Annotated in this window: 107 protein-coding genes and 1 tRNA gene (2 of these 108 cut by a window edge); 64 read left to right on the forward strand and 44 right to left on the reverse strand. The window is 48.7% G+C overall.

The genetic code is table 11. The features are described 5' to 3' along the window. From eno to ACI0FR_RS07015, 11 genes are all read left to right on the forward strand, one after another. Positions 1-165, forward strand: partial view of a phosphopyruvate hydratase gene (gene eno, locus ACI0FR_RS06965; RefSeq protein WP_404905950.1) — the end only. Its footprint begins 1,113 nt before the window's first position; 165 of the gene's 1,278 nt are visible here — the last part of the coding sequence; its start codon lies beyond the left edge, outside the window; the stop codon is at positions 163-165. A 425-nt stretch (positions 166-590) separates the two neighbouring features. Further along, positions 591-920, forward strand: a complete 330-nt coding sequence (locus ACI0FR_RS06970) for an FtsB family cell division protein (RefSeq protein ID WP_374830854.1) — start codon at positions 591-593, stop codon at positions 918-920. Between the two features lie 135 nt (positions 921-1,055). Beyond that, on the forward strand, positions 1,056-2,096 hold the full coding sequence (gene pdhA, locus ACI0FR_RS06975; protein ID WP_374830856.1) for a pyruvate dehydrogenase (acetyl-transferring) E1 component subunit alpha: 1,041 nt from the start codon (positions 1,056-1,058) through the stop codon (positions 2,094-2,096). Between the two features lie 18 nt (positions 2,097-2,114). After that, positions 2,115-3,491: a pyruvate dehydrogenase complex E1 component subunit beta gene (locus ACI0FR_RS06980; RefSeq protein WP_404905949.1), complete on the forward strand. Its 1,377-nt coding sequence runs from the start codon at positions 2,115-2,117 to the stop codon at positions 3,489-3,491. 15 nt (positions 3,492-3,506) lie between these two features. Further along, positions 3,507-4,841: a pyruvate dehydrogenase complex dihydrolipoamide acetyltransferase gene (locus ACI0FR_RS06985; protein ID WP_404905948.1), complete on the forward strand. Its 1,335-nt coding sequence runs from the start codon at positions 3,507-3,509 to the stop codon at positions 4,839-4,841. Positions 4,842-4,902: 61 nt separating this feature from the next. Continuing rightward, positions 4,903-5,490: a GNAT family N-acetyltransferase gene (locus tag ACI0FR_RS06990; protein WP_374830862.1), complete on the forward strand. Its 588-nt coding sequence runs from the start codon at positions 4,903-4,905 to the stop codon at positions 5,488-5,490. 17 nt (positions 5,491-5,507) lie between these two features. After that, positions 5,508-6,971 (forward strand): dihydrolipoyl dehydrogenase, encoded by a 1,464-nt coding sequence (gene lpdA / locus ACI0FR_RS06995; protein ID WP_404905947.1) that lies wholly within the window; start codon positions 5,508-5,510, stop codon positions 6,969-6,971. 54 nt (positions 6,972-7,025) lie between these two features. Then, positions 7,026-7,253 (forward strand): hypothetical protein, encoded by a 228-nt coding sequence (locus ACI0FR_RS07000; RefSeq protein WP_374831155.1) that lies wholly within the window; start codon positions 7,026-7,028, stop codon positions 7,251-7,253. Positions 7,254-7,263: 10 nt separating this feature from the next. Then, positions 7,264-7,542 (forward strand): GlsB/YeaQ/YmgE family stress response membrane protein, encoded by a 279-nt coding sequence (locus tag ACI0FR_RS07005; RefSeq protein ID WP_374830866.1) that lies wholly within the window; start codon positions 7,264-7,266, stop codon positions 7,540-7,542. Between the two features lie 21 nt (positions 7,543-7,563). Next, complete coding sequence (gene lipA, locus ACI0FR_RS07010; protein ID WP_404905946.1) at positions 7,564-8,529, forward strand: lipoyl synthase; 966 nt, start codon at positions 7,564-7,566, stop codon at positions 8,527-8,529. Positions 8,530-8,536: 7 nt separating this feature from the next. Then, positions 8,537-8,989 carry a type II toxin-antitoxin system RatA family toxin gene (locus ACI0FR_RS07015; protein ID WP_404905945.1) on the forward strand — a complete coding sequence of 151 codons (453 nt, stop codon included), beginning with the start codon at positions 8,537-8,539 and terminating at the stop codon, positions 8,987-8,989. Here ACI0FR_RS07015 and ACI0FR_RS07020 read toward each other — a convergent pair whose 3' ends face one another. Continuing rightward, positions 8,990-9,496: a CinA family protein gene (locus tag ACI0FR_RS07020; protein WP_404905944.1), complete on the reverse strand. Its 507-nt coding sequence runs from the start codon at positions 9,494-9,496 to the stop codon at positions 8,990-8,992. Then, the gene (locus tag ACI0FR_RS07025) at positions 9,493-10,719 is read right to left on the reverse strand and encodes a bifunctional 2-C-methyl-D-erythritol 4-phosphate cytidylyltransferase/2-C-methyl-D-erythritol 2,4-cyclodiphosphate synthase (protein WP_404906013.1); all 1,227 of its coding nucleotides are present in this window, start codon (positions 10,717-10,719) and stop codon (positions 9,493-9,495) included. Before ACI0FR_RS07025 ends, ACI0FR_RS07020 begins: the two co-directional genes overlap by 4 nt. 168 nt (positions 10,720-10,887) lie before the next feature. On the opposite strand from ACI0FR_RS07025, the gene dusB reads away from it, so the two are divergent. From dusB to ntrC, 3 genes are read left to right on the forward strand one after another with little or no spacing between them, the layout of a single operon-like run. Then, positions 10,888-11,880 carry a tRNA dihydrouridine synthase DusB gene (gene dusB / locus ACI0FR_RS07030; protein WP_404905943.1) on the forward strand — a complete coding sequence of 331 codons (993 nt, stop codon included), beginning with the start codon at positions 10,888-10,890 and terminating at the stop codon, positions 11,878-11,880. Between the two features lies 1 nt (position 11,881). Continuing rightward, positions 11,882-13,006, forward strand: coding sequence for a two-component system sensor histidine kinase NtrB (locus tag ACI0FR_RS07035; protein ID WP_404905942.1), 1,125 nt, complete (start codon positions 11,882-11,884; stop codon positions 13,004-13,006). Next, positions 13,003-14,463 carry a nitrogen regulation protein NR(I) gene (gene ntrC / locus ACI0FR_RS07040; RefSeq protein ID WP_404905941.1) on the forward strand — a complete coding sequence of 487 codons (1,461 nt, stop codon included), beginning with the start codon at positions 13,003-13,005 and terminating at the stop codon, positions 14,461-14,463. Before ACI0FR_RS07035 ends, ntrC begins: the two co-directional genes overlap by 4 nt. Positions 14,464-15,069: 606 nt before the next feature. Here ntrC and ACI0FR_RS07045 read toward each other — a convergent pair. Then, on the reverse strand, positions 15,070-16,278 hold the full coding sequence (locus tag ACI0FR_RS07045) for an FAD-dependent monooxygenase (protein WP_404905940.1): 1,209 nt from the start codon (positions 16,276-16,278) through the stop codon (positions 15,070-15,072). Positions 16,279-16,296: 18 nt separating this feature from the next. Continuing rightward, entirely contained in the window at positions 16,297-16,551 is a 255-nt protein-coding gene (locus tag ACI0FR_RS07050) for a zinc-finger domain-containing protein (protein WP_374830882.1), read from the reverse strand. A gap of 251 nt (positions 16,552-16,802) precedes the next feature. On the opposite strand from ACI0FR_RS07050, the gene ACI0FR_RS07055 reads away from it, so the two are divergent. Together ACI0FR_RS07055 and ppx are read left to right on the forward strand one after the other, a co-directional pair. Further along, positions 16,803-19,004 (forward strand): RNA degradosome polyphosphate kinase, encoded by a 2,202-nt coding sequence (locus ACI0FR_RS07055; protein ID WP_374831143.1) that lies wholly within the window; start codon positions 16,803-16,805, stop codon positions 19,002-19,004. Continuing rightward, the gene (ppx, locus tag ACI0FR_RS07060; RefSeq protein ID WP_374830884.1) at positions 19,004-20,539 is read left to right on the forward strand and encodes an exopolyphosphatase; all 1,536 of its coding nucleotides are present in this window, start codon (positions 19,004-19,006) and stop codon (positions 20,537-20,539) included. Before ACI0FR_RS07055 ends, ppx begins: the two co-directional genes overlap by 1 nt. Before the next feature lie 158 nt (positions 20,540-20,697). On the opposite strand, the gene rnd is transcribed toward ppx, so the two are convergent. Continuing rightward, on the reverse strand, positions 20,698-21,849 hold the full coding sequence (rnd, locus tag ACI0FR_RS07065) for a ribonuclease D (protein ID WP_374830886.1): 1,152 nt from the start codon (positions 21,847-21,849) through the stop codon (positions 20,698-20,700). A gap of 208 nt (positions 21,850-22,057) precedes the next feature. On the opposite strand from rnd, the gene aspS reads away from it, so the two are divergent. Next, positions 22,058-23,845, forward strand: coding sequence for an aspartate--tRNA ligase (aspS, locus tag ACI0FR_RS07070; RefSeq protein WP_374830888.1), 1,788 nt, complete (start codon positions 22,058-22,060; stop codon positions 23,843-23,845). A gap of 222 nt (positions 23,846-24,067) precedes the next feature. Here the strand turns inward: aspS and ACI0FR_RS07075 are convergent, their stop codons facing one another. Next, a complete protein-coding gene (locus ACI0FR_RS07075; protein ID WP_404905939.1) occupies positions 24,068-25,201 on the reverse strand; it encodes a hypothetical protein in 1,134 nt (377 codons plus the stop codon). A gap of 268 nt (positions 25,202-25,469) precedes the next feature. On the opposite strand from ACI0FR_RS07075, the gene ACI0FR_RS07080 reads away from it, so the two are divergent. After that, positions 25,470-27,782 carry a DNA topoisomerase IV subunit A gene (locus ACI0FR_RS07080; protein ID WP_404905938.1) on the forward strand — a complete coding sequence of 771 codons (2,313 nt, stop codon included), beginning with the start codon at positions 25,470-25,472 and terminating at the stop codon, positions 27,780-27,782. 63 nt (positions 27,783-27,845) lie between these two features. Here the strand turns inward: ACI0FR_RS07080 and ACI0FR_RS07085 are convergent, their stop codons facing one another. The 4 genes from ACI0FR_RS07085 to hemB all read right to left on the reverse strand — a co-directional run bounded on the left by ACI0FR_RS07085 (position 27,846) and on the right by hemB (position 31,423). Then, a complete protein-coding gene (locus tag ACI0FR_RS07085; protein ID WP_374830894.1) occupies positions 27,846-28,742 on the reverse strand; it encodes a DMT family transporter in 897 nt (298 codons plus the stop codon). A gap of 70 nt (positions 28,743-28,812) precedes the next feature. Then, positions 28,813-29,559, reverse strand: coding sequence for an arginyltransferase (locus ACI0FR_RS07090; RefSeq protein ID WP_404905937.1), 747 nt, complete (start codon positions 29,557-29,559; stop codon positions 28,813-28,815). A 211-nt stretch (positions 29,560-29,770) separates the two neighbouring features. Next, positions 29,771-30,253 carry an RDD family protein gene (locus ACI0FR_RS07095; RefSeq protein WP_404905936.1) on the reverse strand — a complete coding sequence of 161 codons (483 nt, stop codon included), beginning with the start codon at positions 30,251-30,253 and terminating at the stop codon, positions 29,771-29,773. A 114-nt stretch (positions 30,254-30,367) separates the two neighbouring features. Further along, positions 30,368-31,423 carry a porphobilinogen synthase gene (gene hemB, locus ACI0FR_RS07100; RefSeq protein WP_374830900.1) on the reverse strand — a complete coding sequence of 352 codons (1,056 nt, stop codon included), beginning with the start codon at positions 31,421-31,423 and terminating at the stop codon, positions 30,368-30,370. Between the two features lie 242 nt (positions 31,424-31,665). Here hemB and ACI0FR_RS07105 point away from each other — a divergent pair, with 242 nt between their 5' ends. From ACI0FR_RS07105 to ACI0FR_RS07145, 9 genes are all read left to right on the forward strand, one after another. Beyond that, a complete protein-coding gene (locus tag ACI0FR_RS07105; protein ID WP_404905935.1) occupies positions 31,666-32,712 on the forward strand; it encodes an enoyl-CoA hydratase/isomerase family protein in 1,047 nt (348 codons plus the stop codon). Beyond that, positions 32,712-33,146 (forward strand): DUF6163 family protein, encoded by a 435-nt coding sequence (locus ACI0FR_RS07110; RefSeq protein WP_404905934.1) that lies wholly within the window; start codon positions 32,712-32,714, stop codon positions 33,144-33,146. The genes ACI0FR_RS07105 and ACI0FR_RS07110 overlap by 1 nt, the downstream gene beginning before the upstream one ends. Before the next feature lie 265 nt (positions 33,147-33,411). Then, a complete protein-coding gene (locus ACI0FR_RS07115) occupies positions 33,412-34,713 on the forward strand; it encodes a L,D-transpeptidase family protein (protein WP_374830906.1) in 1,302 nt (433 codons plus the stop codon). A gap of 179 nt (positions 34,714-34,892) precedes the next feature. Beyond that, positions 34,893-36,191: a serine hydroxymethyltransferase gene (gene glyA / locus ACI0FR_RS07120; protein ID WP_374830908.1), complete on the forward strand. Its 1,299-nt coding sequence runs from the start codon at positions 34,893-34,895 to the stop codon at positions 36,189-36,191. Between the two features lie 171 nt (positions 36,192-36,362). Next, positions 36,363-36,851 (forward strand): transcriptional regulator NrdR, encoded by a 489-nt coding sequence (nrdR, locus tag ACI0FR_RS07125; RefSeq protein WP_404905933.1) that lies wholly within the window; start codon positions 36,363-36,365, stop codon positions 36,849-36,851. Further along, entirely contained in the window at positions 36,852-37,985 is a 1,134-nt protein-coding gene (gene ribD, locus ACI0FR_RS07130; protein ID WP_404905932.1) for a bifunctional diaminohydroxyphosphoribosylaminopyrimidine deaminase/5-amino-6-(5-phosphoribosylamino)uracil reductase RibD, read from the forward strand. A gap of 1 nt (position 37,986) precedes the next feature. Continuing rightward, the gene (locus ACI0FR_RS07135; RefSeq protein ID WP_404905931.1) at positions 37,987-38,601 is read left to right on the forward strand and encodes a riboflavin synthase; all 615 of its coding nucleotides are present in this window, start codon (positions 37,987-37,989) and stop codon (positions 38,599-38,601) included. A gap of 210 nt (positions 38,602-38,811) precedes the next feature. Continuing rightward, a complete protein-coding gene (nusB, locus tag ACI0FR_RS07140) occupies positions 38,812-39,327 on the forward strand; it encodes a transcription antitermination factor NusB (RefSeq protein WP_374830916.1) in 516 nt (171 codons plus the stop codon). Between the two features lie 276 nt (positions 39,328-39,603). After that, a complete protein-coding gene (locus ACI0FR_RS07145) occupies positions 39,604-41,760 on the forward strand; it encodes a sodium-translocating pyrophosphatase (protein WP_374830918.1) in 2,157 nt (718 codons plus the stop codon). Between the two features lie 68 nt (positions 41,761-41,828). On the opposite strand, the gene ACI0FR_RS07150 is transcribed toward ACI0FR_RS07145, so the two are convergent. Continuing rightward, complete coding sequence (locus ACI0FR_RS07150) at positions 41,829-42,326, reverse strand: outer membrane protein assembly factor BamE (RefSeq protein WP_374830920.1); 498 nt, start codon at positions 42,324-42,326, stop codon at positions 41,829-41,831. A 99-nt stretch (positions 42,327-42,425) separates the two neighbouring features. Between ACI0FR_RS07150 and ACI0FR_RS07155 the strand changes: the two genes are divergently transcribed. The 7 genes from ACI0FR_RS07155 to ACI0FR_RS07185 all read left to right on the forward strand — a co-directional run bounded on the left by ACI0FR_RS07155 (position 42,426) and on the right by ACI0FR_RS07185 (position 47,525). Then, on the forward strand, positions 42,426-43,004 hold the full coding sequence (locus ACI0FR_RS07155; protein ID WP_374830922.1) for a ubiquinol-cytochrome C chaperone family protein: 579 nt from the start codon (positions 42,426-42,428) through the stop codon (positions 43,002-43,004). Beyond that, positions 43,004-43,561, forward strand: coding sequence for a YceD family protein (locus ACI0FR_RS07160; RefSeq protein ID WP_404905930.1), 558 nt, complete (start codon positions 43,004-43,006; stop codon positions 43,559-43,561). The genes ACI0FR_RS07155 and ACI0FR_RS07160 overlap by 1 nt, the downstream gene beginning before the upstream one ends. Before the next feature lie 131 nt (positions 43,562-43,692). After that, positions 43,693-44,763, forward strand: coding sequence for a phosphate acyltransferase PlsX (gene plsX / locus ACI0FR_RS07165; RefSeq protein WP_404905929.1), 1,071 nt, complete (start codon positions 43,693-43,695; stop codon positions 44,761-44,763). 164 nt (positions 44,764-44,927) lie between these two features. Beyond that, a complete protein-coding gene (locus tag ACI0FR_RS07170) occupies positions 44,928-45,899 on the forward strand; it encodes a beta-ketoacyl-ACP synthase III (RefSeq protein WP_404905928.1) in 972 nt (323 codons plus the stop codon). A gap of 118 nt (positions 45,900-46,017) precedes the next feature. Continuing rightward, entirely contained in the window at positions 46,018-46,347 is a 330-nt protein-coding gene (locus ACI0FR_RS07175; RefSeq protein WP_374830928.1) for an integration host factor subunit alpha, read from the forward strand. Positions 46,348-46,573: 226 nt separating this feature from the next. Continuing rightward, on the forward strand, positions 46,574-47,110 hold the full coding sequence (locus ACI0FR_RS07180) for a MerR family transcriptional regulator (protein ID WP_374830930.1): 537 nt from the start codon (positions 46,574-46,576) through the stop codon (positions 47,108-47,110). A gap of 190 nt (positions 47,111-47,300) precedes the next feature. After that, entirely contained in the window at positions 47,301-47,525 is a 225-nt protein-coding gene (locus tag ACI0FR_RS07185; protein WP_374830932.1) for an alkylphosphonate utilization protein, read from the forward strand. Positions 47,526-47,616: 91 nt separating this feature from the next. Here the strand turns inward: ACI0FR_RS07185 and lipB are convergent, their stop codons facing one another. The 7 genes from lipB to purC all read right to left on the reverse strand — a co-directional run bounded on the left by lipB (position 47,617) and on the right by purC (position 53,877). Next, a complete protein-coding gene (lipB, locus tag ACI0FR_RS07190; RefSeq protein WP_404905927.1) occupies positions 47,617-48,333 on the reverse strand; it encodes a lipoyl(octanoyl) transferase LipB in 717 nt (238 codons plus the stop codon). A gap of 166 nt (positions 48,334-48,499) precedes the next feature. After that, positions 48,500-50,734 (reverse strand): phosphoribosylformylglycinamidine synthase subunit PurL, encoded by a 2,235-nt coding sequence (purL, locus tag ACI0FR_RS07195; protein ID WP_404905926.1) that lies wholly within the window; start codon positions 50,732-50,734, stop codon positions 48,500-48,502. 110 nt (positions 50,735-50,844) lie between these two features. Beyond that, positions 50,845-51,255 (reverse strand): hypothetical protein, encoded by a 411-nt coding sequence (locus ACI0FR_RS07200; protein ID WP_374830938.1) that lies wholly within the window; start codon positions 51,253-51,255, stop codon positions 50,845-50,847. Positions 51,256-51,281: 26 nt separating this feature from the next. Continuing rightward, positions 51,282-51,929 carry a glutathione S-transferase family protein gene (locus tag ACI0FR_RS07205; RefSeq protein ID WP_404905925.1) on the reverse strand — a complete coding sequence of 216 codons (648 nt, stop codon included), beginning with the start codon at positions 51,927-51,929 and terminating at the stop codon, positions 51,282-51,284. Between the two features lie 105 nt (positions 51,930-52,034). After that, entirely contained in the window at positions 52,035-52,706 is a 672-nt protein-coding gene (purQ, locus tag ACI0FR_RS07210) for a phosphoribosylformylglycinamidine synthase subunit PurQ (RefSeq protein WP_404905924.1), read from the reverse strand. Positions 52,707-52,783: 77 nt separating this feature from the next. Beyond that, a complete protein-coding gene (gene purS, locus ACI0FR_RS07215) occupies positions 52,784-53,026 on the reverse strand; it encodes a phosphoribosylformylglycinamidine synthase subunit PurS (RefSeq protein ID WP_374830944.1) in 243 nt (80 codons plus the stop codon). Positions 53,027-53,112: 86 nt separating this feature from the next. Next, the gene (gene purC / locus ACI0FR_RS07220) at positions 53,113-53,877 is read right to left on the reverse strand and encodes a phosphoribosylaminoimidazolesuccinocarboxamide synthase (RefSeq protein WP_374830946.1); all 765 of its coding nucleotides are present in this window, start codon (positions 53,875-53,877) and stop codon (positions 53,113-53,115) included. 232 nt (positions 53,878-54,109) lie between these two features. Here purC and ACI0FR_RS07225 point away from each other — a divergent pair, with 232 nt between their 5' ends. The 4 genes from ACI0FR_RS07225 to ACI0FR_RS07240 all read left to right on the forward strand — a co-directional run bounded on the left by ACI0FR_RS07225 (position 54,110) and on the right by ACI0FR_RS07240 (position 60,604). Next, complete coding sequence (locus ACI0FR_RS07225) at positions 54,110-54,904, forward strand: YdcF family protein (RefSeq protein WP_374830948.1); 795 nt, start codon at positions 54,110-54,112, stop codon at positions 54,902-54,904. A 514-nt stretch (positions 54,905-55,418) separates the two neighbouring features. Next, positions 55,419-56,282, forward strand: a complete 864-nt coding sequence (locus ACI0FR_RS07230; RefSeq protein ID WP_374830950.1) for a PopZ family protein — start codon at positions 55,419-55,421, stop codon at positions 56,280-56,282. Between the two features lie 188 nt (positions 56,283-56,470). Beyond that, entirely contained in the window at positions 56,471-59,203 is a 2,733-nt protein-coding gene (locus tag ACI0FR_RS07235) for a valine--tRNA ligase (protein WP_404905923.1), read from the forward strand. Positions 59,204-59,422: 219 nt separating this feature from the next. Continuing rightward, positions 59,423-60,604 carry an OmpP1/FadL family transporter gene (locus tag ACI0FR_RS07240; protein ID WP_404905922.1) on the forward strand — a complete coding sequence of 394 codons (1,182 nt, stop codon included), beginning with the start codon at positions 59,423-59,425 and terminating at the stop codon, positions 60,602-60,604. Between the two features lie 72 nt (positions 60,605-60,676). On the opposite strand, the gene ACI0FR_RS07245 is transcribed toward ACI0FR_RS07240, so the two are convergent. Together ACI0FR_RS07245 and rpiA are read right to left on the reverse strand one after the other, a co-directional pair. Continuing rightward, the gene (locus ACI0FR_RS07245; protein WP_374830956.1) at positions 60,677-61,219 is read right to left on the reverse strand and encodes a DUF2059 domain-containing protein; all 543 of its coding nucleotides are present in this window, start codon (positions 61,217-61,219) and stop codon (positions 60,677-60,679) included. Between the two features lie 19 nt (positions 61,220-61,238). Further along, the gene (rpiA, locus tag ACI0FR_RS07250; RefSeq protein ID WP_404905921.1) at positions 61,239-61,943 is read right to left on the reverse strand and encodes a ribose-5-phosphate isomerase RpiA; all 705 of its coding nucleotides are present in this window, start codon (positions 61,941-61,943) and stop codon (positions 61,239-61,241) included. Between the two features lie 314 nt (positions 61,944-62,257). On the opposite strand from rpiA, the gene ACI0FR_RS07255 reads away from it, so the two are divergent. Further along, positions 62,258-62,947: an HAD-IA family hydrolase gene (locus ACI0FR_RS07255; RefSeq protein WP_374830960.1), complete on the forward strand. Its 690-nt coding sequence runs from the start codon at positions 62,258-62,260 to the stop codon at positions 62,945-62,947. 91 nt (positions 62,948-63,038) lie between these two features. On the opposite strand, the gene ACI0FR_RS07260 is transcribed toward ACI0FR_RS07255, so the two are convergent. After that, a complete protein-coding gene (locus ACI0FR_RS07260) occupies positions 63,039-63,653 on the reverse strand; it encodes an invasion associated locus B family protein (RefSeq protein WP_374830962.1) in 615 nt (204 codons plus the stop codon). 383 nt (positions 63,654-64,036) lie between these two features. Here ACI0FR_RS07260 and ACI0FR_RS07265 point away from each other — a divergent pair, with 383 nt between their 5' ends. Next, the gene (locus ACI0FR_RS07265; RefSeq protein ID WP_404906012.1) at positions 64,037-65,824 is read left to right on the forward strand and encodes an extracellular solute-binding protein; all 1,788 of its coding nucleotides are present in this window, start codon (positions 64,037-64,039) and stop codon (positions 65,822-65,824) included. Between the two features lie 54 nt (positions 65,825-65,878). Here the strand turns inward: ACI0FR_RS07265 and ACI0FR_RS07270 are convergent, their stop codons facing one another. Further along, positions 65,879-66,508: a MarC family protein gene (locus ACI0FR_RS07270; protein WP_374830964.1), complete on the reverse strand. Its 630-nt coding sequence runs from the start codon at positions 66,506-66,508 to the stop codon at positions 65,879-65,881. A gap of 298 nt (positions 66,509-66,806) precedes the next feature. Here ACI0FR_RS07270 and gyrA point away from each other — a divergent pair, with 298 nt between their 5' ends. From gyrA to ACI0FR_RS07315, 9 genes are all read left to right on the forward strand, one after another. Continuing rightward, positions 66,807-69,632 (forward strand): DNA gyrase subunit A, encoded by a 2,826-nt coding sequence (gene gyrA, locus ACI0FR_RS07275; protein ID WP_374830966.1) that lies wholly within the window; start codon positions 66,807-66,809, stop codon positions 69,630-69,632. Between the two features lie 599 nt (positions 69,633-70,231). Further along, on the forward strand, positions 70,232-70,729 hold the full coding sequence (gene coaD, locus ACI0FR_RS07280; RefSeq protein ID WP_404905920.1) for a pantetheine-phosphate adenylyltransferase: 498 nt from the start codon (positions 70,232-70,234) through the stop codon (positions 70,727-70,729). 20 nt (positions 70,730-70,749) lie between these two features. Further along, positions 70,750-71,340, forward strand: a complete 591-nt coding sequence (locus tag ACI0FR_RS07285) for a peptidylprolyl isomerase (protein WP_374830970.1) — start codon at positions 70,750-70,752, stop codon at positions 71,338-71,340. 104 nt (positions 71,341-71,444) lie between these two features. Then, positions 71,445-71,954: a peptidylprolyl isomerase gene (locus ACI0FR_RS07290; RefSeq protein ID WP_404905919.1), complete on the forward strand. Its 510-nt coding sequence runs from the start codon at positions 71,445-71,447 to the stop codon at positions 71,952-71,954. A gap of 113 nt (positions 71,955-72,067) precedes the next feature. Next, positions 72,068-73,150: a tRNA preQ1(34) S-adenosylmethionine ribosyltransferase-isomerase QueA gene (queA, locus tag ACI0FR_RS07295; protein WP_404905918.1), complete on the forward strand. Its 1,083-nt coding sequence runs from the start codon at positions 72,068-72,070 to the stop codon at positions 73,148-73,150. Positions 73,151-73,207: 57 nt separating this feature from the next. Next, positions 73,208-74,341: a tRNA guanosine(34) transglycosylase Tgt gene (tgt, locus tag ACI0FR_RS07300; protein ID WP_404905917.1), complete on the forward strand. Its 1,134-nt coding sequence runs from the start codon at positions 73,208-73,210 to the stop codon at positions 74,339-74,341. A 405-nt stretch (positions 74,342-74,746) separates the two neighbouring features. After that, complete coding sequence (locus tag ACI0FR_RS07305; protein WP_374830978.1) at positions 74,747-75,868, forward strand: efflux RND transporter periplasmic adaptor subunit; 1,122 nt, start codon at positions 74,747-74,749, stop codon at positions 75,866-75,868. Between the two features lie 9 nt (positions 75,869-75,877). Continuing rightward, a complete protein-coding gene (locus ACI0FR_RS07310; RefSeq protein WP_404905916.1) occupies positions 75,878-78,967 on the forward strand; it encodes an efflux RND transporter permease subunit in 3,090 nt (1,029 codons plus the stop codon). Positions 78,968-79,090: 123 nt separating this feature from the next. After that, positions 79,091-80,089, forward strand: coding sequence for an LLM class flavin-dependent oxidoreductase (locus ACI0FR_RS07315; protein ID WP_404905915.1), 999 nt, complete (start codon positions 79,091-79,093; stop codon positions 80,087-80,089). Here ACI0FR_RS07315 and gcvA read toward each other — a convergent pair. After that, positions 80,065-80,991: a transcriptional regulator GcvA gene (gcvA, locus tag ACI0FR_RS07320; protein ID WP_404905914.1), complete on the reverse strand. Its 927-nt coding sequence runs from the start codon at positions 80,989-80,991 to the stop codon at positions 80,065-80,067. The two genes, ACI0FR_RS07315 and gcvA, sit on opposite strands and share 25 nt — an antisense overlap. A gap of 103 nt (positions 80,992-81,094) precedes the next feature. Here gcvA and ACI0FR_RS07325 point away from each other — a divergent pair, with 103 nt between their 5' ends. Both ACI0FR_RS07325 and ACI0FR_RS07330 read left to right on the forward strand, forming a co-directional pair. Beyond that, positions 81,095-82,279: an acyl-CoA dehydrogenase gene (locus tag ACI0FR_RS07325; RefSeq protein WP_404905913.1), complete on the forward strand. Its 1,185-nt coding sequence runs from the start codon at positions 81,095-81,097 to the stop codon at positions 82,277-82,279. A gap of 87 nt (positions 82,280-82,366) precedes the next feature. Then, positions 82,367-83,515 carry a CaiB/BaiF CoA transferase family protein gene (locus tag ACI0FR_RS07330; RefSeq protein WP_404905912.1) on the forward strand — a complete coding sequence of 383 codons (1,149 nt, stop codon included), beginning with the start codon at positions 82,367-82,369 and terminating at the stop codon, positions 83,513-83,515. A gap of 130 nt (positions 83,516-83,645) precedes the next feature. On the opposite strand, the gene ACI0FR_RS07335 is transcribed toward ACI0FR_RS07330, so the two are convergent. The 10 genes from ACI0FR_RS07335 to ACI0FR_RS07380 form a co-directional block, all read right to left on the reverse strand. After that, complete coding sequence (locus tag ACI0FR_RS07335; RefSeq protein WP_404905911.1) at positions 83,646-83,924, reverse strand: hypothetical protein; 279 nt, start codon at positions 83,922-83,924, stop codon at positions 83,646-83,648. A gap of 218 nt (positions 83,925-84,142) precedes the next feature. After that, a complete protein-coding gene (locus ACI0FR_RS07340) occupies positions 84,143-85,036 on the reverse strand; it encodes a 5'-methylthioadenosine/S-adenosylhomocysteine nucleosidase (protein WP_374830990.1) in 894 nt (297 codons plus the stop codon). Between the two features lie 224 nt (positions 85,037-85,260). Beyond that, positions 85,261-86,568, reverse strand: coding sequence for an adenylosuccinate lyase (gene purB, locus ACI0FR_RS07345; RefSeq protein WP_404905910.1), 1,308 nt, complete (start codon positions 86,566-86,568; stop codon positions 85,261-85,263). 151 nt (positions 86,569-86,719) lie between these two features. Continuing rightward, positions 86,720-87,397 carry a ribulose-phosphate 3-epimerase gene (gene rpe / locus ACI0FR_RS07350; protein WP_374830994.1) on the reverse strand — a complete coding sequence of 226 codons (678 nt, stop codon included), beginning with the start codon at positions 87,395-87,397 and terminating at the stop codon, positions 86,720-86,722. A 112-nt stretch (positions 87,398-87,509) separates the two neighbouring features. Continuing rightward, positions 87,510-88,433, reverse strand: coding sequence for a lipid A biosynthesis lauroyl acyltransferase (locus ACI0FR_RS07355; RefSeq protein WP_404905909.1), 924 nt, complete (start codon positions 88,431-88,433; stop codon positions 87,510-87,512). A 1-nt stretch (position 88,434) separates the two neighbouring features. Continuing rightward, a complete protein-coding gene (locus ACI0FR_RS07360) occupies positions 88,435-89,463 on the reverse strand; it encodes a zinc-binding dehydrogenase (protein ID WP_404905908.1) in 1,029 nt (342 codons plus the stop codon). 146 nt (positions 89,464-89,609) lie between these two features. Next, positions 89,610-90,887 (reverse strand): beta-ketoacyl-ACP synthase, encoded by a 1,278-nt coding sequence (locus ACI0FR_RS07365; RefSeq protein WP_374831000.1) that lies wholly within the window; start codon positions 90,885-90,887, stop codon positions 89,610-89,612. Positions 90,888-90,898: 11 nt separating this feature from the next. Beyond that, on the reverse strand, positions 90,899-92,047 hold the full coding sequence (locus tag ACI0FR_RS07370) for a beta-ketoacyl-ACP synthase (RefSeq protein WP_404905907.1): 1,149 nt from the start codon (positions 92,045-92,047) through the stop codon (positions 90,899-90,901). A gap of 62 nt (positions 92,048-92,109) precedes the next feature. Beyond that, complete coding sequence (locus ACI0FR_RS07375) at positions 92,110-92,391, reverse strand: acyl carrier protein (protein ID WP_374831004.1); 282 nt, start codon at positions 92,389-92,391, stop codon at positions 92,110-92,112. 303 nt (positions 92,392-92,694) lie between these two features. Next, positions 92,695-93,612, reverse strand: a complete 918-nt coding sequence (locus ACI0FR_RS07380; RefSeq protein ID WP_404905906.1) for a sugar kinase — start codon at positions 93,610-93,612, stop codon at positions 92,695-92,697. A 136-nt stretch (positions 93,613-93,748) separates the two neighbouring features. On the opposite strand from ACI0FR_RS07380, the gene ACI0FR_RS07385 reads away from it, so the two are divergent. From ACI0FR_RS07385 to dusA, 3 genes are all read left to right on the forward strand, one after another. Further along, entirely contained in the window at positions 93,749-94,468 is a 720-nt protein-coding gene (locus tag ACI0FR_RS07385; protein WP_374831008.1) for a DUF1045 domain-containing protein, read from the forward strand. Between the two features lie 41 nt (positions 94,469-94,509). After that, positions 94,510-95,646, forward strand: coding sequence for an alpha-D-ribose 1-methylphosphonate 5-triphosphate diphosphatase (locus ACI0FR_RS07390; RefSeq protein ID WP_404905905.1), 1,137 nt, complete (start codon positions 94,510-94,512; stop codon positions 95,644-95,646). A 142-nt stretch (positions 95,647-95,788) separates the two neighbouring features. Beyond that, complete coding sequence (dusA, locus tag ACI0FR_RS07395; RefSeq protein WP_404906011.1) at positions 95,789-96,835, forward strand: tRNA dihydrouridine(20/20a) synthase DusA; 1,047 nt, start codon at positions 95,789-95,791, stop codon at positions 96,833-96,835. Here dusA and ACI0FR_RS07400 read toward each other — a convergent pair. The 3 genes from ACI0FR_RS07400 to ACI0FR_RS07410 are packed head-to-tail and all read right to left on the reverse strand — an operon-like array spanning position 96,819 to position 98,542. Next, on the reverse strand, positions 96,819-97,523 hold the full coding sequence (locus tag ACI0FR_RS07400) for a TIGR02281 family clan AA aspartic protease (protein WP_404905904.1): 705 nt from the start codon (positions 97,521-97,523) through the stop codon (positions 96,819-96,821). The genes dusA and ACI0FR_RS07400 overlap by 17 nt on opposite strands. Further along, the gene (locus tag ACI0FR_RS07405) at positions 97,523-97,741 is read right to left on the reverse strand and encodes a DUF1289 domain-containing protein (RefSeq protein ID WP_374831014.1); all 219 of its coding nucleotides are present in this window, start codon (positions 97,739-97,741) and stop codon (positions 97,523-97,525) included. The genes ACI0FR_RS07400 and ACI0FR_RS07405 overlap by 1 nt, the downstream gene beginning before the upstream one ends. A gap of 18 nt (positions 97,742-97,759) precedes the next feature. After that, positions 97,760-98,542: an adenosylcobinamide-GDP ribazoletransferase gene (locus ACI0FR_RS07410; protein WP_404905903.1), complete on the reverse strand. Its 783-nt coding sequence runs from the start codon at positions 98,540-98,542 to the stop codon at positions 97,760-97,762. Between the two features lie 144 nt (positions 98,543-98,686). On the opposite strand from ACI0FR_RS07410, the gene cobT reads away from it, so the two are divergent. Next, the gene (gene cobT / locus ACI0FR_RS07415; RefSeq protein ID WP_404905902.1) at positions 98,687-99,706 is read left to right on the forward strand and encodes a nicotinate-nucleotide--dimethylbenzimidazole phosphoribosyltransferase; all 1,020 of its coding nucleotides are present in this window, start codon (positions 98,687-98,689) and stop codon (positions 99,704-99,706) included. Between the two features lie 66 nt (positions 99,707-99,772). Here the strand turns inward: cobT and ACI0FR_RS07420 are convergent, their stop codons facing one another. The 5 genes from ACI0FR_RS07420 to ACI0FR_RS07440 all read right to left on the reverse strand — a co-directional run bounded on the left by ACI0FR_RS07420 (position 99,773) and on the right by ACI0FR_RS07440 (position 104,645). Continuing rightward, positions 99,773-100,252: an Lrp/AsnC family transcriptional regulator gene (locus tag ACI0FR_RS07420; RefSeq protein ID WP_343804562.1), complete on the reverse strand. Its 480-nt coding sequence runs from the start codon at positions 100,250-100,252 to the stop codon at positions 99,773-99,775. 131 nt (positions 100,253-100,383) lie between these two features. Beyond that, on the reverse strand, positions 100,384-101,043 hold the full coding sequence (locus ACI0FR_RS07425) for a uracil-DNA glycosylase family protein (RefSeq protein WP_404906010.1): 660 nt from the start codon (positions 101,041-101,043) through the stop codon (positions 100,384-100,386). Beyond that, positions 101,027-101,590, reverse strand: a complete 564-nt coding sequence (locus tag ACI0FR_RS07430) for a thermonuclease family protein (protein WP_404909680.1) — start codon at positions 101,588-101,590, stop codon at positions 101,027-101,029. Before ACI0FR_RS07430 ends, ACI0FR_RS07425 begins: the two co-directional genes overlap by 17 nt. Positions 101,591-101,835: 245 nt before the next feature. Further along, positions 101,836-102,459 carry a 5,6-dimethylbenzimidazole synthase gene (gene bluB, locus ACI0FR_RS07435; protein WP_404905900.1) on the reverse strand — a complete coding sequence of 208 codons (624 nt, stop codon included), beginning with the start codon at positions 102,457-102,459 and terminating at the stop codon, positions 101,836-101,838. 173 nt (positions 102,460-102,632) lie between these two features. Then, positions 102,633-104,645, reverse strand: a complete 2,013-nt coding sequence (locus ACI0FR_RS07440; protein ID WP_404905899.1) for a TonB-dependent receptor domain-containing protein — start codon at positions 104,643-104,645, stop codon at positions 102,633-102,635. Positions 104,646-104,958: 313 nt separating this feature from the next. On the opposite strand from ACI0FR_RS07440, the gene hemP reads away from it, so the two are divergent. The 5 genes from hemP (at position 104,959) to ACI0FR_RS07465 (ending at position 109,222) form a co-directional block, all read left to right on the forward strand. Then, positions 104,959-105,111 (forward strand): hemin uptake protein HemP, encoded by a 153-nt coding sequence (gene hemP, locus ACI0FR_RS07445; protein ID WP_404906009.1) that lies wholly within the window; start codon positions 104,959-104,961, stop codon positions 105,109-105,111. Positions 105,112-105,124: 13 nt separating this feature from the next. Continuing rightward, the gene (locus ACI0FR_RS07450; RefSeq protein ID WP_374831029.1) at positions 105,125-106,198 is read left to right on the forward strand and encodes a hemin-degrading factor; all 1,074 of its coding nucleotides are present in this window, start codon (positions 105,125-105,127) and stop codon (positions 106,196-106,198) included. Continuing rightward, a complete protein-coding gene (locus ACI0FR_RS07455; RefSeq protein WP_404905898.1) occupies positions 106,119-107,165 on the forward strand; it encodes a heme/hemin ABC transporter substrate-binding protein in 1,047 nt (348 codons plus the stop codon). The genes ACI0FR_RS07450 and ACI0FR_RS07455 overlap by 80 nt, the downstream gene beginning before the upstream one ends. A 131-nt stretch (positions 107,166-107,296) precedes the next feature. Beyond that, positions 107,297-108,406, forward strand: coding sequence for a FecCD family ABC transporter permease (locus ACI0FR_RS07460; protein WP_374831033.1), 1,110 nt, complete (start codon positions 107,297-107,299; stop codon positions 108,404-108,406). A 9-nt stretch (positions 108,407-108,415) separates the two neighbouring features. Further along, on the forward strand, positions 108,416-109,222 hold the full coding sequence (locus ACI0FR_RS07465) for a heme ABC transporter ATP-binding protein (RefSeq protein ID WP_374831035.1): 807 nt from the start codon (positions 108,416-108,418) through the stop codon (positions 109,220-109,222). 47 nt (positions 109,223-109,269) lie between these two features. Here the strand turns inward: ACI0FR_RS07465 and rirA are convergent, their stop codons facing one another. From rirA to ACI0FR_RS07480, 3 genes are all read right to left on the reverse strand, one after another. Continuing rightward, entirely contained in the window at positions 109,270-109,755 is a 486-nt protein-coding gene (gene rirA / locus ACI0FR_RS07470; RefSeq protein WP_374831037.1) for an iron-responsive transcriptional regulator RirA, read from the reverse strand. A 270-nt stretch (positions 109,756-110,025) separates the two neighbouring features. Then, the gene (locus ACI0FR_RS07475; protein WP_374831039.1) at positions 110,026-110,484 is read right to left on the reverse strand and encodes a YbaK/EbsC family protein; all 459 of its coding nucleotides are present in this window, start codon (positions 110,482-110,484) and stop codon (positions 110,026-110,028) included. Between the two features lie 121 nt (positions 110,485-110,605). Continuing rightward, positions 110,606-110,690, reverse strand: a tRNA-Leu gene (locus tag ACI0FR_RS07480). Between the two features lie 726 nt (positions 110,691-111,416). Here ACI0FR_RS07480 and tig point away from each other — a divergent pair. The 4 genes from tig to ACI0FR_RS07500 form a co-directional block, all read left to right on the forward strand. Beyond that, positions 111,417-112,844 carry a trigger factor gene (gene tig, locus ACI0FR_RS07485; RefSeq protein ID WP_374831041.1) on the forward strand — a complete coding sequence of 476 codons (1,428 nt, stop codon included), beginning with the start codon at positions 111,417-111,419 and terminating at the stop codon, positions 112,842-112,844. A gap of 204 nt (positions 112,845-113,048) precedes the next feature. Continuing rightward, entirely contained in the window at positions 113,049-113,597 is a 549-nt protein-coding gene (locus tag ACI0FR_RS07490) for a TetR/AcrR family transcriptional regulator (protein ID WP_374831043.1), read from the forward strand. Positions 113,598-113,720: 123 nt separating this feature from the next. Then, a complete protein-coding gene (locus ACI0FR_RS07495) occupies positions 113,721-114,905 on the forward strand; it encodes an efflux RND transporter periplasmic adaptor subunit (protein WP_374831045.1) in 1,185 nt (394 codons plus the stop codon). A gap of 9 nt (positions 114,906-114,914) precedes the next feature. Continuing rightward, positions 114,915-115,343: the beginning of a multidrug efflux RND transporter permease subunit gene (locus ACI0FR_RS07500; protein WP_404905897.1), read on the forward strand. The gene runs 2,703 nt beyond the window's last position; only the first 429 of its 3,132 coding nucleotides appear in the window; it begins with the start codon at positions 114,915-114,917; the stop codon falls past the right edge of the window.

Here is a 115,343-nt window from a genome sequence, read left to right on the forward strand (position 1 = left end):
TCTACCATTGCGGATCTCGCTGTTGCCACCAATTGTGGCCAGATCAAAACCGGCTCACTGGCGCGTTCAGACCGTACCGCAAAATACAACCAGCTTATCCGTATTGAAGAAGAACTGGGCTTGCAGGCACGCTATGCCGGCCGTTCGGCACTGAAGTTCCTTTAATACAGTTGTAGCGCGGTGAGGTCACAACTTCATCGCTTATGAAACATGAGGGCGGGGCAGCAATGCTCCGCTTTTTTATATTTAGAGCATAATTTCTTAAATTTGGAGCAGCTTAACGTGAAAACATGATCTGGTTTCAATGGGTTATTGTGATCTTTGAGTATCAAGTCTGGTGCACGGCGCTCTAATAAAGTTTTGGTTGCGCTGCCTTTGAGTAAGGCTCTGTTAAGCAAAATAATGTTTATTGTTAAAATCAGAATGCGGATGGATTTCGTGCAGCCTTGTATTGGGTGCGCCACCGTTTTTCTGATGCCGCCGCACAATTTTATCAGCGGTGTTGGACGATGTTGCGCGTAAAATGAGTGATAGGGCCTTTTTGAGACGTTTCGACGGAAACTTAAAAAGGCTCAAAGGATGTGTTGAGTATGTGGACCAAGCAAAAGCGTAAGTCTATTCGGGGACGATTTGTGTTGCCGTTGCTGGCCACTGCTTTCTTGTCTTATTTTGGTTTTCACGCCTATCACGGCGAATATGGCATCGATTCAAGTGCGCGGTTGCAGCAGCAAGTGAGCCTTCTTACGGTCGAGCTAGATGAGCTGACCCATGAGCGTCGTGCAATGGAAAGACGCGTCTCGCTTTTGCGTGATGGCTCCATTGAAAAGGATATGCTTGACGAACAGGCGCGACGCGCGCTTAATCTCTCTCATGAAAATGAACTGACGATAATTATTTCTCGTGAAGATGCGTCTGATTAACTGAAAAATGGTTAATAGTCTTTTTAATGAGTGAAATTAAAGACTTAATAACATAGCTGCTATGCCCCCCATGCATATTGTAACTTGTTTGACACCCGTTTAAGGTTATTTCAGAAAGACAATAGGGAGCAAATTATGGCATCGAGGGCTAACAAGGCGCCTGTGACCAAATCACAGTCGGCTTCAAACACTGCACCTAAGACCCCCAAGCCTGCTGATTTCACTAAAGAACAAGAAATGAGCAGCTATCGCGAAATGTTGTTGATTCGACGCTTCGAAGAAAAAGCCGGTCAGCTTTACGGTATGGGTCTGATCGGTGGTTTCTGCCATCTCTATATCGGACAGGAAGCTGTCGTTGTTGGTATGCAGATGGCGCAGAAGGAAGGTGATCAGGTTATCACCGCCTATCGCGATCACGGACATATGCTGGCAACAGGCATGAGCGCCCGCGGCGTGATGGCTGAACTGACCGGACGTCGTGGCGGCTTGTCGAAAGGCAAGGGCGGCTCGATGCACATGTTCTCGAAAGAGAAGCATTTCTATGGCGGCCACGGTATCGTTGGTGCGCAGGTGCCATTGGGCGCAGGTCTGGCTTTTGCCAACCGTTATCGCGGCAATGACAATGTATCCCTGACTTATTTCGGCGACGGCGCTTCCAATCAGGGCCAGGTCTACGAAACATTCAATATGGCAAAGCTTTGGAATTTGCCGGTTGTCTTCATCATTGAAAATAACCGCTATGCAATGGGTACATCGGTGACCCGTTCTTCTGCGGAAACAGATTTCTCCAAGCGCGGCTCGTCTTTCAACATTCCTGGTATTCAGGTTGATGGTATGGATGTGCGCGCGGTGAATGCGGCTGCTGAAATGGCGCTCGAATGGGCACGTTCGGGCAAAGGTCCGATCATTCTTGATATGCAGACCTACCGCTATCGCGGCCACTCCATGTCCGATCCGGCAAAATACCGCTCGAAGGAAGAAGTTCAGAAGATACGTGCCGAGCACGATCCGATTGAACAGGTCAGGCAGCGTTTGCTTGAAAAAGGCTGGGCAACCGAAGAAGAGCTGAAAAATATCGATAAGGAAGTGCGTGAAATCGTTGCCGATTCGGCTGATTTTGCGACGCACGATCCGGAGCCGGATGTATCCGAGCTCTACACAGATATTTTGCTTTGATTCGAGGAAGGTGTAGAAATGCCTGTAGAAATTCTCATGCCCGCCCTTTCTCCGACAATGGAAGAAGGCAAGCTCTCCAAATGGTTGGTGAAAGAAGGCGATAAAGTTACCTCCGGTGACATTCTGGCCGAAATCGAAACCGACAAGGCAACAATGGAAGTTGAAGCTGTTGACGAAGGCACCATTGGCAAGCTCGTGGTTGCTGAAGGCACCGAGGGTGTCAAAGTGAACTCCGTGATCGCAGTTCTGCTTGGCGACGGCGAAAGCGCCGAAGATGCAAGCGCATCTGCTGCTCCGGCTGCGGCTGCGGCTGAGGCACCTGCCGCGACTGTGTCTGCAACTGCTGCTGCAACACCACAGGCGCCTGTTCTGGATGTTGCCAATGATCCGGATATTCCGGCTGGTACCAAGATGGTTTCGACCACTGTTCGTGAAGCATTGCGCGATGCAATGGCGGAAGAAATGCGCCGCGACCCTAACGTATTCGTGATGGGTGAAGAAGTTGCTGAATATCAGGGTGCTTATAAAGTAACCCAAGGCCTTCTCGACGAATTCGGCGATAAGCGCGTGGTTGATACACCAATTACCGAACATGGCTTTGCCGGTATCGGTGTCGGTGCAGCATTTGCCGGTCTGCGTCCGATCGTTGAATTCATGACCTTCAACTTTGCGATGCAGGCAATTGACCAGATCGTAAACTCGGCTGCCAAGACACTTTATATGTCCGGTGGTCAGATGGGTGCGCCTATGGTGTTCCGCGGTCCAAGTGGTGCAGCTGCCCGCGTTGGTGCCCAGCACTCCCAGTGCTATGCAGCATGGTACAGCCATATTCCGGGCCTTAAAGTTGTGATGCCTTATTCGGCAGCTGATGCTAAAGGCTTGCTGAAAGCGGCGATCCGCGATCCAAATCCGGTTGTGTTCCTGGAAAACGAAATTCTCTACGGTCAGCATTTCGATGTGCCGGATATGGAAGATTTCGTACTGCCAATCGGTAAGGCACGTATCCACAAGGTTGGTAGCGATGCAACGATCGTATCCTTTGGTATCGGTATGACCTATGCGATCAAAGCTGCCGAGCAGCTGGCCGCGGAAGGTATTGATGTGGAGATCATTGATCTGCGCACCATTCGTCCGATGGATATTCCAACCGTGATTGAATCGGTCAAGAAGACCGGTCGTCTGGTAACCGTTGAAGAAGGCTTCCCGCAGTCATCCGTTGGTACGGAAATTGCCGCCCGTGTGATGCAGCAGGCATTTGATTATCTCGATGCGCCAATCATGACCATCGCAGGTAAAGATGTGCCGATGCCATATGCAGCGAATTTGGAAAAACTGGCTCTGCCAAGTGTGGCGGAAGTTGTCGAGGCGGTGAAAGCCGTCACATACACCGCCTGAGGAGGCTCTTAGGACATGCCGATTAAAATCACCATGCCTGCGCTTTCCCCAACCATGGAAGAGGGCAACCTCTCCAAATGGTTGGTCAAGGAAGGCGACAAGGTATCGTCCGGCGATGTGATCGCCGAGATCGAAACCGATAAAGCAACGATGGAAGTCGAAGCTGTTGATGAAGGTGTTGTGGCCAAGCTGATGGTTCCGGCCGGCACCGAAGGTGTGAAGGTCAATGCGGTTATCGCCATCCTTGCCGAAGAAGGTGAAGATGTAGCGGAAGCTGCAAAGGGCGGCGATGCTGCGCCAGCTCCAGCAGCAACTCCAGAACCGGCAGCAACTCCAGAACCGGCCGCTGCATCGAAAGCAGAAGCACCAAAGGCCGAAGCTGCACCACAACAGCCTGCACCAGTTGCATCAACAGGTGAGCGCGTTTTTGCTTCACCGCTTGCACGCCGTATTGCTAAAGAAGCCGGTCTTGATATTGCTGACGTGACAGGTAGTGGTCCGCGTGGCCGTATCATCCAGAAGGATGTGGAAAAAGCATTAAGCTCCGGTGCAACAAAAGCACCAAGTGCTGCTCAGGCACCTGCTGCTGCTCCGCAGGGTATGTCGGATGAAACCGTTCTCAAATTGTTTGAGGAAGGTTCATATGATGTGGTTCCACATGACGGTATGCGTAAAGTTATTGCGCGCCGCCTGATGGAATCGAAGCTGACAGTGCCGCATTTCTACCTGACCATTGATTGTAATCTGGATGCATTGCTAGCATTGCGCAGTGAAATCAACGCGTCGGCACCGCTGGTTAAAACCGAAAAGGGCGAAGTGCCTGCTTACAAGCTTTCCGTCAATGACATGGTTATCAAGGCAACTGCACTTGCGCTGCGAGATGTGCCGGATGCCAACGTATCATGGACAGATAGCGGCATGATCGTGCACAAGCATGCGGATGTTGGTGTTGCTGTTTCCATTCCGGGCGGTCTGATCACGCCGATCGTTCGCAATGCAGAAATCAAAACCCTGTCGGTCATTTCCAATGAAATGAAAGACTTGGCCAAGCGCGCCCGTGACCGCAAGCTGAAGCCTGAAGAATATCAGGGCGGCAGCACTTCGGTGTCAAACCTTGGTATGTTCGGCGTGAAAGACTTTGCGGCCATCATCAATCCGCCACATGCAACTATCTTTGCAGTGGGCGCTGGTGAACAGCGTGCAATCGTTGAAAACGGCGAAGTGAAAGTGGCAACTGTCATGTCCGTGACATTGTCGACCGATCACCGCGCTGTTGACGGTGCATTGGCTGCCGAACTTGCTCAGGCCTTCAAGCGCCGCATCGAAAATCCGATGGGCATGCTGGTATAAGCATTAAAATCAGTGCTGCGCTTTGGAAAATACTCATAAGCGCAGCACCGGAGACGCTTTGATGACACAACAAATTTCCATCCGTCCGGCGCATAAACGTGATGCGGCAGAGATCGCCATTCTGGTTGATCTGTCGTCGCATGGTTTTGCCAGTTGGATTTGGAACAAGGCTGTGTTGGAAGGCGAAGCCGATACGCCATTGGAATATGGTGCATGGGCACTGGCGCAAGCTGGATCAGAGGGTTGGGAGAACACCGCTATAGCGGAAGTTGACTATGAAACAGCCGGTCTTTCAGTGGGTTATACGATTGAGGCCGGTATTCTCGATCAGGAAGCCGATCATCCGGTTTTTGCGCCTTTGCTGCAATTGCAACAGCAAATGATCGGCCATCGTTTTATTGACAGTGTGGGCGTTTATAAGCGCTTTCGCGGCAAGGGACTTGGCCGGTTGCTGGTGGCACATGAGATTGAGCAGGCTGAAAAGCAAGGCAATATTGCTGCCAGCCTGATTACGGAAAGCGACAATCATGCGGCACTTTCCCTCTACAAATCAATGAATTTCAAGGAAGTCAGCAGGCTCGCTCAGGTGCCGCACTTCGAAGATTGTAACAAACACGACTGGGTGTTTTTGACCCGCAGCGTGATGTGAACAAAGGCAGGAACGATATGGCCGACATTTATGATGTGATTGTTATCGGATCTGGCCCTGGCGGCTATGTAACTGCGATCCGCGCAGCTCAGTTGGGTTTGAAAACCGCAATCGTTGAGCGCGAACATTTGGGCGGTATCTGCCTCAACTGGGGGTGTATCCCGACCAAAGCTTTGTTGCGTTCTGCTGAAGTGCTGCACTTAGGCGAAAATGCCAAAGATTACGGCCTTGTGCTCGATGGCAAGATTTCAGCCGATGTTAAGGCTGTTGTTGACCGTTCACGCGGGGTTTCTGCGCGTTTGAACGGCGGCATTTCTTATTTGATGAAGAAAAACAAGATCGATGTGATCTGGGGCGAAGCCAAGCTTGAAAAAGCAGCTTCCGGCAACAACCCTGTTGAAATTTCTGTTGGTAAAAGCACCAAAGTGCCGATGCAGCCACAGCATCCAGCACCAAAGGGTGTGCTTGGTGAAGGCAAATATCAGGCCAAGCATGTGATCGTTGCAACCGGTGCTCGTCCGCGTGCATTGCCGGGTATCGAGCCGGACGGCAAGCTGATCTGGACCTATTTTGAGGCTATGGTGCCGCAAGAATTCCCTAAAACCATGCTCGTTATGGGTTCCGGTGCGATCGGTATCGAATTTGCTTCTTTCTACCATGATATGGGCGTTGATGTGACAGTGGTTGAGCTGATGTCACAGATCATGCCGGTGGAAGATGTGGAAATCTCTACATTTGCGCGCAAGCGTTTGGAAAAGCGCGGGCTTAAAATCATTACTGATGCCAAGGTTTCAAAAGTCGAGAAGGGCACCAATAATGTGACTGCTCATATCGAAACCAAAGACGGCAAAGTGCAGACCTTGACCGTTGACCGGATGATTTCGGCGGTTGGTGTGCAGGGCAATATCGAGAATCTCGGCCTTGAAAAGCTTGGCGTTAAAACAGACCGCGGTTGCGTGGTGATTGACGGTTTCGGTAAAACCAATGTGGCTGGTATTTATGCGATTGGTGACGTAGCAGGCCCACCAATGCTGGCACACAAGGCCGAGCATGAAGGTGTTATCTGCGTTGAGAAAATTGCCGGTGTGCCAAATGTACACCCACTTGATAAAAGCATGATCCCAGGCTGCACCTATTGCAACCCGCAAGTAGCATCCGTTGGTTTGACCGAAGCCAAAGCCAAAGAGCAGGGCTATGATATCCGCGTTGGCCGCTATCAGTTTGCCGCCAATGGTAAAGCTATTGCATTGGGCGAAGATCAGGGCATGGTTAAAACCATCTTTGATAAGAAAACCGGTCAGTTGCTTGGTGCCCATATGGTTGGTGCGGAAGTCACCGAGCTTATTCAGGGCTTTGTGATTGCCATGAATTTGGAAACCACCGAAGAAGAACTGATGCACTCAGTCTTCCCGCATCCGACCTTGTCAGAAATGATGAAGGAAAGCGTGCTGGATGCCTATGGCAAAGTGTTGAACGCTTAATAACGCAGGAGAAGCGCTATTCCGCTTATTAAAAACGGCCATCCGTGGCGTGCTATGGCATGGCCGATATTGAAATGGGCAACAGTCATCGGTCTGGCACTGGGATTTGGTGCGGGGACCTTGAGTATGCTGTCCGGCAATATTATATCGATGAACGGAACGGCGCTTTCCGGTTGGTACGGCGTTTGGTCGCTGACACTGGCACTTGGAATTGGTGGATTTTTCTTTGGTCTGATTGGCGCATTATTGGTGCGCGCAATCGGTATTGCTGCCGAAAAGTGAGGAAAAGCCGATGGAAAATCAATTAGTTGTTTTTGATGGCTATGGGTTTTTCGGCACGCTGCTGATCGGCTTTCTGGCAGGCTATATCGCCAATAAAGCAATGAAGCGAAACTATGGATTCCTGATCAGTATTCTGTTAGGGATCGCCGGAGCATTTGTGGGTACGGCATTGGCGCAAGCTTTGTCGTTTCAGGTTTGGGGTTTTGCCGGCAATTTGATTGCCGCAACCGCAGGTGCCATTATTATTCTTTGGTTTTTTGATCTGTTGAACGGTCAACGGTCAAAATAGAGGACAGGCAGGATTTAACTTATGGTCACAGTTCTTGATACGGTTGCCAGAGACATGCGTCCGCGCCATCCTGAGAAGGCGCATCGTCCGGATAATGTCATTCTGAAAAAACCGGATTGGATCCGCGTTAAAGCGCCTGTTACCAAAGGCTATAATGAAACACGCGAGATTGTCCGCTCGCACAAGCTGGTGACGGTTTGTGAAGAAGCTGGTTGCCCGAATATCGGCGAATGCTGGGACAAGAAACACGCAACTTTCATGATTATGGGTGAAATCTGCACCCGTGCCTGTGCTTTCTGTAATGTTGCAACCGGTATTCCTAAAGCGCTTGACCGCAGTGAGCCAGCCAGTGTTGCCAAGGCCGTGAAAGAGATGGGCTTGAAGCATGTGGTGATCACGTCTGTTGACCGTGATGATCTGGCGGATGGCGGCGCACAGCATTTTGCCGAAGTGATCCATGCCATTCGTGAAGCCGCACCTGGCACGACCATTGAAATTCTGACACCGGATTTCCTGCGCAAAGAAGGCGCATTGGAAATTGTGGTTAAGGCGCGTCCTGATGTATTCAACCATAATCTGGAAACAGTGCCGTCGAAATATCTGAAAGTGCGCCCGGGTGCGCGTTATTTCCACTCCATTCGCTTACTTCAGCGCGTCAAGGAACTGGATCCGACCATTTTCACCAAATCCGGCATCATGGTTGGTTTGGGTGAAGAGCGTAATGAAATTTTGCAATTGATGGATGATTTGCGTTCTGCTGACGTGGATTTCATGACCATCGGTCAGTATTTACAGCCAACCCGCAAGCACCATCCGGTCATCCGTTTTGTGAAGCCTGATGAATTTAAGTCGTTTGAAACCATTGGCCGTACCAAAGGCTTCTTGCTGGTTGCATCAAGCCCGTTGACCCGTTCCTCGCACCATGCGGGTGATGATTTTGCGAAACTGAAAGCTGCGCGTGAAGCGCAGGTGATGGCGCGAGTATAAGAACCGCATGCCGAGTTTTACCAATACACGGCGCGTCGCGCATCGCGCCGAAAACATGTTCAAGCTGGTTGCGGATGTGGAGAGCTATCCGCAATTTCTGCCGATGTGTGAAGCGCTGACCATCCGTTCGCGCAAAGAACGTGATGGCAAAGCCTTGCTGATCGCCGATATGACGGTGGGCTATAAACTTATTCGCGAAACATTCACCAGTCAGGTTTTACTCAAACCGGACGAGAATGTGATTGAGGTCAAATATATTGACGGGCCATTCCGCTATCTGGATAACCGCTGGACATTTATTCCGGTGGGCGATGGCGAAGCATGTGATGTCGAGTTCTTCATCGATTATGAGTTTAAAAGCCGCACACTCGGGCTTTTGATGGGCTCAATGTTTGATCTGGCATTCCGCAAATTTTCGGAAGCCTTTGAAAAGCGTGCCGATCAGATTTTTAAAGCTTGATCAGTCTTTCTCGCTGATATTTTCCAAGACTAAATCAAGTGCTGCCAGCACGGTCAAATGCCGGATTTCTGCGCGCGTTTTGTCGGTACCAAAGCGGCATTCACGGTGTAAAATAGTGTCTTTGCCATGAATGGCACTGGCAATATGAACAAGGCCGACCGGCTTTTCATCTGAACCGCCAGCAGGGCCAGCAACGCCCGTTACGGCAACGCTCACACTCGCATCGGAATTTTTCAATGCGCCTTTTGCCATGCTAAGTGCTACTTCTTTGGAAACCGCACCTTTATCGTCAATAAGTGCTGCGGGTACGCCAATCATCGCGGTTTTGGCCGCATTGGAATAGGTGATAAAGCCGCGATCAACGACATCTGATGAACCGGCAATATCGGTAAGGCTGGCACTAATCATGCCGCCAGTGCAGGATTCAGCCGTTGCCAGCATGAGGCCTGCTTTGCGGCAGGCTTCCAAAACTTTAATAGCTTTGCTTTCTGCGATCAATTCACTCATGAGATTTTCTCGCTGGCGGGCACTTCACCGGGATAGACGACAGTTGCGGTAACAAGTGCTGCGATACCTTCACCGCGGCCTAAAAAACCGAGCTTTTCATTGGTGGTGGCTTTAACCGAAATACGATCTGCACTGATCTTGAGAATTTTGGCGAGTCTCTCTGTCATGGCAGGGCGGTGCGGGCCGATCTTTGGCTCTTCGCAGATCAGTGTCACATCCGTGTTGGTGATACGACCGCCTGCTTCACGCACCAATTTCACCGCAAATTCGAGGAAAATATGCGATGCAGCACCTTTCCATTGCGGGTCGGATGGCGGAAAATGCGTGCCGATATCGCCAGCACCACGGGTTGCAAGCAGCGCATCGGTGAGGGCATGAAAACCAACATCGGCATCGGAGTGACCGGAGAGCTTTTTATCAAACGGAATTTCAACACCGCATAAAGTGACAAAATCCCCTTCTTCAAAGGCATGCACATCATAGCCATTGCCGGTGCGCACATCAGGAAAAAAACCTTGCGCATTGTTCAAGCGTTGGTTGGCCATTTCAATATCCTTTGCCCATGTCAGTTTGGTGTTGTCGGCGGAGCCTTCAATGATAGTTACATCCAGCCCGTGCCATTCGGCAATGGCGGCATCATCGGTAAAATTGGTCAAACCTGCTTTGAGCGCTTTACTATGGGCTTCAAAAATTGGTGCATAAGGAAAGGCTTGCGGGGTTTGGGCGGCATAGAGGCCAGCGCGCGGCACGGTTTTTTGTACCATGCCATTTGTATCCGCTTGTTTCAGCGTGTCGGAAACAGCAAGGGCTGGTAATACGCCGCTTGAAGGCGACAGATTGGCCATGATGCGGGCGAGCAAATCTTGGGTCACGAATGGGCGCACGCCATCATGGATCATCACATAATCAGGCTTATCAACTTCCAGTGCCAAAAGGCCAAGTTGCGTTGATTCCTGACGGGTCGGGCCACCGGTCACAGTGATGATGCGCGGATCTGCCAACGGACAGGCTGCCTGATAAAGCGCTTTGTCATCGGCATGGATAACAACAACAATACGCGCAATCGCATCACATTGCAGAAATGTGGCCAGCGTGCGCATTAAAACTGCCTGATTTCCGATGTGACGGTATTGTTTCGGACCTTCAATGCTCTGTCCGGCGCGTTCTCCGCGTCCGGCAGCGACGACCACTGCTGCTGTTTTCAAAGTTGCATTGCCTTCAATTAAATTAAGCCTTTCCAGTGATTTAAAGCGGGAGGATAAAAAATGCCAGCCAATGAATGCATTAACTGCATTTCTGTGGGTGTTTTCTTGCGCATTAATAGTATATTGCTTAAATAATAGGCATTATAAAAATGCCTAAATAATAGGCAATTTCTTAAAGGGCTTTAAATGGCACTGCTGAATCACCCGATCTCTATTGCAGGTGTAGAACTGCCGAACCGTGTGTTTTTGGCTCCGATGTCGGGTGTGTCTGACTTGCCGTTCCGTCGTCGTGCGGCAGCAGCGGGCGCCGGTGTGGTGGTCTCGGAAATGGTGGCCAGTGCCGAACTTTGTGCACGTCATTCAGAAAGCATGTTGCGGCTGAATGGCGATGGCCTTGGCACCCATGTGGTGCAATTGGCCGGACGTGAAGCGCATTGGATGGGGGAGGCTGCCAAAATTGCTGAAGGCGAAGGTGCTGATATTATTGATATCAATATGGGCTGCCCTGCCAAGAAGGTGACGGGCGGTTATTCCGGCTCGGCTTTGATGCGTGATCTTGATCATGCAATGACACTGGTGGAGGCAACGGTTGCAGCCGTGAAAGTGCCTGTTACTTTAAAAATGCGCCTTGGATGGGATGAAAACAGCATCAATGCGCCTGAACTGGCACGGCGTGCTGAAGCCGCCGGTATTGCGATGATTACTGTGCATGGGCGCACCCGCAACCAGTTTTATGAAGGCCATGCCGATTGGGATGCGATTGCTGCTGTGCGGGCGGAAATCAAAGTGCCGCTGGTTGCCAATGGTGATGTGACCAGCACTGCGGATGCAGACGAGATTTTACGCCGCTCTGGCGCAGATGCGGTGATGGTCGGGCGTGCAAGCTATGGCCAGCCGTGGCTGGCGGGTGCCATTGCTACAAATGCGCGTAAGCAGTTTGCTGATAAAAATGAAATTTTATCTTATATTATAATGCATTACGAAGATATGTTGAAGCATTATGGTGACCGAACAGGCATTCGCCATTCGCGCAAGCACTTAGGCTGGTATCTTGATCGCCATATCGGTGATGCGCTTGTTCCGGCAGATCGCGCCAGCATTATGACGATGACTGATCCGGCACAAGTGATTGCTCAGCTCACCGATATTTTCAATAAATCCAATAAGATGGCGGCGTGACATGGACACTGTTCCTTTAAGCCTGCTTGTTCTTGATAATCTTAATCAGGCGATCTTGGTGCTCGATGGGCAAGATCATATTATTTATGCCAATCAGGAGGCAGAGGGTTTTTTCAAAAGCAGTGTGACGATGCTGCGCCGTCAGGAATTGGCACAGCTTTTACCTGTTGGCTCTCCATTGATGTCGATGGTGGCGCAATCGCGTGCGCGTGATGTGCCATTACAGGAAAACCGGCTTGATTTATCCTGCCCACGTTTGGGTGATGATAAAATTAGCGATATTTACATGCGTCCGCTGGCCGAAATGCCGATGCATATGCTGCTTGTTTTTAAAGAGAAAACACTGGCTGAAAAGATCGAGCGGCAATTGTCTTATCGGGGTGCTGCCCAATCGGTCACTGGTTTGGCTTCGATGTTGGCGCATGAAATTAAAAACCCGCTGTCAGGTATCCGTGGTGCCGCGCAATTGCTCGAAACAGTGGTAGAGTCGGATGATCAGGCGCTGGCCGTTCTCATCCGCGACGAAGCTGACCGGATTGTCAAACTTGTTGACCGGATGGAGGTTTTCTCCGACGAACGGCCGGTGGAAAAAGCGCCGGTCAATATTCATAATATTCTCAGCCATGTGCGCTCATTGGCGGTGCACGGCTTTGCCAAGCATATTCATTTTAATGAGGATTATGATCCTTCGCTGCCACCGGTTTTTGCCAATCACGATCAGTTAGTACAAGTGATTCTCAATCTCGTTAAAAATGCAGCTGAAGCCATTGGTAAACGTGGTGACGGCGAGATTATTTTAAGAAGCACTTATAAGCCAGGGTTGCATTTTGTGGAGATGCAAAAGCACCAGAAAATTGCTCCCAGAGTTGCATTGCCATTGGAATTCAGCGTCACTGATAATGGTGGCGGTGTGCCTGCTGATATGATGCCGCATTTGTTTGATCCGTTTATTACCGGCAAAACCAACGGGTCTGGCTTGGGGCTGGCGCTGGTTGCAAAAATCGTGGGAGACCATGGTGGCGTGATTGAATGCGACAGCCAGAGCGGACGCACTATTTTTCGTATTTTAATGCCGATGTGGACAGGTGAAAACATCAAAAATCAGCGCAGTGAGGGGCAAAAATGAGTGATAAAGATCATCTGAATACAATCATTGTTGCAGATGATGACGGTGCGATCCGGACAGTTTTAAACCATGCTCTGACCCGTGCCGGTTACCGCGTTTTACTGGCAGAGAACGCCGATGCACTGTGGCAATTAATGCTGGCCGGTGAGGGAGATTTGGTGATCACCGATGTGGTGATGCCGGATGAAAACGTGTTTGATGTTATCCCGCGCATTAAAACTTTGCGGCCTGATTTGCCGATTGTGGTGATGAGTGCACAAAATACCTTCATGACGGCGGTGCAGGCGAATGAAGCCGGTGCTTATGAATATTTGCCAAAGCCTTTTGATTTGAACGAATTATTGCAGGTGGTCGAGCGCGCATTGGCAATGAAGGCGCAAAAACTGAGCGCTGATGCAAATGATGAAGCCGCTGAACAAATGCCGCTGGTGGGGCGCTCCCAAGCCATGCAGGAGGTTTACCGTGTTGTGGCGCGGATGATGCCGTCCGATTTGACGGTTTTAATTACCGGTGAGTCAGGCACGGGCAAGGAACTGATTGCACGTGCACTGCATGATTTTGGCCGGCGTTCCAAAGCGCCTTTTGTGGCGGTTAATATGGCGGCCATTCCGCGCGATTTGATTGAATCCGAGTTGTTTGGCCATGAAAAAGGGGCATTTACCGGAGCTTTTCAGCGTGCCAGCGGCCGTTTTGAACAAGCGGAAGGCGGTACATTGTTTTTGGATGAAATCGGCGATATGCCGATGGAGGCGCAAACGCGTTTGTTACGCGTGTTGCAGCAGGGTGAATATACGTCTGTCGGCGGGCACAAGCCGATTAAAACCAATGTACGCATTGTGGCAGCGACCAATCAGAATTTGCTGCATTTGATGAGCTGTAATCTTTTTCGAGAAGATCTTTATTACCGGCTGAATGTGGTGCCGCTAAAAGTACCGAGCCTGCGCGAGCGGCGAGACGATATTCCTGATTTGATCCGGCATTTTTTCCGGCTCGGACGCACGCAAAATCTCGAAGAAAAGCAGATATCTTCTCAAGCTATGACCTTGCTGCAAAAGCACAATTGGCCCGGCAATGTACGCGAATTGGAAAACCTGGTGCGCCGTCTAAGCGTGCTTTATCCGCAAAATGAAATCGGCGAAGATGTGATTAAGGCGGAACTGAGCGCAGGTGTTGCGGGGCAGGGTATTGCTGCATTTGACGGGGACACCGGAGCGGTCAATTTTTCCGAACTTTTAGAGCGGCATATGCAGGCTTTCTTTGATGATGGCTTACCGGAAAGCGGACTTTATCAACGTGTTTTGGAAGAGCTGGAGCGTCCGTTGATTGCTGCCTGTTTGACTGCGACCCGCGGTAATCAAATCAAAGCGGCAGAGGTGCTCGGGCTTAACCGCAATACATTGCGGAAAAAAATTCGTGATCTGGATATCGATATTTATCGTGAAAACGGAGCTGAATAATTCAAAAAGCGTTTTTTCTACAAAGCGGCTCTTCTGAAGAGAATCATTCTTTTAAAATGAGTCGAACGTCATCCTTATGATTCCATCACTATTTAGAGCGCTGCTGTTTGCAACTCTGCTAAGCTTTGTATAGGTACGCGCAATAAAATTACAAAAAACAAACTTATCAACGCAAAGCTCCATTTTGGGGTTGCGTTTTGTTTTTGATAATCCTATAAAAACAGTGTCATTAAGAGGTTTATGTGTAACTCCTTGTTAAATAAGGAGATTGTACATTTACCTCATTTTGCAATGCACGTATTGCATGAGTTTAAAATATCGCTTCGGCGGAATTTGAATAAAAAAAAGCAAGGCTTTCGCCTTGCTATTAAATTCGCGCCCGATCTGTATCCGTTTCCGGCGGCTGCGATGACCGCGCCTAGATCAATCCTCCCAAGACTTTGACCGCGTAGTAAGAGTAGTTTGTTCTACTCCCTCAGTTGTATTTAGAAATTAGCCCACATTTTCATGTTTGTCACGGAAAATCTTTAGTAGTGTCACATTTTAGACATGATTAAACTATGATGCGGCTTATGCACAAGATATTAGCATTCGCTTAAATTGTGTTTATTCAAATAGTTGATCAGCTTTATAAGCATAGAGCCAATCAAGATCGCTAAGCAGGCTTTCCGGGGAGCGCAATTTGAAAACCAGATTGCGCGCAAGGGCTATAGGCCCGCTGGCATTATAAACAAATTTATTGAATGCGCCGCGTTTGGCGACAGCTTCTATGCGTTTCAATCGCGTGGCATTATAAGTTTTAAGCGCTAGCGGCCACTGTTTTTGATCTGGTGATAAATGAGCCGCAAGACTGAAGGCATCTTCAATCGCCATTGCAGCGCCTTGGGCGGCAAATGGGGTGACGGCATGGGACGCGTCACCCAGCAGTACAAAACGGTTGCTGATGACAAAATGCGGTTCTGCCATTTGGAAAAGCGGCCAGTAAGTCCATTGTATATTTTGTGCAATAATATCGCGAATGGCCGGATGCCAGTTTTGATATTCTGTGATGAGTTTTTGATGGTCGCCAACTTTGTCCCAGCTTTTATCGCTGACCTGACCGCGCGTAATGGCGACAAAATTATAGGCACTACCTGCTTTAACCGGATAGGCGATGAAATGACGATCTGCGCCAAGCCATGCAGAGACCGCAGTTTGTTGATTGATGGCTTTTGAAAAACTTTGCGGCAGCGCTGCTTTATCAACCGATAAACGCCAGGCAATATGGCCGCTGAATTCCGGTGCTTTTAATGGATGGCGCAGTTTAGACCAGACACCATCACAGCCAAGCAGCAGGGCACCTTCAATTTTGGCCTCTTTGTTACCATCACGGATGCTAACGCTGATACTATTTTCATGTTCTTGAAATTGAACTGCTTCACAGCCAAGCCTGATGGTAATATCGGGATTTTCCTGACAGGCGCTTAACAAGGCTGATTGCAAATCGGCACGGTGGCACACCACATAAGGCGCACCCCATCGATGCGTGGCCGCATCCAAAGACATCGACGTTAATGTTTTAGCGCTTTTACCGTCTAAGAGCAGCAGGGCTTTTGGTGTGACCGCAGAAAGCGCCAATTTTTCCATCACGCCAAGGCGCTGAAGCAGCCTTGTCGCATTGGGTGCCAGTTGCAGGCCGGCACCGACTTCGGAAAATTCCACCGCTTTATCAAAAAGACAAACGGAAAAACCTTTATGCGCAAAAGCCAGTGCTGCTGTTAGGCCGGCAACGCCGCCACCGGCAATAAGAACAGTTGGTTTTGCACTGTCTGTCATTTGTATTGATATTGCTGTTTAAGCAACCTTTGCCGCATCGCTTACATAAGCGCAGCCAGCCGGAATGGTGGTGGTCGCATCAAGCTTGTTGTTATAGCGATAATGGGTCGAGCAATAAGGGCAAACAGCTTCGGCATCTGCGCCCATATCGATAAAGACATGCGGATGATCAAATGGCGGATTGGCACCAACGCACATAAATTCCTTAACACCGATTTCAATAGCACGATGGCCGTCGCTGTTTTGAAAGTGAGGGATGATATGATCTGACATTGCTGGCTCCGTTGTTTTAACCACGGTCATGATAAAGTCTGTTGCTTGCCTGTAACCTGCTTGTAACCCGCCTGCAACCAGGTTGACTTGTTTTGGTAAGCGATTTTATCTCTTCTAACTATTATTTGTTATTTTTGCTATAAAACTGTCATATGAAATGTCCATAGGTTGCAAACATAACCCAAATCAGGTTGCAACGGGATGGTTAAATCATGAATGATACGACAGTGATGCAAAATTCGGAGCTGGACATGGTGAATTCTGCTGAAAGCGTCGTTGCGCAGGAACCGGTCTTACTGGCACATAGCCCGGCGAGATTTGTAAACCGGGAGTTTTCCTGGTTGCAGTTCAATCATCGGGTGCTGGAAGAGGCCTCCAACAAATGCCAGCCATTACTGGAGCGGGTGCGTTTTCTCTCAATTTCGGCTGCTAATCTGGACGAGTTTTTCATGGTGCGCATTGCAGGCCTTGCGGCACAAGTGCGCGAAGGTGTGGTGACACGTACGCCCGATGGCCGTACGCCGGAAGAACAGCTTGATTTTATATTATGCGAAGTGGGTAAATTACAGCATGCCCAGCAAGTTTGTCTGGCAAGCTTGCGTCAGGAATTGCTTGCGGAAAAGATCGAGATTGTCCGCCCCAATACGATGACCAAAAAAGAGCAGAAATGGCTTGAAATCCATTTTCAGGAAACGATCTTTCCGGTTCTCACTCCATTGTCGATTGATCCGGCGCATCCGTTTCCGTTTATCCCGAATTTGGGCTTTTCCATTGCGCTGCAATTGGTGCGCAAAAAAGACAAACACAATATGACGGCGCTTTTGCGTTTGCCGGTGGCACTAAAGCGCTTCATTCAATTGCCAACTGAGAAAAGCTACCGCTTCGTGACATTGGAAGACACTGTCAGCCTGTTCATCGGTAAGTTGTTCCCGGGTTATGAGGTGAACGAGGCAGGGACGTTCCGCATCATTCGTGACAGCGATATCGAATTGCAGGAAGAGGCGGAAGATCTGGTACGTTTGTTTGAAAGCGCGCTGAAACGTCGTCGTCATGGCGAAGTGATCCGCATTGAGTTTGATTCCGACATTTCGGAAAATTTACGCGATTTGGTTGGTCATGAACTTGGTGTTTCGCAAAAGCGCGTCAGTGTTTTGGAAGGTTTGCTGGCACTCAACACCATCTCGGAACTGATTAATGTTCCGCGCAATGACTTAAAATTTGTGACTTATAATCCACGCTTTCCGGAGCGCATTCGAGAACACGGCGGCAATTGCATGGCCGCTATTCGTGAAAAAGATATTATCGTCCACCATCCATATGAGTCGTTTGATGTGGTGGTGCAGTTCTTGCGCCAAGCAGCACAAGACCCTGATGTTTTGGCGATCAAGCAAACGCTTTACCGTACCTCCAATGACAGCCCGATCGTCCGCGCTTTAATCGATGCGGCAGAGGCCGGAAAATCTGTTACAGCTCTTGTTGAGTTGAAAGCCCGATTTGATGAAGAGGCCAATATTCGCTGGGCGCGTGATATGGAACGTGCGGGTGTGCAGGTGGTTTTTGGTTTTATCGATTGGAAAACACACTCCAAAATGTCGCTGGTGGTGCGTCGAGAAAATCAGAAATTGCGCACCTATGTGCATTTGGGCACCGGCAATTATCACCCTGTGACGGCTAAAGTGTATACCGATTTGTCGTTCTTTACCTCTGATCCGGTGATTGCAGGTGATGTCGCCAATATTTTCAATTTTATCACCGGTTATACGCAGCCATCCGACGAGATGCAGATTGCGATTTCGCCGTTGACTTTGCGCGGTCGTATCCTCAAACATATTGAGGATGAGATTGCTCACGCCAAAGCTGGGCGTAAAGGTTCAATCTGGATGAAGATGAATGCGCTGGTTGATCCGCAAATCATCGATGCGCTTTATCGGGCAAGTTCGGCAGATGTGCAAATCGAGCTGGTTGTGCGCGGTATTTGTTGTTTGCGTCCGGGCGTGCCCGGTTTGTCTGAGAATATCCGCGCCAAATCTATTGTCGGTCGTTTTTTAGAACACAGCCGGATATTCTGCTTTGGTAATGGTCATGAACTGCCCTCCGATCACGCTATCGTCTATATCGGCTCGGCCGATATGATGCCGCGTAATCTGGATCGCCGCGTTGAAACTTTGGTGCCGATTACCAATGCAACGGTGCATCAGCAGATTTTATCGCAGATCATGCTGGCCAATATTGTCGATAATCAGCAAAGTTATCAACTTCTGGCCGATGGGACCTCACGCCGGATAGAAACGGCAGAAGGCGAGGTGGCTTTCAACGCACAGGAATATTTCATGACGAATCCGAGCCTGTCGGGTCGTGGCAAGTCGCTCAAATCGTCTGCACCGCGCTTGATTGCGCTGCGAAAAAGGGTTCAAGCTGCCCAAGCTGCCCAAGCTGAAAGAACGCAAAGCTAATGTCCAACCCTCCGTCTGCTCAAGGGCGCCTTAAAGGTTTACGTCCGGTTGCTGTGATTGATATCGGATCCAACTCCATCCGCGTTGTGGTTTATGAAGGGGTGGTGCGTTCTCCGACCGTGCTGTTCAACGAAAAAATCCTGTGCGGACTGGGCAAGGGATTGGCCAAAACCGGACGGTTGAACGACAAGTCTGTGCAGGATGCTTTGAGGGCGCTCAAGCGTTTTCGGGCTCTGGCCGAGCAGGCGGGCGCTATTTCATTGCATGCGATTGCAACGGCTGCGGCGCGAGAAGCAGAAAACGGGCCGGATTTTATCGCACAGGCCGAAGCGATCCTCGGCCGCCATATTGAAGTGCTAACCGGCAAGGAAGAAGCAACCTATTCAGCTGATGGTGTGATTTCCGGCTTTTACAACCCGCATGGCATTACCGGCGACTTTGGTGGCGGTTCACTGGAACTGGTACAAGTGAGCGGCCATGATATTGGTGACGGTATTACCTTGCCGCTTGGTGGCCTGCGTTTGCAGGATATGTCGAACGATAATTTGGAAGAGGCCGCCAAAATTGCCCGTTCACATTTGGGCAAAGCTGATTTGCTCAAAAAAGCGCAAGGCCAGATTTTCTATGCGGTTGGGGGGACATGGCGTAACCTTGCCAAGCTTTATATGACATCGAAAAAATATCCGCTCAATGTCATGCATGGTTATGAAATTCCGCTGAAAGAAGCGCAGACTTTTTTAACGCGTGTGGCTAAAGGCGATGTCGACAAAATGCGCGGCATTGAAGCCGTCTCCAAAAATCGACGTCAATTGCTGGCTTTTGGTGCGACGGTGCTTTTGGAAGTGCTGCGCCGTATGAAACCTTCAAAGATTGTCTTTTCGGCGCTGGGTGTGCGTGAAGGCTATCTTTATTCACTCTTGCCTAAAAATGAGCAGCGGCTTGACCCGCTCTTGGCTTCTGCGGAAGAGCTCGCCATTTTGCGTTCCCGTTCGCCGCGTCATGCCCGCGAGCTTGCTGCTTGGACAACCCTTTCGCTGAACTCGCTAGGCTATGATGAAACCGAAGACGAGGGGCGTTATCGACAGGCTGCCTGTTTGTTGGCTGATATCAGTTGGCGCGCCCATCCCGATTATCGCGGCTCGCAGGCTTTAAACATTATCGCGCATAGTTCCTTTGGCGGCATTGATCATGCAGGGCGCTCATTCATGGCGCTTGCCAATTATTACCGCCATGAAGGCTTGGTGGATGATGATCTGGCGCCGGAAATTTTGACACTTGCAACACCGCGTCTGCGTGAAAGAGCCAGATTGCTTGGCGCTTTGCTGCGTGTTGTTTATCTATTGTCTGCATCCATGCCGGGCGTTATTCCACGTCTTTATTGGGTTGGGAGCGGCGATGAATATGCGCTGATGGTGCCGGCTGATCTGGCAGATCTTGTCTCGGATCGCCCGCTTGGCAGATTGCAACAATTGGCGAAAGTAACCGGCAAAAAGCTGTCATTTGAAATAGAAGTCGAGCTTGAAAAAGCTGAATAGAGCATAATTCCTTAAACTGATCCAAGTTTAAGGTAAAATTATACTCTAATTTTAAAGTGTTAGAGCGACCTTTGTGTGTCAAGTCTGGCACACGGCGCTCTAATGAAAAAGCCGCATCAAGATGCGGCTTTTTTCATGACCCGATTGCTTATTTTAAATCAAGCTTCAACCGTGGTGATGGTGCGGTTTTCAAATTTGATACTGAGTTTACCATTAATCAGATCAATTGCTTTTTGACCAAAAACTTCCCGACGCCAACCGCTCAATGCGGCCACATTGGCTTTTTCGCCTTCACTGGCAATCTTGTCGATGTCATCCGAATTGGCAACGATCTTGGCGGCTACACCGTGTTTTTCAGTCGTCAGTTTCAAAAGGACTTTGAGAAGATCGGCGGCAGCGGCTGAACCTTCCTGCGAATGGGTTTGCTTCGGCAATTTAGGCAGTTCCTCTTTAGGGATTGCCAGCGCTGCCTGAATTGCAATCAGCAGGCTTGCGCCTTGTGCCGAGCGTTCCCAGCCTTTTGGAATGGTGCGCAACCGACCCAAAGCTTCCAGGTCACGTGGCTGTTGCTGGGCAATTTCGCCGATGGCATCATCTTTGATAATACGGCCACGCGGTACATTGCGTTCGCGGGCTTCGCGTTCACGCCATGCTGCAACGGATTTCAAAATTGCCAGTTCTATCGGCTTGCGAACGCGATATTTAACGCGCTTCCAAGCATCGTCCGGATGGAGGTCATAGGTTCCAACAGCGGTCAAAATCGCCATTTCTTCCTTGACCCAGTCGCTGCGGCCGTCTTTTTCGAGCTGTTCTTTGAGATACAGATAAACATCACGCAAATGGGTGACATCGGCCAGCGCATAATCTAGCTGTTTGTCGGTCAGCGGGCGGCGGCGCCAATCGGTAAAGCGTGATGTTTTGTCAATATGGGCACCGGTAATTTTTGACACCAATGCGTCATAAGAAATGGCATCACCAAAGCCGCAAACCATCGCCGCAACCTGTGAATCAAACACCGGTTCGGGGATGAGGTTGCCTAAATGATAAATGATTTCGATGTCCTGGCGCGCGGCATGAAAGACTTTGACGATGTCTTTATTGCCCATCAGCTTGAAGAACGAGCTAAGATCAAGGCCGGGTGCCAGCGCATCCACCAGAGCGGTCGCATCAGGCGAAGCCATCTGGATCAGGCACAATTCCGGCCAGAAGGTTGTTTCACGGATAAATTCCGTATCAACTGTGACGAAATCAGATTTCGACAGCGTTTCAATTGCCTCTTGGAGGTCTTGTGTAGTGGTGATCAGTGTCATGACATTTTCTATAAAGAAAGCGGAGTGCTTTGTCGCGCCCGTTTGAATAAAAATGGTGTATTATGCACTTTATAAGGTAAAACTGCTAAACTTCACAAGGTAAGATAAGCACTGCGCACTTGACAAAAGTGAGCCAAAATGCGCTTGTCCGACTGAATTTGCAGCCTCTTGCCTGCACAGAGTTTTTTATATTTAAAAGGCAGACATCATGCACCCTTATCGCAGCCATACCTGCGCAGCCCTTCGTAAAGAGGATGTTGGTTCCAACGTCCGTTTGTCCGGCTGGGTTCATCGCGTCCGAGACCATGGCGGGATTCTTTTTATCGATCTTCGTGATCATTATGGTCTGACCCAGATTGTAGCCGATCCTGAATCACCTGCATTTAAAGTCGCTGAAACAGTTCGCGGCGAGTGGGTTATCCGTGTGGACGGTGAAGTTGTTGCTCGTGCAGACGATGCAGTGAATGAAAATCTGCCAACCGGTGCCATTGAAATTGTCGCCACTAATATCGAAGTTCTGGCCGCTGCCAAAGAGCTGCCATTGCCGGTCTTCGGTGAGCCAGATTATCCGGAAGACATTCGTCTGAAATATCGTTTCCTCGATTTGCGCCGCGAGACGCTGCACAAAAACATGATGAAGCGCAGCAAGATCATTGCTTCCATGCGCCGCCATATGAACGAACTCGGCTTCAACGAATTTTCGACGCCGATTCTGACCGCTTCATCACCGGAAGGTGCGCGTGACTTCCTCGTGCCAAGTCGTCTGCATGAAGGTGAGTTTTACGCACTGCCACAGGCACCGCAACAGTATAAGCAGCTGTTGATGGTCGCAGGCTTTGACCGTTATTTCCAGATTGCACCATGCTTCCGCGATGAAGATCCGCGTGCTGACCGCTTCTACGGCGAATTCTACCAGCTCGATCTGGAAATGAGCTTTGTAACTCAGGAAGAAGTCTGGGATACAATGGAACCTGTGATGCGCGGCATTTTCGAAGAATTTGCTGAAGGCAAGCCGGTTACACAGCAATTCCGTCGTATTGCTTATGATGACGCAATCCGCACCTATGGTTCGGACAAGCCAGACTTGCGTAACCCGATCGAAATTCAGCAGGTGACGACACACTTTGCCGGTTCCGGCTTTAAAGTTTTCGCCAATATGATTGCGAACGATCCGAAAGTGGAAGTTTGGGCAATTCCTGCGAAAACCGGTGGTTCACGTGCATTCTGTGACCGCATGAATTCATGGGCGCAGAGCGAAGGTCAGCCGGGTCTTGGCTATATCTTCTGGCGCAAAGAAGGCGACAAGCTGGAAGGCGCGGGCCCGATTGCCAAGAATATCGGCGAGGAACGCACTGAAGCGATCCGCGTTCAGATGGGGCTTGGTGACGGTGATGCCTGCTTCTTCGTGGCTGGTGATCCTGCCAAGTTCTACTCCTTTGCAGGTGCAGCACGCACACGCGCTGGTGAAGAACTGAACCTCGTTGACCGTGATCGTTTTGAACTGGCTTGGATCATCGATTTCCCGTTCTACGAATGGGACGAGGACAATAAGAAGCTCGACTTCGCGCATAACCCGTTCTCCATGCCGCAGGGCGGTTTGGATGCGCTGGAAAACCAAGATCCGCTCAGCATTAAAGCATACCAGTATGATCTGGTCTGTAACGGTTATGAGCTGGCTTCCGGTTCGATCCGTAACCAGCTGCCGGAAGTGATGGTTAAAGCCTTTGAAAAAGTGGGCTTGAGCCAGCAGGATGTGGAAGAGCGCTTTGGCGGTCTTTACCGTGCGTTCCAGTATGGCGCACCTCCGCATGGTGGTATGGCTGCTGGTATCGATCGTGTTGTGATGCTGCTTTGCGGCGTGCAGAACTTGCGCGAAATCGCACTGTTCCCGATGAACCAGCAGGCTGTAGATTTGCTGATGGGTGCACCTGCACCAGCAACGCCGGCACAGCTGCGTGATCTGCATATCCGTCTCAATCCGGCTCAGAAGAATTGATTGTAAATAACTGATTTTACAAAATAAAATGGCCGCGAAAGCGGCCATTTTTTTAAATAATTTTGCTTATAAAAAACCTCCGCCTTGTGAGCGGAGGTTTTTTTAGAGAGAGCATGTTTCCCAAAATTGGGTACCTGTTTTGGGGTAAAGACATGCGTAAAAATAAAAGGTTAGAGCGAGCGCAGTGCATGCGATTAAGTGCGACACGCTCTAACGGATCGATTAGTCGTTAGCCGAGATCGAAACTTTGAGAAGCTGGATGATCTTGGTCGGATCAATCGTTGCTGTTGCAACAATGGATGCGATCGAAACAGCTTTGTCCGGCGAAGCCTTCAGGGTGAAGGATTTTGGATCGTCAAAGTATTTTTCAGCTGCAACTTTTACGCTTTCGGCAAATTCAGGATTATTAAGCTGCATTGCCATCAAAGGCACCAGCATCTTGGCCTGTTCGCGAAGCATCTGCGGTTCTGTGCCTTGCTGTTCTGCGTAGAAGTCAAACAGTTTGTTGGTCAGTGACTTGTCATCAAAGCGGATGGTGATGTCTTTGATGGTCAGCTGTTCGGCAAGGCCGAGAAGTGCAAGGCCGCTGGCAGCATCATCTGTGCCGGCTTCCAGCATTTCTTCCTGTGTTTTCTGTACAGCTTCAACAAAGGCCAGATCATAGCCACCAATTTCGGTGGTCATTGACAGCTTGCCGAGATCTTTGATGTCTGCATCAAATTTGTCGAGGGTGGCAACGCCGGTTTCAGGCAACCATGTACCATTGGAGGTAATGGTTGCGTCAATGGCGTCCATGCCGAAATCAGGCATGCTGCCGTCTTTTTCGATATTTTCCAAGTTCATGTGAATGCGGCCGACATTCCAGCTATAGTCGATTTTTTTACCGTCTTTGTTGCTGAAAGTGGCATCGATACCTTCCATCAACAGGCTGACATCTTCATCTCCGATGATTTCCAGCTTTTTGATGGTTGCTGTGTCATAAAATGACATCTTGTCGAGAGCGGATTTTGCATTTTCAGAAGGAATGGTGAAGCCGGTCGAGCTGACACCTTCAATGACCAGTTTGCCGGTTTTTTTGCCTTCATCCTGAAGATCGGCTGTCATGTCCGGAATGAGCAGCTCACCGATGCGGTAGCCGCCATCTTTGGTTTCTTCAACATTCTTCAAAGTGACATCGCCGACTTCGAAAGTTTCGTCAGGCAATGCGGTCAATGAAACTTTAACACCACGCAACTGAATAGCTGAAGCATCGCCTTCAACGGAGCTGTAGCTGATTTCGCCGCCCTGTTTTGAATATAAAGATTTGATGCGTTCAGCGACTGCATTGGCGTCCAGCGCAAATGCTGAAGTGCTCATCAGCAGGGATGCTGCTGTGGCTGAAATAAAATATTTCATTTTCATTTTTATGACCTGTTATTATTGGAAGGATGTCAAAGTCGAATTGTTTGATAGTAACATATTTACTTTTTTCCTACTCATAAATTGGGATGAGTTGTTAACTGTCGTGATCTTTTATCAGTTTCTCCCATAGAATACGAAGTTAGAAACAGATTTATGACTTTAAACTGTTCGTGGACGGGGTTCTTGACTTGCCGTCGAATCGCCGAATTGGTATTCATTTCGTATGGGAAAAAGTTTGATTCCGCCTGGTGGCGGCGATAATCACATTGAGCCGATTAATTTAAAATCAGCTCTGGAAGAGCGGTATCTCGCTTATGCACTGTCCACGATCATGCATCGTGCACTGCCGGATGTACGCGACGGTTTGAAGCCCGTTCATCGGCGCATCATCCATGCCATGCGCCTGCTGCGTCTTAATCCGGATCAGGCCTATGCGAAATGCGCCCGTATTGTCGGTGATGTGATGGGTAAATTCCATCCGCACGGCGATGCGTCGATTTATGATGCATTGGTGCGTTTGGCGCAGGATTTTGCCGTGCGCTATCCATTGGTGGACGGGCAGGGCAATTTCGGTAATATCGATGGCGATAATGCGGCGGCGATGCGTTATACCGAAGCGCGTATGACGGAAGTGGCAACACTCCTGATGGAAGGCATTCAGGAAAATGCCATTGATTTCCGCCCGACCTATAATGAAGAAGATGAAGAGCCGATTGTTTTGCCCGGTGCTTTTCCAAATCTTCTGGCCAACGGGTCTTCGGGTATTGCTGTGGGCATGGCGACATCCATTCCGCCGCACAATGTGGCAGAGCTTTGCTCGTCAGCGCTTTATCTGATCAATCATCCGGATGCGACAGTTGAAGACTTGATGACCACTGAAGAACAGTGGGAAGAGATCAAGCGTGAAGCGTTGACCGACCCTGATGCTTTGCTGAAAACCAAAGTGCGCGGACCGGATTTCCCGACTGGCGGTGTGCTGGTTGAAACGCCGGATAATATACTGGAAGCCTATCGCACTGGACGCGGTGCTTTCCGTACCCGTGCGAAATGGGAAAAGGAAGAGGGCAATCGCGGCACTTGGGTGATTGTGGTCACCGAAATTCCGTATCAGGTGCAAAAATCGCGCCTGATCGAGAAGATCGCCGAACTGCTGATTGCTAAAAAACTGCCGCTGCTTGACGATGTGCGCGATGAATCCGCGGAAGATATCCGTCTTGTGCTGGAACCTAAGAACCGTACCGTTGATCCGGAATTGTTGATGGAATCACTTTTCAAGCTCACCGAGCTTGAAAGCCGGTTCTCGCTCAATCTCAACGTGCTGTCGCATGGTAAAGTGCCCAATGTACTTTCGCTTGATGGTGTGCTGCGCGAATGGCTTGCGCATCGCAAGGAAGTTCTGATCCGGCGTTCGGAACACCGCAAGGCCGAAATTGAACGGCGTCTCGAAATCTTGAGCGGCTATCTGGTGGCTTATCTTAATCTGGATGAAGTGATCCGGATTATCCGTGAGGAAGACGAGCCGAAACAGGAGCTGATGCGGGTTTTTGAGCTGAGCGATTTGCAGGCAGAATCGATCCTCAACATGCGCTTACGCTCTTTACGCAAACTCGAAGAGTTTGAAATCCGTAAAGAGCACGACGGCTTGTCGAAAGAGAAAAAAGAGATCGAAGAACTGTTGGCTTCCGGCACCAAGCAGTGGAAGAAAATCAGCAGCGAGATCAAAGCGGTGCGCGAAAAATATGGACCTAAGACACCATTAGGCGCGCGCCGTACGCATTTTGCCGAAGCGCCGAACCATGACTTACAAGAAATCCAGCAAGCGATGATCGAAAAAGAACCGGTCACGATTGTTGTGTCTGAAAAAGGCTGGTTGCGTGCGATGAAAGGGCATTTACCCGATTTCAGTACATTGACCTTCAAGGAAGGCGACAAGCTGAAGCTGGCTTTCCATGCGGAAACCACAGACAAAATTTTGTTCTTCACGACGGGCGGCAAATTTTACACGTTGGGTGCCAACACGCTGCCGGGTGGACGTGGTCATGGTGATCCGATCCGTATTCTGGTGGATATGGAGAATGATCAGGATATTCTGACTGCTTTTGTGCATGATCCATCGGCCAAATTGCTGCTGTCGTCGCATCTGGGCTATGGTTTCATCATTCCGGAAAGCGATACAGTTGCCAATACCCGTAAGGGCAAGCAGATCATGAATGTCAAAGCGCCGGATGAAGCAAAAATCTGTATGCGCGTTGCAGGCGATCATGTGGCTGTTATCGGTGAAAACCGCAAGATGGTGGTGTTCCCGATGAGCGAAATTCCGGAACTGACCCGTGGTAAAGGTGTTCGATTGCAGCGTTATAAGGATGGCGGCGTGTCCGATATCCGTGGCTTTGCGATAGAAAACGGCCTGTCATGGCAGGATTCGGCCGGACGAACATTTACCCGCAGCAAAGACGAGTTGCTGGAATGGATGGGCGCACGTGCAACTGCCGGCCGTGTGGTGCCGAAAGGCTTTCCGCGTTCTGGCAAGTTCTGATCACTATTTATGAGCATAAAAAAGCGGGGCATGATGACATGTCCCGTTTTTTTATATGCTTTTTCAGGCAAATGCTTTGCGGCGCGCCCGATAGGTGCGCAACTGCCATGTAGAGTGGCTAAGCAGTGCCGTAATCATGATGGCGCCGCCGGTGAGTGTGGCAGGGCTTGGCACTTCCTGAAAGATCATCCAGACCCAGATCGGCGCTAATATCGTTTCAAGTAAATAGAACATCGCAACTTCGGGGCCTGAGAGATAGCGTGGACCTGTTGCAAGACAGATGAAGGCGACAGGCAAAATCAATGCACCGTCAAGAGCTAACCATTTGATGTCGTTGATCTGATAGCCGGTTTTTGTCACCACGAAGTAAATTGCCACGGCACAGGGCAGGCAAGTGGCAACAATGGCCGCAAGTCCCATTTCTTTGTTGGTGGTGCGGCTGATGGTAATGGCTGTCGCAAGACAGGTGGTGGCAAGCAGTGCCACCATATCACCAAACCAGCCACCGGAGGTGACACCGTCGCTTACAATAATCAACACGCCTATAACCATGAAGAACATGGTGATGAAGGTTGCGCGTTGCGGACGTTCTTTTAAAAATACCCAGCCCAAAATGGCTGAGACCATCGGGTTGAGAGCAAGAATGAAAACCAGATTGGCGGTGGATGTATTAAAAACGGCGGTAACGAAACAAGTGGCGGAGATGCCATAGAGCAGGGCAACAATCAGGCCGGTTTTACCCGGTATCAATGTTTGTTTTTTGCCTGTCAGTAATGACCATACCGTCCATATGATGATGCTTGCGATAAAGGTTAATCCTGCGCGCACCATAATGACAGACCATGCATTGCCGTCTGCCAGTTTGATCAGCGGAATATCTACGGTTAAAAACAAGCCGCCTATCGCGGTGATGAGCAAACCCTTGGCATGATTGCCACTTTTCTGAACCGAGCCAGACAAATCTCCCCCTCATTATTTTTTGGATATTGCGCCTTTTCCTCAGATCGATGCGTTTGATCGATTTTTGTAATTAATCCACGCGCTGCCAGCCGCGGGGCCCCAATTGCTCCTGCGGACGAAAACGAATTTTATACTCCATTTTGCGCGAACCATTGACCCAATAGCCGAGATAGACATGCGGCAAGCCATATTGGCGCGCACGGTGCAAATGGTCGAGGATCATGTATGTGCCAAGCGAGCGCGAATGCAATTCCGGTTTGTAGAAAGAGTAAACCATCGAAAGACCGTCGGACAGAACATCAGTAAGGGCAACCGCAATCAGCTCGCCTTCACCCTTTCCGGTGATGAAGCTATCGGGGCCACGGCGACGATATTCAATCACCTTGGTCGTGACGTGGGTATCCTCCACCATCATGGTGTAATCTTGAACCGACATGCCCGACATGCCGCCATCGCGGTGGCGCGCTTCGAGATATTCGTGAAACAGAGCATATTGATCGTTATTGGTGTCGGGATTATTGACCGTGCCGATCAGATCTTTATTATTTTGCCAGATACGCTTCATCGAACGGTTCATTTTGAACTCGTCGGCGATAATACGCACAGAGACGCAAGCCTGACAATTTTCACAGACGGGACGGTAGGCAATATTTTGTGAGCGCCGGAAACCGCCTTGGGTGAGCAGATCATTGATCTCGGATGCTTTGGAGCCGGTGAGATGTGTAAAGACCTTGCGCTCAACCTTATCTTCCAAATAAGGGCAAGGAGCGGGAGCCGTCAGAAAAAACTGCGGCGTGTTTTGAATGTGCTGGGTCATGTATTATCCGCGATAATTGCCAACACTGCCATCATAATAGTTGCCCGTTCTTAGATAAGTTCACCCTAATTTATTATTATATTATAATAAGATAAGCGGGATGAACGGCACTTTCCTCCCGTTTAAACTTATCTGCCTAGAATGATACGACTATTTAAAAGGTCAAGTAGGAATTGTTTTTTTAAACGCCATATGAGTTGGTTTCTTATCTTTAGCGTCTGTCCAACCGGTCAGAACGTACAACGACTGTTCCAAGCAACAGGTCATGAAGTGTACGTTTACGATCCAGAAACAGGGAGGCAAAGAGAATCAAAGGGGTCAAAACTGTATTGAGTGCCCAGAATAAAATGCTGTGAACAATCGCAAGCATGCTGTCCACGCGCAGACCATCAAGACGCATCAAACGGATATTCATTGCACGCATGCCCAAAGTTGCCTGTTGCTCACCGCCCATGGTGAAAGCAATATAACTAAGCGCAATCAACGGGAAAATGATGGCATAAAGCATCCAGCCAAGGCCGAGGGTTAAAACACCTAAAATGGCGATGATAATGGCTGCCGGAATGGTCAGCATGAAAATGATGGCATAGTCGATCAGAAAGGCAAAAATTCTGCGCGTACGTACGCCGTCAAATAACCGGTAATCGGTCAGTTGAGCGCCCTGCATGTCATTTGTGTATGTCTGATAAGACATGATCCATCTTTCATAAAAGCAGCCGCACCAATCGTACGGCTGTTTAAAGATGGTTCACTTATGCACCAATTTCAAGAGAATGTGTATGAACAGGCCAGCAATTCCGGCATTGGTTCAATTGCCGATATGCCAGCCCTGATGGATTTTCTCAGCTGCTTCAAAGGCATAATAGGTCAAAATACCATCACAGCCTGCACGTTTAAAGGCCATCAGACTTTCCATCATCGCCGCTTCTTCATTGATCCAGCCATTGCGGCCGGCGGCTTTGATCATCGAATATTCACCGGAGACCTGATAGGCGAAGGTCGGCACATGGAAAGTGCTTTTCAAGCGATGGATAATATCAAGATAAGGCAGGCCAGGCTTGACCATCAGCATATCCGCACCCTCCATCAGATCTTGTTCGGCCTCGCGTACCGCTTCGTCTGTGTTGGCTGGTGAGATATAATAGGTTTTCTTGTCGCCCTTCAAAAGGCCAAGTGTGCCGATGGCATCACGGTAGGGGCCATAGAAAGCGGAGGCAAACTTTGTGGCATAAGACAGGATCGGAATATCCTGAAAACCATTGGCGTCGAGTGCATCGCGGATAAGGCCGATACGGCCATCCATCATATCGGAAGGAGCGATAATGTCGGTGCCGGCTTCAGCCTGTGCCAAGGCGCCTTTGACGATCATTTCTGCCGATTCATCATTGATGATGATACCTTCACGCAAAATGCCGTCGTGGCCATGGGTGGTGAACGGATCAAGGGCGGCATCGGTGATGATGCCCAGTTCCGGAACTTCTTTTTTAATCGCACGGATGGCGCGGTTAATCAGATTGTCGGGATGAGCGATATGGTTGCCGTCTTCGGTTTTTACATCGGCGCTTTCACGCGGGAAAGGGGCAATGGCGGGAATACCAAGTTTTGCAGCTTTTTCAGCCATGCGCACAGCCATATCAACCGAATAACGCGAAACGCCCGGCATGGCTTCAATCGGTTCTTCAACTTTTTCGCCACCGGTGAGGAAGAAAGGCAAAATCAGATCATCAACCGACAAGTGGTTTTCCTGCACCATACGACGTGACCAGCCGGTTTTACGCATACGGCGCAATCTGCGGCCCTGCGTTGCTTCGTCAATGGCCTTGGTGGTTGCGGATGGTGTTTTCATGGAAGCGGGCTTAGTCATTATCGGTCCCCCGGTAGATGATGGGATACAATGTCAAACTGCTGCAAAAAAATTGCGAGCTCATTTTGGCGTGAAAAAACAATAAAAAGAACCAGTCAATTCTTTTGTGATATGCGAGTCCGGTTCAATTGCCCCTTGCTTATCATGGGAAAACTGCATTATCCAAGGATTAATATTTTTAGCGGCATTGGCACAGTAAAGTTTGCTTTTTACTCCCGCAGTTTAAATCATGAGAGGAAAAAATGCAGATTAACTTTGGCGCAGACAATCAGATCCTCTTTGAACAGCATGGTACAATCGGCTTGATCCGGTTACAGCGGCCAAAATCTTTGAACGCACTTACCCATGAAATGATCAAGGCGATCAGGCGCGCTTTACAAGCATGGAAAGACGATCATTCCATCGCGGCTGTTTTGATTGAGGGCGAGGGGCGCGCTTTTTGTGCCGGTGGCGATGTGGTCGAGGTTTATCATCTTGGCCGTGAGGGCAAATATAAATTCCAGATGTTTGCCGACGAATATGCAATGAATGCAGAAATTGCATCTTTTCCAAAGCCTTATATTTCACTGCTTGATGGCATTACGATGGGCGGTGGCGCTGGTGTTTCGGTGCATGGAACACATCGTATTGTCACCGAAAACACCATGTTTGCCATGCCTGAATCTGCTATCGGATTTTTCACCGATGTGGGGGCGAGCGTTTTCTTGCCACCCTTGGAGGGCAATTTCGGTATTTATCTGGCATTGACCGGCAATATTATCCGCTGGGGTGATTGCTTGCAAAGCGGGATAGCCACCCATGCGATGAAAAGTGAACATTTAGCCGAGTTTCGTCGTGTTCTTTTTGCCACCGGTGATCTTGATCAGGCGCTGGTGCATCTGGATTATCCGGATTTTGAGACATCCGTCGATCATCGTGCATTGATTGCCGATTGTTTTGGGTTTGATACGCTGGCTGAATGTCTTTCAGCTTTAGAAGCTGTTGCCAAAGAAAACGTTTTTGCGGCTGATGCCCTGACTGTTCTGGCTAAACGTTCGCCGACAAGTCTGGCCGTTATTTTTGAGCAAATGAAACGCGCGAAGGTACTTGGATTTGATGAACGCATGCAGATGGAATATCGCATTGCTTGCCATATGATCAAGAAACCTGATTTTTATGAAGGTGTGCGGGCAGCATTGGTTGAAAAAGGCACGCAACCGGTTTGGAGACCGGAGAAACTGGAAGACGTGAGTGATGAAGATGTTGGCCAGTGTTTTTCTCCTTTAAGCCATGGGGAACTTGAGCTTTGATGCATGAAGAAAGATTGCGCCAAAGTTTGCGCCCCACATTGACTGAAACCGGCATGCTCTGGTTTGTCCGTTTGCTTGCGATTTATTCGATTGCGTGCGGTCTTTATTATTGGGTGCGGCTGATCGGTGTTTATCCGGGGCTGCTGTGGCGCTTTGATTTGATGCCTTGGCAGTGGCAAACCGCCTTTGTCGGGCTGGCGATTTTGTTTCCTGTTGCGGCAACAGGCTTATGGTTGCGTGCTGCATGGGGGCCGGTGATCTGGTTTTTCGCTGCCGCAATTGAAATCGGTATTTATAGTTATTGGTCTCGTCTGTTTGAATACAGGCCTGAAATTGTTGCTATCAATCTTGGTTGTATTTTGGTTTACATTATTTTGCGTGGTCTTTTGTTTTGGCAAAGAAGACAGCAAAATAATTTTCGTTTTACAGATTAGGTTCCGTCCGAACATTTAACGGGCAATTATGTGTCAGTTTTGCAACAAGTTGCAGGTACATTATAGAATTACACTTATGCAGAAGCGCGTTATGATGCTTGCCGCTTGAAACCTGCATGGCAGACATTATTAAGCCATAAAATAGGGTATGGATTTTTTCATATTTCGACATGCAGCGCGGGGGAGCGCGGGTCTGACAAGCTTTTTCAAAGCTGTTGTTGAACTTCAGGAATTTGCAATAATTAAGTCCGGGGTTAAATCAGGCATGAAATCAGGAAAGACTACCGCTATGTCACAATTGGACAGACGCATGTTTTTGCGCGGTGCCGCCAGTCTTGGTGCAGCAGGGCTCGGGCTATCAATCGCCGGAACATCGGCTTTTGCGCAAAATGCGCTCAATGATATTATTTCTGCTCCGCGGCGTGGTAATTGGGATGATCAGTTTGATGCGCGTGCCAGCACCAGCAGCCATCAGCAAGTTGCAACCAACCAGCCTGTGATGAGCCCGCAGACAGTTTCCTATGTGCAGAATGCTATTTCACAATATAGCAATATTGCCATGCAGGGGGGCTGGCCGCAGGTGCCGGGCAATGCCAAGCTGAAACTGGGTACAAGCGATCCGGCAGTTTCTGTGTTGCGCAAGCGTCTGATGATTACCGGTGATTTGCCACAAAGTGCGGGATTATCTGCTTCATATGACTCATATGTTGATGCAGGTGTGAAGCGTTTTCAATCGCGTCATGGTTTGCCTGCTGACGGTGTAATGGGGCAATTTACCTATTCCGCCATGAATATTCCGGTGGATGTGCGCCTTGGTCAGTTGCAGACCAATCTTGGGCGTTTGAACGAAATTGCCAATGTCAACGAGCAGCGCTTTGTGATGGTCAATATTCCGGCTGCACTCATTGAAGCCAATGAAAATGGCCGCGTTTCACAGCGCCATACTGCGGTTGTCGGCAAGATTGACCGTCAGACACCGTTGCTTGTTTCCAAAATTCACGAAGTTATTCTCAATCCGTTCTGGACGGCACCGAAGTCGATTATCCTCAAAGATATTATCCCTGTGATGCGCAAAGACCCGACTTATCTGACGCGTAATAAAATCCGTCTCTACGATGCGCAGGGGCAGGAAGTGCCGCCGGAAAGCGTTGACTGGAACACGGATGAGGCTGTTCGCCTGATGTTCCGTCAGGATCCGGGCAAGATCAATGCGATGTCCTCGACCAAGATCAACTTCCATAACAATCATGCAGTCTACATGCATGATACGCCGCAACAGAGCTATTTCAACAAGATGATGCGTTTTGACTCGTCCGGTTGTGTGCGCGTGCAGAATGTGCGTGATCTGGATGTCTGGCTGTTGAAAAACACGCCGGGCTGGGATCGTCAGACCATCGAAAACACGATCAAGTCGGGCGAAAACCATCCGATTCTGCTTGCTGATCCGGTTCCGTTACATTTTGTCTATGTTTCGGCCTGGTCAACCGGCGATGGTGTCGTGCAGTTCCGCGATGATATTTATAAGATGGATGGTGCGGCAGAATTGGCAATCGGTACTGATGTCTGATTGGTTCTGAGCAAAATTGATCAAATCAAAGCCTGTGTGAGAATAAGTCGCACAGGCTTTTTTGTTTCTTTTGTCGGAAACCCGTTTTTCACGAAGCTTTGGATTGGCGCTTGTCGGGCAAATATGATAATCCGCGCTCTTACCAAGCAGCTTTGATCGGCAACCGGAGGGATTAAACCATGTCGCAGGCAAATCTAGATGCTTTTTTCAACAAGCCACTTGAAGAAGTTGATCCGGATATTTTTGGTGCAATTCGCAATGAACTTGGCCGTCAGCGCCATGAAATCGAGCTGATTGCTTCGGAAAATATCGTTTCACGCGCAGTTCTTGAAGCGCAGGGTTCAATTCTCACCAACAAATATGCTGAAGGCTATCCGGGCAAGCGCTATTATGGCGGCTGCCAATATGTCGACGTGGTTGAAGAACTGGCGATTGAACGTGCGAAGAAGCTGTTCAATGTTGAATATGTCAACGTACAGCCAAACTCCGGCAGTCAGATGAATCAGGCCGTTTTCCTCGCGCTGTTGCAGCCGGGTGATACATTCATGGGGCTGGATCTGAACTCCGGTGGTCACCTGACCCATGGTTCACCGGTCAACATGTCCGGTAAATGGTTTAATGTTATTTCTTATGGTGTAAGCGAAGAAGATCACCTGATCGATATGGATGAAGTTGAGCGTATTGCGCGCGAAACCAAGCCTAAGTTGATCCTTGCAGGTGGTACTGCTTATTCCCGCGTTTGGGACTGGGAACGTTTCCGCAAAATTGCTGATGAAGTCGGCGCTTATTTGATGGTTGATATGGCGCATATTGCTGGTCTTGTGGCCGGTGGCCAGCATCCGTCACCAGTGCCGCATGCGCATGTTTGCACCACCACGACGCATAAATCCCTGCGTGGCCCGCGTGGCGGCATGATCATGACCAATGATGCCGATCTGGCCAAGAAGTTCAATATGGCTGTATTTCCTGGTCTTCAGGGTGGCCCGCTGATGCATGTGATTGCCGGTAAGGCGATTGCATTGGGCGAAGCTTTGCAGCCTGAATTTAAAACCTATGCCAAAAATGTGGTCGATAATGCCCGCACATTGGCAAAGGCTTTGCAGGGCAGCGGCCTTGATATCGTTTCTGGCGGCACGGACAACCATTTGATGTTGGTTGACCTGCGCCCTAAAAACGCAACCGGCAAGCGTGCTGAGGCTGCTCTTGGCCGTGCTAACATTACCTGTAACAAAAACGGTATTCCTTTCGATCCTGAAAAACCTTTTGTCACTTCCGGTATCCGTCTGGGTACGCCGGCTGGTACAACCCGCGGCTTTGGCGCAGCAGAATTTACTGAGATTGGTAATCTGATCGGCGAAGTGCTGGATGGTTTGAAAGCTTCCAACTCCGACGAAGGAAATGCTGCTGTTGAGGAAGCTGTTAAGAACAAGGTCGTAAGTTTGACCGAACGCTTCCCGATGTATGGTTATCAGGGCTGATTTTTAAGTGACTGATTGATTGCAAATCCCCGCGTGATCTGATTGGTTGCGCGGGGATTTTCTTCTCCACATTATTTTGCCGCGAAGATTATGTGCTGGGTCGTTGATCGGTTATCTTGGGATACTAGAATCACAAGTAGTATTTATGCTGAGCGGTTATGAAAGATTGCCATGCGCTGTCCTTTTTGCCAGTCTGATGACACACAGGTTAAAGATTCCCGCCCAGCAGAGGATGGTGCCGTTATTCGTCGCCGTCGTGTCTGTCCGGTCTGTGCGGGGCGTTTTACCACTTTCGAGCGCGTCCAGTTGCGCGATTTGATGGTGCTGAAAAAGAGCGGTCGAAAAGTGTCTTTTGATCGTGAAAAACTTACGCGTTCCATTCAGGTGGCTCTGCGCAAGCGTGATGCCGATCCGGAGCGCGTGGAGCGCGCGATATCAGGCATAGTGCGCCAGCTCGAGAGTTCAGGTGAGGCGGAAATCCATTCCGATGAAATCGGTCGCTTGGCTATGCATGCATTGAAGGGCATTGATGATATTGCCTATATCCGTTTTGCATCTGTCTATCGCAATTTCAGCGAAGCACATGATTTTCATAATGTGATTGACGAGCTGAATGATGATGCGTCTGCAGCTCCGGCTGTGAAACTTTCGGACGATTAAATGTCGGATAGTGAAGGGCTTTTTCAAGATAAAATTACCGCGCAAGATTTGCGTTTTATGGCGGCTGCGATTCGTTATTCGCGGCGCAATCTCGGATTGACCTCCACAAATCCGTCGGTCGGCACATTAATTGTCAAAGATAATGGTTTTGGCCCTGTCATTATCGGACGCGGTGTAACCGCCCTTGGCGGGCGTCCACATGCAGAACGTGAAGCTTTGCGTGAAGCGGGCGAAAATGCGCGCGGCGCTACCGCTTATGTGACATTAGAGCCATGCGCCCATCATGGCAAAACGCCGCCTTGTGCCGAAGCACTCATCAGTGCCGGCATTGCGCGTGTGGTGGCGGCTGCCAATGACCCCGATGAACGGGTGAGTGGCAAAGGCTATGCAATGCTGCGTGCAGCGGGCATCGAAGTGCAGGAAAATGTGCTTGGAAAAATGGCGGCCAATCAGCTTGCAGGATACCTCGTTCGTTCTTTTAAGAAACGTCCGGAAGTTATTGTAAAATTAGCACTTTCTTCTGATGGTTTTATCGGTGTTGACGGGCAGGGGCAGGTGCCAATCACCGGTTCTGTTGCCCGTTCACAAAGTCATTTGATGCGTGCGGAGACGGATGCCATTTTAATCGGTATCGCAACGGCGCTGGAAGATGATCCGGAGCTTACTTGTCGTTTGGATGGTATGGCGCATCGCTCGCCAATCCGCATCGTGCTGGATAGCGCTTTGCGTTTGCCGCTATCCTCAAAGCTGGTGCAGTCGGCCGCGCGCGTGCCGTTATGGATTGCTTGCGGCGTTGATGTGCCACTTGAAAAGCGCATTCAATATCAAAATGCCGGGTGTCATATCATTGCAACCGATACCAGCGAAGGTGTGATTGCCTTGCCGGAATTGCTCAATGATTTAGGCGAGCTTGGCGTTGCCACTTTACTGGTGGAGGGAGGCGCTTCGATTGCGGCCTCATTCCTGCGTGAAGGTTTGGCTGATCGTTTGGCGCTGTTTCAGGCACCTGTCAAAATTGGTGCGGGTGGTATTCCTGTTCAGGGTTTACAACACTATATAGAGACTGAATTTACATTGTTACGCAGTGCCGATTTTGGTGCTGATCATTATGCAGAATATGTGAGGAAGTGCTGATATGTTTACGGGTATCGTCACAGATGTGGGTAAAGTGGGGCGCATTAAACCTTTGAATGAAGGTGTCTTGCTGCGCATTGAAACAGCCTACGATCCGACGACAATTGAACTGGGTGCTTCCATTGCTTGTTCAGGTGTTTGCCTGACTGTGGTTTCCTTGCCTGAAAAGGGTAGCAATGCCCGTTGGTTTGAAGTGGAAGCATGGGAAGAGGCATTGCGTCTGACGACTATTTCTGAGTGGAAGACTGGTACGCCGATCAATCTTGAACGCTCATTGAAGCTTGGCGATGAGATGGGCGGCCATCTGGTTTCCGGCCATGTCGATGGCAAGGCAGAGATTATTGCATGCGAAGAAGAGGGCGATGCTGTTCGCTTCACCTTGCGGGCGCCGGAAGCCTTGGCTCTATTTATTGCCCAAAAAGGTTCAGTGGCGCTGGATGGCACGTCTTTGACTGTCAATGGTGTTGATGGTCATGAGTTTGACGTGCTTTTGATCCGTCATTCGCTCTCTGTCACCACTTGGGGTGAGCGAAAAGTGGGTGATTTGGTCAATATTGAGATAGATCAGCTGGCCCGCTACGCGGCACGTCTTGCACAATTTTCAAAATCGGCTTAGAGCCTGTTTAAAATTGGCGCAGCCTGTTACCGGCATGCCGTATTAATGAATTAACGCATCCCGAAAACTGTAAAACGGTTTTTGGGTAAAATGCGTTTTTGTATCAATAGAGCATTTAAGAGAAAGTCTAAATACTCTAGCAAATAAGGTATGCTGTTTTTCAGCATGGGTTATAATGAGATTTTACAAGAAGTTTTGGAGCGCGTAATAATGACATCCTCTCATGATGGGCAACCTGTAGCCTCCGCTCCACGTACAGCAAATAAGCGTGGCGTTGCACGTTTGGCCGCCGTGCAGGCACTTTATCAAATGGATGTGGCCGGAACGGGTATTTCGGAAGTTGTAGCCGAATATGAAGCTTTCCGTTTGGGCAAAGAAGTGGATGGCACACAATATCTGGATGCCGATCCGCAATGGTTCCGCGCAATTCTGGCCGGTGTTGTGGCCGAACAGCGCGTGATTGACCCGATGATTCACGAAGCGTTGAACGAAGATTGGCCATTATCACGCCTTGATTCTACTCTGCGAGCCATTTTGCGTGCCGGTATTTGGGAATTGAAAAACCGCAAAGATGTTCCGACTGCGGTGATTGTTTCGGAATATGTTGATATTGCCAAGGCTTTTTATGGCGAAGAAGAGCCAAAACTAACCAACGCTGTATTGGATCGTCTGGCCTTTACATTGCGTGGCGAAAGCCGCGGTGCGGTCAACCGCAACAAAAGATAATATCTGCTGCCAGCATTAATAGCTGGCGAAGCTGCCTTTGGCGCTTCGCTTAAGTTCAGCTTGACCTTTGGTTCCAAGTTCCGCATCTTTCATCTGTAACGGCATGTGAAAGATGCGGAAATGATGGATTGGAACAAGTTTTTGTCTTTTCTCATGAAATTTCAAATCCATTAATCAAATGATGGCCTGATCAGGGTTCATTATCAAGGCACTCTCATGCCGATAAACCGATCCGCTTAAAGGCAAACGGATCGCAAGGAAATGGGAGTTGGCTTAATGGAAGTTGGCATAGGGGTTCTTCTTCTTGTTATCGCATGCGGCTTATTTTCAGTGGTTTATGCCGTATTTGCGACCCGTTCAGTTCTTGCAGCAGATCAGGGCAATGCCCGGATGCAGGAAATTGCCGGTGCCATACGTGAAGGCGCGCAGGCTTATCTGACACGACAATATACAACAATAGCAATTGTGGGCGCGGTGGTCTTTCTGGCCGTATGGTATCTTCTTTCCATCACAGCCGCCATCGGCTTTCTGATCGGTGCGGTGCTTTCAGGTGTCACCGGTTTTATCGGTATGCATGTCTCGGTGCGTGCCAATGTGCGCACCGCGCAGGCGGCATCATTTAGTCTGGCCAGCGGCTTGGAGCTTGCTTTCAAGTCCGGTGCAATTACCGGCATGTTGGTGGCGGGATTGGCGTTGCTTGGCGTGTCGCTTTATTATTTCGTGCTGACTTATTATCTGGGCTATGCACCCTCTGACCGTGTAGTGATTGATGCGCTGGTATCACTCGGTTTTGGTGCTTCGCTGATTTCCATTTTTGCGCGATTGGGCGGCGGTATTTTCACCAAAGGTGCGGATGTCGGCGGTGATCTGGTCGGCAAGGTGGAAGCTGGTATTCCTGAAGATGATCCCCGCAATCCCGCAACCATTGCCGATAATGTCGGCGATAATGTCGGTGACTGTGCCGGTATGGCAGCGGATTTATTTGAAACCTATGCGGTGACAGTCGTTGCAACCATGGTGTTGGCAGCGATTTTCTTTGGTGGTGGCGATCAGCTTGCCATCATTATGCTTTACCCATTGGCGATTTGTGGTGTCTGCGTTTTAACATCAATTGCCGGCACATTTTTTGTCAAACTCGGTGTATCCGGCTCAATTATGGGTGCGCTTTATAAAGGGCTGATCGCAACAGGCATTCTGTCGGTTCTCGGTATTGCTGTTGCCAATATGCTGACCATTGGTTGGGGCGAGGTGGGTGTTGTGGATGGGCAGATCATCACCGGTACCAATCTGTTTATCTGCGGTATTATCGGATTGATTGTCACCGGTTTGATTGTGGTGATTACCGAATATTATACCGGTACCAACAAGAGACCGGTCAATTCCATCGCGCAGGCTTCCGTGAGTGGTCACGGCACCAATGTCATTCAAGGTTTGGCGGTGTCATTAGAGGCAACCGCATTGCCGGCATTGGTAATTGTTGGCGGTATTATTGCCACCTATCAGTTGGCAGGTCTTTTCGGTACAGCAATTGCTGTTACTGCGATGCTGGGCATTGCCGGAATGATTGTGGCGCTTGATGCATTCGGGCCGGTGACAGACAATGCCGGTGGCATTGCCGAAATGTCCGGTCTTGATGGTGAGGTTCGCAAGGCAACTGATGCGCTGGATGCGGTGGGCAATACGACCAAAGCGGTCACCAAAGGCTATGCGATTGGTTCGGCCGGGCTTGGGGCATTGGTGCTCTTTGCAGCTTATTCCAATGATCTGGCTTATTTTGCCGCGCATGGGGATCAATATCCGTATTTTGCCAATATGGGTGAGGTGTCGTTTGATCTCTCCAATCCTTATGTGGTGGCGGGGTTGATTTTTGGCGGGCTTATTCCCTATCTCTTTGGCGGCATGGCCATGACCGCTGTGGGGCGGGCGGCCAGTTCTGTGGTGCATGAAGTGCGCCGTCAATTCCGCGAGCATCCGGGCATCATGACCGGTGAGGAACGGCCTGATTATGCGCGTGCAGTCGATATTCTAACCAAAGCAGCTATCCGAGAAATGATACTGCCATCTTTGTTGCCGGTGCTTGCTCCATTGGTAGTTTATTTCGGTGTATTGATGATTTCCGGCTCCAAATCGGCGGCTTTTGCAGCGCTCGGCGCTTCTTTACTCGGTGTGATCGTCAATGGCTTGTTTGTGGCCATTTCCATGACATCAGGTGGCGGCGCGTGGGATAATGCCAAGAAAAGCTTTGAGGACGGCTTTACCGATAAAGACGGTGTGCTGCATTTAAAGGGATCAGAAGCACATAAAGCATCGGTCACCGGCGACACTGTAGGCGATCCTTATAAGGATACGGCAGGGCCTGCGGTTAATCCGGCGATCAAGATCACCAATATTGTGGCGCTGTTGCTTTTGGCGGTGCTGGCGCATTCGGTGTGAGGGACTGAAATAATAAAAAACCCCGCTTTTTAAAGCGGGGTTTGACAGTTTTGTCGATTATTGACGTATCAACCGCCTGGAAGCGAAGTCGGTGCCTTGCTTACACCTTGAATAACCTGTGTGAGGAAGGTTTGATCTTTACCGCCTGTTGGTGTCGTGCGGGAGATGAAATCAAATAATTTGCCGTCTTGCAGGCCATAATTGGCAATCTTGCTGACTTTTTCATCTTTATCAAAATAGATTGCGAGAATCTGTCGATCGGTAATTTTAGGCGGCATAAATTGAGCCGCACGGTAACGTTTTTGTGAAATATAATAGAATACTTCATTATCAAACGTGGCAGTCGAGGATGGAGTACCCATCGCCATCATAACCTGTTCACGGCTTGAACCGACCGGAATGGAATCCAGTGCTTCTTTATCGAGTACATAGCCTTCGGTCATTATTTCAGACGGGTTCAGGGTTGATGCGGTATTACATCCTGCTAAACCTGCTGATAAGAGAACCACAGTGCTAGCAAGCATCGCGCCTCTTGTTCGGGGGCTTGTTAAAAATCGCTGCAACAATGATATCTCCATGATCTAAATCAGGGCGGCACTTTCGCCGTTAAAAGAACTTCGGTAAACCACCTTGCAACTGGATGCAATAAGAACGGTCGCTAGATTATGATTCTTCAACTTTTTCGACGTAAATCGAAGGCTAATGAAGCCATTAAACTGCATATTTATGAAAATATCGTGTTGGCAACACGTCAAAAATATTTTTATGCACAGTTTCAGGTGCCAGATACGCCGCTTGGTCGCTATGAAATGTTGTCGTTACATATGTTTTTGACCCTTCATCGCTTCAAATCAGATAATATCGAAAATAAAGCGCTTACCGCGCTGGGGCAGGACTTGGCTGATGAATTCTTTAAAGATATTGATCATTCATTGCGTGAATTCGGTATTGGTGACCAATCTGTGCCAAAACGCATGAAAAAATTGGCGAGGATGTTTTACGGTCGTGTCGGCTCTTATGGAGCCGCACTTGATTCTAATGATCGTGAAGCTTTAAGCATTGCCTTGGCACGCAATATACAGCCTGATCTTGAAAACTGGCCGCAAGCGGACGACCTTTGTAGGTATGTGTTTGCGAGTCGTGATCATTTGTCAAAATTGCAGGATCAGGATATTGCAGCAGGCAATCTAACATTTTTGAATGCGGAAGATTTAAAATCGACCGTGCAAATTGAGACAGCATAATGCGAGAAGCAGTTTTGAGTTTTCCGGTTTCGGTGCAGCATGTGCCCCAGAAAGGCATTGAAGTGACACTGAAAAGCGACGACAATGAGCGTGCGGCTTTGGCTGAAGCCCACGGTCTGGATAAGGTTTTGGCCTTTTCTGCCGGTTTTACCATTACGCCCTGGAAAAAGAGCGGCATTAAAATTCGTGGTAAAATTCAGGCGCATATCGTGCAGGCTTGTGTCGCTACATTGGAGCCGATTGAGAATCAGATCGACGAAGATGTCGAAATTGTGCTGGTGCCGGAGCATTCACGCCTTGCCCGAGTTCCGCTGGATGAAAGCGGTGAAATGCTGATTTCAGCCGATGGTCCCGATATTCCAGAAACTTTTTCGGGAGATAAAATTGATATAGGCGCAATTGCTGAAGAGTTTTTTGATCTGGCAATTGATCCTTATCCGCGCAAAAGCGATTTGGCTGATTCTGTTATTGTCAGTGTTGGCGAGGTCGAAGACGAGAGCGACAGTGACACTGTCTCACCATTTGCAAGTCTTGGGAATTGGCAGAAGAAGAACTGAATTAAGCTATTTGCCAAATTTAAGTTGTATGGCGGTGTAAAAAAGCTATTTTCGCGTAAATCTTAAAGCGTGATCGCTGATTTTTTGTAAAAAGCTATACGAGCAACAGGGACCGCACAGGACATTCCAGAGTGATAAGAATTTCGATTGACGCCATGGGTGGCGATTTTGGCCCTGAAGTAGTCATACCCGGAGCGGCAACTGCGCATGAGCGTCATCCGGATATCCGTTTTGTAATTTATGGGCTGGCAGAGCAGGTAGAACCGGTTCTGGCCAAATATCCTAAACTTCAGGCCGCATCCGAGTTTCGCGTCAGTGAAATGGCAGTGCGTATGGATGAAAAACCGGGGCAGGCTTTGCGCAATGGTCGGGGAAAATCGTCGATGTGGCAGGCACTTGAGGCCGTTAAAGACGGTGAAGCGGATGCTTGCGTCTCAGCCGGCAATACCGGTGCGCTGATGGCGATGTCCAAGTTTTGTCTGCGGATGATGCCGCAGATAGAGCGTCCGGCAATTGCAGCAATCTGGCCGAATTTGCGCGGCGAGGGCATTGTGCTGGATGTGGGGGCAACTATTGGTGCCGATGCGCCGCAATTGGTCAATTATGCAGTGATGGGTGCCGGAATGGCGCGCGCACTTTTTGAAGTGAAGCGTCCGACGGTTGGCCTTCTCAATGTGGGCGTTGAGGATGTGAAAGGTCTTGATGAAATCAAGGAAGCCGGACAGATCCTGCGGGATACACCATTGGACGGCCTGGAATATTATGGCTTTGTTGAAGGCAATGATATCGGTAGCGGCACGGTTGATGTGGTGGTGACCGAAGGATTTACCGGCAATATCGCACTTAAAACAGCTGAAGGAACTGCTCGTCAGATTGCAACACTGCTGCGTCAATCAATGAGCCGGACATGGCTTGCCAAAATCGGTTATTTGTTTGCCAAAGGTGCTTTTGATCGCCTGCGCGAGAAAATGGATCCGAACAAGGTCAATGGCGGCGTGTTCTTGGGGCTCAATGGCGTCGTGATCAAAAGTCACGGTGGTGCGAATGCCGATGGTATCGCTGCTGCCATCGAAGTGGGCTATGATATGGTGCGTAATAAACTTTTAGAGAAAATTACCGCAGATCTGTCGCATTTCCAGCATAGCGCTCCCGTCAATACAAAAGCGGAAGAGGCTGGCATGTCTGATGAAAATCAGGCGTGACCGCCCGGATTTAATGTAAGAAACTTGGCGTTTTTCATAAATAATGCTAGCTGAGATCAGCTGAGTTAATTTCGTGAAAAAAGCATACAGGCTATAGAGCCTATGACTTAATGATAAGCGCTCCCCCATCAGGGATGTCGATGTCTTGGAAAATGGAAAAAGCGATGATCAGATCTGTCGTTAAGGGTATCGGAACCGCACTGCCGGAGCGTATCGTTAAGAATTCTGACTTGGAAAATATGGTTGAAACGTCAGATGAGTGGATTGTGCAGCGCACAGGTATCCGTCAGCGTCATATTGCCAATGAAAATGAAACAACGGTTTCGCTTGGTGCGGCTGCAGCACGTGCTGCATTGGAAAATGCCGGCCTGACACCGGATGATATTGATCTGATTGTTGTTGCGACTTCCACACCTAATAATACATTTCCGGCCAGCGCTGTTGAAATTCAAAAAGAACTCGGTATGACACATGGCTTTGCATTTGACATGCAGGCTGTTTGCTCCGGTTTCATTTATGCGATCAGCACCGCTGATCTTTATATCCGCGGCGGTATGGCTAACCGCGTTCTGGTGATTGGTGCTGAAACCTTCTCACGTATTCTCGATTGGAATGACCGCGGCACTTGCGTTCTTTTCGGCGATGGTGCCGGTGCGGTTGTGCTTGAAGCCGGCGAAGGTAAGGGTTTGACCTCGGATCGCGGTATTCTGTCGTCCAATTTGCGCTCCGATGGTTCGCACAAGCACAAGCTTTTTGTGGATGGTGGCCCTTCAACCACACAGACCGTTGGTCATTTGCGCATGGAAGGCCGTGAAGTTTTCAAACATGCAGTTGGTATGATCACCGATGTGATTGAAGCTTCATTTGAAGAAACCGGTCTGACTGCTAATGATATCGACTGGTTTGTGCCGCATCAGGCTAATAAACGCATTATTGATGCTTCGGCCAAAAAGCTGAACATAGCTGATGAGAAAGTTGTGATTACCGTTGATCAACACGGCAATACTTCTGCGGCGTCAGTGCCATTGGCATTGGCAACTGCGGTAAAAGATGGCCGTATCAAACAAGGTGATCTGATCCTTTTGGAAGCCATGGGCGGTGGTTTTACTTGGGGCGCGGTGTTGTTGCGTTGGTAAAGTTACGGTTTAATTTCTGTCGCGTGAAAATGGCTGCTTGACCAAAACCATTTTATTTGTGTAACCTGCTGGCAGTTAAGGATAATATTAGTCCAACGCTAACCAGGTAGGTTCCGTCATGGGGGGTAAGACAGTCACACGCGCAGATCTGGCAGAGGCTGTTTACCGTAAGGTAGGTCTTTCGCGCACAGAGTCAGCAGCACTTGTCGAAATGATTCTCGATGAAGTGTGTGATGCAATTGTGAATGGAGAAACCGTCAAACTTTCATCTTTTGCCACTTTTCAGGTGCGCGAGAAGAATGAACGTATTGGCCGCAATCCGAAAACCGGCGAAGAAGTTCCCATTTTGCCGCGCAGGGTTATGACATTCAAGGCTTCCAACGTCTTGAAGCAGCGTATTCTTGAAGAGCACCAAAAGCGAAACAAGCAGGCTGCAAGCGCGAAATAATTAGCTGCAATCCATATTGCCCATTAACAGCGTGCTTAAATGCTTGCCTGTAAATAGTTGATATTGCATGTTCATTATATAAATGATTCGTATGGTTTTTAGCGGTTGATGTGACATTTCGTTTCATCATTGGCTGGCCATCATGTATAATGAAAATTCTGAAGCTTTGTGATTTGTTGCAAATATAAGGCTGATGAAGAGACTGTAATATCAGAAGGGGCAGTATATGGATAAAGGTCCAGATGCTTTCAGGACAATCAGTGAAGTTGCTGATGATCTTGATTTGCCGCAGCATGTTTTGCGCTTTTGGGAAACGCGGTTTACACAGATCAAGCCTTTAAAACGCGGTGGCGGTCGTCGTTATTACCGCCCGCTCGACGTTGAATTGCTCAAAGGCATCCGTCATCTGCTTTATGATCAGGGCTATACGATTAAAGGCGTTCAGAAGCTTTTACGTGAAAATAATGTGCAGTTTATCATTGCACTCGGCAATGGTGATGTCGCTGCTATTGACGCGATTACCAAGCAAAAGCAATTAGATGCGAGCCGTCATGCCGAAGTGGACGGATTTGACGAATCATCGCTTCCATCCGGCATTAAAGCGCCGGCTGCACCGCGTAAATTATTTGGGTTGCTGAAGGGGGAGGAATCGGGGCCGGTGGGCGCTGATGATCGTCGTGCATCCAAAGATAATCGCAGCCTGTTACAGGAAGCCTTGTTTGATTTGCTGGAATGCAAACGTTTGCTTGATCAGGTGCGTTAAACAGATCACCTGATAAATCGGTGCCGGTGCTAGGTTAGCTATTGCGCCACAAAAAATGGCAGAGCACGCTGCTTGGTTAAGGTTAAGCATGGCTATCTTAAACTGGTAAGACGTGTATTTAAAGTTCTGAAACGGCCTTAAGCTTTGTTTGAAAGAACAGCTTGAGGCTATTTTTTTAAAGGTGATGAGCATGAGTGATGACGTTATTGTAAGAGATAGCAATGGTACGCAGATTTTGGAAGGTGATTCTGTTACCTTGATTAAAGATTTGAAAGTTAAAGGTACGTCTGAAACCATCAAGCGCGGTACATTGGTTAAAAATGTACGCCTGAACGGTAATCCGGGTGAAGTCGAATGCAATACCAAGCAGGTTAAAGGTTTGGTGCTGAAAACCGAGTTTTTGAAGAAAGCTTAAGCTTTTAAAAAAACTATTTAAATAAAAAGAGCATTTGCGGTTTTCGCAAATGCTCTTTTTGTTATTTTACTGTCGAGTGGTTTTGAATTTTTCAGCTTTCACCAAAAATGGTGCGAAATGTTTTGGCCAAGGCTAAATCAAGATCATCCATCGTCACAGGAAGGCCAAGATCAACCAAACTGGTGACACCGTGCTCAGTAACGCCGCACGGGACAATGCCGTTGAAATTTTCCAATTCCGGCTCCACATTCAAAGCAATGCCGTGAAAACTGACCCAACGGCGCAGGCGTATGCCGATGGCGGCAATTTTATCTTCCGACATGGCGCCATTGGCAAGGCGCGGCTTTTCAGGACGTGTGACCCAAACGCCGACGCGATCTTCGCGGCGCTCACCTTTGATATTGAACTCGGCTAATGTCTGAATGATCCATTCTTCGAGTGCCGCTACAAAGGCGCGCACATCTTCACGACGGCGTTTTAAATCCAGCATCACATAGACCACCCTCTGGCCGGGGCCATGATAGGTATATTCACCGCCGCGTCCGGTTTCATATACCGGAAAACGATCTGGGGTCAAAAGATCGGCTGGATTGGCACTGGTGCCGCTTGTGTAAAGTGGCGGGTGTTCTATCAACCAGACTAATTCAGGTGCGCTATTATCACGGATGTTTTTCACCCGTTCTTCCATGAATTTAAGCGCATATTCGTAATCTGTCAGTCCCTCTGTGACAAGCCATTCAACCGGACGGATATCGTCATTGGTGGCATGGAAATATGTATTAATATAGTCGCGGGAAAAATCAGACATAAAAAGCTCGGTTATAAATGCGGGGTATTGAACTTTATATATGGGCGTTTAAGCCGATTGATGCCAGACGGCAATTTGCCTCTGTTGGTGCAAATTGTGGCTGGCTCTCAAAAGATAAAGGCTGCGTTTTGAAGCGCAGCCTCTTGTTTTCCTAATCAAATATTCTTTATTCGGCAGCTTCAACGCCGTTCATGTAGTTCGGGAACCAACCTTCATAGGCTGATTTCAGAGCATCGACAGAGGTTTTGCAAGCGTCCCCGAAGTTGAGCTCATCGCCACCGACAGTGCCGAGGATACGGAACGGAATGCCGGAACCTTCTGCATTGAGTGCCAAAAGATTGGCAGTTTCAGCAGACGTTGAAACAACATAACGCGCCTGATCTTCACCAAACATCAGTGCATGGCGTGCGCCTTCACCGATATCAAGCGTAGCACCTTTACCGGATTTGATTGCCATTTCAGCAACTGCCAGCGCCAGACCACCATCGGACAGATCGTGACAAGCGGTAACCTGACCGTTGCGGATGGCGGAGCGGACGAAATCACCGTTACGCTTTTCAATGCTCAAATCAACGGATGGAGGCGGGCCATCGGCACGGTCAAACAGATCGCGCAGGTAAATCGACTGGCCAAGATGGGTACCATCGCCACCGAGCAGGATCAGCACATCGCCATCCTGCATGCCGCCGATTTTAGCCATCTGCTTCCAATCAGGAATGAGACCGACACCGGCAATGGTTGGCGTTGGTAAAATCGCCTGACCATTGGTTTCGTTATAAAGCGATACGTTACCCGAAACGATCGGGAAGGCGAGGCTACGGCATGCTTCGCCAATGCCTTCAATGGCTTTAACCAGCTGACCCATCACTTCAGGCTTTTCAGGATTGCCGAAATTGAGGTTGTCGGTGGAGGCCAAAGGCTCTGCGCCAACAGCGGTCAGGTTGCGCCAGCATTCTGCAACAGCCTGTTTACCGCCTTCAAACGGATCAGCTTCGCAATAGCGCGGCGTTACGTCTGACGAGAAAGCAAGCGCCTTGGTTTCATGGCCGTCAATGCGGATAACACCGGCATCACCACCAGGGATTTGCAAAGAATTACCCTGAATGATGGTGTCGAATTGTTCGTAAACCCAGCGACGAGAAGACTGATCGGCAGAGCCTACCAGTTTTAAAAGAGCGTCGGCATAATCTTCAACTTCCGGCACAGCGCTGGCTGCAAGCGGAGCATGGCGGCCTGGCTCTTTCCAAGGGCGATCATATTCAGGTGCTTCATCGCCGAGTTCTTTAATCGGCAGATTGGCAACTTCAACGCCCTGATGGATCACGCGGAAGCGCAGATCATCAGTGGTTTTACCAACAATAGCGAAATCCAGACCCCACTTGACGAAAATTGCTTCTGCTTCTTCTGCCTTTTCAGGTTTTAGAACCATCAGCATGCGTTCCTGACTTTCAGAAAGCATCATTTCGTAAGCGGTCATGTTTTCTTCGCGCACTGGCACATGATCAAGGATCAGTTCAATGCCGAGGTCGCCTTTGGCACCCATTTCAACAGCCGAACAGGTAAGGCCTGCTGCACCCATATCCTGAATAGCGATAACCGCACCGGATGCCATCAGCTCAAGGCAAGCTTCGAGCAGGCATTTTTCAGTAAACGGATCACCAACCTGAACGGTTGGGCGCTTTTCTTCGATGGTTTCATCGAATTCAGCTGATGCCATTGTCGCGCCGCCAACACCGTCACGACCGGTTTTTGCACCCAAATAAACAACCGGCAGGCCAACGCCTTCAGCCTTTGAGTAGAAGATTGCGTCGGTTTTAGCTAAGCCCGCAGCAAAAGCATTGACGAGGATATTGTCGTTGTAACGCTTGTCGAAATTAACCTCACCGCCAACAGTCGGCACGCCGAATGCGTTGCCGTAACCACCAATACCGGAAACAACGCCAGAGACGAGATGGCGGGTTTTTGGATGGGTTGGCTCACCAAAGCGCAGCGCATTCATGGCAGCAACGGGACGTGCACCCATGGTGAAGACGTCACGCAGAATACCGCCAACACCGGTCGCCGCACCCTGATAAGGCTCGATATAGGAAGGGTGGTTGTGGCTTTCCATCTTGAAGACGATGCAGTCGCCATCGCCGATATCAACAACACCGGCGTTTTCGCCAGGGCCTTGAATAACGCGCGGGCCAGTTGTCGGCAGCGTGCGCAGCCATTTCTTAGATGATTTATAAGAGCAGTGCTCATTCCACATGGCAGAGAAAATACCAAGCTCTGTATAGCTTGGCTCGCGACCAATAAGACCGAGGATGCGCTGATATTCATCCGGCTTCAGGCCGTGCGCTTCGATCAGTTCTGGCGTGATTGCCTGATTGTTTGTGATATTGGATGAGGAATTGGTCATGGAAACAGAAAACCCACCGAAAATCTAGTGTTTCAAGCGGCTTCTTTACCGCAAGATGAGGAGGAGTGCGAGTATAAAAAGCCTGAAGTTCAGGCTTTATCGCGGTTTATTCAGGAACATTGTTTTTGCCCTTCAGCCCAAAGCTTTACATCATGGGCAATTTTTGAACCGACAGGTTGCCCCATCATTGGCCCGAAAACTTCAATTTTGGCCGGATTGCCTTCCGCTTGCACAACGAGCAATGGGCGGGCAGTCGGATTTTTAACCGGCACTAATAAAAAACGTGGTCTTCCGGAGAAAGAATTAAGCTCTGCGGCCATCTTATAGGCGCGGAAATCTTTATCTTTTGACTTGAACCAGCAAGCTGTTGCGGACTGACTCATCATCTCCATTGTCGGCAAAGCTGGCTTGGACGAGTTAAGCATCAAAGGACCCGGTCCAGCCTGACGGGCTGACTGACATGATGATAAGAACAATAAAGCTGACAGACCCAAGGTTGTCGCGAGATTAAACTTTAACAAGTGCGCGCTCCGCCAGCTTATAAATTCTAGGCCAGTTGTGGTTTGAAGGCGACCAGACCATCCTGCATTTCGTTCCAGACGGTTGCGAGTGCATCATCTTGACGGGCATTGGCAGCATAGGCTTCAAACTTTGGATAATCATTAAAAAGCGTTGGGTAATTGCTGAGCTTTTTGATTGGTTCCAAGAAGAAACGGATCGGCAACAACCAGCAATCCGCAAGGGTTGCATGATCGCCCAAAGCATAGGCTTCACCGGTTAAACGCTCTTCAATAATGGCAAGGCCACGTTTGATGATCGCGATTTGCTCATCGATTTTTTGCTGATGATCGGCAGCATCGGCAGGCAATTTGAAAATGGTAAGTGCAGGTACAAACACTTCCAGCTCGGCCATGCGCGCCAATAAGCGGACCAGTGCACGATCTTTGGGATCTTGTGGCAGCAGTGGTATTTCAGGGAATTTTTCTTCCAGATATTCGGCAATAATAATGGCTTCAAAAAGCGAAGTGCCGGAACCTGTGACGAACACTGGTACACGCTGTACTGGCGTAATATCAGCAATCTGCTCTTGAAACGGGTAAGGCAGATCAATCAGTTTGAGCGGAATGTTTTTCAGATAAGCAGCCGCGCGCACTGCCGCCGCATAAGGAGAAAGAGGCCGGGAATAAAGTTTCATGGGTCGCAATCTCCTTGATGCTTAAGCGCTGTAATGGTGAGGTTTGATGCTCACTCAGTTTGAAACGAAAACAAGTTTATCTGTCCTGAAAGACAGTTTTGTCAATCAGGCCGCCAGTCCAAGGGCACCGGCAAACAATGCGCGTCCGTCGTCACCGCCGTGGGCTGCTTCGATCAGATTTTCCGGATGTGGCATCATGCCGAGCACATTGCCACGCTCGTTCATAATACCGGCAATATTATTGACGGAACCGTTCGGGTTCGTGCCTTCCGCATAACGGAACAGAACCTGACCATTATCTTCCAAGCGCTTCAATGTTTCCGCATCGGCAAAATAATTGCCATCATGATGGGCTACAGGGCAGCGAATGATCTGGCCTGCCTGATAGGCACGGGTAAAGACGGAAGTCGCATTGGCAACTTCGAGTTTCACTTCACGGCAGACGAATTTCAGCGATGTGTTGCGCATCAACGCACCTGGCAACAGACCTGCTTCAAGCAAAATCTGGAAACCATTGCAGACGCCCATAACTTTGACGCCTTTTTCAGCTTTTTCACGCACAGCCTGCATAATAGGCATACGCGCAGCAATAGCTCCGCAACGCAGATAGTCGCCGTAAGAAAAACCACCCGGAATGACGATCAGATCCACATCATCAGGGATGCTGGTATCCGTCTGCCAGACAGTGACAGGTGCCTGACCGGAGATTTTTGTTAAAGCGGCAATCATATCGCGGTCGCGATTGAGGCCCGGAAGGAGAATGACAGCGGATTTCATGACACCAATCGTCCTGTTGTTCATATAACAAAAGTGAAAAGACCAGCTTGATAACTGCCAAGCGATCTCATCAATGGTCAGAGAATAGTAATACTATAATCTTCGATGACGGTATTGGCGAGAAGCTTTTCGCACATTGCTTTGATATTAGCTTCGGCAGCAGCTTTGTCGGCGCCTTCCAGCTCAACATCAAAAACTTTGCCCTGACGAACAGAGTTGACGCCGTCAAAACCAAGGCTGCCCAATGCGCCAACAATTGCCTTGCCCTGAGGGTCGAGAACGCCGTTTTTCAATGTAACGGTGACACGTGCTTTGATCACTGTTTTATCCTGTAAAAAAAGATTGCCGTAAAAGCTGTTTTATAAATCACAGAACCCGCCTGCAGGCAGACGGGCTTTGCGAAATTTTATTTCACCAGAACGGGGCCGGTCGGACGCGATGGCTCATTTTCATTCATGATGCCAAGGCGACGTGCCACTTCCTGATAGGCTTCAACCAAACCACCCATATCGCGGCGGAAACGGTCTTTGTCCATCTTGTCGTTGGTGTTGATGTCCCATAGACGGGCGGAATCAGGGGAGATTTCATCCGCAATGACAACACGCATCAGCTCGCCTTCAAAGAGGCGGCCGCATTCAATTTTGAAATCCACCAACTGGATACCGATGCCGAGAAACAGGCCGGTGAGGAAATCATTGACGCGGATTGCAAGCGTCATAATATCATCGAGTTCCTGAGGGGTAGCCCATCCGAAAGCGGTGATATGTTCCTCTGAGACCATCGGATCATCAAGTTCGTCGGCTTTATAGTAAAACTCGACAATGGAGCGTGGAAGAATAGTGCCTTCTTCAAGGCCGAGACGTTTTGCCAGCGAACCGGCAGCAACGTTACGGATCACAACTTCCAAAGGAATAATCTCGACTTCTTTGATCAATTGTTCACGCATATTGATGCGCTTGATGAAGTGGGTCGGGATATTGATCCGGTTCAAGAGCTGGAAAATATGTTCGGAAATGCGGTTGTTCAACACGCCCTTTCCGTCAATGACTTCGTGCTTCTTGTTGTTGAACGCGGTTGCGTCATCCTTGAAAAACTGGATGAGAGTACCTGGCTCAGGTCCTTCATAAAGAATCTTGGCCTTACCCTCGTATATACGGCGGCGACGGTTCATGGCTGTTCCCGGATATGGAAATCTGTGATGAGCGGGAGATAAGTTCCGCAGGGTACGCGGGCTAAGTATAACAATTAAGGGATTTTAACAATGGCGCATTGGGCTGTTTGTTAAAATTTAATGAATAAGCGGTGATCTGTCGCGTAAGATGACGCGATCCATACTATGATGCATTATATTCCATGCTACAAACGGGATGATTTCTTCTGTTTTTCGTCATCTATGGGGCAATATGTTTTTTAGTCTGTCCAAAATTATCTGGCTTTTTGTGCAGCCTTTGTCGGTGCTGCTTTTTTTATGCACTTTGATCATTGTTGCATTTTATTGCGGCTGGAAAATTCTGGCCGTTTCATTGGCAGTGCTTGCTTGCGTTATTATTATTTTATGTGGATTTACGACCTTGGGCGCGGTGCTTCTCAATCCTTTGGAAGAGCGGTTCCAGCGACCACAAAACTATCCTGATAAAATTGCAGGCATTATTGTCTTGGGTGGTTATATGAGTGGTGAAATTAATGCTGCACGTGGTGGGACAGAATTGAACAGTGCCGGCGACCGGATCATTGAAACCATGCGCCTTGCTAAAATCTATCCGGAGGCTAAAATTATCGTAACGGGCGGTGAAGGAACTTATTTTAGCCAGTCAAAGCCGGATGCAGATAGTACAAAGCAGCTTTTTGAAGCGTTTCAGATCGCCGATGATCATGTGGTATATGAGGCGAAATCCCGCAATACGGTTGAAAATGCTCTCTTTACCCGTGATTTGGTGCAGCCTAAGGGCGGCGAGCAATGGCTGCTGGTGACATCGGCTTTTCATATGCCGCGCTCTGTCGGCGTGTTTAGGAAAACGGGTTTTGATATTATTGCATGGCCGGTTGATTATAAAACCGTACCGGAAACGAAATTCCGTCTTTACTTCCAAAATGCCAATGAAGCCTTCGCGCGAACCTCAACTGCGCTGCATGAATGGTTGGGATTGGTGATCTATTGGTGGAAAGGAAAGACTGAAGAGCTCTTTCCCAAGCCGTGACAGGCATATTTTTGCCGCAAATTTTAAGGAAATGCTAATAAATAATATATCATTAAGGAGTTGTTTTTATACGATTTTTAATCGTCAATGTATTTTTTTGCATAGCTTGCGCCATATTTATGCCGCAAAGAAAGATTGCGTAAACGCAAAGCTAACCATATATCTGGTGGAGAATTCTCAATCAGCAGAAAAGATGCGATTATAAAATGGACGAAACAGTTCAAAAATCTTGCTGGGGCGTGACGCTCTGGGGCGTCGTGGCATTGTTTTCAGTTATTATTCTGGCTTATTTATTTTCAATTTAAGTTTTTTAAAAAACGGGTGATTGCAGCGCCCGTTTTTTCATGTCCATATTTTGGCGAATCGCTGGCGGATGTTGAATTTATTAATAAATGATAAATCTGTGAGTTTGCGGTTTGGATTGTCGCTTAGGGATTCTCAAATCATTAATAGTTCGTTACTTTAGTCCGGTAAGATTCGCTTCCACCAGCGAGAATATGGGATCGTTAAGATTATGGCACAGGCATCAAGCGCGGCTCGTGAGCCTTCAATGGAAGAAATCCTCGCTTCTATCCGTCGTATTATTGAGGATAGCGATGTGACCCGGCAAGTCTCTGCTGAAGAGGCGCCGGTTGAAAAGCCGATTATGCGTAATGAGCAGCCGGTGCGCGGTGAAGTTGCGCCTTTCCGGCGTCCTGCTGCCGAGGTGAGTGAGCCTGTTGTTTCGGCGCCGCCACGTAATTTTGAGCGTCCTTTATTGCAGGAAAAGGTAGCTGATACATCGGCATCTCATTCAGAGCCTGTCCGTAATTCCGTTATTTCCGCGGTTTCGGCAGCACTTGAAAATCCGGACGCTCCTGTTTTTGATACAAATATCAATCTGCGCGGCTCATTTGATGCCGAAGAAACGCATGCTGAATATGTGGCTGTAAAGCCGGTTCCGGCGAATGATGCAGCTGTCGCGGTTGATAGCCTGCAAGAGCCGGATGAACAAGCTGATCCTGCTTTGGTTTCCCAATCGGCTGTGCAGTCTTCATTGGAAGCGGAATCTGCTGATTTCAACATCAGAGAGAAAGTCGAAGAGAGCGTGGAAAACGATATTCAGAAGATTATCTCGGAAATGATGGAAAAGCAGCCGGAAGAACAAGAAAAACCATCAGCCGCTCTGGCATCGGATGCGACCAAGCAGCAGGTAGCTGCTTCTTTTGACCAATTGTCGGAAGCGGTTCGTCAGGAACGCATCCGCTCATTGGAAGAGCAGGCAGAAGCGCTGTTACGTCCGATGCTGCAAAATTGGCTTGATGAAAATCTGCCGTCCATGGTCGAGCGCTTGGTGCGTGAGGAAATCGAACGGATGGTGCGCGGCGAACAACTCTGATTGGAACTAATTAAGTTGGAATGCGATGATCCCGTCATTATATATGGCGGGATTATTGTTTTTTGACACAAAACCCATGGCGGTTTAAGAGATCAATCAAAGTGACTCTCATTTAGACTTTATTATTGAGTGAAGGCGGCGAACCGCTGAATTAATCTTCATTCTTTGCACAACGACCGGACAGTTTGATGCTAGAAAAAACATATGATGCAGCGGCAACAGAGCCGAAAATTGCTGAGCGATGGGAAGAGGCAGGCGCATTTAAAGCGGGTGCCGGTGCTAAAGAGGGTGCCGAGCCATTTACAATCGTTATTCCGCCGCCAAATGTCACCGGTTCTTTGCATATGGGCCATGCGCTGAACAATACGATTCAGGATATTCTGGTTCGTTTTGAACGTATGCGCGGCAAAAACGTGCTGTGGCAGCCGGGCTTTGACCATGCCGGTATTGCAACGCAGATGGTTGTCGAGCGTCAGCTGGCCGAGCGTAAAGAGCCAAACCGTCATGCGATGGGGCGTGAGAAATTCGTCGAACGCATCTGGCAGTGGAAAAGTGAATCCGGTGGCATGATTTCCAATCAGCTGCGCCGTCTTGGTGCATCTTGCGATTGGTCACGTGAACGTTTTACCATGGATGAAGGTCTGTCCAAGGCGGTTCTGGAAGTGTTTGTAACACTTCACCGCGAAGGTTTGATTTATAAAGACAAACGTTTGGTCAATTGGGATCCGAAATTGCTGACCGCGATTTCCGATATTGAAGTTGAGCAGCGTGAACTTAAGGGCAATCTCTGGCACTTCCGCTATCCGCTGGAAGGTGTGACCTTTAACGCAGAAGACCCAAGCACTTATATCGTTGTTGCCACCACACGCCCTGAAACCATGCTGGGTGATAGTGGTGTTGCGGTTAATCCGGAAGATGAGCGCTATCAGGCACGTATCGGCAAGTCCGTTATTCTCCCGCTGGTTGGCCGTGCAATTCCGATTGTTGGTGATGATTATGCGGATCCGGAAGCTGGTTCCGGTGCGGTTAAAATCACGCCTGCTCATGATTTCAATGATGCGGAAGTTGGCAAGCGTAATAATCTGCGCCAAATAAATATTATGGCGCCAGATGCCACCATCTGCCTGAAAGACAATGAAGATTTTCTGGAAGGCGTGGCTGCAAGTGCCGAGCTTGATGCATTGATTACCGAGCTTGATGGTCAGGACAGATTTGCTGCTCGCAAAGCCATTGTCACCAAGATGGAAGAGGGTGGTTATCTCGAGAAAATCGAAGATCACATCCATATGGTTCCGCATGGTGACCGTGGCGGCGTGCCGATTGAACCGCTATTGACCGACCAGTGGTACGTTAATGCTGCTGAAATGGCCAAGCCTGCCATCGACAGCGTTCGTGAAGGACGCACTGCGATTGTACCAAAGACATGGGAAAAAACCTATTATGACTGGATGGATAATATTCAGCCGTGGTGTATTTCCCGCCAATTGTGGTGGGGGCACCAGATCCCAGCCTGGTATGGTCCAGATGGTGAGATTTTTGTCGAGAAAAGCGAAGCTGAAGCTTTGGCTTCAGCCGAAAAACATTATGGCAAGCCGACAGAACTGACCCGTGATCCTGATGTTCTGGATACATGGTTCTCTTCTGCGTTGTGGCCGTTCTCGACGCTTGGCTGGCCTGACAAAACACCGGAACTCGCCACCTATTACCAAACAGATGTTCTGGTAACGGGTTTTGACATTATCTTCTTCTGGGTCGCCAGAATGATGATGATGGGCCTTCATTTCATGCATGAAGAGCCGTTCCATACTGTTTATGTTCACGCGCTGGTGCGTGATAAAAACGGTGCGAAAATGTCGAAGTCGAAGGGCAACGTCATTGATCCGCTGGAACTGATTGAAGAATATGGTGCTGATGCGCTGCGCTTTACGCTGGCTATTATGGCCGCACAGGGACGTGACGTGAAGCTCGATCCAGCACGTATTGCCGGTTACCGTAATTTTGGCACCAAGCTTTGGAATGCGACCCGTTTTGCGCAGATGAACGGCGTGAAACGCGATCCGAATTTCAAGCCGGAACAGGCAAAACTGGCGGTTAACCGCTGGATTTTGACCGAGCTGACTGAAGCCTCAAACGCGATCACTGCCGGCATTACCAGTTACCGCTTCAATGAAGCAGCGTCTGCTGCCTACCGTTTTGTCTGGAACCAGTTCTGTGACTGGTATCTAGAATTGCTTAAACCCATTTTCATGGGCGATGATGAAGCAGAAAAAGCGGAAGCACAGGCATGTGCGGCTTATTGCTTGGACGAAATCTATCGTTTGTTGCATCCGTTTATGCCGTTTATGACCGAAGAGCTTTGGGATCTGACCGCTGGTGAAGGCGAAAAGCGTGACAGCGTTTTGGCTTTGGCTCGGTGGCCTGAATTGTCCTTTGAGGATAATGACGCTGCCACAGACGTGAATTGGTTGATTGACCTGGTCAATGGTATTCGTTCGGTTCGCTCTGAAATGAATGTACCGCCATCAGCCAAAGCACCTTTGATCGTGTTGGAAGCAAATGCTCAAACCAAAGAGCGTTTTGAGCGTCATGATGCGGCGATCAAGCGTCTGGCGCGGGTGGAAAATGTTGAATTTTCCGATGCAGCGCCAAAAGGTTCGGCGCAGCTGGTTATCGGCGAAGCAACAGCATGTATGCCGCTTGGCAGCTTGATTGACCTGAGTGCAGAAACTGCACGTCTGAGCAAGGAAGCAGGCAAGATTGATGCAGAAATGCAGAAGATCAATGCCAAGCTTTCGAATGAGAAATTTGTTGCCAATGCGCGCGAAGATGTTGTGGCGGCAGAGCGTGCGCGTCTTGTTGAATTGCAGGAAGCGGCTGAAAAAGTGGCACTGGCGCAGAAGCGTATTCAGGAAGCCGGTTAAGCTCATCTGAGACTTTTAAAGCCCGCGATGCATTTTTATAAAATTGCATCGCGGGCTTTTTTGTACGCTGATTTGGGTTTGGCATTTAATTTATTGTTTTAATTGTGTGATTTATTGCCTCATCTACAACTAAAGTTTGAAAGTCTTTTGACTATCATTCATGGTGTGCTGGAGATTTATGAAAACATGCATGTTACGAAATAGGACCGCAGGGGACAAATGCGCTTGATAACAACAAAGGCTGCAAAGATTTCGTGCGTTTTGACTGCTGCACTTATAGGCGGCACATTCTATGCGCAAGCGGGTGGTTTTGAGCGCAGTTCGCAGGATTTTGATATTCTGTTTGAAGAAGGCAATTTGGCTGAAAGTGGCGTAACCTATGTGATGCCACAGCGTAAACTTAAAAATATTCGCCAGATTGCGCCTGATTTACAGTCGGTGACTGTCGCCAAAGATAATGTCAATGAAGGAAAATCTTATTGGGTTCCGAAAGTTTCAGCACGTTTTCAACTCAATGATGATTTGGCTTGTGCCGCACAATATCGCCGTCCTTGGGGCATCGTTATGGATGTTGGTACGGATACTTTGCGCGCTTATAGTTCAATTGAACAAGAAATTTCATCACATGATTTTGGTTTGAACTGTTCTTACCGACTCGCGGTAGGTGAGAAGGGCTTTGTCCGTTTGCTTGGTGGCTTAAGTTATCAGGAGCTGAGTGGTTATCAAACAAAACTGCTGCCAAATCAGTCAATTGCTACTTTGGATGTCGATGGACGTGGTTACGGGTGGCGATTGGGCGCGGCTTATGAGGTGCCGGAAATCGCATTGCGTGGCAGTGTCGTTTATCAATCGAAGGTCAAATATGATTTGAACGGAACGATTGCGGGCGTCATACCAACAATGGCGCTTGATGTCGGTTCCGATGTCAGTCTGCCGCAATCTGTCGAATTTAAATTTCAAACCGGCATTGCGCCTGATTGGGTGGCGCTGGCGTCGGTGAAATGGACAGATTGGAAAAGCATCCAAGTGGTGCCTTTCACGCTGAGTGATGATGTTCCGGCATTCGGATTGATGAAAGGAAGGGTCATGAGTTCCCTTGACCTTTATTTCCGCGATGGCTGGACGGTAAGTGGCGGTGTCGCGCATAAATTTAATGATCATTGGTCGGGTGCTGCCACTTTAACGTGGGATAGGGGAACCTCGACCGGATGGACATCACAGACCGATGTCTGGTTATTGGGTGCGGGAGCCAATTATAAAGTCACAGATCATTTTGATATCAAGCTTTCCGGTGCGCTTGGTTTGTTACGATCAGGTGAATTTCACGATAAGGTCAGTACCAGTGATTTTGGTACGGATTTAGTAAAAGCTTTTTCCGTGGCAGTTAAGCTGAAACTTTAAAAGAAAACACTCTGCACAAAAAAAGCCTCCGGTTTCATCAACCGGAGGCTTTTTTGTGCGCTGAAGCAAAATTTATTGTGCAGGCTTTGGCTCTTCTGACGCAGGAGCGGCAGCTTTTGCTTGTTCGGCAAGCGTTTCACCAACGCCAACAGCCAGATCGCGGGCAATACCATTTTGCCAGATGCCTGCTGCTTTGATCACTTCACGGGTGACGATCGGGCCTTCAGCAATCAGCTTCTTGCCGCTTTCTGAATTATAGAAAGTTGCAATGGCTTCAAGATCAGCTTGCGAGAAAGAATTTGCATAGGCGCGTGCAGCTTCTGTTTCCAGATCGGCGCGACGTGCAGCCAATGCAATCGCCTTATCATCAACAGTTTTGGTGATCAGTTCTTCAAGATTCGGATCTTTCTGAATCAGTTCAGCTTTCAGCGATGCTGCAGCCTGAGGCAGAATGGCATCGAACTGTTCTGTCGCGCCAATGGCGGCAATTGCAGAACGTGCAGCATTGAGATGGGCTTCTGAAACGTCCTGAGCATTTGCGCCTTGCAAACCTGCCAGAATACCAAGCGCAGCCAGTGGCGCTATCAGACGGTGTAAGCCTGTTGTCTTGGTCATAAGGTCGTCACTCCGTAATTTAATTTTTAGACGGTTTAATTGTCCGGATACCATCAGCGCCCGCTATAATAGTGGTTTCCGAAAGTCCGATGAAAAGTCCGTGCTCTACAACACCCGGAATGGCGAAGAGAGCGTCTGATAATGCTTTTGAATCGGGAATGCGGCTAAAAGATGCATCAATGATGTAATGACCGCCATCAGTCACAAAAGTTTTTCCGTCTTGTTGACGAAGAACCAATTCGTCGCTCAAACCGAGGCTGTCGGCTGCTTTTTGGATGGCAAGTTTAGTGGCGCCAAGACCAAAAATATTGACTTCAATCGGCAGAGGAAAACGTCCCAATGTGTCAACCAGCTTGCTCTCGTCGGCAATAACAATCATTGCATCGGAGGCTGCAGCCACGATCTTTTCGCGCAGCAATGCACCGCCGCCGCCTTTGATAAGGGTAAGGGCCGCGTCAACTTCATCCGCACCATCAATGGTGAGATCAAGATGTGGCGTTTCTTCCAAGGTGGTGAGCGGAATATTCAACTCTTTGCAAAGTGCAGCAGTGCGCTCTGAAGTTGGCACGCCGATGACTTTAAATCCGTTGGCGGTTTTTTCACCCAGCAGACGAACGAATTCTTCTGCGGTTGAACCCGTGCCGATTCCAAGACGCATGCCATCTTTGACATGTGTCAAAGCTTCTGCTGCGGCCGCGATCTTAAGTCGACGGGCTTCATCCATAGTTACATTCCTCTTGAGAGCGGCTCTTTATAAAAGCCGTAAGGATTCTCGATATTTTGAACCTTACATTTAGCATGGACTGATCAAGACACAAAAGCACATATTCACTTTGTTTTGAAAATGCGCGGCGAAGATTGAGAAAATTTGAGTGTATTTTGCAAGAAAACATGTGAATTTTTTAAAAATCAAAACGAAAACCGTATTTTGTCATTTTATTTGCCAACATCAGGTAATGGGAACGAATCCGGCTTGAGAGCAGGGCGTTCATCGGCTAGGCATAGAAATGAATTTGATCACCGTTATCGGATATATGAATGTTGAAACCTATAATAGTCTTTGACCTTGACGGCACTCTTGTCGACACGGCAACAGATCTTCTGGAAAGTCTCAATCATTGTCTTGATGTGGGAGGATTACAACAAGCTGATCCTGTTTCACTGCGTCGCTATGTTGGTTTGGGCGCACGGGTGATGATCGAGCGCGCTTATCAGGCGCAGCAAAAACAATTGAAATCCGATGAGCTGGATCAGTTGGTTGCAGTTTTTCTGGAGCATTACGCATATAATATGCCCGGTAAGGCCAGAATTTTTGATGGCGCAATCGAAGCGCTGGATCGTTTTGCCAGCCGCGGCTATCTTTTGGCAATCTGTACCAATAAATTTGAAGGGCTGGCTGTCAAATTATTGGATGGTCTCAATTTGTCTGACCGTTTCGGTGCCATCAGCGGCTCCGACAGTTTTGCTTTCCGCAAACCGGATCCGCGCCACTTGACGCAGACCATTGCCGCTGCCGGTGGCGATGCCGACCGTGCGGTGATGATTGGTGACAGCCGCACCGATATTGATACGGCAAAGGCAGCGGGTATTCCTGTTGTAGCAGTGGATTTTGGTTATACGGATGTGCCGGTTAATGTTTTGGGCCCAAGCCGGATTATTTCCCATTATGACGAATTGACCATCTCAATGGTCGAGCAGCTGACTGGTGCGGTGATGCCGCGCCTCTAATACACTTGGAACAAGATTCAGCCTGATTGTTTGAACAGGCATAAAAAAGAGGCGCTCGAAGCGCCTCTTTTTTGATTGAAGAAATACAAGCTTATTTGCCGGCTTTGGCTTTATCCTGCTCGGCCTTCATCTTGGCTTCAAATTCTTTCTGACGCTTTTGAACTGCATCCTGCAATTCTTTCTGGCGTTCTTCCAGTTCGTTCTGCTGCAGGCCGGGGCCCGTCAATGCATCGGAGAAGCCTGTCAGCGAAACAGAAATCGGGTTAGGCTGGTTCTGGAAGTTGACCGAGGTCAGAACCATTTTGCCGCCTTTTTTGAATGAATTTACCAATTCATCTGTCAAAGGTGCTTCAGCGATACAACGATCCGGGAAGCAGATGCCGTATTCGACTTTAACTGCTTTGTTGTTGTCGATCTGGAGGCCTACGCCTGCAGGAATCAGACGACCGGTCGGAACGGAAACCTGAAAGATTTTGCGGTTAATCTTACCTTTGATTTCGATCAGATTAACGGCGGTCAGCAGCTGGCCGGAATTGGCGGTTACGATATTCTGCGTGTTGCAGATATCGTTGTCTTCCTGCTTGGAGCATACTTTAAACCAGCCTTCAGGCGGCTGCTGGGCAGAGGCCGGGATGGATGAAGCTGCAAGCAAAGCGAACACGCCAGCCAGTGCAGATGAGGCCGCGATCGTCTTTTTGCTGGACATGATCAACAGGTTCCTTTCAATGCTTTTGTTTTGGGCTTTAATCCCGATTACCCTTTGTTAGGGCGGTCAGCTACTGCTTAAACATCTGCAAACTCAATTGTTTAAAAATGCGGCGAGAGCGTGACCAATATGCTTAATGTTGTGTTACACTGACTTTTCGGTGTAATCCAGTGGCGCTTTAAGCACAATTCATTGCAATTGTTAAAAAAAACACATTCCTTGGCGAATGTCACTCTATTGACACGCTTTATAAAGATCAAAAGCCTTAATTTAGGGCTGATTGTTTACGAATCGTTCCGATTGAAAATATTTTACGGAGCTCATGTCGGGTGAATTTGAGGATAATGAAAACGCTAACCTATTCCGCTTTGCTGACGGCGGCTATGTCATTGAATTTGACTTCGTTTACATGGGCTGAGCCAACCCACTCACTTGCCATGCATGGCACGGCTGCACTGCCTGCCGATTATCAGTATTTTCCTTATGTAAATCCGGATGCGCCGAAAGGCGGGCAGGTGCGCTACGGGGTTGTCGGTACATTCGATAGTCTTAATCCGTTTGTCTTGAAAAGTATGCGCACCACTGCACGCGGATTGTTTATGGACGGCGATTTCGGCAATCTTGTCTATGAAAGTCTGATGCAGCGCTCGCGCGATGAAGCTTTTGCGCTTTACGGATTGCTGGCTGAAAAAGTTGAAAGTGATGAAGATCGCCATTGGGTTGAATTTACACTGAATCCCTTGGCCAAATGGTCGGACGGTGAGCCTGTCACCATTGAGGATGTCATCTTTACCTATGAGCTGCTCACTGAAAAAGGCCGCCCGCCTTATAGCAGCCGTATGAGTCGCATCGAGAAAATTGAAAAAACCGGCGAGCGTAAAGTGCGCTTCACCTTCAATGATCAGTCGGATCGTGAATTTCCGTTGCTGATTGCGTCCACGATGCCGGTTTTGCCCAGACATGCCATTGATGTGGACAGTTTCGGCAACGCTTCCTTAAAAGCGCCGGTTGGCAGCGGACCTTATAAAGTGGCGCGCGTTTCACCTGGACAATCAATTCTTTATGAACGCAATGATGATTATTGGGCGAAAGATCTTCCCGTCAAGCGCGGCTTTGATAATTTCGACAAAATAAGCATTGAATATTTCCGCAACGAAACGGCAATGTTCGAAGCTTTTAAAAAAGGTGTGGTGGATGTTTTTCTGGAGGGCAATCCGACCCGATGGCAGACATCTTATAATTTCCCTGCGGTTAAGGACGGACGCATTATCAAGGCAGGCTTTAGCCGTGGTATTCCGGTTAATCTGTTGGGCTTTACTTTTAATACCAGGCGCGAAATTTTTGCCGACAGCCAAGTGCGCCACGCCATAAGCCTGTTGTTTGATTTTGAATGGGCTAACCGCAGCCTGTTTTCCGATCAATATAAACGTACGGAAGGTTATTGGTTCGGTTCCAATCTTTCGGCGGTGGGTATAAAGGCGGATGAGCGCGAGCGGTCATTATTGGCGCTTTTCCCCAATGCCGTGCGCAGTGATGTGATGGAGGGAAAATGGCATGCGTCGAGAACCGATGGCAGTGGTCATGATCGCAAATTAGTGCGCGAAGCGATGCGATTGCTTAAACAGGCCGGTTTCCGTTTTGAAAAAGGTAAGGCCATTGGCAAAGATGGCAAGCCCTTCGAATTTGAAATCATGACCCGTTCGGTGGACGAGGAAAAAGTCTCGCTTGCCTTTAAACGTAATCTGGAGCGTCTTGGCATTGAAGTGAGTGTGCGAACTGTTGATGATGCGCAATATCAGCATCGTATGCAGACCTATGATTATGATATGATGCTTGGCGCATTGACCGGAACGCTTTCACCCGGCAATGAACAATGGAACCGATGGGGGAGTGCATCGCGTGATGCACAGGGCAGTTTCAATTATGCAGGTGCTGCCGATCCGGCGATTGATGCGATGATTGAGGCAATGCTTGCCGCGCGAAGTCAGGAAGATTTTGTCAGTGCGGTGCGTGCGATGGATCGGGTGCTGATTTCCGGTGATTATTATGTCCCGCTTTATCATCTGCCGCAGCAATGGCTGGCGCATTGGGGGCGGGTAAAATATCCTGAAAAAACATCGCTGTTTGGTTATCAGCTACCTACCTGGTGGGCTGAGGATGCAACCAAATAAAACCAGAATTAAAAAAGGCCTGAAGACTATGTTCTTCAGGCCTTTTTTGATTGATTAGCCGGCAATCAGCGATTTGACACCGTCTGCCACAAATTGCACCGCAAGGGCTGCCAGAATGACACCGAGGAGGCGGGTGAGGATCGAGCGACCGGTTTCGCCTAAGAAACGGTCAACACGCTCGGCCAGCAAAAGCGTGACATAAGTAATTGCCATACAGGCCAGAATGACCACAATGAGCATGGAGCGCTCAACGGGCGCATGAAAACCGTCGGAGAGGAGGATCACCGCCGAAATCGCACCGGGGCCCGCAATCAGCGGAATGGCAAGCGGGAAGGCGGCGATATTGTGGATATGATCTTTGGTGATCGCGACTTCAGCACTTTTCTCTTTGCGCTCGGTGCGTTTCTCAAAAATCATTTCAAACGCAATCCAGAACAGGAGCAAACCACCGGCCACGCGGAAGGCACCGATACTGATGCCGAACAGGCTCATTATTTGCGCGCCCGCAATGGCGAAGATGGTGAGCAGAATAAAACCGATGATGGTGGCGCGTTTGGCAACCTGATTGCGTGCCTGACGGTTCATGCCCGGTGTGAGTGCTAAAAACAATGGTGCCAGGCCGGGAGGGTCAATTGTTACAAGCAGTGTGACCAGAGCACTCAAAATTGTATCAATGAAACCCATGGGGTTTTAGTCCTCCGGTTGAATTTGCGACTCAAATTGTTGTAAGAACATTAATCTAGCTTAGTTGCCGCCGCAGGTCGATGAGCCGAGCTTTCGACTATGGAATGAAGTTACAGCATATCCTGTGGATAGGTGATTGGGCATAACTTCTTGTATAGGCGATGATTTGTGAATATCTTTCAAGGCGTTGAATTTCATTCACATTTCAGCGGGCGCAAAAAGTTGGTAAATTGGTGTTTTGCGAGTTTTTCCTATATAAGTTGAGTTTACCGATTCTGTTAAGAAAGACCTTTGAATAGTGTCAAATCTAACTCCGCCACCCGGTTCAGATGATGCCAATGGTCCAATTGGGCCGAGCGGTATCGAGCCGATTTCAATCGTTGAGGAAATGCAGCGTTCCTATCTCGATTATGCGATGAGCGTAATCGTGAGTCGCGCGCTTCCTGATGTGCGCGACGGGCTGAAACCTGTTCATCGTCGTATCATGCATGCGATGAATGAAATGGGGCTTGCCTGGAACAAACCATATCGTAAATCCGCCGGTGTCGTCGGTGAGGTTATGGGTAAGTATCACCCGCATGGTGATGCTTCTATCTATGACGCGCTTGTGCGTATGGCGCAGGATTTCTCGCTGCGCGAACCGCTGATCAACGGGCAGGGGAACTTCGGTTCCATCGACGGTGATCCGCCGGCTGCGATGCGTTATACCGAGTGCCGTCTGCAAAAAGTGTCCGAATATTTGCTGGCCGATATCGATAAAGATACGGTTGATTTTCAGGATAACTATGATGGCCGCGAGCATGAGCCACGCGTTTTGCCTGCCCGTTTTCCAAATCTTCTGGTCAATGGTTCGGGTGGTATTGCTGTTGGTATGGCTACCAATATTCCACCGCATAACTTGGGCGAAATTATCGATGGTTGTATCGCGCTGATCGACAATCCGGAAATCAGCCTCGAAGAAATGATGGAAATCATTCCGGGGCCTGATTTTCCGACCGGCGGTATCATCCTTGGTCGCTCCGGTATTCATTCAGCTTATAGCACAGGTCGCGGCTCTGTTATTATGCGTGGCCGCACAGCTATCGAGCCGATGCGCGGTGATCGTGAAGCCATTATTATCACTGAAGTTCCTTATCAGGTAAATAAGGCGACAATGATCGAGAAAATGGCCGAATTGGTGCGCGACAAGCGTATCGAAGGCATTTCTGATCTGCGTGACGAATCCGACCGTGACGGCTACCGTGTTGTGGTGGAATTGAAGCGTGATGCTGTTGCTGATGTGGTACTGAACCAGTTGTTCCGTTACACGCCGCTGCAAACATCTTTCGGCTGCAACATGGTTGCGCTGAATGGCGGTAAGCCGGAACTGATGGTGCTGCTGGATATGCTGCGCGCATTTGTGGCGTTCCGTGAGGAAGTTGTTACCCGACGCACCAAATTCCTGCTCAATAAAGTCCGCGAACGCGCCCATGTCTTGGTTGGTTTGGCCATTGCTGTTGCCAATATTGATGAGATCATTGCTCTGATCCGCCGTGCGCCGGATCCGACAACTGCACGTGAGCAGTTGATGGAGCGTCGCTGGCCTGCTGCTGATGTGGCACCGTTGATCCGTTTGATCGATGATCCACGTCACAAAATTAATGAAGACACTACTTACAATCTGTCTGAAGAACAGGCTCGTGCAATTCTTGAATTGCGCTTGCAGCGTCTGACCGCTTTGGGTCGTGATGAAATTGCCGATGAATTGAACAAAATCGGTGAAGAAATCCGTGAATTCCTTGCTATTTTGGCCTCGCGTGAGCGCGTGATGGGCATTGTGAAGGACGAACTCAAAGCTGTTCATGATGAATTTGCCACACCACGCCGTACTGAACTTGGTATGGGTGGCGCTGAAATGGATGATGAAGATCTGATTGCGCGTGAAGATATGGTGGTGACTGTCAGTCACGCCGGTTATATCAAGCGCGTGCCATTGGCGACTTATCGTGCGCAGCGTCGTGGCGGTAAAGGGCGTTCAGGTATGACAACGCGCGATGAAGATTCGGTCACACGTCTCTTTGTTGCCAATACGCATACGCCCGTTCTGTTCTTCTCTTCACGCGGGATCGTTTATAAAGAAAAGGTCTGGCGTCTGCCGATCGGTACGCCGCAATCACGCGGCAAGGCACTGATCAATATGCTGCCATTGCAGCAGGGCGAACGTATCACCACCATTATGCCATTGCCTGAGGATGAAGATTCATGGGCAAATCTGGATGTGATGTTTGCAACAACGCGCGGTACTGTGCGTCGTAACAAGCTGAGCGATTTTGTTCAGGTTAATCGCAACGGTAAAATTGCGATGAAACTGGAAGATGACGGTGATGAAATTCTCTCGGTTGATACCTGTACCGAATTTGACGATGTATTGCTGACAGCCGCTGGCGGCCAGTGTATCCGCTTCTCTGTGACGGATGTCCGCGTCTTTGCCGGACGTAATTCTATCGGTGTGCGTGGTATTAATCTTGCCGAAGGTGACCGTATCATTTCAATGGCAATTCTCGGCCATGTGGATGCAACACCGGCTGAGCGTTCTGCCTATCTGAAGCGCGTCATTGCGGAGCGCAGAAATGCATCCGGAGACGAGGCTGAAGATGTGGTGGATACACTTGAAGAAGCCGTAGAAGATGCGGAACTCAGTGATGAGCGCTTTGAAGAGCTGAAAGCCCGCGAGCAAACTGTTTTGACCGTGAGCGAGTTTGGTTACGGCAAGCGTTCTTCGTCTTATGAGTTCCGGATTTCGGGTCGTGGCGGTAAGGGTATTCGCGCAACCGATACATCGAAAACAGATGAAATCGGCAAGCTGATTGCTCTGTTCCCGGTTGAGCCAAGTGATCAGATTTTGCTGGTTTCGGATGGCGGGCAGCTGATCCGCGTTCCGGTTGAAGGTATTCGCATTGCCGGTCGTTCCACCAAGGGCGTAACGATCTTCAACACCGCTGATGGTGAAAAGGTTGTGTCCGTCGAGCGCATTTCAGAAACTGAAAGCGACGATGAAGACGAGGGTGATGCGGTAGTTCAAGGTGACGAGGGGGAGCAGGCCAGTGCTCCTGAAGTGTCTGAGCCAACACCGGATGCAGAATAAAAATTAAATAAAAAAAGAAGGGCGGCGCTTTAAAAGCGTCGCCCTTTTTAAATGCCAAGACTGGAGGGAATTGGCGTTTCATCGGGAGGTCAGCTTTCTTCTCTTTCGAGGAGAAATATGTAAAATTGTTTTAAATCAGTAATTTATGAATTTTACTTCATAAATACGTTTGATTTTAACGGTGACAGCATGCCCGGACATTTAGAAGTTCCGGTTATTATGCATTGCATGCCAAGAGATAGCGCCTCTTGATTTGTTCTGACGCTTGGATGCACGTTCTTCCAGGAGCAAAATAATTGCCGAGGCTGTCATTGCGATCATCATGGATAAAGCGAGTAGAAAAATCATCATCTCCGTTTCCTTTCATTTGGAAAACGCGAGATGTGCGATTTGGTTTCATCTTCGTTAAAATTTATTGTAAAAAAATTCTTAAAATTAAAATGATTTGTCAAATTGAAGCATCCTTTAATTAATAATATTCAGGCCATTTCCGCACAGTTTGTGAATTTTGATTGAAACCTTGCCGCATTTGCATGATAGATTTGTTTTTCCTTATTCGGCATGTTGAAAATGGTGCGTAAAAAGGCTAGCTGGAAGATATGACAACAGCGATTTATGCGGGCTCTTTTGACCCGGTCACCAATGGCCATATGGATGTTTTGAAAGGTGCACTGCGTCTTTCCGAGCGTGTGATCGTCGCAATCGGTGTTCATCCTGGAAAAAAGCCGCTTTTTACGTTTGATGAGCGTCTGTCGCTCATTGAACAGGCCGTTTTTGATGTTTTGGGTCAAGATGCCAAATCGCGTATTTCTGTCATTTCATTTGATGGTTTGGTGATCAATGCAGCCCGCACGTACAATGCACAATTGATGATGCGTGGTCTTCGTGACGGCACCGACCTTGACTATGAAATGCAGATGGCCGGTATGAACGGCATTATGGCACCGGATTTACAGACAGTATTTTTACCGGCCGATCCGGCCGTTCGAACGATTACTGCCACATTGGTTCGTCAAATTGCAGCGATGAAGGGTGATATTTCACCCTTTGTACCCGCTTGTGTGGCAAGTGCTTTAAAAGCCAAATTTCAATCCTGACATCAGGGAGATCATATAATATGTCATTTCTGCATTCGGCTCTGGCCGCAACAACTCTCATGGCGATGGCTTTTACCTCGTCAATCAGCGCTTATGCGGCAGATCCAGAAAATACCGTTGTTTTGACCCTGAAAGACGGCGATGTAGAGATTGCACTCAAGCCTGATGTTGCACCAAAGCATGTTGAGCAGATTAAAAAGCTCGTGCGTGAAGGTGCTTATGACGGTGTTGCATTCCACCGCGTGATTCCAGGTTTTATGGCGCAGACCGGTGATGTGAAATTCGGCAATCTCGACAAGAATTATAACGCCACCCGTGTTGGCACTGGTGGCTCGCAATATGCCGATATTCCGGCTGAATTTTCTGACAAGCCATTTGTGCGCGGTACAGTTGGCATGGCTCGCAGCCAGAATCCGAACTCAGCCAATTCGCAGTTTTTTATCATGTTCGATGAAGGGTCTTTCCTCAATGGCCAATATACGGTCATTGGTGAAGTTACCAGCGGCATGGAAGCTGTCGATAAGATAAAGAAGGGTAATGAAGCTGATAATGGTTCAGTCGAAAATCCGGACAAGATCGTCAAAGCAATTGTTTTGAGTGATCGTAAATAAGATTTATGCGGCCAGCTTGTTTGGCCGTATGAACGATTAAATTTTCGCCGCTGATGCAGATGCTGAATGCAAGCGGTAAAGATAAAACAAACAGGAGAGGCCAGATGGCTTACAAAGATCCAGAAAATACGCTCATTCTCGAAACCACCAAAGGTACAGTAGCAATTGAGCTTTTCCCAGATTTGGCACCTGGCCATGTTGCACGTATCAAAGAGCTGGCACGTGAAGGTGCTTATGACGGCGTTGTTTTCCACCGCGTTATCAATGATTTCATGGCGCAGACCGGCGACGTGAAATTCGGCAAGCAGGGTGGCGCAAGCTTCAACCCTTCACGTGCTGGTATGGGCGGTTCCGACAAGCCGGATTTGAAGGCCGAGTTTTCGAATGTAAACCACAAGCGTGGTACCGCTTCGATGGCACGCAGCCAGAACCCGAACTCCGCCAACTCCCAGTTCTTTATCTGTCTGGCGGATTCCCCGTGGCTCGACCGTCAGTACTCCGTATGGGGTCAGGTTGTTGAAGGTATGGATGTGGTTGACCAGATCAAAAAAGGTGAGCCTGTTGTTGATCCGGACAGCATTGTATCGGCTAAAATTGCTGCTGACGTTAAATAAAGCTCACATTAGATAAGTGTGGCATTCAATTAGAATTGCATAAAAAATACTGGATGGCTCCGACAGTTGCTTTATAAGCACTGTCGGAGCCGTTTCTTTTTGGATGAAAAATAATGCGTGTTGATTTGTTTGATTTTGAACTTCCGGAGCAAAATATTGCACTGCGCCCGATGGAACCGCGTGATCACGCGCGGTTGCTTTATGTGCAGCCGGATCAGGATCAGGCGAATATTTTACAAGATTTGCGCGTTGATGGTCTGGCTGATTTATTACAGCCGGGCGATGCTTTGGTTTTCAATGATACTAAAGTTATTCCGGCGCAGCTGGAAGGTATACGTGAGCGGGACGGCAATGTGGCACAAGTAAGTGCCACTCTGCATATGCGCGTGGGGCCTGATCGCTGGAAAGCATTTTTACGCCCCGCGAAACGGGTGAAACAAGGTGAACGTATTCGCTTCGGCCATAAGGGCGAAGCATGCAGCTACGGAACCTTGGAAGCAACAGTTGCAGAAAAGAGCGAAAGCGGCGAAGCGCTGCTGGTTTTTGATTATTCCGGTGTGTTTCTTGATGAAGCAATTGCGCTTGTCGGCCATATTCCGCTGCCGCCTTATATTGCTTCAAAGCGCCCTGAAGATGAGCGTGATCTGACCGATTATCAAACCGTATATGCACGCGAAAAAGGTGCAGTTGCGGCGCCTACTGCCGGATTGCACTTTACACCGGAATTGTTGAACGCTTTGAAAGAGCGCGGCATTGAGCAGCATTTTGTCACGCTGCATGTGGGCGCCGGCACATTTTTACCGGTTAAAACCGATGATACGGCTGACCATAAAATGCATTCGGAAATCGGTTATGTGTCAGAAGAAACAGCTTCTGCGCTTAATGCGGTTCATGCACGTGGAGGACGGGTGATTTGTGTTGGCACCACATCTTTGCGCTTGATTGAAAGTGCGGCAACAGAAGACGGGCAAATCAAGCCTTGGTCGGGTGCGACTGATATTTTCATCACACCCGGTTATAAGTTTAAGGCGGTAGATTTATTGATGACCAATTTCCATCTGCCGCGCTCGACCTTGTTTATGTTGGTTTCAGCTTTTGCTGGAATGGATATCATGCATCAAGCTTATAAACACGCGATTGAAAACAGCTATCGTTTCTATTCCTATGGCGATGCGAGCCTGTTGAAGCGCGCCTGAGCAGGGCAGAGGCTTTGGCACTTTCAAACCATTTGTAAATGCGGTATGGCGTGATTTATGACAAGCGAAAATTTTACTTTTAAAGTTCTGGCTCGTGACGGAAATGCCCGTCAGGGCGAGGTTTCCATGCCGCGCGGCACCGTACGTACCCCTGCATTTATGCCGGTGGGGACGGCTGGTACTGTGAAAGCCATGTATATGAATCAGGTGAAGGATTTGGGCGCGGATATTATCCTCGGCAATACCTATCATCTGATGCTGCGTCCCGGTGCAGAGCGCGTTGCCCGCCTTGGTGGTTTGCATGAATTTGGCGGTTGGAAAGGCCCGATTCTTACTGATTCCGGTGGTTTTCAGGTGATGTCGCTGGCCAAATTGCGAAAATTGAACGAGCAAGGTGTAACTTTCCGCTCGCATATTGACGGGCGCGCATATGAAATGTCGCCGGAGCGTTCTATTGAAATTCAGGGGCTGCTGGATAGTGATATTCAAATGCAGCTTGATGAATGTGTTGCGCTGCCTGCAAAGACCATTGAGATCGAGCGTGCGATGGAATTGTCATTGCGTTGGGCCGAGCGTTGCAAGGTTGCATTCGGCGATCAGCCGGGCAGGGCGATGTTTGGTATCGTGCAGGGTGGGGATGATTGCCGATTGCGCGAACGTTCAGCGCAGGCGCTGAAAGACATGGATCTTAAAGGCTATTCCGTTGGTGGTTTGGCTGTAGGCGAACCGCAGGAAGTGATGCTTGACATGCTGGAGATCGTCTGTCCGATTTTGCCGGGCGACAAGCCGCGTTATCTGATGGGGGTTGGTACTCCGGATGATATTTTGAAGTCGGTTGCCCGCGGTATTGATATGTTTGATTGTGTCATGCCGACCCGTGCCGGACGGCATGGCTTGGCCTTTACCCGTTTTGGTAAGATCAACTTACGCAATGCACGTCACGCCGATGATCACCGACCGCTTGACCCTGAATCAGATTGTCCGGCAGCGCGTGATTATAGCCGTGCTTATCTGCATCATCTGGTCAAATCCGGCGAAACACTTGCCTCTATGTTGCTGACATGGAACAATCTTTCCTATTATCAGGATTTGATGAAAGGTATTCGTGCTTCTATTTCAGCAGGCAATTTTGCTGAATTCTCAGCTTTGACAGCAGAAAGCTGGGCGCGCGGCGACATTCCAGCACTTTAAAAAGTATTAATTCGTAATAAGGAAGCTTCATTTTTAAATAATGGTGCTTCCTTATTTGGTTTTTAATATATTTTTTAATTTAATTGTCACAGTTCTGTGAATTTAAGAATTATTCTAATATTAATACTTTTATTTTTTTGATCTATATTCACTTCAACTATTTCTCTATTGTTGTTAAATAATATCTCTGATAAATCATGATTGATATCAGATAGCATCTTTTATTTTACACTTTTTTAATCTATTCTCCGCGCAACGCTTAGGCTGATAAAATTAGCCGGATCGCATAAATCATGCGCACATGTTTTAAATAAAAACCAACGTACTTGCTTAATACCCGCATGTGACCTTTGAATGGTGCAGGAAAGTGAGTGCGCTAGAGCACACCGGGAGTGCTAAAAGTCAATGATTAAACGCCTTTTATTGGCAATTGTATTTCTGGCAATCGTTGTTGGCGGTCTTGTTGGATTTAACCTTTTCCGTTCGAAAATGATCGCGGATTTCTTCGCAAATATGCCGCAAAAGACGATGACAGTTGCAACCATTACCGTGGAACCGACAGTCTGGACACCCGGATTGGAGGCAATCGGTTCTGTCAATGCATCCGAAGGTGTTGATCTGACATTTGAAGTTGCGGGCATTGTGAACACGATCAAGTTCAAAGCCAATGAAAAGGTTAAGCAAGGGCAGGCCCTTGTGCAGCTCGATGACAGTATTCAGGTGGCTGATCTGGTTGCAGCTAAAGCCTCTGCCGTCTTAAGCGATCAGAATTTGAAGCGCGCGCAAACATTGCGCACCCAAGGTGTTGGTGCAGTTTCCAATGTGGACACAGCAGCAGCATCGGCTGAATCTGCTCGCGCACAGGTAGCCAAACTGGAAGCCGTTTTAAAGCAGAAGACACTTGTTGCGCCATTTTCAGGCACCATGGGGATCGCCAAGATTGATATCGGTCAGTATGTGACACCGGGTCTTGTTATTGCAACCTTGCAGAATATGGACACGATGCGTGTTGATTTTACGGTCACTGAACAATCATTCGATAAGTTGAAATTGGGCCAGACCATCAAAGTCAATCCGAACAATAATCAGGAATTTGAAGGTAAAATTATCGGTATTGATCCGAAAATTGATCCTTCTACACGGTTGGTTTCGGTGCGTGGTCATATTGAGCATGTCGATGGTCAGCTCAATCCTGGACAGTTTGTTCAGGTGACAGTCGAATTGCCGCAAGAAAACAACATTATTACAATACCGCAAACTGCTGTCACTTCCAGCCTTTACGGTGATTATGTCTATATTGTCCGTCCTGTGAAAACGGAAGATGCATCTGCTGATGCGAAAGAAACCTTGGCGGTTGACCAAGTTTTCGTTCAGCTTGGCCGCAGGCTAAAAGGTATTGTAGAGGTCACAAGCGGTGTTAAAGATGGCGATATTGTCGTCTCTGCCGGTCAAAACAGGCTCGCTCCGAAGATGCATGTGGTTATCGACAATAGTGTCAATCCTGCCAATCCGGCAACAGCGCAATAGGCGGGTCAGATGAGTTTTTCTGATATCTTTATTAGGCGACCGGTATTGGCGACGGTAACGTCGTTGCTGATCCTGTTGCTTGGCGCACAGGGAATTTTTCAGCTTTCCGTGCGAGAATATCCGAAAGTTGATGAAACGGTTATCACTGTCACCACAGCTTATGCGGGTGCAAGTGCGGATCTTATTCAAGGTTTTATCACTGCGCCGATTGCACAAGCTGTCGCGACGACTGAAAATATTGACTATGTAACATCTTCCAGTAATCCGTCGATGAGCACGGTAACTGTTCAGATGAAGCTTGGTGCAAATCCCGATGCCGCGTTGACTGAGGTGATCGCTAAAGTTAATCAGGTACGCGGTAATTTGCCGTCAGAATCTGATGATCCGGTGATTGTGAAGGGTACGGGGCAGAATTTTGCTACCATGTATCTCGCAGCTCAAAATCCGAATATGTCGGGTGAACAGATTACCGAATATCTGGAACGTGTGATCCAGCCGCGGATGTCTACCATTTCCGGTGTGGCGGAAGCTCAGATTTTGGGTGGTAAAGTTTACTCGATGCGTGTCTGGCTCGATCCGATCCAGATGGCGGCGCGCGGTATTACTGCTTCTGAAGTTCTGGCGGCGATTAAAGCATCCAACTTCTTGTCGGCGCCGGGTAAAACCAAAAATGAATATGTGGCAAGCTCCATTACGATGCAGTCCACATTGCAGACGCCGGAAACATTCGGTGCGATGCCGGTTAAAAGCAATGGTGATGATATTGTGCGTTTGCGCGATATTGCTAAAGTTGAACTGGCGGCAAAAAGTAATGACACAATCGTTTCGTTCAACGGCAGTGAGGGGACATTTCTGGGTGTTTTCCCGACGCCTGCCGCCAATCCGATTGACATGGCGGCTGCCGTGAACAAAGAGCTGCCTTCCATTCAGGCATCACTTCCTGAAGGAATGAGTATTGTTCTGGTTTATGATGCGACCGAGCAAATCAGTTCATCTATCCGTGAAGTGTTCACCACTATTGCGGAAGCGATGGCGATTGTTATTGTCGTGATCATCATCTTCCTTGGCTCGTTCCGCTCGGTTCTGATTCCGATCGTTACCATTCCGATCTCGATGATCGGTGTGTGTTTTTTCCTTTATATATTGGGTTTTTCCATCAATCTTTTGTCACTGCTGGCGATGGTGCTTTCCATCGGTCTGGTGGTGGATGATGCGATTGTGGTTCTGGAAAATATCCACCGTCACATTGAGGAAGGCCTCAAGCCGATGGATGCTGCCTTCAAGGGCATGAAGGAAATTACCAGCTCGATTATCGCAATGACCATTACATTGGCGGCTGTGTTTGCGCCGCTTGGTTTTACCGGTGGATTGACCGGATCGCTGTTCCGTGAATTTGCTTTCACGCTGGCAGGTGCGGTGATTATTTCCGGTTTTGCTGCGCTGACTATCTCGCCGATGATGTGCGCGCGCATGTTGAAACATGGCGAACAAACCCGTTTTCAAAAGTTTATTGACCATTATTTTGGTCGATTGGAAGCCGGTTACGAGCGTCATGTTTCAGGTTCTTTAAATTATCGTCCGGTAACCTTGCTGATCGTTGTTTCGCTGGTTGGTCTGACGGGCTTCTTGTTCGTCAACACATCCAGCGAACTGGCTCCTGAAGAAGATTCCGGCGCGTTATTCTCACTCTTCAATGCACCGCAATATGCAACTTCTGCTTATACGGATCTTTATGCCAAGCAGATTGATGAACTGACTGCTGATCTTCCGGAATTGCAGACACGCTTCAATATTGTCGGCATGGGGGGCGGAACCACGCAAGGTATTGCGCTTTGGGTGCTTGATGACTGGAAGGACAGAACACGCAGCCAGAAGGAAATTCAAACAGATCTTACGAACCGCATTGAAAAGGTTACAGGTGTCGAGGCGTTTATTTTTGCTCCCCCTTCATTGCCAGGTACCGGGGGTGGTCTGCCGATTTCGATCGCTTTGCAGTCAACCGGTCCATCTGATCAGGTTTTTGAAGTCGCAGAAGAAATCAAAAATGCCGCACAAGCCAAGGGCGAGTTTATCATTGTTCAAAACTCGATGTCCTTTAATGCGCCGCAAACCACTGTCGCGATTGATCGTGACCGTGCCGCAGCACTGGGTGTGCATGTCAGTGAAATTGGGGCGACACTTGGTGTTTTGACCGCGGGCGCTTCGTTTGTGAAGTTTGACCGTGATTCCCATAGTTATGATGTCATTACGCAGGTTCCGGATGATTTCCGTGCTAACCCTGAAAATCTCGGCAACTACTATGTGCGCAGTGCGTCGGGTGAAATGGTGCCATTGTCGGCAGTCATTAAAGTGACGGAGAATGCCTCTCCTGCGGCCATTGAACAGTTTAACCAGCTGAACTCCGCAACAATTTCTGCATTGCCGATGCCGGGCGTGACAACAGGGCAAGGATTGGCAACCTTGCTAGACGTTGCACGTGAGACGATGCCGGATGGTTTCTTTATCGATTATTCCGGTCAGTCACGATTGGAAGTGGAGCAGGGCAATACCATTGCGATTGCTTTTGGTTTGGCGGTTATCGTAATTTATCTGGTTCTGGCTGCACAGTTTGAGAGCTTCCGCGATCCGCTGATCATTATGATGTCTGTACCACTGTCGATTTTTGGTGCGATGGTTCCGCTGAATTTGGGCCTTGGTACGCTCAATATCTATACGCAGGTTGGTCTCATCACCTTGATCGGGTTGATTACCAAACACGGTATTTTGATGGTGGAGTTTGCCAATCAGCAGCGTGAGCTTGGGCTTTCTCGCCGTGAAGCAATCATCAAATCGGCTGAAACACGTTTACGTCCGATTCTGATGACAACGGCTGCTATGGCGCTTGGTGTTGTGCCACTGATTTTGGCATCAGGTGCGGGCGCTGCGGCACGTTATTCGATGGGGCTGGTGATTTTTACCGGTGTGACTGTCGGAACCGTCTTCACGCTTTTTGTGGTGCCTATGTTCTATACATATATTGCCAAAAAAGACGTAGCACCGGTCCAGGAAAACACAGCAACCGGACATCAAAATACTGATGCTTCGCCGTCACAGGCATAAGTGATCGGAACCTAAAATTTAAAAGGCGGGCTGGTAAAATAGCCCGCCTTTTTTATTGCACAAATAAGTCATATTTTGGTGAAGCGCACTTGTATTGTTTTGCATGCAATCCATATGAAGCACATGACACCTTTATCCGTTCTAGACCTTTCTCCAGTGCCTGCCGGCAGCACGCCGGCTCAATCTTTGCGCAATACCGCAGAGCTTGCACAACTTGCAGAAAAACTCGGCTACCACCGCTATTGGCTGGCCGAGCATCATAATATGCCGGGTATTGCCAGTGCCGCGACATCTGTCGTAATTGGTCATGTGGCATCTCACACCAAAACAATCCGCGTTGGCGCGGGCGGCATTATGCTGCCAAACCATGCGCCATTAGTGGTGGCGGAGCAGTTTGGTACACTCGCCTCGCTCTATCCGGGACGTATAGATTTAGGGCTTGGTCGTGCACCGGGCACAGATCAATTTACCGCCCATGCATTGCGCAGAAATCTCAATAGTGATGCCAATGCTTTTCCACAGGATGTAGTGGAACTGATGGGTTATTTCCGCCCGGTTGAAGAAGGCCAGCGTGTGCAGGCCGTGCCGGGCGGTGGGCTTGATGTGCCGGTCTGGATTTTGGGCTCCAGCTTGTTTGGTGCGCAATTGGCCGCGATGCTAGGCTTGCCTTATGCTTTTGCCTCACATTTTGCACCCGCTGATATGGAGCGCGCGATTGATATTTACCGCGAGCGTTTTGAGCCATCCGAGCATTTGGATAAGCCTTATGTGATGGTGGGCTTGAATGTGATTGCAGCCGATACTGATGAAGAAGCGCAATTTCTGTTTTCATCGCAATTACAGGCTTTTGTGAACTTGCGCACCGGTCAGCCTGGTTTGTTACCAGCACCGGTTGAAGGTTATATGCAAAATCTGGATGCTTCGGCACAATCGGTTATCCAGCATGCGCTTTCTTGCCGTGTTGTTGGTGATCCGGAGAGTGTTGGCAATGGTATCCACGATTTTATCAAGCGCACCGGTGTTGATGAATTGATGCTGACAGGCATGATCTATGATCATCAAAAACGTATGCGTTCTTATGAAATTGCCGCACAATCCTATGCCAAGGTCGCTGCCTCCTGATTAACTTCTGCCCTGCTGATTTCGGAGAGTAGCCAGTTTTTAAACGCTTGAACAGTCGGCCGCGCCTGACGAGTTTTAGGTGTGACAAAATAATAATGGCTGAGGCTTTTAATCTTATGCGGCCAGACAGGAACCAACTGTCCGGCCGCCATTTCTGCATGGATCAAAAATTCCGGCATCAGCGCAATTCCAAGTCCGGCGATACATGCCTGACTGACATTGGAGAATTGTTCGAAGCGCATAGAGCTGTGCAATGGCTGTTCAATGCCAAGAGTTTTGAACCAGTGTTCCCAAGCATTTGGGCGTGATGCCAGATGAAAAAGTGGCATTTTGAGAAGGTCAGCCGGACCAGTCACCGGGTGCGCTTGCAAAAATGCAGGGCTGCAAACAGGTAACACGATTTCATCCATTAAAAATTCAAAATCGGCATCCGGCCAATCGGGTTGACCTATATGGATGGCGGCATCGAGATTTTCTTTTTCAAAGTCCACTTTGCCAATGCGGGTGGAAAAATTCAAAATAATATCAGGATATTGCGCCACAAAGCGCGGTATTTTCGGGATCAACCAACGGGTGCCGAATGTGGGCAAAAGTGCTAAATTAAGCGTGTTGTTGCCCATATGACTCATTATGTTTAAGGATGCTGCACGTATGGCTGCAAGGGCAGGCCGGATGGTTTGCAAATAGTTGCGACCGGCATCAGTTAAAATAACCTGCCTGCTGTTTCTCTCAAATAAAGCAATATTAAGCTGCGCTTCCAAAGCTGCGATCTGACGGCTGACCGCACCTTGCGTCAGGCTGAGCTCATCGGCTGCTTCCGAGAAACTTTCATAGCGGCTGACTGCATCAAATGCTGCCAATGCTTTGGTGGATGGTAGGAGCCGTCGCGATACTGATGTCATTCATCTATGATTAAACGGAATAGATGAATGAGTAAACATAGATTGCTGAAAATACGGACTGGTTGCATAATCGGTTATTCTTATTGGAGAGGCAGGAATTTATATGTCACGCGCAAGTTTTGTTTGGGATGATCCGTTGTTGTTGGATGATCAGCTGACTGAGGATGAGCGGATGATCCGCGATTCAGCCAGAGGTTTTGCCAATGATGTGCTGATGCCGCGTATTGAAAAAGCCTATATGGAAGAATCAACCGATCCTGAACTGTTCCGCATGATGGGGCAGGCTGGTTTGCTTGGCGTGACACTGCCGGAAGAATATGGTGCAGCCGATGCCAGCTATGTAGCTTATGGTTTGGTGGCGCGTGAAGTGGAGCGTATTGATTCTGGTTATCGCTCGATGATGAGTGTGCAATCATCTTTGGTGATCTATCCGATTTATGCTTATGGCTCTGAGGAGCAGCGCAAGAAATATCTGCCGGGCTTGGTTTCGGGTGAATTGATTGGTTGTTTTGGTTTGACCGAGCCTGATGCGGGTTCTGATCCGGCTGGTATGAAGACGCGCGCCGAGAAAATCGATGGTGGTTACCGTCTGACCGGCACGAAAATGTGGATTTCCAATTCACCGATTGCCGATGTTTTTGTCGTTTGGGCAAAGTCTGCCGCACATGACAACCAAATCCGTGGTTTTGTGCTTGAAAAAGGCATGAAGGGACTATCCGCTCCGAAAATCGGCGGCAAACTTTCCTTGCGCGCTTCCATCACCGGCGAAGTGGTTATGGATGGTGTTGTAGTCGGTGAAGACGCATTGCTGCCGAATGTATCTGGCCTTAAAGGGCCGTTTGGCTGTCTTAATCGTGCGCGCTACGGTATTTCATGGGGCGTGATGGGCGCAGCTGAAGATTGTTGGCATCGTGCCCGCCAATACGGACTTGATCGCAAGCAGTTTGGCAAACCACTGGCCGGAACGCAGCTTTATCAAAAGAAGCTTGCCGATATGATGACCGAAATTACCCTCGGGCTTCAGGCAAGTTTGCGTGTTGGTCGCCTGATGGATGAAGATCGCATGGCACCGGACATGATTTCACTGGTCAAGCGTAACAATTGCGGCAAGGCGCTCGATATTGCGCGTCATGCCCGTGATATGCATGGCGGTAATGGTATTCAGATTGAATATCACGTGATGCGTCACGCGCAGAACCTTGAGACCGTGAATACTTATGAAGGCACGCATGATGTGCATGCGCTGATTTTAGGACGTGCGCAGACAGGCATTCAGGCTTTTTACTAATTTTTACTAAGTTCAACATGACCTGTTGGTGATTGTGCCCGCTCGCATCATTGCGGGCGGGTTTTTATTTTAAAAGGGCATGATGTAATGGAAAATACACCGCTGGCAGGGCTGAAAGTGGTCGAGCTTGCCCGTATTTTGGCAGGCCCTTGGGTGGGGCAAACCTTGTCTGATCTGGGCGCTGATGTGATTAAGGTCGAAAGTCCTGAGGGCGATGATACGCGTAGATGGGGGCCGCCTTATTTTGATGTCGAGGGCGAGCCGTCTGCCGCTTATTTTCATGGTTGCAATCGTGGCAAAAGGTCAGTGACGGCTGATTTTCGCGACAAAAAAGGTCAGGACCTTGTTCGTGAATTGGTTAAGCAAGCTGATGTTCTGATTGAGAATTTCAAGCTGGGCGGTTTGGAAAAATACGGCCTTGATTATAAGAGCCTTATAAAAATTAATCCGGGGCTGATTTATTGCTCCATCACCGGCTTTGGCCATGAGGGGCCCTATGCCGAGCGGGCAGGTTATGATTTTATGATCCAAGGCATGGCCGGTATTATGGATTTGACCGGCGAGCCGGATCGAGAACCACAAAAAATCGGCGTGGCTTTTGCCGATATTTTTACCGGCCTTTATAGTGTGATTGCCATTCAATCAGCCCTGATAATGCGCGAGCGCACCGGAAAGGGCCAGCATATTGATATGGCTTTGTTTGATTGCATGACGGCAGTGCTCGCCAATCAGGGCATGAATTATCTGGCTACCGGCAAGGCGCCAAAACGGATGGGTAATACGCATCCCAATATTGCGCCTTATCAGACACTGCCGGTATCCGATGGTTATTTCATCATTGCTTGCGGCAATGACGGGCAGTTTGCAAAATTAGTCAAATTGCTCGGACTGCATGGCGTGGCCGAAGATGAAAACTATGCCAGTAATGCAGCGCGGGTTAAAAACCGTGATAGCCTGACACAAATGCTGGAAGAACAAACACGTCTATGGACACGTGATGCGCTGTTGGTGGAACTTGAAAAACTTAAGATTCCGGCAGGGCCGATTAATTCAGTAGCGGATGTTTTTAGTGATCCGCAATTTATCGCTCGCAATATGCAGATTAATCCGCAAAATGTGCCGGGACTACGCACCCCGATCAAATTCTCGGATGCTGAACTCAAGCTGGGACAACGTTCGCCATTATTGGGTGAGCATGATGCGGAAATTGCTGAACTGCTTCAAAAGAATAGCTGAAATAAAAAGCGGCCTGAATTTCAGACCGCTTTTTTAAAACTTAGAGCGCATCCCGAAAAGTGTGAAACAGTTTTCGGCGTAAGATGCGCGTAGAAACATAAAGACTAGAGCGGTTTTGATTGAAACCTCTTTAGTGATAGCTTGGCGCGTCGTCATCTTCGTCTTCATCGGGATCGATGATGTCGGCAAGGCCGTATTCTTCTACATCAGCCAGAAATGCATCCCATGCTTCCTGATCGGTTTCAAACAGATCTTCATAAACAAAGGAAATGTCATCTTCATCAATGACTTCCAGTGTCCAGCCATCTTCCTCTTCAAGGCGATAAATATCGACCTGAACAGTAATGTCGTCTTCCGTAAATTGTTGGGACAAGGCGGAGAGAATGAGATTTGAATCTTGTTCGGTCATATCATTTTCCAAAAGCGGTTGTGAACGGTTATGTCATTTGAAATGACTATAACATTTTGTTTATATTTTATAAATTGATATTCGCTTTTTTAGAAAACTATATCTTCGTCATCCTGTTGATGACGCAAAAGAACCGGAATGATAAATCGTTCCGGTTCTTTGAAATTATTGCATAAAATAACGGCGCACCATGTGCCGTCAAAAATCAGATTATTTTGCTATTTTTGCTCTGGCAACGCTTTGATGAAAGCGGAAACGACAGCTGCGGAGTTGGCCGAAGCCAAGCCCATGAATGTGCCCATTTCGTTTTCGCCGTCGCCGCCGCCGGCAAGATCGGAAAGCGAACGGAATGCAATGAATGGTACGCTATTGGTGTCTGCAACATGGGCAACAGCGGCGGATTCCATATCAAGAACGGTCGCTTTGAACGTGTCGAATGAGTATTCGCGGAAATCAGCATTGTCGACAAATGCAGTGCCGCTCACGCCATTGCCGCCGACATGAATGGCAGGAGCCTTGGAGAGGCATTTGTTTTCGGCAACGCAATCTTTCAGCTTTACTGCTGCGGCCACTTTGGTGGCTGTTTCTAACAGCTTGCCATCAACTTTAAACCAGAATTTTTTCTCCATCTGGCCGCCGTCGCGCGCAACGCTGACTTCACGCGGGAAAATCATACCGTAATTCGGCAGGGTTGTCGGCATGAAGGACGGGGTGGAGAACTTGCCATCGGTTTCACGCGCATAGACAGCTTCGAGATATTGTCCCCATTGTTCCGGCACAATCACATCGCCAATATTGAGGGATGGATCAACGCCACCGGCAATGCCTGAAAAGACAATGGCATTGATGTTAAATTTGTCGATGGCCATCTGCGTGGTCATGGCTGCATTGACCATACTGACACCGGAGAGGAACAGGACAACGTCCTTTCCCTCAATCTTGCCAGTCAGAAATTTGGTGCCGTTCAATTCGATTTCCTGAGGATCGCTGAGCTTTTCTTGCAGGACAACCCATTCCGGTTCAAAAGCAGACATCACGGCGATACGCGATGTGTCATCAGCGAAAGCTGAGGTGCTGACGGTCAGGGCGAGGAGAGCAGGAATAAATTTCATCTCAATGTCTCTTCATGCGTTGGTGCAGGTGATTATTATTGGCTGATTATGTTAGGTGAAATCAAGCTTTAAGGCTAAAGCCTCTTAGCTCTATTTCAGTTTTTATTGTATTTAAAACAAAAATACTCCCATTATATCAATATGATGGGAGTATTTTTTATAAAATTAATTTAAATCAGAAAAATGTAATGGAAACCCAATATCTTGTCTGATTTATTTGCCGATTAATTATCACCGAAAACGCGATTGAAAATCGTATCAACATGCTTGGTATGGTATGCAAGGTCGAATTTTTCGCGGATTTCTTCTTCGCTGAGGGCTGCACGCACTTCTTCATCAGCCAGCAATTCTTCCAGGAAATCTTTACCCTGTTCCCAAACCTTCATCGCATTGCGCTGAACCAGACGGTATGAATCTTCACGGCTGATACCAGCCTGAGTGAGCGCCAAAAGCACGCGCTGTGAATGCACGAGGCCGCGGAACTTATTCATATTGGCTGTCATATTGTCAGGATAGACCAACAATTTTTCAATCACACCGGTGAGACGCGCCAAAGCAAAATCAAGGGTGACGGTAGCGTCAGGGCCGATCATACGCTCAACGGAAGAGTGCGAAATATCACGCTCATGCCAGAGGGCCACATTTTCCATTGCAGGCAGTGCGAAAGAGCGAACCATGCGGGCAAGACCGGTGAGATTTTCTGTCAGCACAGGGTTGCGCTTGTGCGGCATGGCTGAAGAGCCCTTCTGGCCGGGTGAGAAATACTCTTCCGCTTCCAGAACTTCAGTGCGCTGCAAATGGCGAATTTCAACGGCCAGACGTTCAACCGATGACGCGATGACGCCGAGTGTTGCAAAATACATAGCATGACGGTCACGCGGGATCACTTGTGTGGATACAGGCTCGGCTTTCATGCCGAGGGCTTTAGCCACATGTTCTTCAACGCGCGGATCGATATTGGCGAATGTGCCAACTGCCCCTGAGATGGCGCAAGTGGCTATTTCTTCACGCGCCGCTACAAGGCGGGCGCGGCAGCGTTCAAATTCGGCATAGGCCAATGCCATTTTAAGGCCGAATGTAATCGGCTCGGCATGGATACCGTGGCTGCGGCCGATGGTGACGGTGTCTTTATGCTCATAGGCACGGGTTTTAAGCGCTGCCAGCAGCTTGTCGAGATCAGCAAGTAATAGATCAGAGGCGCGCATCAATTGCACGTTGAAGCAGGTGTCGAGCACGTCTGATGAAGTCATGCCCTGATGGATGAAACGTGAGTCAGGCCCCACAAATTCTGCCAGATGGGTCAGGAATGCAATGACGTCATGCTTGGTGACAGCTTCGATCTCATCGATACGGGCGACATCAAACTTTGCTGCACCGCCTTTTTCCCAGATGGTTTTAGCGGATTCTTTCGGGATAACGCCGATTTCAGCCAATGCATCGCAGGCGTGGGCTTCAATTTCAAACCAAATACGGAACTTGGTTTCCGGCGACCAGATGGCAACCATTTCAGGGCGGGAATAGCGCGGGATCATGTGCGTTTCCTAATGTGTATTCGACGAGAAAACCAGTTAGGGTAATAACCGGCGGTTTTAAAAAGAAATCAGGCGGATGCCTTTTTACGCATTTTTACGGAAAACCGGTTCCCACTTTTCCTAAAATACTCGCCCGCCTGCAAGAATTCAATTAAGCGCGGGCTTCTTCCGCAGCCTTGCGGATGGCCACGATATTGGCACGGTAGCCCTCCAGATTGCCTGCCTTGTAAACAGAGGAGCCTGCCACAAGCGAATTGGCACCAGCTTTTGCCGCAGCACCTGCATTGTCCGGTGTCACGCCGCCGTCAATCTGTAAGTCAATCGGGCGATTGCCAATCAATGCATTGACTTGGGCAATCTTCGGCAGCATCGAACTGATGAATTTCTGACCGCCAAAGCCCGGATTGACGGTCATCACCAAAATGAGATCGACATCATCAATGACATTTTCGAGCGCTGAAACAGGGGTGCCAGGATTGAGCGCTACACCGGCTTTTTTACCTAGGCCGCGGATGGCTTGCAATGAGCGGTGCAGGTGAGGGCCTGCTTCCGAATGGATGGTGATGATATCAGAGCCAGCTTTAGCGAAAGCTTCCAGATACGCATCGCAAGGTGAAATCATCAAATGAGTGTCGAAAACGGCATCTGTCTGTGGGCGGATGGCTTTGACGACATCCGGGCCAAAAGTGATATTTGGCACAAAATGGCCGTCCATCACATCAATATGGATCCAGTCCGCACCGGCGGTCACAACATCTTTGATTTCCTGGCCAAGCTTGGAAAAGTCAGACGCGAGAATAGAAGGTGCAATGATAATCGGGCGGGACATCAAATAATCCTTGTTTGAAAAGCCTTTCAAAGGCTCTGTACCACTATGTGCCGTTAGCATGTCCGGCACAGTCATTCAAGTTTGTGCGAGGACGCGTCAGATAAAACTTAAGTCAACCCCAGCGTTTATGGAACCACATCCATTGACCCGGATATTCGCGTACCCATTCTTCTACAGTGTCATTTAAAAGCTGGGCCGTCGCGGCAATATCAACTTGTCCTTCGGCATCGCGTGGCAATTCCATGCGCTCTTGCAGTTCCAAGCGGAAGCGGCCACCGGGCAGGCGGATGCAACGAGCCGGATAGACATCGCAATCATATTGACGGGCAAGTTTGGCCAAAAGCGGATTGGTTTTAACCGGACGGTCAAAGAATGTGCTCTCGACGCCACGGTGGAATTTTTGGTCAACCAAAACACCGACATTGCCGCCATCGCCCAAAATGCTGGCCAAAGACCATGCAGCACCCGCTTTGGAAGGAACCAGATGTCCCATATTGGTGCGGCGTGCTTTAAGTACGCGTTTGGCGATATAGGGATTGTTGGGCGGACGGAAGAGGGCCGTTACATCAAGCCCGTAAGTAGCCGCACAAATTGGCAACAGCTCGAAATTGCCGGTATGTGCGGTGAAGAAAATATGCGGTTTCTTCTCATCGCGCAGACGTTCGAAAATCGAAACACCTTCGACTTCAACCAGACCTTTTTCGGGTGAATTCGGGTCGAAATCGAAAATAGCATCAAGGAAAATATATTCAGCAAACAGCCTTGCCATGCTGTCCCACATTTCGCGGGCGATCGCTTGGATATCATCTTCGGATTTTTCCGGATAAGCATGGCGCAAATTATCGACTGCCACTTCATGGCGTGGCGTCAATGGCCCGATTTTGCGCGCAAACCACGCACAAAAGCGGATGGCCGCATTGGCAGGCAACAGCCGCAAAACTGCAAAAATCACGAAGATTGTCTGTGCTAACAGCCAGTAATTAAACTGTTTTAATTTCTGGCTGTAGCGAAAGGCAAGGAGTTTAAGCTTGAACATATTACTCAATAGTCAGGATGATCTTGCCGAAAACGTCACGGCCTTCCATGCGCTTCAATGCGGTATCGATTTCATCAAAACCAACAACGGTATCAATCACCGGCGATACAATGCCTTGTGCCATTTTCTGCATGGCGTCGGCCATGTTTTCCATACGGCAACCAAATGAGCCGAGAAGCTTCAGCTGCTGCTGGAACAGCATCATCAGGTTCATGCTTGTTGATACACCGGAGGTGGAGCCACAAGTGACCAGACGTCCGCCGCGCTTGAGGCTGAGCATCGAGCCTGCCCACGTGTCCGCGCCCACATGTTCAAACACCACGTCGACGCCTTTTTTCTTGGTCAGCTTGCGCATGACGCCTTCAAAGCGGTCTTCGCGGTAGTTGATGACGTGATCTGCACCCAGTGCCTTGGCTTTTTCGATTTTATCGTCGGAACCAACGGTGGTATAGACCGTGCAACCCATTTTCTTGGCGAGCTGAATAGCGGCGGTGCCGATACCCGAACCACCGGCCTGAATGAGAATGGATTCACCCGGCTGCAACTTTGCATTATCAAACAGCATATGCTCGACAGTACCAAAAGTTACAGGCGCAACAGCTGCACCAATCTCATCAACACCTGGAGGTGCAGGGATGAGAAGGCGTGCAGGCAGGTTAACCGCTTCACAGGCAAAACCATCAAGATGGAAGCCATGAACGCCGGAGACGTGTTCACAAAGATTGTCGCGGCCTTCGCGGCAAGCTTTACAAAGACCACAGGTGCGTGCGCCATAAATGGAAACGAGCTGTCCCGGCAGCAGGCCTGCAACCCCTGGGCCGATAGCCGACACAACGCCGGAAGCTTCCGCGCCGATAACGAGCGGCATTTTGCGCTTGGCAAATGCCATGCCGCGCCAGCCCCAAACGTCGATGTGATTAAGGGCGACGGCTTTGATGTTGACGGTTACTTCACCCGCAGCTGGCGGGGGTGGAGGTGCCATATCGGTGATCTCTAATCGACGATCATCAAGAAGCTGCAAAGCGCGCATGAAATTATCCTCTAAGTTTGGGCTTATCCCAAAATAGCTCTTGCCCATAATTTGTATTGTTATGGGCAAGATATTTGAAAGCTTAATCCCGGAAAGCATCTGCTTACCGGGATTTTATTTAAATTACGGTCAATGACAGCCAGAATTTATTTCGGTTCGGCTGTCAAAATCAGGCTGGTATTCTGGCCGCCAAAACCAAAGGAGTTGGAAAGCACAGAGGTCACCGCGCAATCACGTTTGACATTCGGCACCACATCGAGCGGAATAGACGGGTCAGGATTGTCATAGTTGATGGTTGGCGGCAAAGTGCCGGTCTGGATCGTCAATAATGAGAAGACGGCTTCAATCGCACCGGCAGCGGTCAGTGCATGACCGATCATCGACTTGTTGGATGAAACAGGAATGTTTTCCATTTGGTTTTCAAACACGGTTGAAAGTGCCAGATATTCCATCTTGTCATTTTCAGGTGTCGAAGTGCCGTGGGCATTGATGTAGGAAATCTGATCAATGGTCAGACCTGCATCAGCCAATGCGCCGCGCACAGTGCCGATGGCAGGGGACGCGTCAGGCTTGGAGCGGGTGCGGTGGAAATCATCCGCTTTTTCACCGCAACCAGCTAGAAGACCCAGCACTTTTGCACCGCGCGCAAGTGCTGATTCCAGCGATTCCATTACCAAAGCGCCGGAGCCTTCAGCCATGGCAAAGCCGTCACGATCTTTGGAGAACGGACGGGATGCCTTTTCAGGGGCTTCATTATGGGTGGAAAGAGCTGAGAGCAGCGAGAAGCGGATCAGTGCTTCGGCCGACACTGAACCATCGGTACCGATGGCCAAGACACGTTCGCTTTCGCCGCGGCGAATGGCTTCCGCACCAAGCTGAATGGCAGTGGCACCGGATGCACAAGCTGTCGATAATGTGACCGGCAGACCGCGTGTGCCAAAATGATTGGCCAGCTGCTCGGCAATATAGCCAAATTGCGTGGTGTTGAAGAACTCTTGCTGACGCTGATTGCGGCAGGCTTCCAACAGCAATTGATAGCTGGCGGGGCCTTGGTCTTTAACGCTTTCATCCAGTGCAAAACGGCTTTTCCAGTCCAGTTCAACCGGAGGGGCCGCCAAGAACATGGCGCCGCCAAAATCGGACACGGAAAGACCGGATTGGGCGATCGCTTCTTCACCGGCAAGGCGCGCAAGCGCTTGTGAAAGGGCTGAAGCTCCGATTTCACTTTCGGTTAAGAAATCAACCGTACCGGCAAAGCGGGTTTTGAGATTTTCAGTCGGAAAACGGTTAATCGCATGAATACCGGATTTGCCGCTGGTCAGCGCATTCCAGTTATCTTGTTTGCCCTGACCAAGGGATGAAACAACACCGGCTCCGGTAATTGCGATCAGAGGACGACCGAGGTGATCGAGATATTTTGTCATCATCCTCTTCCTTATGCTTTAACCAGTTTGGCAATGCCTTCAGCGCGTGAGGCGCCGATTGTGGTGGCAAGGGCAGAGGCAATTTCTGCCTGATTGCGCAAATCTTTACCCTTCCAGACGCTCAATGCAGCTAACGCAACAGTCAATGGGAACTGTGCTTCGCGCAAATGTCCGGTGAGGCTGGTTACATCCTGATAATGAGCTTTTGCAGCTTCAAGCGCTGCTTTTTCGGCGGCTGTTGCCTGATGCGCACCCGAAACACCGGAGATGGTGATGTCGGCAGTGCCGGCACTCGCCAGCATGTCACGGACAGCTGCTTGCAGGTCGCTGTTTCCACGCTGAATTTGCGATGTCAGCACGTGTTCGATTTCTGCATAAGCGCGTGCATCACGCGATTTGGCATGGGTTTCGCTTTCAAGCACCAGAAACACACCGCCTGAGCCGGAAATCATACCGCCGCCAGTTGTGCCTTGACGCTCCCAGACAGGTGCCCAACCGTCATGCTTCAAAAGACCGCCCAGTTCATGGCCGAGAATCATGTCGAAATGCTCGGCATTATAAGAACCACCGACCAGCGCATGGGTGCTTTGACCCGAACGAATGCGCGCCGCGGCAGTTTCAATCGCCGAAATACCGGAACCTTCTTCACCCATAAAGGTGCGTGAAGAGCCGGTGACTTTGTGGACGATAGAAATATTTCCGGCGAGCAGATTGGAAAGCTGCGCCAGAAATAATGTTGGCCGTAATTCCGTCGACAATTTGTCATTGAGCATCAGGCCGCGGTTTTCGTTAACGCGGCCTTCTTCCAAAATCTGGGTGTCAACGGAAATATCACGTTCGCCGCCGCCTGCACCGACAACCATATCCATGGTCGCGCAAAGGTTCTCGTCATCCTTGATACCGGCATCTTCCAGCGCAAGACCGGCAGCATAAGTGCCGAGCCTCTGCCATGTTTCCATCTGACGCTGATCGCTGCGCTTCGGAATTTGGCAATTCCAGTCAACTTCACCAAGCTTGTGCACCACATATGGGGCAAATTCAGTTGTTTCCAACTGAGGCTTTGTGTCGGCTGAACTGAATGCATTCCAATGCGCTTCAAGACCTTCACCTAGGGAGGAAATGATGCCAATTCCGGTTATGAGAACTTTATTGCTTTGCATGGTGGCTTCGTATGATCTCCACGGCTGATAGGGGCGTTTACGCCCAAGTAAACATTTGGCGATTAAGCCTGTTTGGCAGCAACCAGTTCGTCGATTTTTGCGCAGAGGTTTTTCAGCACAAAATATTCTTCGGTCGGTGCTTTGCCTTCGTTTACTTCCTGAGTCCACTGTTCAAGCGGAATCTTGATGCCGAAAGCTTTGTCGATTGCGAAAACAATATCAAGGAAATCGAGGCTGTCGATGCCCAGATCGTCGATTGTGTGGCTTTCTGGCGTGATTGAATCGCGATCAATTTCACTGGTTTCGGCAATAATATCTGCGACTTTGTCAAAAGTTGAGGACAAGATCTGTTTCCTTTTTTAGGCTTTTGCCTTTCGGCTTTACGAATTTTCGTTCGCAATATGCAAACATTTAACGCGTATGTAGCGCTTTTCTCAAAATAGGGAAAGCCTCAATAAGCGCCAGATTATACATGTAGGTATAATCTGGTTTAACGACATCAATTATAATTGCAATCCTGCCCCTTATAATTGCTGTTTGTTGAATTTGAAGCAATTTATAATCAATTATGTCCTTTTTAACGTGAAAACCATCTTTCAAGCTTATGAAATTGAACAAAATCACTTAATCATGACTGTTTGAACTGCTTATTTGATAAATAAATCGTGAGCTGATTGCATTGGCATTAATGCACCGCGACACTCCACGACGCGGGCAGCTACTTTATGTGCCTGTATGGCTGCTTCCACAGGTGCCATGCCATTCAAACGGGCTGCAAGATAACCACCGTTAAAACTGTCGCCAGCGCCGGTTGTATCAATTGCATTGGCTTTGGCCGATGGTACAAGCGTTTGATCATCTTCAAACTGGACAATTGCCGGCTCAGTTCCATCTTTGACAATAATTTCTCTGACCCCAAGTGCTTTGAGGCGCTTTGCACAAGCCTGACCATCCGCATCGCCGAAAAGTGCCTGCTCATCCGGCAATGTCGGCAGAGTGATATCACTGCTACGCATGGCTTTGGTAATCAGTTCGCGGGCAAGGCCGTGATCGGGCCAAAGAGAGGCACGGAAATTAGGGTCAAACGCGATGAGAGAGCCATTGGCACGGCATGTATTAATAATGTCCAAAAATGCGTGGCGATGTTCCGGCAAAATGATGGCGAGCGTGATGCCGGAAAAATAGATCATTTTACGGTTTTTAAGGCTTTCGAGCAGCTTATCCGGATTTTCAGCCAGACGACGGGCAGCAGAATCATTGCGCCAGTAAGTGAAAGAACGCTCGGCTCCGGTCAGAGTGATGGCATAAAGGCCGGGGCGGGCACCTTTGATGATCGGGCTTTTGTCGGTTCCGATACCATTGTCTTGCATAAAGGCAATTTGTTGTTTGGAAAACGCATCATCACCAAAAGCGGTGATATAATCCACGCAGAAGTCTTCGTCCATCAATGCGCGCACATACCATGCGGTATTGAGCGTATCGCCGGCAAATCCCATATGCCATTGCGTGTCGTTCTGGCCTGAAAGTTCGATCATACATTCACCGACAGAGGCAAAGCCGTGCATTATGTTACCCTTTTATATATATGGTTTTCCCGATTATAGTTTTGGATAAGGCTATAAGCGATTATCCGTCATCTGTCACCTTCGTCACTCTGTCTTATTTTACCGGTATTGGCATGCGTCAGAAAAAGGAATCATTATGCGTTACGCTATTTATTTTACCCCTTCCTCAACTGATGCTTTGCTGAAAATTGCCAATAATTGGTTGGGGCGAAATCCATTTACCGGAGAGGCGGTGCGGCGTCCTGTAATCAAAGGCTTGTCGGTTGAAGAACTGGATAATATGACGATCTCGGCACGCCGCTATGGTTTTCATGCGACCATTAAAGCACCGTTTTATCTGGCCCCTGGGTATAATGAAGATGATTTGTTGCGTGCATTGATGCTTTTTGCATCTTCCATTGCTCCGGTCACATTGCCGCGGCTAAAAATTGCGGCCCTTGGCTCTTGCTTTGCATTAATGCTGAAAGAACCGGTTCCGGCTCTGCAACAGCTGGCCAATGATACGGTTACAGCGCTGGATAAGTTTCGTGCGCCTTTAAGCGGGCAGGATTTTGACCGCAGAAAACCAGAAACATTGGAGCCTGCTCAGTTGCGCAATCTGCAACAATGGGGCTATCCTTACGTATTCGACGAATTTCATTTTCATATGACTTTGACGGACAAAATCGAAGAGAAGCACAGACCAAAAATTGCCGCTATTCTGGATGATTTCTTTGCACCGGTTTTAACCGACAGTGTCGAGATCAGTAATCTGGCTCTGTTCGTCGAACCAGAGCCGGGGGCACCATTTGAAGTGCATTCTTTGCACCCTTTGGCGAGTGTCAAGTTTTTGGCATCTTTGGCTGGTCAGCGATAGGCTGAAGATAAAGTGTCGAGTTGTTAGCAGGATAGGACAGGATGACGGAAACTGTATTAAAAAATGCCCGGCTTATATTGGCTGATGAAATTGTGTCGGGAGCTGTACAGTTTCGAAATGGGGTAATTACTGATATTTCCAGCAATGGCACTGCCGTTGGTGAAGATATGGCAGGGGATTATATCACCCCCGGACTGGTAGAGCTGCATACCGACCATTTGGAAGGCCATTACGCGCCGCGCCCGAAAGTGCGCTGGAACCCGATTGCTGCCGTGCAGGCTCATGATGCACAGATTGCATCTTCCGGCATTACTACGGTTTTTGACGCATTGCGTGTCGGGCTTGATGCGGAAACAGAAATTGGCATCGCAGATATGCGTAAATTAGCGCAAGCGATCAAACAAGGCGTGCAGGATGAACGCCTGCGTGCCGATCACTTTTTGCATTTGCGCTGCGAAGTGTCGGCTGATGATTGTCTGGATGCATTTCATTATTTCGATAATGAGCCGCTGGTGCGCCTTGCCTCGCTGATGGATCACGCACCCGGTCAGCGTCAGTTTATGGATATGGAGACTTATAAGGTCTATTATATGCGTAAACTGAAAACCAGCGATGAAGAGTTTCGCCGTTATTGCAATAAGCGGATGGATGATTCCAAACGTAACTCGGATAAAAACCGCAAAGAGCTTTCTGCACTTTGTCATGAACGCAATATCATTCTGGCAAGTCATGATGATGCAACGCTTAGCCATGTTGAAGAGGCGGTTGAGCAAGGTATTCGCATCGCAGAATTCCCGACCACACAAGTGGCGGCTGAAGCTTCGAAGAAAGCCGGTCTTTCCGTTTTGATGGGTGCGCCGAATATTGTGCGCGGTGGTTCACATTCCGGCAATGTGGCAGCACGTGATCTGGCAAGCACAGGTAATCTGGATATTATTTCATCAGATTATATCCCTTCAAGCTTGATGCAATCGGCTTTTCATCTGGCACAAGATGTGACGAGCGTATCCTTGCCGGAAGCAATCCGCATGATCAGCTATAATCCGGCACAGAAGGTCGGGTTTACAGATCGTGGCGAGATTGCGCTTGGTAAACGTGCCGATCTGGTACGGGTGAAACTCGTTGATAATATTCCGATTATTCGCACTGTCTGGCGCGAAGGTTCGCGGGTGATTTAAACGGTTTTTTGGTTTTATTTCTTTTTCTGCCCGTTCATAACGTGTATGAGCGGGCAGTTGTTTTTGTGTTGTACGTTGCTTGTCGATAAGCCTGCCGGAGAAGACTGTGTCACTCGTGTCTAAATTATATCAGGACCAATCAATATCGGTGCCACAGAACTGGCCCCGAAATTGGCCACGCTTGTCGATTGCGCCTATGATGGATTGGACTGACAGGCATTGTCGCTATTTTCACCGTATTCTGACTAAAAACACGCTGCTTTATACTGAGATGGTGGTGGCCGATGCTGCCATACATGGGCGACGTGACTTTCTGATGGGTTTTGATGATACACAGCATCCGGTTGCCTTGCAGCTTGGTGGTTCGGATCCGAAAAAGCTGGCGGAAGCGGCCAAAATTGGTGCTGATTTTGGCTATGACGAGATCAATCTCAATGTCGGTTGTCCGTCTGATCGGGTGCAGTCAGGCACATTTGGTGCGTGTTTGATGCAAACGCCCGATGTCGTGGCGGCTTGTGTCGCGGCGATGAAACAGGTGGTTTCTATTCCAGTGACGGTGAAATGCCGCATTGGTGTGGATGAGCAGGACACCGAAACAGCACTTGGCGAATTGGCACGATTAACGATCGGTGAGGGCGTTGATGCTTTGTGGGTACATGCGCGCAAGGCTTGGTTGCAAGGGCTGTCACCCAAAGAGAACCGTGATATTCCGCCACTGGATTATGATCGTGTTTATCGTTTAAAGCAGCAATATGGTGCGCAATTTATCGGCATCAATGGCGGCATCAATAATTTGCAGGAAGGTTTGGATCATCTGCAATCGGTCGATGGCGTTATGATCGGACGTGCGGCCTATCACAATCCTCTGTTGCTGAGAGAGGCAGATGCACTGCTTTACGGTGATGCACATGAGCCGGTAAGCGATGCAGAATTGATTGAGGCGATGTGCGATTATTGTGATCGCCATATTGCAACAGGCGGCAAGCTCAATCAGGTGACGCGCCATATGGTCGGGCTATTTGCCGGACAGCCGAGTGCGCGTCGTTTCCGCCAGATATTATCCGTCGATGCGCCGAAAGCTGGTGCAACCAGTGACGTGTTGCGCGCAGCCTATCATGTGATCGTCGAGGCGCGTGAAGAAGCGGAGGCACAAGCACTCAATCTTGGCGCTCTTAATCCAGCAGAATAAGCCTGTCTCCTCGCACATTGAAACCGTGCAAGGTTTCCAGAAAACTCATGCCCAGCAAACTGCCGCGCATCATGTCTGGCTGCGTGACGAGGGCATGGACATTCTCGCGTCTGATATCGCCGATCTGTAATGTATCTAGGCGCGCATGCGCAGCCTTTGAGCTGCCATTGGCGGTCATGATTGGCGCGGTAAAGTTTAGATTGTCGGTGTCAATGCCGACTTTTTGTGCGTCCTCATATGATAAAACAATTGAAGAAGCGCCGGTATCTATCAGAAAATGCACATATTTTCCATTTACCTTACCATTGACTTCAAAATGTCCACCGGAAGATTTTGTTAAAGTAACGGTTAAGGTGCCATCCTCGGAAAGGCTGGAAATTGCACTTGCCGGAATAAGACCGGCTGTGACGCGGCTGCCAATATCCTGCAATTCATAGCGATATTGGTAGCCTGCAACCAAAGCCATAATAATGATTGCCCAGATCATCAATTGGCGAACGGAATCGACAAGACTGATACCAGAGCCAAGAAGACCGGCCGCAAGTACGATGCCCCAAATACCTAAATAACCAGCGCGGGCAAATATATCATTATCATAACCAGCAGTCGTGCCACTCTCATGATTGGAAACAAGCAGCAAGGCCAGAACTGCTATGAGCGCGAGAATAATCCAAACTAAACGACCCATCAGATATCTTTTGCCTGTAATTGTCTGTGGCGCGAAGGTAAGAGCGCCAGAACTTGTTTTTTATGTGCTGCACTCATGGTAGACCAACGTGCTATCTCGTCCAGTGTGCGGGCGCAACCTAAGCACAGGCCGGTGTTAATATCCATATTGCAAACCAAAACGCATGGTGATGGGGGCGATGGTATGCCTTGCTCCTGATTTTTAATCGGTGTTTCCATAATGAAAAGATGCGCATTTCAGAGGCTGATAACAAGTGCCAATAAAAGAGATAATCCTGTTATTTGTTGACCTGCGCCCAGCACATCGCCGGTTTGACCGTTAATTTTATTGAGGCTTAGCTTTGCAAAACCCCAAAGGATGAGCGATGCAACCAGCAAAGCTAAGATGAATGTCGCAATACTGGCAATGAGGGTGAAGCAAAGACCTAAAATGCCGACACCAATAATAAGGGCTGTTTGGGTGGCTTCCAGCGATGGCGCGCCGATCTTGTCGGACAAGCCACCGGAGCGGGCTGAGGGGAGTTTATACCAGAGGCTCATCATGGCGGCGCGGCTGACAGCTTCAATGGCAATAATCGCCAAGCCCGCCGATTGCGCTCCTAATTTTTCAATGACGGTTGCCAGAAATATGGTTTTCAGCCCGATGGTGCCGATCAGTGTGAGGGCGGCAAAGGTGCCGATATGGGAATCTTTCATGATTTCCAAACGACGCGCCTGTGTAGAGCCACCAAAAAAGCCGTCAGCGGTGTCGCCCAAACCGTCCTCATGCAAAGCACCGGTGATGAAGGGCAAGGTCAAAAAGGTGATAAGTGCAACAGCTAATGGCGGCAGTCCTAAACTTGATGCGATGAGTAAAGCCAATGCGCCAATCGCGCCAAGGACTGCACCGGCAAGCGGAAATGCATAGGCATGGTCCTGCAATGATTCGCTTTCCTCACCATACCAATGCGCGGGTAAGGGCAGGCGGCTCAAAAAGCCCAGAGTATGGACGATAGAACGGCTGATCGTCTTTTTTGTCACGCAGCTTCTCCGGTCATTTTCAGGACGAATAGTCACTTTCTCTTTATAGGCCGTTTGAAAATTAGCTTCAAAGGCTTATAGGAGGTCAACACTTTAATAACATCCATCCTGTTTATTTCCCAAGAGCGACTGGACTGAAAGATTATGAGTACAAGCGGCCTGCCTTTTGATGATTTTCGTGAGCTGATCCGTAATTTGCCGGGGCCTTCTGAAGACGCGGTTGCGCAGGTCAAAGCGCGCGAAGCACAACTTACAAAGCCTGCTGGTTCGCTGGGTCGTATGGAGGAACTGGTTGAATGGTTGGCTGCATGGAGCGGCTTGGGCAAACCACAGGTCACCCGTCCGCTGGTTGCCGTTTTTGCCGGTAATCACGGCGTCACCGCACAAAACATCACCCCTTATCCGGCAAGCGTTACCGCGCAGATGGTGGAAAACTTTGCCGCTGGTGGTGCTGCAATCAACCAGATTTGCATTACTTATGATCTGGGGCTGAAGGTTTTCGATCTGGCGCTGGAATATCCGACTGCTGATATTACTGTCGATGCAGCGATGGATGAACGCAGTTGCGCTGCAACCATGGCTTTCGGAATGGAATCGATTGCTGGCGGTACCGATCTTTTGTGCATTGGTGAAATGGGTATCGGTAATACCACTATTGCTGCGGCTATTGCCTGTGCGCTTTATGGCGGCAGTGCTGAAGATTGGGCAGGCCCCGGCACAGGTTCTACCGGTGAATTGATGGATCGCAAGCTTGCTGCCATCAACAAGGCAATTTCATTGCATCAGGATCATTTGAAAGATCCGTTTGAAGTCTTGCGACGTTTGGGCGGGCGTGAAATTGCGGCAATGGCGGGTGCTATTCTGGCAGCACGCATGGAAAAAATTCCGGTCATCATTGATGGTTTTGTGGCAAGTTCTGCGGCTGCGATTTTACATGCTGTTGATCCGTCCGCTATTGAACATTGCATTTTTGGTCATGTTTCAGCTGAACCGGGGCATCGTCGTATGCTGGAAAAAATGGGCAAGAAACCATTGCTTGAAATGGAAATGCGCCTTGGTGAAGGTACGGGTGCTGCTTTGGCTGCCGGTATCGTGAAGGCTGCAGCTTTAACCCATGCTGGTATGGCAACATTTGAACAAGCTGGTGTAACCAGTTCAAATTAATAGTAATTTTCGAATTAAAATGAAAAAACCGGCTGAGATTTTCAGCCGGTTTTTTTTGTGGGATATTCAGGAGTTCTCTTTATCGAGAACCATATAATCAAGCGGCAACTCGGTTGTATATTTTATCTGCTCCATCGCGAAGGATGAGGAAACATCGCGAATTTCAATCCGGTTGATGAGGCGTTTGTAAAAAGCATCATAAGCGGCAATATCGGGCACAGCGACACGAAGCAAATAGTCAATATCACCGCTCATGCGATAAAATTCGATCACTTCCGGAAATTCCTGCACCACTTCAGAAAAGCGTTTCAGCCATTCATTGCTGTGCGAATTGGTGCGGATGGAAACGAAAACCGTCACGCGGGCATTGATTTTAGCCGGATCAAGGATGGCAACGCGCCGTTTGATGATGCCGTCTTCTTCCAGTTTCTGGATACGGCGCCAGCAAGGGGTGGTGGACAGTCCGACTTTTTTGGCAACATCAGCAACTGCAAGGGTTGCATCTTCTTGCAGCAAACGAAGAATTTTTCTGTCAAGCCTGTCCATGCGCTCAATTTCCCTTAAACGAAACCCGTATTATCAATTGTGCAGTTTCTTTGAAACTTGATACTCTTATGGCGAGCATATAATAAAAAAGACAGCAAATAAATTCTATGATTTTGTTTATTTGTAGAACTTTAATCTGGATTGAGCAAAAGTGAAGCGGTCAGCTTTTGCAATTCAGGCAATAAGTCATGTTCAAACCACGGATTCCGTTTCAGCCAACCGGTATTGCGCCATGACGGATGGGGCAAGGGAAGGATACGGCGGTCATTTTCGTCTCGTGCCTCAAAGAAGTCCCGCCAATGTAAAACGGTTTCCGTTAAAGTTTTTTGGCGTCGTTTTCCCAAATGATAGCTTTGTGCATATTGGCCGATGACAATGACCAGTTTTATCTGCGGCATCAGCGGAAAAATCTGGTCATGCCAGATTTCTTTGCATTCACGTCGAGGAGGCAGGTCGCCGCCATTTTTATCATAACCGGGAAAGCAAAAGCCCATCGGAATGATGGCAAAGTGATCCGGATTATAAAAACTCTCCCGTGAGACACTGAGCCATTGGCGCAAGCGATCACCGGACGGGTCATTAAAAGCAATACCGGTATTATAAACACGCATACCCGGCGCTTGTCCGCAAATGGCAATGGGAGCTGAGGCGGAAATCGTGCAAACAGGACGTGGCGGCATTGCCATAGCTGGTGGATAGCGCGGGTTGTCGTGACACAACCGACATGCAGTAATCTCTTGAGATATTTGCTTGATCAAATGTTCTTGGTCGAGTTTATTCATCAGTTTCACCACTTCCGAATAATCTATCATAAATATCTTTGATTATTTGAACAAATTTTTGATAATCCAAATATGTGTCTTTAGAGGAATTTTCCATTTCTTGTTTGGCAGTGCGTTTGCGCCAATCTTGCGGACGTTCAAATTTACCAGCCCAGATGCCGCGTTTGTTTAGTCGCGCTTCATGCTCTTGTGCAGGATAATCATAATATGAAATGGCATAACCTTGCTCGACCATCCATTGGTTGAGCTCAGTTTGATCAAGATAACAGATTGCCAAAAAGCGCTTATATTTGTCACGTGCAGTGCTGGTGCAATGAATGGCCTGGCGCGCTATTTTTCGTTGCAGCGCCTGTTTGGCAGTAACACCGCAAGCTTGTGCCTGGTTGTTAATTTGGCAAGTTTGTTTTATTTCAGGCGCATCGATGCCTTTTAAGCGCAGCCGTTGATTACTAAGAATTATTGTGTCGCCATCAATAACAATCGCAATGCCCGACCATCCTTGGTTCTCATGACTTGCTTGTGGGAGCAGGCTGATCAGATAAGCAATTGCTGCCAAAATGATAAGAGCAAACAAAGTGTCGAGGATAAGTGGTCGGCGGCGTTTAAGCTGTCGATATTGTTTTGAGGTGCGAAAAGCGGATTTTCGACCATAGCGTGGTCTGAACATTGCGCCTCACTTTTAAAACATGGTGCTGAAATTCATAAATCGGATATAGAACATATAGGGAACTTTCGCAATGCTTGATGCTAGATATGCATTTGCTTGCTACGTGCCGTTATAATTAAGTCGTAATTTAATTATTAGATTTCGATCCAGTTTTCATCATCATTTTCTTGCCAGCCAAGTTGGTGCAATAAAGGTTGGTCACTATCGAACGCGGGCCAGCCAATGCAAAGATAAAAACTAAACTGCCAGCTTTCAGGAACCTTGAATAGTTGTTCAATGGCGTGTGGGTTCAAAATGGACACCATTCCAACGCCCAGCCCAAGTGAACGGGCCACCAGATTTAGATTTTGGATGGCCATTGCCGTGCTTTGTATCAAAGTGTCTTTTATTGTTTGACGGCCCAGCCCGTGGCCTTGATCCGGGTTTGTTTCAGTAAAAACTGTCAGTTGAATCGGGGCGGTTTGGATGGCTTCAAGCTTCAATTGAGCGTATTGAATTGAGCGGCGCTCATCATAGATGGTTGCGGCTTCTGCGCTGGCTTGCTGGAAGTTATCGTAAATTTGGGCGCGTATGTGTTGAGATTTTACTGTGAAAATGCGCCACGGACGTGAGTTTCCCACGGAAGGTGAAAGCTGAATGGCGTGCTGCAGCTCTTTAAGGAGATGATCAGGTACAGCTTCAGTTTTAAAATGCCTCACATCCCGTCGCCAACGCATGATATTTAGTAAAGTTTGTTGGTCACTGGCCGCGAAATTCATATTTAAAAGCTTATTCTGTCTGCAAGGGGATTTAAGAATCCTTCTTATCTCAATGTAACAGATTTCGCTAATTATAGTGTTGGTCAAAAAGAGGCTTGTCTCTTTTTTAAAAAAAGTGGCGCGAAGCTAAAGTTCGCGCCACCGCTGGATTTTTTAAACTATTAAGCAAAAGCTTAGAATTTAAACTGGGTTGCCACCATGAAGGTACGTCCTTGACCTGAACCAGATGTGTTGAGGGCAGGCGTATAGGTTTTATTGAAGACGTTGTTGACCCTCAGGGTCAGGTCAACATTATCTGTGAATTTATAATTGGCAAACACATCAACCAGCGCATAGGAGGCTGTTTTGCTGCCATCTGTATTCTCGCCTTTTGATACGTAGTTATAACGCGCACCGGCCGTCAGTTTTTCTTCCATGAAACGCGCACCGGCCGTCAGTGTCAGGATATGATCAGGCAGATAATTATTGGCGCCCAAGCCCGGCATTTGTTCCGGCATATTTGTATTGGTGTAACCATAAGCGATGCCGGCAAAAGCAAATCTTGCATCATAGTTGGCTTCAAGTTCGAAACCACGCACATGGGTGCTGCCGTCAATATTTACATATTGCATTAAGTTACCGTCAACTTCACGAGCGGCAATATAATCCTTGACGGTCATATAGTAATAATTTGCTTTCATGCTGATAATGTCATCAGCTAGGAAAACATCGCTTTTGGCCAGATTGAAACCAACTTCCCAGCCACGCAGTTTTTCAGCTGAAAGGTTTGGGTTCGGTAAATAAAACTGACTTGAAACGGAACCAGGATGTACACCACCCAACATCGTTTCCTGCAAAGTCGGTGCACGCATGGAATGCGAATAAGTGACATATGGCTGTAACCAATCGGTTGCATTCACAGCCAGCGTAATTTTGGGGTCGAGTTCATTTATCGAGCGGTCGACAAGCTGGGTTCCGTCGTTGGCATCACCATCAAGTTTGAAGAAATTATATCGCAAACCGGTGGTCAGATCGACAATGCCATAGGAAAATTTGGCTTCAGTGAAAACAGCCCCGGCTGTACTGCGACCATCTGACGGGTTAACGCCTGCATTGTCGCCGGTGATTTTGTCGCGGAAATATTCGACACCATTTTGCCAACGAATGGCAACATCACCCGCAACAAAATTTGATGTGTTCGAGACGTCAAACCCTACACCTTTGTCGGTAATTTCGCGGCCTACAGCGCTAACGAATGGCGGGTTAACCGATGCATTATAGGTCATGTTAAGGTGATTATAAAAACCATTAACGCGCAGATCGATCAGATCATTATCGCCGGGATTGTAGCGATAATTTGCAGTTAAAGTGTTGTTTTTCAGTGTTTGGTCATAAGAGTTTGCAGCAAAATCATTTTTATAGAAAACGCCGCCCAATGACAGGCGTTGATCCTCACCAAAGCCAAATTCGGTTTTAAACAGGCCGGATGTCAGTTCCTGTCCGGTGTTGGGCTGGCGGTCGCCGTCACCGTTTTTGTAAGAATTGGAATCGCGGCGGCTGATAGCTGCGGCAATCCCCATCGCATCAATGCGTGCACCACCGGAGAGCATTTCGGAGAAGCCAACACCATTACTGCCCCATGAAGCGCGACCAAGAACACCCCACTGTTTGCCTTCAGGCACAATGTCATTGACGCCGAGGGTGCGGAAGTTAACGCTGCCGGAAAGACCACTGCCGCCTGCACCCGTTACGGCGCCGCGGGTTACGTCAATATCAGCCAGCAAATTTTGATCGACATAAGTGAAGCCGGACGCCTCATGGCCGGTAAAGCGGAAGTTCTGGCGAACGCCGTCAATCATCATATTGACGCGTCCGGAACCCTCAAAGCCGCGGATATTGACTGCAACGCCGGGTTGAGAGCCATTAATGCGGGTAAATGTACCAGGTACATTGCGTAATGTGTCGTCAATCTTGATGCCGCCAAAACGATTCAGGGTTTCGCGTGTAACGATGCTGATCGGATCTGTGGTGGATGTTATTGCGTCCGGATTACCTTTACCCACAACAATTGTTTTCAGATTGACTTCCGCTTCATCAGGTTTGGCAGTTTGTTCCTGTGCGAAGGCTGATGAAGTTGCGATAAGAACCAATGAGAGGGCTGTTCCGGCCATAAAATGCGTGCGGTGCCCGCCAGTCTTCAGCGACATTTCTACTTCTCCTGAGAAAATTGAAAGCTTGTTCCGCTGGCTGGTGATGTGAAAAGTCACTGGCTTGAGGAAGTTTTTAAAACTTGACTAATAAAGTCTTGTATTGCTCTTTCTATGAAACATGATAGATTGTGTCAAGAATGTGAGAGTACAAATTTTCACAGGATGAATGAAAGCGAATGAAGCAATGAACCGGCGCATCGATATAGATCTGGAGGTGCAGTGGCCTCCTGCAAGATCATCTGAAAAATGGCCAATGCAACAACAGCTGGCAAGCGAGGATGAAGTGCAGGCGTTGCAACCCGATGAATGTATTGCCGCAGCAGGAGATTCTCTGGAAGCGGAAGTTAAAACCTATGGCAGTAGTGAGCTTTTTGAAGGTGCAAAAGAGGTTGGCATCAAACATGCCGGTTCTGTGTATCGTTTGAAAATCACCCGCCAAGGCAAATTAATTCTCAATAAATAGGCATAGCAGCACCATGACACTATCGACAAAACCATCGCCGCAGGAAATCCGTTCGGCACGCAGCGAAAATCCGAAAATGCGCGAACGTGATTTTGCACAAAAACTTGATATCTCTGAAGCCGATTATCTGGCAGCTTATATTGGCGCTGATGATGAAGCTTTAAAAGTAGCGCGGGTACGCGCTAATGTTGAGGCGTTTTTAAGTGGTATCAGTGCTGTCGGAGAAGTGATGGCGCTGACCCGCAATGAAAGCGCAGTGCACGAAAAAATTGGTCCCTATGAAAAGACAGTGCCTGGCAAACATGCGGCCATGGTGCTTGGCAAGCAGATTGACTTGCGTATTTTCCCTTCACAATGGGTTGAAGCTTTTGCCGTTGAAAAGCATGACGGAGAAACTGTGCGGCGCAGTTTACAGTTTTTCAATGCTTCTGGTGAGGCCGTTCATAAGGTGCATTTGCGTGAGGCGTCTGATCTGGATGCCTATGCCAAATTGCTTGAAACATTGGCCAGCGATAATCAATCCCCGGAATTTCATGCCGTTGCACCAAAAGCCAAGCCTGAGACAGCAGTTACAGCTGAAGTTGACAGCGATGCTTTCCGAAGCCGTTGGTCGGAATTGACGGACGTGCATCAATTTATGGGCTTGCTGCGTGATTTTAATATTGATCGCAAGCAGGCGGTTGAGCTTGCAGGTGATAATTTTGCATGGCCGCTTGATGCCGGATCAATTCGCGCGATGATGGAGCAGGTTGCCGAAAATGCATTGCCGATCATGTGTTTTATCGGCAATCGCGGCTGTATCCAGATCCATACCGGTGCAATTACGGGCATTAAAATGATGGGGCCTTGGCTCAATGTCATGGATCCGACTTTTCATATGCATTTGCGTACGGATCACATTCGTGAAGTATGGGCTGTTCGCAAGCCGACTAAAGATGGTCATGTAACCTCTTTGGAAGTCTTCGATGACAAGGGTGAATTGTTTATCCAGTTCTTCGGTGAACGCCATGAAGGCACTGAAGAACGTGCGGATTGGCGTGAATTGGTGGAAGCTTTACCGCGTCTGCCGCGTTCCATTGCTGCTTGAACATATGGCCGGTCACATGAATTTTTTACCCCTGTTTTCATCAAAAACCCTGCTGCACAAAACGCGGCAGGGTTTATTGGCTGGTGTTGTTGCTTCAATGCTATTTACGCCGGTCTCGCTCCAGTCATCTCTTGCAGCAGGCAATGAGCCTGTAACATCAGCAACAGTGGAAACATTGCAAGATACGTCACGCTTGTTAGCCATTGGCGGATCTTTGACCGAAATCATCTATACCCTTGGTGAAGAGGGCAGATTGATCGGCCGTGATACAACCGGCACTTATCCGCCGGAAGCAAAAAATCTTGCTGATGTCGGCTATATGCGTCAATTGTCACCGGAAGGCGTTTTATCCATTAATCCGAGTGCGATTTTAATGCTGGAAGGCAGTGGCCCGCCAGAAACGATCGAGGTTTTGGAAAAAGCCTCTGTTCCGGTGGTGGTGGTGCCGGATGGCATGAGCCATGAAGGCGTATTGGAGAAAATCCGCATTGTCGGTAAGACATTGGGTGTCAGTGATAAAGCCGAGGCGCTTGTCGCTCAGGTTGATGCGGATATGCAGGCCACTGAAAAACTGGTTCAAAAAGTAACAAAGCCAAAACGTGTTCTGTTTGTTTTATCCATGCAGGGTGATCGTATTCAGGCTTCCGGTACCGGTACCGCTGCCGATAACATTATCAAAATGGCAGGGGCGATAAATGTCATCGACAGTTTTGCCGGTTACAAACAAATGACCGATGAAGCCGTGGACAAGCTTGCCCCAGATTTCATCTTGATGATGTCGGGCGGCGGTGACCATATGGCAAGAACTGCAGAAGTTTTAAAGCACCCTGCCATTATCTCGACACCTGCTGCGAAGACAAAAAGCGTCGTATCCATGGACGGATTATATCTGCTGGGATTTGGTCCGCGCACCGGTGAGGCTGTGCGTGAACTGACGGAAGCACTCTATCCGGAACAAAAAGACTAAAATAACAACGACATGCATATGTTGCGGTCTGACTTTATCGGGCCGCAACATATTAATATGTAAAGGTAGCTTTGGCTGCCGTCATTCACGGGCTGCATCCGATGGCCTGTTCAATATTCAGGGATGTAATTATGACATCGCAAGACGCCGCTTACAGCAGTACGCTGCCGTTAATGCGGAACAGGCAGGATGGAGATCGCAGCCATATTGCCAGATTGGCTATTTTTATACTGGCTATTGCCTTGATTTTCACGGCTTTGTTCAGCTTGACGGCGGGGGCATCTGATGCCTCGTTATGGAATTTGATCCGATCTTTATGGGCAGGCAGTGATGCTTCGGGCGATGTTCTTTCGCAACGTGACCGTTTGATTATTGTTGATATTCGTCTGCCACGCATTGTTTTAGGCATGTTGATTGGCGCAGCACTGGCTGTTTCGGGTGCAGTGATGCAGGGTTTGTTCCGCAATCCGCTGGCTGATCCGGGCCTTGTTGGTGTATCGTCCGGAGCAGGGCTTGGTGCAATTTCGGTGATCGTGCTGGGCGGTTCAATTCTGGCGCCGCTGACCGCAATTCTTGGTCTTTTGACCTTGCCGCTGGCCGCATTCGGAGGTGGTCTTTTTACGACATTGGTGCTTTATCGTGTGGCGACCAGACAGGGACGGACGTCTGTTGCCACCATGCTTTTGGCCGGTATCGCATTGGGCGCGCTGGCTGGCGCATTGACGGGTCTTTTGACCTATATTGCCGATGACCGTCAATTGCGCGATATGACCTTTTGGGGACTTGGTTCGCTGGCTGGTGCGACGTGGAACAAAATCATCTCCGCAGGGCCGATTATTTTGATCGTCCTTGTTGTGGTGCCGTTTTTAGCGCGTGGTTTGAATGCTTTGGCATTGGGGGAGGCATCTGCCAACCATCTGGGCGTTCATGTGCAGCGGGTGAAAAATATTGCTATTGTCAGTGTTGCTGCGGCCGTTGGTGCATCCGTGGCCGTCAGTGGTGGTATTGGTTTTGTCGGTATTGTAGTGCCGCATATTCTGCGCTTAACGATCGGGCCGGATCATCGTTATCTGCTGCCTTGTTCAGCCCTGCTTGGCGCTACATTATTATTGCTTGCCGATGCTTTCAGCCGCACAATCGTAGCCCCTGCTGAATTGCCGATTGGTATTGTAACTGCAACATTCGGTGCGCCTTTCTTCCTTTGGATTTTGTTGCGCCGCCGAAATGTGCTGGATTTGTAAGAGGTTATTATGATCGAAATTCGGGATCTGTCTGTTACAATTTCCGGTAAGACCATTATCGAAGATGTCAGTTTTAAAGCTTATCCGCGTCAGGTGACGGTCATTGTCGGGCCAAATGGTTCCGGTAAAACAACGCTGATGCGTGCTTTATGCGGCGATGTGGAGTATAAAGGCGAGGCTGCACTGGACGGGATTAATTTCCGTTCTTTCAAGCCTTGGCAAATGGCCGGAAGACGTGCTGTCCTGCCGCAATCCACCAGTTTGTCCTTTCCTTTCAGCGTACGTGAGATCGTACGCTTAGGATTAACGGGGGGCTTGAGCGGCGTATCTCAATCCGAGCAGGAGAAATTGCCGGATCTGGCACTTAAAATGGTGGATCTGGAAGGGTTCAGCGGGCGTCTTTATCAGGAATTATCAGGCGGAGAACAGCAGCGCGTACAATTGGCACGTGTCTTGTGTCAGGTTTGGAAACCTGTTGTCGATGGTCATCCGCGTTATTTATTTCTGGATGAGCCAATCTCCAGCCTAGATATTCGTCACCAGATCATGGTTATGAATATTGCCCGCAAATTTGCTGCTGATGGCGGAGGCGTCGTTGCTATTTTGCATGACCTGAATTTGACAGCAATGTTTGCTGATCAGATCATCATTATGCAAAATGGAAAGCTGGACGGGGCAGGTGCACCACGTGCGATGCTGACCAATAAAAGATTGTCACGAATTTATGGTTGTAATTTATGTGTCGGCATGGTGCCGCCACCGGATGTACCTTTTATCCTGCCTCATGGTTCAATAGAAGAAATGAGCGGTTCTTAGCGGCGCTCATTTAATACTTAAGAATATCGAATGGAATGATTGCCGGCTCAGCCGGCAGTCGCACGGGCCGAAGCTGCTGCGGCACGCTTTTCCATTACTTCATCAAGTCCCAGCAACATCCGCACATTCGGGCGAGCCTTAACCAGATCAGCAATTGTATATTGCGAAAGAACAGTAAAGAAAGCGCCCAAAGCTTCACGCAGGGCCGAGTTGAGAGCGCAGCTGTCAACAAGCGGGCATTCCGTAGCATCATTTTCGAAGCATTCTGCCATCGCAAAATTTTCTTCTGTTACATGCACCACATCAAAAACGGTGATTTCACTTGCAGCTTTACCGAGCCTGACGCCACCATTACGGCCGCGTACAGTTTCAATCATATTGTTTTGGACAAGCGGCTGCAGAATTTTGAACAGAAAAAGTTCGGAAACCGAATAAGCTCTGGCAATTTCCGGAATGCGGCTTAACTGCCCTTCATTTGCAGCGCAATACATAAGCATCCGAATTGCATAATTGGTCTGACGGGTCAGTCGCATATAATATCCTTTCCACACGGGAAGGTTTTAAACGATACACTCCTTACGCGTAAAACAGGTAAGGAGCCTGAATGTTAACTTGCCCTATGATGCAATGAAACAAACATAATTCAAGTTAGTTTAGAATTGTTCTTAACACATATAAAAGGCATTATTAAGAATTGCAATTTGATTTCGTAAAAATATGACAAAATTAAGCATGTTTAATATAGCCGGTTAAAACCGGTGAAGCAATATCAATATGTTCACCGGTATTTTTAAGGTTGTTGTTTATTGGCAAACATCAATCCATTCGGCCTGGCTCAGTTCTGCCAAACGCAGAGTGTTGATGCGAAGAGCACTATTGATGGAACCGGCGGCCGGTACGACCTCATCAAAGTTCTTTAAGGAGATGTCGCAATAAATGGCCATATTGCTTGCCAAACCGAAAGGGCAGACACCGCCGACTGGGTGACCGGTTAGTGCAATCACGCTTTCAGCATCCAGCATCCGCGGTTTTGTGGCAAACTGGTCTTTGAATTTGCGGTTATCAATACGTGCGTCACCGCGGGTGACAATGAGAACGGCATCATCTTTGATTTTGAACGAAAGGGTTTTGGCAATTTGCCCCGGCTCAACACCATGTGCCTCGGCTGCCAGTGCAACCGTTGCGGTGCTGGTTTCCAGCTCAATAATCTCTATATCGGGAGCTTTTTCGGCAAAAAATGCTTTAACAGATTCCAGACTCATCATTTGTTCCTTGATTTTATAGACCAAGTTTTAAGCAGGAAGATGAGGAAGGCAAGCATTCAAAGAACTGATATTGAAAACAGTTTTTGAAAATTTTATATTACTAATTGAGATTTTAAAATGGTGCGGGCGGAGGGACTTGAACCCCCACGCCTCTCGGCGCTAGAACCTAAATCTAGTGCGTCTGCCAATTCCGCCACGCCCGCAACAAGCGCTCTCATAGGGTAAAAAATAATCCGGTGCAAGCCCCGTTTAATTTATTGAAACACCTAACAAACAAGTTTTTAAAGTTTTATCTTAAAATAAACAGTTTTGTGTTGTTTTCCGGCTAAGCACTCGGCCAAACAACTCTGACAGGCACAGGGCTTAACAAATACTCGAATCAAACTTCTATTGACCGGTAGTGAGAGGCTCGCGAATAATTACAGTTCTCCTTATTTCCGGGCAGATGCATTTTATAATGGCAGGTTATAATGGCAGGTTATAATGGCAGGTTATAATGGCAGGCTTTGGGTTGAAATTAGCTCTGTGCTATTTTTCAGCTTCGCAATTTAAATGCTGGCATGGACAAAATTCATGGTTTTATCTGCTGAGGGTGGATTGTCAGCTGGCAAATGGATAAATATATAGGCATAAGCGCTGTGTGACATGCATCATTATTGACGGTTATTCATTGACCTTTGGGTTCTGTCCACGTAATGGAAGTGAAATTTGGCGCGAGGTGCAATGAAGTGACTGCGTCTTTGAAGCGGAAACTTGATCGGAATAAAGGCCTGACGGGGCTCCGGTGAGGTTTCATGTTTTTTAAGATGCGCATTGATTGTCTGACGCGTTTGATTGCGCACACAAGCCATATGGCACAACAGTTTCTTGCCGGCGTTGACGCCAGAAGTTCGTGACCCGGCATCATGATAAGAAGTGAAGGTTTTGACATGCAGGTTACCGAAACGCTCAATGAAGGGCTGAAGCGCGAAGTTAAGGTCGTGATTCCAGCTGCGGATCTCGTCGCAAAGCTCGCAGAACGCCTCGAAACTGCACGCGGTAATGCACGTATTAACGGTTTCCGTCCGGGTAAAGTGCCTGTTGCGCATCTGCGTAAGACATATGGCAAGTCTTTCATGGCTGAAATCGTCAATGAAATTCTCAGCGATACCCCACGCTCGATCCTTGCTGATCGTGGCGAAAAATCTGCAACCCAGCCGGAAGTTGTTTTGTCGGAAGACGAAAAAGAAGCCGAACAGGTTCTGGACGGCAAAATCGATTTCGTATTCTCGCTGGCTTATGAAGTTCTGCCGAAGATCGAAATCAAAGATTTCTCCGGCATCAGCGTAACCCGTGAAGTTGTCGATATTTCTGATGAAGAAGTTGACGAACAGGTTAAGCGCGTTGCGTCTTCTACTGTTTCTTACGAAGCGAAAAAAGGCAAAGCTGAAAACGGCGATCGCGTTACCATGGATTACCTTGGTAAAGTTGACGACGTTCCGTTCGATGGAGGTGCAGATAATGATGCACAGCTCGTTCTGGGCTCCGGTCAGTTCATCCCGGGCTTTGAAGATCAGCTCGTGGGCGTAAAAGCTGGCGATGAGAAAGTTATCAACGTAACTTTCCCTGCTGATTACGGTGCAGCACATTTGGCTGGCAAAGATGCAACCTTTGACATCACCGTGAAGGAAGTTGCTAAAGCTGGCGAAATTGAACTGAACGACGAAACCGCTAAGAAGCTCGGCATTGAAACTCTTGAGCGTCTGCGTGAAGTTGTACGTGAACAGATCGAAAGCCAGTATGGCTCCATCACCCGCCAGAAAGTCAAGCGTCAGATTCTTGATGCTTTGGATGGTGACTATCAGTTTGAAAGCCCTGAAAAGCTGGTCAATGCTGAATTCAACAACATCTGGCAGCAGATCAACTTTGACCTTCAGCAGGCTGGCCGCACTTTTGAAGACGAAGAAACCACAGAAGAAGCAGCTCGTGAAGAATATCGCAAGCTGGCTGAACGCCGCGTACGTCTCGGTCTGGTTCTCTCCGAAATCGGTGAAAAAGCTGGTGTAGAAGTTACCGAAGAAGAATTGCAGCGTGCAGTTTACGATCAGGTGCGTCGTTACCCAGGTCAGGAACAGCAGATTTACGACTTCCTGCGTAAAACTCCGGATGCAGTTGCTAACTTGCGCGCTCCAATCTTTGAAGAAAAGGTTGTTGACCATCTGTTGGCTGCAATCACCGTTACCGACAAGAAAGTAACCAAAGAAGAGCTGACCGCAGAAGACGAAGATCAAGTGGCTGAAAAGCCAGCCAAGAAAGCTGCACCAAAGAAAAAAGCTGCTCCTAAGAAAAAAGAAGCAGATAAGGCAGATGAAGCTTAATCATTAGCCATCTGAAAATTTAGACGAAAAAGGCCGTGCTTTGCACGGCCTTTTTTGTGTTTCTAACACCGTTAGATGTTTGGGCAGCGTCATGGTTGGCTGCTGTTCACATTAAGTTTATCTACCATTTTTACATCATTCGACTGATTGACAACTTGCCCCAACTTAATTACCAACCGGATGGTTATTAACTGGAATGAACTGATGGCCAGACCCAGAGCGATTGATCGTGCAACGATTTTGGATGCGGCTGAGCATGTAGTGTTGCGTGACGGGGCAGCAAAACTGACACTTGATGCTGTGGCACTTGTAGCTGGTATCAGCAAAGCGAGTGTAATCTATGATTATAAAACCAAGCAGGCTCTGATTCAGGCGGTTGTGGAACGCTGGATTGCCGGTTGGCGCGATAAGCTTGATGAAGCCACAATCTGTCATGAGGACAGCGATAATCCGCGTTTACGCGCGCGTATTGATGTGGCGCGCGATTATAATGCGGAAGAAGACGGCGCTGTTGTTTTCCAGCTTTGTTCAGCGATGACACAAGATGAACAATTACGACAAACAATGAATGAAGGCTTTCGGGAAGAGCTCGGCAAATTGCTCAGTTCAGCGAAAGATCCGGACAAGGCATTGCTGGGATTTCTGGCCATTGAAGGCATGAGCATTTTGCAAATGTTTGGGGTGGTGGAATGGCAGCCAGAACAACGCGAGAAGATTCTCTCCGGCATTGAACAACTTATTACTCAAGAATAACCCGCAGCTCTAACATGGATGACCATAATGTGATCAGAAGGCTAGTTTGGTTTTGCCTCCGAAAACTATAAGGAAGCCTGAATGTTTCGCTTGGAATCTCTGTTTCATATCTCAGGATATAGAATGAAAAAAAATACTTACTTGTACAAAGTGGCTGCCGTTCTGTTGGCTGCCAGCTTTTTAACCGCATGTGATGACAAAAAGGATGCGGCTGGAGCTGCACAGGCGATGCCCGCGATGTCGGTCAGCGTTGTTGAGTTAAAGCCGGAAGCTTTGCCGATCCTGAATGATTTGCCGGGCCGTATCGCCCCGACACGTCTGGCAGAAGTGCGTCCGCGCGTTTCAGGCATCGTGGTTGAGCGTGTGTTCGAACAGGGAACCAGGGTTAATCAGGGTGATGTGCTTTACCGTATCGATCCGGCACCTTTTCAGGTGAAAGTTGATATGGCAGAAGCCACATTGGCACGAGCGAAAGCTACACAGCTTCAGGCGCGCCAAGCCAATGACCGTCAGGAACAGCTGCGTAAATCCAATGTTTCTAGCACACAAAATCTGGAAACAGCTGTTGCTCAACTGGCGCAAGCTAATGCTGATGTGGCAGCTGCTGAAGCAAGCCTCGCAGAAGCCAAGCTTAATCTGCAATATGCTGAAGTAACGGCTCCGATCAGCGGCCAGATTGGCCGTGCACTGATTACGGAAGGGGCTTTGGTTAGTGCAAACAGTGTTGAAAATCTGGCCACCATTCAGCAGCTTGATCCGATCTATGCTGACTTTACCCAGCCTGCAGCCGATCTGATCCGTCTGCGTAAAGCCTTGCAGGATGGCAAATTGATGACTGGTCCGAATGAAGCAGAAGTGAATCTTCTTCTTGATGACGGCACACTTTATCCAACCACTGGTCGTCTTCTGTTCTCAGAAGCAGCGGTTGATACTACAACCGGGCAGGTGACCTTGCGTGGTGAGTTCCCAAATCCTGATGGTGATTTGCTGCCGGGCATGTATGTCCGAGTTCAAATCGAACAAGGTATTGAGAAAAACGCCTTGGCAGTGCCGCAGCAGGCCGTACAGCGTAATGCTGATGGGCTTGCATCTATCTTGGTTGTGAATGCAGAAAACGTGGTTGAACTGCGCTCTGTCAATGTGAACCGCATTTTGGGAGACCGTTTCGTCGTAACCGGTAACATCAAAGAAGGTGATCGTGTGATCACTGAAGGTTTCCAGAAGACTGCTCCGGGTGCGACTGTGGCACCTGTACCATTTGAAGCGGAAAAGCCGGTAGCTGAAGTTGCTAAAGATAAGGGCGAATAGGATAAAAATATGGCGCAATTTTTCATTGGACGCCCCATCTTCGCCTGGGTCGTCGCTATCTTCATTATTATTGCGGGACTTCTGGCCATTCCGCAACTGCCGGTATCGCAATACCCAAATGTTGCACCACCGCAAATTTCTGTTTTTGCTTCTTATCCGGGCGCCGCACCTGAAGATATTTATCAAAGTGTGACTTCGCCAATCGAACAGGAGCTCAATAGTGTAAGTGGAACGATTTATTTCGAGTCCACTTCTGATGCGTCTGGTACAATTCAGATTACGGTTACTTTTGAAGCCGGTACCGATATTGGTCAGGCATCGATTGATGTGCAGAACGCGATCCGCCGTGTGGAATCGCGCTTGCCGCGTATCGTGGTGCAGCAGGGCGTGCAGGTGCAGGAAGCCGGTTCAGGCTTTTTGATGATGGTTGCGCTGATG

This window comes from Paenochrobactrum sp. BZR 201-1, from assembly GCF_044987585.2.
Classification (GTDB): Bacteria; Pseudomonadota; Alphaproteobacteria; order Rhizobiales; family Rhizobiaceae; genus Paenochrobactrum; species Paenochrobactrum pullorum.

Coding starts and splice junctions, on each gene's coding strand:
- ACI0FR_RS07160 (WP_404905930.1), top strand. CDS start 43,004: ATGCGAGAAGCAGTTTTGAGTTTTCCGGTTTCGGTGCAGCATGTGCCC.
- ribD (WP_404905932.1), top strand. CDS start 36,852: ATGTCGGATAGTGAAGGGCTTTTTCAAGATAAAATTACCGCGCAAGAT.
- ACI0FR_RS07050 (WP_374830882.1), bottom strand. CDS start 16,551: ATGTCAGATCATATCATCCCTCACTTTCAAAACAGCGACGGCCATCGT.
- ACI0FR_RS07310 (WP_404905916.1), top strand. CDS start 75,878: ATGAGTTTTTCTGATATCTTTATTAGGCGACCGGTATTGGCGACGGTA.
- ACI0FR_RS07335 (WP_404905911.1), bottom strand. CDS start 83,924: ATGACCGAACAAGATTCAAATCTCATTCTCTCCGCCTTGTCCCAACAA.
- ACI0FR_RS07450 (WP_374831029.1), top strand. CDS start 105,125: ATGACACTATCGACAAAACCATCGCCGCAGGAAATCCGTTCGGCACGC.
- coaD (WP_404905920.1), top strand. CDS start 70,232: ATGACAACAGCGATTTATGCGGGCTCTTTTGACCCGGTCACCAATGGC.
- ACI0FR_RS07090 (WP_404905937.1), bottom strand. CDS start 29,559: ATGACCCAGCACATTCAAAACACGCCGCAGTTTTTTCTGACGGCTCCC.
- ACI0FR_RS07290 (WP_404905919.1), top strand. CDS start 71,445: ATGGCTTACAAAGATCCAGAAAATACGCTCATTCTCGAAACCACCAAA.
- ACI0FR_RS07015 (WP_404905945.1), top strand. CDS start 8,537: ATGCCGAGTTTTACCAATACACGGCGCGTCGCGCATCGCGCCGAAAAC.
- ACI0FR_RS07355 (WP_404905909.1), bottom strand. CDS start 88,433: ATGTTCAAGCTTAAACTCCTTGCCTTTCGCTACAGCCAGAAATTAAAA.
- tgt (WP_404905917.1), top strand. CDS start 73,208: ATGACAAGCGAAAATTTTACTTTTAAAGTTCTGGCTCGTGACGGAAAT.
- ACI0FR_RS07230 (WP_374830950.1), top strand. CDS start 55,419: ATGGCACAGGCATCAAGCGCGGCTCGTGAGCCTTCAATGGAAGAAATC.
- ACI0FR_RS07110 (WP_404905934.1), top strand. CDS start 32,712: ATGCATGAAGAAAGATTGCGCCAAAGTTTGCGCCCCACATTGACTGAA.
- ACI0FR_RS07205 (WP_404905925.1), bottom strand. CDS start 51,929: ATGAAACTTTATTCCCGGCCTCTTTCTCCTTATGCGGCGGCAGTGCGC.
- ACI0FR_RS06970 (WP_374830854.1), top strand. CDS start 591: ATGTGGACCAAGCAAAAGCGTAAGTCTATTCGGGGACGATTTGTGTTG.
- rpiA (WP_404905921.1), bottom strand. CDS start 61,943: ATGGATGAAGCCCGTCGACTTAAGATCGCGGCCGCAGCAGAAGCTTTG.
- ACI0FR_RS07340 (WP_374830990.1), bottom strand. CDS start 85,036: ATGAAATTTATTCCTGCTCTCCTCGCCCTGACCGTCAGCACCTCAGCT.
- ACI0FR_RS07495 (WP_374831045.1), top strand. CDS start 113,721: ATGAAAAAAAATACTTACTTGTACAAAGTGGCTGCCGTTCTGTTGGCT.
- cobT (WP_404905902.1), top strand. CDS start 98,687: ATGAGTACAAGCGGCCTGCCTTTTGATGATTTTCGTGAGCTGATCCGT.
- gcvA (WP_404905914.1), bottom strand. CDS start 80,991: ATGACATCAGTATCGCGACGGCTCCTACCATCCACCAAAGCATTGGCA.
- pdhA (WP_374830856.1), top strand. CDS start 1,056: ATGGCATCGAGGGCTAACAAGGCGCCTGTGACCAAATCACAGTCGGCT.
- ACI0FR_RS07390 (WP_404905905.1), top strand. CDS start 94,510: ATGACGGAAACTGTATTAAAAAATGCCCGGCTTATATTGGCTGATGAA.
- ACI0FR_RS07255 (WP_374830960.1), top strand. CDS start 62,258: ATGTTGAAACCTATAATAGTCTTTGACCTTGACGGCACTCTTGTCGAC.
- ACI0FR_RS07270 (WP_374830964.1), bottom strand. CDS start 66,508: ATGGGTTTCATTGATACAATTTTGAGTGCTCTGGTCACACTGCTTGTA.
- ACI0FR_RS06985 (WP_404905948.1), top strand. CDS start 3,507: ATGCCGATTAAAATCACCATGCCTGCGCTTTCCCCAACCATGGAAGAG.
- ACI0FR_RS07380 (WP_404905906.1), bottom strand. CDS start 93,612: ATGCACGGCTTTGCCTCTGTCGGTGAATGTATGATCGAACTTTCAGGC.
- ACI0FR_RS07490 (WP_374831043.1), top strand. CDS start 113,049: ATGGCCAGACCCAGAGCGATTGATCGTGCAACGATTTTGGATGCGGCT.
- ACI0FR_RS07115 (WP_374830906.1), top strand. CDS start 33,412: ATGAAATCAGGAAAGACTACCGCTATGTCACAATTGGACAGACGCATG.
- ACI0FR_RS07365 (WP_374831000.1), bottom strand. CDS start 90,887: ATGACAAAATATCTCGATCACCTCGGTCGTCCTCTGATCGCAATTACC.
- rnd (WP_374830886.1), bottom strand. CDS start 21,849: ATGACACTGATCACCACTACACAAGACCTCCAAGAGGCAATTGAAACG.
- ACI0FR_RS07460 (WP_374831033.1), top strand. CDS start 107,297: ATGACATCGCAAGACGCCGCTTACAGCAGTACGCTGCCGTTAATGCGG.
- nrdR (WP_404905933.1), top strand. CDS start 36,363: ATGCGCTGTCCTTTTTGCCAGTCTGATGACACACAGGTTAAAGATTCC.
- ACI0FR_RS07075 (WP_404905939.1), bottom strand. CDS start 25,201: ATGAGCACTTCAGCATTTGCGCTGGACGCCAATGCAGTCGCTGAACGC.
- lpdA (WP_404905947.1), top strand. CDS start 5,508: ATGGCCGACATTTATGATGTGATTGTTATCGGATCTGGCCCTGGCGGC.
- bluB (WP_404905900.1), bottom strand. CDS start 102,459: ATGAATTTCGCGGCCAGTGACCAACAAACTTTACTAAATATCATGCGT.
- ACI0FR_RS07185 (WP_374830932.1), top strand. CDS start 47,301: ATGAGTGATGACGTTATTGTAAGAGATAGCAATGGTACGCAGATTTTG.
- ACI0FR_RS07405 (WP_374831014.1), bottom strand. CDS start 97,741: ATGGAAACACCGATTAAAAATCAGGAGCAAGGCATACCATCGCCCCCA.
- queA (WP_404905918.1), top strand. CDS start 72,068: ATGCGTGTTGATTTGTTTGATTTTGAACTTCCGGAGCAAAATATTGCA.
- purC (WP_374830946.1), bottom strand. CDS start 53,877: ATGAACCGTCGCCGCCGTATATACGAGGGTAAGGCCAAGATTCTTTAT.
- purB (WP_404905910.1), bottom strand. CDS start 86,568: ATGATCCCGCGCTATTCCCGCCCTGAAATGGTTGCCATCTGGTCGCCG.
- ACI0FR_RS07315 (WP_404905915.1), top strand. CDS start 79,091: ATGACACCTTTATCCGTTCTAGACCTTTCTCCAGTGCCTGCCGGCAGC.
- ACI0FR_RS07370 (WP_404905907.1), bottom strand. CDS start 92,047: ATGCAAAGCAATAAAGTTCTCATAACCGGAATTGGCATCATTTCCTCC.
- ACI0FR_RS07035 (WP_404905942.1), top strand. CDS start 11,882: ATGGACACTGTTCCTTTAAGCCTGCTTGTTCTTGATAATCTTAATCAG.
- ACI0FR_RS07440 (WP_404905899.1), bottom strand. CDS start 104,645: ATGTCGCTGAAGACTGGCGGGCACCGCACGCATTTTATGGCCGGAACA.
- ACI0FR_RS07360 (WP_404905908.1), bottom strand. CDS start 89,463: ATGCGCGCTTTGCAGCTTCTTGATGATCGTCGATTAGAGATCACCGAT.
- ACI0FR_RS06980 (WP_404905949.1), top strand. CDS start 2,115: ATGCCTGTAGAAATTCTCATGCCCGCCCTTTCTCCGACAATGGAAGAA.
- rirA (WP_374831037.1), bottom strand. CDS start 109,755: ATGCGACTGACCCGTCAGACCAATTATGCAATTCGGATGCTTATGTAT.
- ACI0FR_RS07135 (WP_404905931.1), top strand. CDS start 37,987: ATGTTTACGGGTATCGTCACAGATGTGGGTAAAGTGGGGCGCATTAAA.
- ACI0FR_RS06990 (WP_374830862.1), top strand. CDS start 4,903: ATGACACAACAAATTTCCATCCGTCCGGCGCATAAACGTGATGCGGCA.
- ACI0FR_RS07260 (WP_374830962.1), bottom strand. CDS start 63,653: ATGTCCAGCAAAAAGACGATCGCGGCCTCATCTGCACTGGCTGGCGTG.
- aspS (WP_374830888.1), top strand. CDS start 22,058: ATGCACCCTTATCGCAGCCATACCTGCGCAGCCCTTCGTAAAGAGGAT.
- ACI0FR_RS07045 (WP_404905940.1), bottom strand. CDS start 16,278: ATGACAGACAGTGCAAAACCAACTGTTCTTATTGCCGGTGGCGGCGTT.
- hemB (WP_374830900.1), bottom strand. CDS start 31,423: ATGACTAAGCCCGCTTCCATGAAAACACCATCCGCAACCACCAAGGCC.
- ACI0FR_RS07455 (WP_404905898.1), top strand. CDS start 106,119: ATGAAGGCACTGAAGAACGTGCGGATTGGCGTGAATTGGTGGAAGCTT.
- lipB (WP_404905927.1), bottom strand. CDS start 48,333: ATGTCTGATTTTTCCCGCGACTATATTAATACATATTTCCATGCCACC.
- ACI0FR_RS07000 (WP_374831155.1), top strand. CDS start 7,026: ATGGCATGGCCGATATTGAAATGGGCAACAGTCATCGGTCTGGCACTG.
- purQ (WP_404905924.1), bottom strand. CDS start 52,706: ATGAAATCCGCTGTCATTCTCCTTCCGGGCCTCAATCGCGACCGCGAT.
- rpe (WP_374830994.1), bottom strand. CDS start 87,397: ATGTCCCGCCCGATTATCATTGCACCTTCTATTCTCGCGTCTGACTTT.
- ACI0FR_RS07005 (WP_374830866.1), top strand. CDS start 7,264: ATGGAAAATCAATTAGTTGTTTTTGATGGCTATGGGTTTTTCGGCACG.
- nusB (WP_374830916.1), top strand. CDS start 38,812: ATGACATCCTCTCATGATGGGCAACCTGTAGCCTCCGCTCCACGTACA.
- ACI0FR_RS07180 (WP_374830930.1), top strand. CDS start 46,574: ATGGATAAAGGTCCAGATGCTTTCAGGACAATCAGTGAAGTTGCTGAT.
- ACI0FR_RS07095 (WP_404905936.1), bottom strand. CDS start 30,253: ATGTCTTATCAGACATACACAAATGACATGCAGGGCGCTCAACTGACC.
- ACI0FR_RS07245 (WP_374830956.1), bottom strand. CDS start 61,219: ATGACCAAGACAACAGGCTTACACCGTCTGATAGCGCCACTGGCTGCG.
- ACI0FR_RS07465 (WP_374831035.1), top strand. CDS start 108,416: ATGATCGAAATTCGGGATCTGTCTGTTACAATTTCCGGTAAGACCATT.
- ppx (WP_374830884.1), top strand. CDS start 19,004: ATGTCCAACCCTCCGTCTGCTCAAGGGCGCCTTAAAGGTTTACGTCCG.
- ACI0FR_RS07305 (WP_374830978.1), top strand. CDS start 74,747: ATGATTAAACGCCTTTTATTGGCAATTGTATTTCTGGCAATCGTTGTT.
- dusB (WP_404905943.1), top strand. CDS start 10,888: ATGGCACTGCTGAATCACCCGATCTCTATTGCAGGTGTAGAACTGCCG.
- ACI0FR_RS07175 (WP_374830928.1), top strand. CDS start 46,018: ATGGGGGGTAAGACAGTCACACGCGCAGATCTGGCAGAGGCTGTTTAC.
- tig (WP_374831041.1), top strand. CDS start 111,417: ATGCAGGTTACCGAAACGCTCAATGAAGGGCTGAAGCGCGAAGTTAAG.
- ntrC (WP_404905941.1), top strand. CDS start 13,003: ATGAGTGATAAAGATCATCTGAATACAATCATTGTTGCAGATGATGAC.
- ACI0FR_RS07420 (WP_343804562.1), bottom strand. CDS start 100,252: ATGGACAGGCTTGACAGAAAAATTCTTCGTTTGCTGCAAGAAGATGCA.
- ACI0FR_RS07055 (WP_374831143.1), top strand. CDS start 16,803: ATGGTGAATTCTGCTGAAAGCGTCGTTGCGCAGGAACCGGTCTTACTG.
- ACI0FR_RS07285 (WP_374830970.1), top strand. CDS start 70,750: ATGTCATTTCTGCATTCGGCTCTGGCCGCAACAACTCTCATGGCGATG.
- ACI0FR_RS07475 (WP_374831039.1), bottom strand. CDS start 110,484: ATGAGTCTGGAATCTGTTAAAGCATTTTTTGCCGAAAAAGCTCCCGAT.
- ACI0FR_RS07080 (WP_404905938.1), top strand. CDS start 25,470: ATGGGAAAAAGTTTGATTCCGCCTGGTGGCGGCGATAATCACATTGAG.
- lipA (WP_404905946.1), top strand. CDS start 7,564: ATGGTCACAGTTCTTGATACGGTTGCCAGAGACATGCGTCCGCGCCAT.
- ACI0FR_RS07020 (WP_404905944.1), bottom strand. CDS start 9,496: ATGAGTGAATTGATCGCAGAAAGCAAAGCTATTAAAGTTTTGGAAGCC.
- ACI0FR_RS07265 (WP_404906012.1), top strand. CDS start 64,037: ATGTCATTGAATTTGACTTCGTTTACATGGGCTGAGCCAACCCACTCA.
- ACI0FR_RS07385 (WP_374831008.1), top strand. CDS start 93,749: ATGCGTTACGCTATTTATTTTACCCCTTCCTCAACTGATGCTTTGCTG.
- ACI0FR_RS07235 (WP_404905923.1), top strand. CDS start 56,471: ATGCTAGAAAAAACATATGATGCAGCGGCAACAGAGCCGAAAATTGCT.
- glyA (WP_374830908.1), top strand. CDS start 34,893: ATGTCGCAGGCAAATCTAGATGCTTTTTTCAACAAGCCACTTGAAGAA.
- purL (WP_404905926.1), bottom strand. CDS start 50,734: ATGACCAATTCCTCATCCAATATCACAAACAATCAGGCAATCACGCCA.
- ACI0FR_RS07330 (WP_404905912.1), top strand. CDS start 82,367: ATGGAAAATACACCGCTGGCAGGGCTGAAAGTGGTCGAGCTTGCCCGT.
- ACI0FR_RS07400 (WP_404905904.1), bottom strand. CDS start 97,523: ATGGGTCGTTTAGTTTGGATTATTCTCGCGCTCATAGCAGTTCTGGCC.
- ACI0FR_RS07170 (WP_404905928.1), top strand. CDS start 44,928: ATGATCAGATCTGTCGTTAAGGGTATCGGAACCGCACTGCCGGAGCGT.
- ACI0FR_RS07325 (WP_404905913.1), top strand. CDS start 81,095: ATGTCACGCGCAAGTTTTGTTTGGGATGATCCGTTGTTGTTGGATGAT.
- ACI0FR_RS07225 (WP_374830948.1), top strand. CDS start 54,110: ATGTTTTTTAGTCTGTCCAAAATTATCTGGCTTTTTGTGCAGCCTTTG.
- ACI0FR_RS07240 (WP_404905922.1), top strand. CDS start 59,423: ATGCGCTTGATAACAACAAAGGCTGCAAAGATTTCGTGCGTTTTGACT.
- ACI0FR_RS07145 (WP_374830918.1), top strand. CDS start 39,604: ATGGAAGTTGGCATAGGGGTTCTTCTTCTTGTTATCGCATGCGGCTTA.
- ACI0FR_RS07155 (WP_374830922.1), top strand. CDS start 42,426: ATGATTCTTCAACTTTTTCGACGTAAATCGAAGGCTAATGAAGCCATT.
- ACI0FR_RS07105 (WP_404905935.1), top strand. CDS start 31,666: ATGCAGATTAACTTTGGCGCAGACAATCAGATCCTCTTTGAACAGCAT.